97 protein-coding genes and 3 pseudogenes (1 of these 100 running past the window's edge) are annotated in these 115,343 nt (G+C 62.6%); 58 read left to right on the top strand and 42 right to left on the bottom strand.

The genetic code is table 11. The features are described from left to right. On the top strand, nucleotides 1-354 hold a 354-nt coding region (locus G7020_RS10585; protein ID WP_181084168.1), incomplete at its 5' end, for a transposase. Between the two features lie 81 nt (nucleotides 355-435). On the opposite strand, the gene G7020_RS10590 is transcribed toward G7020_RS10585, so the two are convergent. Continuing rightward, the gene (locus G7020_RS10590) at nucleotides 436-1,332 is read right to left on the bottom strand and encodes a substrate-binding periplasmic protein (RefSeq protein WP_181084170.1); all 897 of its coding nucleotides are present in this window, start codon (nucleotides 1,330-1,332) and stop codon (nucleotides 436-438) included. 5 nt (nucleotides 1,333-1,337) lie between these two features. Next, nucleotides 1,338-1,775: a cytochrome c-550 PedF gene (gene pedF, locus G7020_RS10595; RefSeq protein WP_181084172.1), complete on the bottom strand. Its 438-nt coding sequence runs from the start codon at nucleotides 1,773-1,775 to the stop codon at nucleotides 1,338-1,340. Between the two features lie 334 nt (nucleotides 1,776-2,109). Here pedF and exaA point away from each other — a divergent pair, with 334 nt between their 5' ends. Together exaA and G7020_RS10605 are read left to right on the top strand one after the other, a co-directional pair. Continuing rightward, nucleotides 2,110-3,981, top strand: coding sequence for a quinoprotein ethanol dehydrogenase (gene exaA, locus G7020_RS10600; protein ID WP_181084174.1), 1,872 nt, complete (start codon nucleotides 2,110-2,112; stop codon nucleotides 3,979-3,981). A 190-nt stretch (nucleotides 3,982-4,171) separates the two neighbouring features. Beyond that, nucleotides 4,172-4,822, top strand: coding sequence for a pentapeptide repeat-containing protein (locus G7020_RS10605; protein WP_181084177.1), 651 nt, complete (start codon nucleotides 4,172-4,174; stop codon nucleotides 4,820-4,822). A gap of 191 nt (nucleotides 4,823-5,013) precedes the next feature. Here the strand turns inward: G7020_RS10605 and G7020_RS10610 are convergent, their stop codons facing one another. Genes G7020_RS10610 through G7020_RS10620 form a run of 3 tightly spaced genes read right to left on the bottom strand, consistent with a single transcriptional unit; the run spans nucleotide 5,014 to nucleotide 7,386 of the window. After that, entirely contained in the window at nucleotides 5,014-5,667 is a 654-nt protein-coding gene (locus G7020_RS10610) for a response regulator (RefSeq protein WP_181084178.1), read from the bottom strand. Further along, the gene (locus G7020_RS10615; protein WP_181084180.1) at nucleotides 5,648-6,925 is read right to left on the bottom strand and encodes a sensor histidine kinase; all 1,278 of its coding nucleotides are present in this window, start codon (nucleotides 6,923-6,925) and stop codon (nucleotides 5,648-5,650) included. The genes G7020_RS10610 and G7020_RS10615 overlap by 20 nt, the downstream gene beginning before the upstream one ends. A gap of 23 nt (nucleotides 6,926-6,948) precedes the next feature. Beyond that, nucleotides 6,949-7,386, bottom strand: coding sequence for a copper-binding protein (locus G7020_RS10620; protein ID WP_181084182.1), 438 nt, complete (start codon nucleotides 7,384-7,386; stop codon nucleotides 6,949-6,951). A gap of 155 nt (nucleotides 7,387-7,541) precedes the next feature. Here G7020_RS10620 and G7020_RS10625 point away from each other — a divergent pair, with 155 nt between their 5' ends. The 8 genes from G7020_RS10625 to G7020_RS10660 all read left to right on the top strand — a co-directional run bounded on the left by G7020_RS10625 (nucleotide 7,542) and on the right by G7020_RS10660 (nucleotide 15,808). After that, nucleotides 7,542-8,729, top strand: coding sequence for an ABC transporter substrate-binding protein (locus tag G7020_RS10625; protein WP_181084184.1), 1,188 nt, complete (start codon nucleotides 7,542-7,544; stop codon nucleotides 8,727-8,729). Continuing rightward, nucleotides 8,726-9,226 (top strand): tetratricopeptide repeat protein, encoded by a 501-nt coding sequence (locus G7020_RS10630; protein ID WP_181084186.1) that lies wholly within the window; start codon nucleotides 8,726-8,728, stop codon nucleotides 9,224-9,226. Before G7020_RS10625 ends, G7020_RS10630 begins: the two co-directional genes overlap by 4 nt. A 41-nt stretch (nucleotides 9,227-9,267) precedes the next feature. Then, nucleotides 9,268-10,239, top strand: coding sequence for a YVTN family beta-propeller repeat protein (locus G7020_RS10635; RefSeq protein WP_181084188.1), 972 nt, complete (start codon nucleotides 9,268-9,270; stop codon nucleotides 10,237-10,239). Further along, on the top strand, nucleotides 10,236-10,952 hold the full coding sequence (locus tag G7020_RS10640; protein WP_181084190.1) for an ABC transporter ATP-binding protein: 717 nt from the start codon (nucleotides 10,236-10,238) through the stop codon (nucleotides 10,950-10,952). The genes G7020_RS10635 and G7020_RS10640 overlap by 4 nt, the downstream gene beginning before the upstream one ends. A gap of 241 nt (nucleotides 10,953-11,193) precedes the next feature. Next, nucleotides 11,194-11,991, top strand: a complete 798-nt coding sequence (locus G7020_RS10645) for an ABC transporter permease (RefSeq protein WP_181084192.1) — start codon at nucleotides 11,194-11,196, stop codon at nucleotides 11,989-11,991. A 131-nt stretch (nucleotides 11,992-12,122) separates the two neighbouring features. Next, nucleotides 12,123-12,260 (top strand): hypothetical protein, encoded by a 138-nt coding sequence (locus tag G7020_RS10650; protein ID WP_181084194.1) that lies wholly within the window; start codon nucleotides 12,123-12,125, stop codon nucleotides 12,258-12,260. Between the two features lie 84 nt (nucleotides 12,261-12,344). Beyond that, entirely contained in the window at nucleotides 12,345-14,840 is a 2,496-nt protein-coding gene (locus tag G7020_RS10655) for a TonB-dependent receptor (protein ID WP_181084196.1), read from the top strand. Nucleotides 14,841-15,142: 302 nt separating this feature from the next. Then, complete coding sequence (locus tag G7020_RS10660; RefSeq protein WP_181084198.1) at nucleotides 15,143-15,808, top strand: response regulator transcription factor; 666 nt, start codon at nucleotides 15,143-15,145, stop codon at nucleotides 15,806-15,808. 320 nt (nucleotides 15,809-16,128) lie between these two features. Here G7020_RS10660 and nahK read toward each other — a convergent pair whose 3' ends face one another. The 4 genes from nahK to pqqF form a co-directional block, all read right to left on the bottom strand. Next, nucleotides 16,129-18,768: a hybrid sensor histidine kinase/response regulator NahK/ErcS' gene (gene nahK, locus G7020_RS10665; protein ID WP_181084200.1), complete on the bottom strand. Its 2,640-nt coding sequence runs from the start codon at nucleotides 18,766-18,768 to the stop codon at nucleotides 16,129-16,131. Further along, nucleotides 18,698-19,825, bottom strand: a complete 1,128-nt coding sequence (nosP, locus tag G7020_RS10670; protein WP_219852648.1) for a nitric oxide-sensing protein NosP — start codon at nucleotides 19,823-19,825, stop codon at nucleotides 18,698-18,700. The genes nahK and nosP overlap by 71 nt, the downstream gene beginning before the upstream one ends. A gap of 355 nt (nucleotides 19,826-20,180) precedes the next feature. Then, entirely contained in the window at nucleotides 20,181-21,371 is a 1,191-nt protein-coding gene (locus tag G7020_RS10675; protein WP_181084204.1) for a porin, read from the bottom strand. 212 nt (nucleotides 21,372-21,583) lie between these two features. Further along, nucleotides 21,584-24,109: a pyrroloquinoline quinone biosynthesis protein PqqF gene (gene pqqF, locus G7020_RS10680; RefSeq protein WP_181084206.1), complete on the bottom strand. Its 2,526-nt coding sequence runs from the start codon at nucleotides 24,107-24,109 to the stop codon at nucleotides 21,584-21,586. A 179-nt stretch (nucleotides 24,110-24,288) separates the two neighbouring features. On the opposite strand from pqqF, the pseudogene G7020_RS24360 reads away from it, so the two are divergent. Further along, a pseudogene (locus G7020_RS24360) lies at nucleotides 24,289-24,822 on the top strand (LytS/YhcK type 5TM receptor domain-containing protein); the annotation flags it as partial. Then, nucleotides 24,814-25,815 (top strand): annotated as a pseudogene (locus tag G7020_RS24365) (diguanylate cyclase domain-containing protein); the annotation flags it as partial. The pseudogenes G7020_RS24360 and G7020_RS24365, both read left to right, overlap by 9 nt. Before the next feature lie 305 nt (nucleotides 25,816-26,120). Here G7020_RS24365 and hemH read toward each other — a convergent pair. Both hemH and G7020_RS10695 read right to left on the bottom strand, forming a co-directional pair. After that, nucleotides 26,121-27,146 (bottom strand): ferrochelatase, encoded by a 1,026-nt coding sequence (gene hemH, locus G7020_RS10690; RefSeq protein ID WP_181084209.1) that lies wholly within the window; start codon nucleotides 27,144-27,146, stop codon nucleotides 26,121-26,123. A 226-nt stretch (nucleotides 27,147-27,372) separates the two neighbouring features. Continuing rightward, the gene (locus tag G7020_RS10695; protein ID WP_181084211.1) at nucleotides 27,373-27,591 is read right to left on the bottom strand and encodes a hypothetical protein; all 219 of its coding nucleotides are present in this window, start codon (nucleotides 27,589-27,591) and stop codon (nucleotides 27,373-27,375) included. Between the two features lie 174 nt (nucleotides 27,592-27,765). On the opposite strand from G7020_RS10695, the gene putA reads away from it, so the two are divergent. From putA to G7020_RS10730, 7 genes are all read left to right on the top strand, one after another. Then, nucleotides 27,766-31,713 carry a trifunctional transcriptional regulator/proline dehydrogenase/L-glutamate gamma-semialdehyde dehydrogenase gene (putA, locus tag G7020_RS10700; RefSeq protein WP_181084213.1) on the top strand — a complete coding sequence of 1,316 codons (3,948 nt, stop codon included), beginning with the start codon at nucleotides 27,766-27,768 and terminating at the stop codon, nucleotides 31,711-31,713. 116 nt (nucleotides 31,714-31,829) lie between these two features. After that, nucleotides 31,830-33,047 (top strand): MFS transporter, encoded by a 1,218-nt coding sequence (locus tag G7020_RS10705; protein ID WP_181084215.1) that lies wholly within the window; start codon nucleotides 31,830-31,832, stop codon nucleotides 33,045-33,047. 61 nt (nucleotides 33,048-33,108) lie between these two features. Continuing rightward, complete coding sequence (locus G7020_RS10710) at nucleotides 33,109-35,079, top strand: TonB-dependent receptor plug domain-containing protein (protein WP_181084217.1); 1,971 nt, start codon at nucleotides 33,109-33,111, stop codon at nucleotides 35,077-35,079. Nucleotides 35,080-35,327: 248 nt separating this feature from the next. After that, complete coding sequence (locus G7020_RS10715; RefSeq protein ID WP_170911055.1) at nucleotides 35,328-36,320, top strand: iron ABC transporter permease; 993 nt, start codon at nucleotides 35,328-35,330, stop codon at nucleotides 36,318-36,320. Between the two features lie 2 nt (nucleotides 36,321-36,322). Then, nucleotides 36,323-37,366: a FecCD family ABC transporter permease gene (locus G7020_RS10720; protein WP_014852838.1), complete on the top strand. Its 1,044-nt coding sequence runs from the start codon at nucleotides 36,323-36,325 to the stop codon at nucleotides 37,364-37,366. Beyond that, nucleotides 37,366-38,217, top strand: a complete 852-nt coding sequence (locus G7020_RS10725; protein ID WP_181084219.1) for an ABC transporter ATP-binding protein — start codon at nucleotides 37,366-37,368, stop codon at nucleotides 38,215-38,217. The genes G7020_RS10720 and G7020_RS10725 overlap by 1 nt, the downstream gene beginning before the upstream one ends. Next, the gene (locus G7020_RS10730; protein WP_181084221.1) at nucleotides 38,214-39,158 is read left to right on the top strand and encodes an iron-siderophore ABC transporter substrate-binding protein; all 945 of its coding nucleotides are present in this window, start codon (nucleotides 38,214-38,216) and stop codon (nucleotides 39,156-39,158) included. Before G7020_RS10725 ends, G7020_RS10730 begins: the two co-directional genes overlap by 4 nt. Before the next feature lie 74 nt (nucleotides 39,159-39,232). Here the strand turns inward: G7020_RS10730 and G7020_RS10735 are convergent, their stop codons facing one another. Further along, nucleotides 39,233-40,063, bottom strand: a complete 831-nt coding sequence (locus G7020_RS10735; RefSeq protein WP_181084223.1) for an undecaprenyl-diphosphate phosphatase — start codon at nucleotides 40,061-40,063, stop codon at nucleotides 39,233-39,235. 275 nt (nucleotides 40,064-40,338) lie between these two features. Between G7020_RS10735 and G7020_RS10740 the strand changes: the two genes are divergently transcribed. Beyond that, nucleotides 40,339-41,973, top strand: coding sequence for a methyl-accepting chemotaxis protein (locus tag G7020_RS10740; protein ID WP_181084225.1), 1,635 nt, complete (start codon nucleotides 40,339-40,341; stop codon nucleotides 41,971-41,973). A gap of 136 nt (nucleotides 41,974-42,109) precedes the next feature. Here G7020_RS10740 and G7020_RS10745 read toward each other — a convergent pair whose 3' ends face one another. Next, the gene (locus G7020_RS10745; protein WP_181084226.1) at nucleotides 42,110-42,559 is read right to left on the bottom strand and encodes a MerR family transcriptional regulator; all 450 of its coding nucleotides are present in this window, start codon (nucleotides 42,557-42,559) and stop codon (nucleotides 42,110-42,112) included. A 102-nt stretch (nucleotides 42,560-42,661) separates the two neighbouring features. On the opposite strand from G7020_RS10745, the gene G7020_RS10750 reads away from it, so the two are divergent. After that, the gene (locus G7020_RS10750; RefSeq protein WP_181084227.1) at nucleotides 42,662-43,600 is read left to right on the top strand and encodes an SDR family oxidoreductase; all 939 of its coding nucleotides are present in this window, start codon (nucleotides 42,662-42,664) and stop codon (nucleotides 43,598-43,600) included. A 17-nt stretch (nucleotides 43,601-43,617) separates the two neighbouring features. On the opposite strand, the gene G7020_RS10755 is transcribed toward G7020_RS10750, so the two are convergent. The 3 genes from G7020_RS10755 to G7020_RS10765 are packed head-to-tail and all read right to left on the bottom strand — an operon-like array spanning nucleotide 43,618 to nucleotide 47,158. Then, nucleotides 43,618-44,685 (bottom strand): saccharopine dehydrogenase family protein, encoded by a 1,068-nt coding sequence (locus G7020_RS10755; RefSeq protein ID WP_219852646.1) that lies wholly within the window; start codon nucleotides 44,683-44,685, stop codon nucleotides 43,618-43,620. Beyond that, nucleotides 44,682-46,154: a coniferyl aldehyde dehydrogenase gene (locus G7020_RS10760; protein ID WP_181084228.1), complete on the bottom strand. Its 1,473-nt coding sequence runs from the start codon at nucleotides 46,152-46,154 to the stop codon at nucleotides 44,682-44,684. Before G7020_RS10760 ends, G7020_RS10755 begins: the two co-directional genes overlap by 4 nt. A gap of 26 nt (nucleotides 46,155-46,180) precedes the next feature. Then, nucleotides 46,181-47,158: an acetoacetate decarboxylase (ADC) gene (locus tag G7020_RS10765; RefSeq protein WP_258189306.1), complete on the bottom strand. Its 978-nt coding sequence runs from the start codon at nucleotides 47,156-47,158 to the stop codon at nucleotides 46,181-46,183. Between the two features lie 417 nt (nucleotides 47,159-47,575). Here G7020_RS10765 and G7020_RS10770 point away from each other — a divergent pair, with 417 nt between their 5' ends. The 5 genes from G7020_RS10770 (at nucleotide 47,576) to G7020_RS10790 (ending at nucleotide 50,432) form a co-directional block, all read left to right on the top strand. Continuing rightward, nucleotides 47,576-47,845 (top strand): hypothetical protein, encoded by a 270-nt coding sequence (locus tag G7020_RS10770; protein WP_181084229.1) that lies wholly within the window; start codon nucleotides 47,576-47,578, stop codon nucleotides 47,843-47,845. Between the two features lie 131 nt (nucleotides 47,846-47,976). Next, nucleotides 47,977-48,258, top strand: coding sequence for a hypothetical protein (locus tag G7020_RS10775; RefSeq protein ID WP_181084231.1), 282 nt, complete (start codon nucleotides 47,977-47,979; stop codon nucleotides 48,256-48,258). A 67-nt stretch (nucleotides 48,259-48,325) separates the two neighbouring features. Further along, a complete protein-coding gene (locus G7020_RS10780) occupies nucleotides 48,326-49,018 on the top strand; it encodes a DUF421 domain-containing protein (RefSeq protein ID WP_181084233.1) in 693 nt (230 codons plus the stop codon). A 78-nt stretch (nucleotides 49,019-49,096) separates the two neighbouring features. After that, nucleotides 49,097-49,261, top strand: a complete 165-nt coding sequence (locus G7020_RS10785) for a hypothetical protein (protein WP_181084235.1) — start codon at nucleotides 49,097-49,099, stop codon at nucleotides 49,259-49,261. Nucleotides 49,262-49,322: 61 nt separating this feature from the next. Beyond that, the gene (locus tag G7020_RS10790) at nucleotides 49,323-50,432 is read left to right on the top strand and encodes a DNA topoisomerase IB (protein ID WP_181084237.1); all 1,110 of its coding nucleotides are present in this window, start codon (nucleotides 49,323-49,325) and stop codon (nucleotides 50,430-50,432) included. A 41-nt stretch (nucleotides 50,433-50,473) separates the two neighbouring features. Here the strand turns inward: G7020_RS10790 and G7020_RS10795 are convergent, their stop codons facing one another. The 6 genes from G7020_RS10795 to G7020_RS10820 all read right to left on the bottom strand — a co-directional run bounded on the left by G7020_RS10795 (nucleotide 50,474) and on the right by G7020_RS10820 (nucleotide 54,933). Next, entirely contained in the window at nucleotides 50,474-51,436 is a 963-nt protein-coding gene (locus G7020_RS10795) for a sensor domain-containing diguanylate cyclase (RefSeq protein ID WP_181084239.1), read from the bottom strand. A 2-nt stretch (nucleotides 51,437-51,438) separates the two neighbouring features. Beyond that, nucleotides 51,439-52,422: a response regulator gene (locus G7020_RS10800; protein ID WP_181084241.1), complete on the bottom strand. Its 984-nt coding sequence runs from the start codon at nucleotides 52,420-52,422 to the stop codon at nucleotides 51,439-51,441. A gap of 141 nt (nucleotides 52,423-52,563) precedes the next feature. Further along, a complete protein-coding gene (gene nfuA / locus G7020_RS10805) occupies nucleotides 52,564-53,148 on the bottom strand; it encodes a Fe-S biogenesis protein NfuA (RefSeq protein WP_181084243.1) in 585 nt (194 codons plus the stop codon). A 91-nt stretch (nucleotides 53,149-53,239) separates the two neighbouring features. Next, nucleotides 53,240-53,758 carry a cytochrome b gene (locus tag G7020_RS10810; protein ID WP_181084245.1) on the bottom strand — a complete coding sequence of 173 codons (519 nt, stop codon included), beginning with the start codon at nucleotides 53,756-53,758 and terminating at the stop codon, nucleotides 53,240-53,242. Between the two features lie 32 nt (nucleotides 53,759-53,790). Next, entirely contained in the window at nucleotides 53,791-54,087 is a 297-nt protein-coding gene (locus tag G7020_RS10815; protein WP_181084247.1) for a DUF2218 domain-containing protein, read from the bottom strand. 3 nt (nucleotides 54,088-54,090) lie between these two features. Beyond that, a complete protein-coding gene (locus G7020_RS10820) occupies nucleotides 54,091-54,933 on the bottom strand; it encodes a DODA-type extradiol aromatic ring-opening family dioxygenase (RefSeq protein ID WP_258189307.1) in 843 nt (280 codons plus the stop codon). Between the two features lie 102 nt (nucleotides 54,934-55,035). On the opposite strand from G7020_RS10820, the gene G7020_RS10825 reads away from it, so the two are divergent. The 4 genes from G7020_RS10825 (at nucleotide 55,036) to G7020_RS10840 (ending at nucleotide 59,101) form a co-directional block, all read left to right on the top strand. Beyond that, complete coding sequence (locus G7020_RS10825) at nucleotides 55,036-55,947, top strand: LysR family transcriptional regulator (protein WP_181084249.1); 912 nt, start codon at nucleotides 55,036-55,038, stop codon at nucleotides 55,945-55,947. Between the two features lie 135 nt (nucleotides 55,948-56,082). Then, nucleotides 56,083-56,886, top strand: coding sequence for an endonuclease/exonuclease/phosphatase family protein (locus G7020_RS10830; protein WP_181084251.1), 804 nt, complete (start codon nucleotides 56,083-56,085; stop codon nucleotides 56,884-56,886). Continuing rightward, nucleotides 56,883-58,118 carry a cardiolipin synthase ClsB gene (clsB, locus tag G7020_RS10835; protein ID WP_181084253.1) on the top strand — a complete coding sequence of 412 codons (1,236 nt, stop codon included), beginning with the start codon at nucleotides 56,883-56,885 and terminating at the stop codon, nucleotides 58,116-58,118. The genes G7020_RS10830 and clsB overlap by 4 nt, the downstream gene beginning before the upstream one ends. Continuing rightward, entirely contained in the window at nucleotides 58,115-59,101 is a 987-nt protein-coding gene (locus G7020_RS10840) for a lysylphosphatidylglycerol synthase domain-containing protein (RefSeq protein ID WP_423835652.1), read from the top strand. The genes clsB and G7020_RS10840 overlap by 4 nt, the downstream gene beginning before the upstream one ends. Here the strand turns inward: G7020_RS10840 and G7020_RS10845 are convergent. From G7020_RS10845 to G7020_RS10865, 5 genes are all read right to left on the bottom strand, one after another. Then, nucleotides 59,081-60,280: an MFS transporter gene (locus tag G7020_RS10845; protein ID WP_181084255.1), complete on the bottom strand. Its 1,200-nt coding sequence runs from the start codon at nucleotides 60,278-60,280 to the stop codon at nucleotides 59,081-59,083. The genes G7020_RS10840 and G7020_RS10845 overlap by 21 nt on opposite strands. Before the next feature lie 693 nt (nucleotides 60,281-60,973). Next, nucleotides 60,974-62,446 carry an efflux transporter outer membrane subunit gene (locus G7020_RS10850; protein WP_181084257.1) on the bottom strand — a complete coding sequence of 491 codons (1,473 nt, stop codon included), beginning with the start codon at nucleotides 62,444-62,446 and terminating at the stop codon, nucleotides 60,974-60,976. After that, nucleotides 62,443-65,547 (bottom strand): efflux RND transporter permease subunit, encoded by a 3,105-nt coding sequence (locus tag G7020_RS10855; protein WP_181084259.1) that lies wholly within the window; start codon nucleotides 65,545-65,547, stop codon nucleotides 62,443-62,445. The genes G7020_RS10850 and G7020_RS10855 overlap by 4 nt, the downstream gene beginning before the upstream one ends. Nucleotides 65,548-65,644: 97 nt before the next feature. Further along, complete coding sequence (locus tag G7020_RS10860) at nucleotides 65,645-68,725, bottom strand: MdtB/MuxB family multidrug efflux RND transporter permease subunit (RefSeq protein WP_181084260.1); 3,081 nt, start codon at nucleotides 68,723-68,725, stop codon at nucleotides 65,645-65,647. Further along, nucleotides 68,722-69,972: an MdtA/MuxA family multidrug efflux RND transporter periplasmic adaptor subunit gene (locus G7020_RS10865; protein WP_181084262.1), complete on the bottom strand. Its 1,251-nt coding sequence runs from the start codon at nucleotides 69,970-69,972 to the stop codon at nucleotides 68,722-68,724. The genes G7020_RS10860 and G7020_RS10865 overlap by 4 nt, the downstream gene beginning before the upstream one ends. A 240-nt stretch (nucleotides 69,973-70,212) precedes the next feature. On the opposite strand from G7020_RS10865, the gene murJ reads away from it, so the two are divergent. Beyond that, nucleotides 70,213-71,685: a murein biosynthesis integral membrane protein MurJ gene (gene murJ, locus G7020_RS10870; RefSeq protein ID WP_181084264.1), complete on the top strand. Its 1,473-nt coding sequence runs from the start codon at nucleotides 70,213-70,215 to the stop codon at nucleotides 71,683-71,685. Nucleotides 71,686-71,954: 269 nt separating this feature from the next. Here murJ and G7020_RS10875 read toward each other — a convergent pair whose 3' ends face one another. Then, a complete protein-coding gene (locus G7020_RS10875) occupies nucleotides 71,955-75,632 on the bottom strand; it encodes a translocation/assembly module TamB domain-containing protein (RefSeq protein WP_181084359.1) in 3,678 nt (1,225 codons plus the stop codon). An 8-nt stretch (nucleotides 75,633-75,640) separates the two neighbouring features. After that, nucleotides 75,641-77,362: an autotransporter assembly complex protein TamA gene (locus tag G7020_RS10880; RefSeq protein ID WP_423835655.1), complete on the bottom strand. Its 1,722-nt coding sequence runs from the start codon at nucleotides 77,360-77,362 to the stop codon at nucleotides 75,641-75,643. Between the two features lie 175 nt (nucleotides 77,363-77,537). Here G7020_RS10880 and xthA point away from each other — a divergent pair, with 175 nt between their 5' ends. From xthA to G7020_RS10900, 4 genes and pseudogenes are all read left to right on the top strand, one after another. Next, the gene (gene xthA / locus G7020_RS10885) at nucleotides 77,538-78,350 is read left to right on the top strand and encodes an exodeoxyribonuclease III (protein WP_181084268.1); all 813 of its coding nucleotides are present in this window, start codon (nucleotides 77,538-77,540) and stop codon (nucleotides 78,348-78,350) included. A gap of 71 nt (nucleotides 78,351-78,421) precedes the next feature. Further along, nucleotides 78,422-79,792 (top strand): annotated as a pseudogene (locus G7020_RS10890) (substrate-binding domain-containing protein). Nucleotides 79,793-79,909: 117 nt separating this feature from the next. Continuing rightward, the gene (locus tag G7020_RS10895) at nucleotides 79,910-80,827 is read left to right on the top strand and encodes a LysR family transcriptional regulator (RefSeq protein ID WP_181084270.1); all 918 of its coding nucleotides are present in this window, start codon (nucleotides 79,910-79,912) and stop codon (nucleotides 80,825-80,827) included. Nucleotides 80,828-80,886: 59 nt separating this feature from the next. Beyond that, nucleotides 80,887-81,165 carry a peptidylprolyl isomerase gene (locus G7020_RS10900; protein ID WP_181084272.1) on the top strand — a complete coding sequence of 93 codons (279 nt, stop codon included), beginning with the start codon at nucleotides 80,887-80,889 and terminating at the stop codon, nucleotides 81,163-81,165. On the opposite strand, the gene zapE is transcribed toward G7020_RS10900, so the two are convergent. Beyond that, on the bottom strand, nucleotides 81,153-82,277 hold the full coding sequence (zapE, locus tag G7020_RS10905) for a cell division protein ZapE (RefSeq protein ID WP_181084274.1): 1,125 nt from the start codon (nucleotides 82,275-82,277) through the stop codon (nucleotides 81,153-81,155). The genes G7020_RS10900 and zapE overlap by 13 nt on opposite strands. A gap of 179 nt (nucleotides 82,278-82,456) precedes the next feature. Between zapE and G7020_RS10910 the strand changes: the two genes are divergently transcribed. Continuing rightward, nucleotides 82,457-84,046 (top strand): ABC-F family ATPase, encoded by a 1,590-nt coding sequence (locus G7020_RS10910; protein WP_181084276.1) that lies wholly within the window; start codon nucleotides 82,457-82,459, stop codon nucleotides 84,044-84,046. Nucleotides 84,047-84,070: 24 nt separating this feature from the next. Here the strand turns inward: G7020_RS10910 and G7020_RS10915 are convergent, their stop codons facing one another. After that, nucleotides 84,071-84,448, bottom strand: a complete 378-nt coding sequence (locus G7020_RS10915) for a DUF6746 family protein (protein WP_181084278.1) — start codon at nucleotides 84,446-84,448, stop codon at nucleotides 84,071-84,073. A 188-nt stretch (nucleotides 84,449-84,636) separates the two neighbouring features. Here G7020_RS10915 and G7020_RS10920 point away from each other — a divergent pair, with 188 nt between their 5' ends. The 4 genes from G7020_RS10920 to G7020_RS10935 all read left to right on the top strand — a co-directional run bounded on the left by G7020_RS10920 (nucleotide 84,637) and on the right by G7020_RS10935 (nucleotide 88,626). Further along, the gene (locus tag G7020_RS10920; protein ID WP_181084280.1) at nucleotides 84,637-85,479 is read left to right on the top strand and encodes a TlpA family protein disulfide reductase; all 843 of its coding nucleotides are present in this window, start codon (nucleotides 84,637-84,639) and stop codon (nucleotides 85,477-85,479) included. Nucleotides 85,480-85,581: 102 nt separating this feature from the next. Further along, entirely contained in the window at nucleotides 85,582-86,445 is an 864-nt protein-coding gene (locus tag G7020_RS10925; protein WP_181084282.1) for an MBL fold metallo-hydrolase, read from the top strand. Between the two features lie 25 nt (nucleotides 86,446-86,470). Then, nucleotides 86,471-88,249: a SulP family inorganic anion transporter gene (locus tag G7020_RS10930; protein ID WP_181084284.1), complete on the top strand. Its 1,779-nt coding sequence runs from the start codon at nucleotides 86,471-86,473 to the stop codon at nucleotides 88,247-88,249. Beyond that, nucleotides 88,246-88,626, top strand: a complete 381-nt coding sequence (locus tag G7020_RS10935; RefSeq protein ID WP_181084286.1) for a rhodanese-like domain-containing protein — start codon at nucleotides 88,246-88,248, stop codon at nucleotides 88,624-88,626. The genes G7020_RS10930 and G7020_RS10935 overlap by 4 nt, the downstream gene beginning before the upstream one ends. A 45-nt stretch (nucleotides 88,627-88,671) precedes the next feature. Here G7020_RS10935 and G7020_RS10940 read toward each other — a convergent pair whose 3' ends face one another. From G7020_RS10940 to G7020_RS10955, 4 genes are read right to left on the bottom strand one after another with little or no spacing between them, the layout of a single operon-like run. Continuing rightward, a complete protein-coding gene (locus G7020_RS10940; protein ID WP_181084288.1) occupies nucleotides 88,672-88,863 on the bottom strand; it encodes a YgaP family membrane protein in 192 nt (63 codons plus the stop codon). A 16-nt stretch (nucleotides 88,864-88,879) separates the two neighbouring features. Beyond that, a complete protein-coding gene (locus G7020_RS10945; RefSeq protein ID WP_181084290.1) occupies nucleotides 88,880-89,299 on the bottom strand; it encodes a DUF6691 family protein in 420 nt (139 codons plus the stop codon). Between the two features lie 4 nt (nucleotides 89,300-89,303). Further along, nucleotides 89,304-89,738 carry a YeeE/YedE family protein gene (locus G7020_RS10950; protein WP_181084292.1) on the bottom strand — a complete coding sequence of 145 codons (435 nt, stop codon included), beginning with the start codon at nucleotides 89,736-89,738 and terminating at the stop codon, nucleotides 89,304-89,306. After that, nucleotides 89,738-90,064 (bottom strand): ArsR/SmtB family transcription factor, encoded by a 327-nt coding sequence (locus G7020_RS10955; protein ID WP_181084294.1) that lies wholly within the window; start codon nucleotides 90,062-90,064, stop codon nucleotides 89,738-89,740. The genes G7020_RS10950 and G7020_RS10955 overlap by 1 nt, the downstream gene beginning before the upstream one ends. Nucleotides 90,065-90,344: 280 nt before the next feature. Between G7020_RS10955 and G7020_RS10960 the strand changes: the two genes are divergently transcribed. Then, the gene (locus tag G7020_RS10960) at nucleotides 90,345-90,638 is read left to right on the top strand and encodes an HU family DNA-binding protein (RefSeq protein ID WP_336509717.1); all 294 of its coding nucleotides are present in this window, start codon (nucleotides 90,345-90,347) and stop codon (nucleotides 90,636-90,638) included. 68 nt (nucleotides 90,639-90,706) lie between these two features. On the opposite strand, the gene G7020_RS10965 is transcribed toward G7020_RS10960, so the two are convergent. Continuing rightward, nucleotides 90,707-91,474: an SDR family NAD(P)-dependent oxidoreductase gene (locus G7020_RS10965; protein ID WP_181084298.1), complete on the bottom strand. Its 768-nt coding sequence runs from the start codon at nucleotides 91,472-91,474 to the stop codon at nucleotides 90,707-90,709. A 196-nt stretch (nucleotides 91,475-91,670) separates the two neighbouring features. Here G7020_RS10965 and mmsB point away from each other — a divergent pair, with 196 nt between their 5' ends. From mmsB to G7020_RS10980, 3 genes are read left to right on the top strand one after another with little or no spacing between them, the layout of a single operon-like run. Continuing rightward, nucleotides 91,671-92,561, top strand: coding sequence for a 3-hydroxyisobutyrate dehydrogenase (gene mmsB, locus G7020_RS10970; protein WP_181084300.1), 891 nt, complete (start codon nucleotides 91,671-91,673; stop codon nucleotides 92,559-92,561). 2 nt (nucleotides 92,562-92,563) lie between these two features. Further along, nucleotides 92,564-93,619, top strand: a complete 1,056-nt coding sequence (locus tag G7020_RS10975; protein WP_181084302.1) for an enoyl-CoA hydratase/isomerase family protein — start codon at nucleotides 92,564-92,566, stop codon at nucleotides 93,617-93,619. A gap of 57 nt (nucleotides 93,620-93,676) precedes the next feature. After that, on the top strand, nucleotides 93,677-94,828 hold the full coding sequence (locus G7020_RS10980; RefSeq protein WP_181084304.1) for an acyl-CoA dehydrogenase family protein: 1,152 nt from the start codon (nucleotides 93,677-93,679) through the stop codon (nucleotides 94,826-94,828). 81 nt (nucleotides 94,829-94,909) lie between these two features. Here the strand turns inward: G7020_RS10980 and G7020_RS10985 are convergent, their stop codons facing one another. From G7020_RS10985 to G7020_RS10995, 3 genes are all read right to left on the bottom strand, one after another. Beyond that, complete coding sequence (locus G7020_RS10985) at nucleotides 94,910-96,571, bottom strand: DEAD/DEAH box helicase (RefSeq protein ID WP_181084306.1); 1,662 nt, start codon at nucleotides 96,569-96,571, stop codon at nucleotides 94,910-94,912. Between the two features lie 328 nt (nucleotides 96,572-96,899). Further along, entirely contained in the window at nucleotides 96,900-99,062 is a 2,163-nt protein-coding gene (locus G7020_RS10990) for a methyl-accepting chemotaxis protein (RefSeq protein WP_181084308.1), read from the bottom strand. A 149-nt stretch (nucleotides 99,063-99,211) separates the two neighbouring features. Beyond that, on the bottom strand, nucleotides 99,212-99,961 hold the full coding sequence (locus G7020_RS10995) for a spermidine synthase (RefSeq protein WP_423835653.1): 750 nt from the start codon (nucleotides 99,959-99,961) through the stop codon (nucleotides 99,212-99,214). Nucleotides 99,962-100,194: 233 nt separating this feature from the next. On the opposite strand from G7020_RS10995, the gene G7020_RS11000 reads away from it, so the two are divergent. Beyond that, the gene (locus tag G7020_RS11000) at nucleotides 100,195-100,617 is read left to right on the top strand and encodes a hypothetical protein (protein WP_181084312.1); all 423 of its coding nucleotides are present in this window, start codon (nucleotides 100,195-100,197) and stop codon (nucleotides 100,615-100,617) included. A 190-nt stretch (nucleotides 100,618-100,807) separates the two neighbouring features. Next, a complete protein-coding gene (locus G7020_RS11005) occupies nucleotides 100,808-102,160 on the top strand; it encodes a class II 3-deoxy-7-phosphoheptulonate synthase (RefSeq protein ID WP_181084314.1) in 1,353 nt (450 codons plus the stop codon). An 11-nt stretch (nucleotides 102,161-102,171) separates the two neighbouring features. Here G7020_RS11005 and G7020_RS11010 read toward each other — a convergent pair whose 3' ends face one another. Beyond that, the gene (locus G7020_RS11010) at nucleotides 102,172-103,269 is read right to left on the bottom strand and encodes a 3-deoxy-7-phosphoheptulonate synthase (RefSeq protein ID WP_181084316.1); all 1,098 of its coding nucleotides are present in this window, start codon (nucleotides 103,267-103,269) and stop codon (nucleotides 102,172-102,174) included. A gap of 625 nt (nucleotides 103,270-103,894) precedes the next feature. Continuing rightward, a complete protein-coding gene (gene ttcA / locus G7020_RS11015) occupies nucleotides 103,895-104,719 on the bottom strand; it encodes a tRNA 2-thiocytidine(32) synthetase TtcA (protein WP_181084318.1) in 825 nt (274 codons plus the stop codon). A gap of 96 nt (nucleotides 104,720-104,815) precedes the next feature. Here ttcA and G7020_RS11020 point away from each other — a divergent pair, with 96 nt between their 5' ends. The 4 genes from G7020_RS11020 to G7020_RS11035 all read left to right on the top strand — a co-directional run bounded on the left by G7020_RS11020 (nucleotide 104,816) and on the right by G7020_RS11035 (nucleotide 107,695). Further along, the gene (locus G7020_RS11020) at nucleotides 104,816-105,445 is read left to right on the top strand and encodes a DNA-J related domain-containing protein (RefSeq protein ID WP_181084320.1); all 630 of its coding nucleotides are present in this window, start codon (nucleotides 104,816-104,818) and stop codon (nucleotides 105,443-105,445) included. Between the two features lie 227 nt (nucleotides 105,446-105,672). Further along, the gene (locus G7020_RS11025) at nucleotides 105,673-106,272 is read left to right on the top strand and encodes a Yip1 family protein (RefSeq protein WP_181084322.1); all 600 of its coding nucleotides are present in this window, start codon (nucleotides 105,673-105,675) and stop codon (nucleotides 106,270-106,272) included. A 165-nt stretch (nucleotides 106,273-106,437) separates the two neighbouring features. After that, on the top strand, nucleotides 106,438-107,139 hold the full coding sequence (locus G7020_RS11030; protein WP_181084324.1) for a Yip1 family protein: 702 nt from the start codon (nucleotides 106,438-106,440) through the stop codon (nucleotides 107,137-107,139). 61 nt (nucleotides 107,140-107,200) lie between these two features. Further along, nucleotides 107,201-107,695, top strand: a complete 495-nt coding sequence (locus tag G7020_RS11035; protein WP_181084325.1) for a SprT family zinc-dependent metalloprotease — start codon at nucleotides 107,201-107,203, stop codon at nucleotides 107,693-107,695. A 275-nt stretch (nucleotides 107,696-107,970) separates the two neighbouring features. Here G7020_RS11035 and G7020_RS11040 read toward each other — a convergent pair whose 3' ends face one another. Further along, on the bottom strand, nucleotides 107,971-109,158 hold the full coding sequence (locus tag G7020_RS11040; RefSeq protein ID WP_181084327.1) for an MFS transporter: 1,188 nt from the start codon (nucleotides 109,156-109,158) through the stop codon (nucleotides 107,971-107,973). Between the two features lie 304 nt (nucleotides 109,159-109,462). Here G7020_RS11040 and G7020_RS11045 point away from each other — a divergent pair, with 304 nt between their 5' ends. From G7020_RS11045 to G7020_RS11075, 7 genes are all read left to right on the top strand, one after another. After that, complete coding sequence (locus G7020_RS11045; protein WP_423835654.1) at nucleotides 109,463-109,633, top strand: periplasmic nitrate reductase, NapE protein; 171 nt, start codon at nucleotides 109,463-109,465, stop codon at nucleotides 109,631-109,633. A 61-nt stretch (nucleotides 109,634-109,694) separates the two neighbouring features. Further along, nucleotides 109,695-109,964, top strand: a complete 270-nt coding sequence (locus G7020_RS11050) for a chaperone NapD (protein ID WP_181084331.1) — start codon at nucleotides 109,695-109,697, stop codon at nucleotides 109,962-109,964. Beyond that, nucleotides 109,965-112,469 carry a nitrate reductase catalytic subunit NapA gene (gene napA / locus G7020_RS11055; RefSeq protein ID WP_181084333.1) on the top strand — a complete coding sequence of 835 codons (2,505 nt, stop codon included), beginning with the start codon at nucleotides 109,965-109,967 and terminating at the stop codon, nucleotides 112,467-112,469. It abuts the gene before it with no gap. An 11-nt stretch (nucleotides 112,470-112,480) separates the two neighbouring features. Then, on the top strand, nucleotides 112,481-112,963 hold the full coding sequence (locus G7020_RS11060; RefSeq protein ID WP_181084335.1) for a nitrate reductase cytochrome c-type subunit: 483 nt from the start codon (nucleotides 112,481-112,483) through the stop codon (nucleotides 112,961-112,963). A 10-nt stretch (nucleotides 112,964-112,973) separates the two neighbouring features. Continuing rightward, entirely contained in the window at nucleotides 112,974-113,570 is a 597-nt protein-coding gene (locus G7020_RS11065; protein ID WP_181084337.1) for a cytochrome c3 family protein, read from the top strand. A gap of 343 nt (nucleotides 113,571-113,913) precedes the next feature. After that, nucleotides 113,914-114,708, top strand: a complete 795-nt coding sequence (locus tag G7020_RS11070) for a dienelactone hydrolase family protein (RefSeq protein ID WP_181084339.1) — start codon at nucleotides 113,914-113,916, stop codon at nucleotides 114,706-114,708. A gap of 424 nt (nucleotides 114,709-115,132) precedes the next feature. Then, on the top strand, nucleotides 115,133-115,343 hold the 5' end (the start) of the coding sequence (locus G7020_RS11075) for a hypothetical protein (protein WP_181084340.1). It continues 227 nt past the right edge of the window; 211 of the gene's 438 nt are visible here — the first part of the coding sequence; the start codon lies at nucleotides 115,133-115,135; the stop codon falls past the right edge of the window.

Below are 115,343 nucleotides of genomic sequence, written 5' to 3' on the forward strand. Positions count from 1 at the left end.
CGGACGGCAGCACTTGTGCTGGCTGAACTGGGGGACATTCAACGCTTCGGCAGCAGCCGAGCGGTCACCGCCTTTGCAGGGCTCAATCCCAAGCTACAGGACTCGGGGATACTCAAAGGGCATGTGCGGATTTCCCGCATGGGGTCGGCCAGCTTGCGCGCAGGGCTCTACATGCCAGCCATTACGTCCATGAGCCGTAACCCTGCCATTCGGGCAATGGTCGAGCGGATGAAAGCCAGAGGCAAAGCCGGCAAACAGATCGTCTGCGCGGCGATGCGTAAATTGCTCTGTATCGCCTATGGCGTGTTGAAATCCGGCGAACCGTTCAACCCCGAACTCGCTATTGCGAAGTGAGGGGCAAGACGGTATCTACGACAGCGCAGAGTCCGCCTTTGTAGGTCGGGTTAGCCGAAGGCGTAACCCGACACAAAAGCATCAATCGGTCTGGTACAGCCCCGGCAGCTCATAGCGCAAGCCGTAGCCGGCATAGATGCGTTCCAGGCTGCCGTCGCCGATCAGCCCTTCCAGCACGCCTTCGATGGCATAGGCCAGCTGGCGGTTGGATTCATGTACGGCCATGCCCAGGTCCCAGACCTGCCTGCCCATGTTCGGGTAAGCATTGTCGGCCAGCTGCAGATTGCTGTCGTTGGCCTGTTTCAGCAGCCAGTCGATCTCGCCGCGCATGCCCATGGTCGCATCCACTTCGCCATCCTGCATCGCCGCGAAGGCCGCCTGGGTGCTCGGGTAATGATGCAGCATCTTCCTGATGTTGCCGTTGAGCACCGAGGACAGGTAGAACGACGGTACGCTTTCCACTTCCACCCCGACCGGGTGGTACTGGAACACCGCGACGCTGGACACTTCCTCCAGGCGACGCTGGTCGAATGCCGACTGCCAGCGCTCACGCTGATAGGGGCCGAACATCACCACCAGTTCGTTGATCAGCTCGCCCAGCTCGTTCTGCTTGTAGGAGAATTCGCGGTCGTAGGGCACGCGCAACATGACGTCAGCCACTATGCCGGGGCGCAGGTAGTGCCCACGCCAGATGAAGTTGCGCAGGTCATCGTCCAGCGTTTCGTCCGGCGAGATCCACAACAGTTCGACCTTCAGTCCCAGGCCGCCCGCCAGTTGCTCTGCAAGCTCGACATCGACCCCGCGCGCCTCGCCATCGACCATGTAGCTGTACGGCGGAAAGTTCTGGTACAGCGCGACCTTGAGCACACCCGAGTCGATAATGTCGTCGAACTCGCGCACCTTCGCCACATGCGGCACCTGTGCCTGTACCAGGGCGCAAAACGCCAACAGACAAAGGCCCGCAAGCAACCGGCGCATGGTGATCACTGCTTGGCAGCCTCACTTTCGATATAGGTGCGGATCGCCCAGAGTGCTTCCTGGCTGAGGTAGTCAGCCATGCGCGGCATATAGACTGCACCGTCGCGTACCGCGCCATTGATCACGCGATCCTTGTACCACTCATCGCCATCGAAGTCGGCTTCCAGCTCGCGCAGATCCGGGGCGATGCCACCGGAAATCGCTTCCAGGCCATGGCAGCGGGCGCAGTTCTGGTTATAGGCCGAGGAGCCAATTTCAACAGCCCTGTCATGAAACTCGCTCGGTTCACGGTAAGGATTTTCATCCAGCCATTCCTCACCCAGCGGGGCCAACCCCTTGGTCTCGACTTTCTGTGGCGTTACGTCGCCGTGGGCCATCGCAAAACCGGCTGCACCAAGCAGGCTGACAGCAAAAAGAGCGCGCAATAGGGTTTTATTATTCATGACTACCACCGTTGAGTTCTGAAACCTGAGCAAGGCGGCTCCCTGACGGAGCGCATGGCCGCCATCTTGGCGGTGCCGCAGGGAAGGCAGAATCCTGCTTTGGTTGTCTGCATCTCCTTCCTTGGTAGTAGGGCATTGGGCCGCCCTGAGCGCCCCGCAGTAGCAAGGCGAAAACACAGGCCATTTGGGAAGTTTTCCCTGCATTGTCGGGAGCTTTTCCGTATCGGTCGGGGTTCGCGCTTCCAATAATCGACGTGCCTGGCCATTGGCTCGCAGCGGACAACGACGTTCATGCGGCAAGGCCTCGTTCGTATCGACCAAGGGAATCGCAACCATGACAACAAGATCGCACCCCGGCAGCAAACGCCCTCTTGCCCTCGCCGTACATTGCCTGGCGCTGGCCGGCGGCCTGGCGTTGGGCGGCCTCGCGCAGGCCAAGAACGTCACCTGGGAAGACATCGCCAATGACCACCTTTCCACCGAAAACGTCCTGCAATACGGGCTCGGCACCCATGCCCAGCGCTGGAGCCCACTGGCCCAGGTAAACGAAGACAACGTCTTCAAACTGACCCCGGCCTGGTCTTTCTCCTTCGGCGACGAGAAGCAGCGCGGCCAGGAATCCCAGGCCATCGTCCACGATGGCGTGATCTACGTGACGGGTTCCTATTCGCGCATATTCGCCTTGGATTCACGCACCGGCAAACGCCTGTGGAGTTACAGCCACCGCCTGCCCGACGACATCCGCCCCTGCTGCGACGTGGTCAACCGCGGCGCCGCCATCTACGGTGACAAGATCTACTTCGGCACCCTCGATGCCGCCGTGGTGGCGCTCAACAAGGACACCGGCAAGGTCGTCTGGCGCAAGAAGTTCGGCGACCATGGCGCGGGCTACACCATGACCGGCGCACCCACCCTGGTGAAGGACGGCAAGACCGGCAAGGTCCTGCTGATCCATGGCAGCTCCGGTGATGAGTTCGGCATCGTCGGCAAGCTCTTCGCCCGCGATCCGGACACCGGCGAGGAAGTCTGGATGCGCCCCTTCGTCGAAGGCCACATGGGCCGCCTGAACGGCAAGGAAAGTACGCCCACCGGCGACATCAAGGCACCCTCCTGGCCGGACGATCCCAACCACCCCACCGGCAAGAAGGAAGCCTGGAGCCAGGGCGGCGGCGCACCCTGGCAGAGCGCGAGTTTCGATGCGGAAACCAACACCATCATCGTCGGCGCCGGCAATCCGGCCCCCTGGAACGGCTGGGAACGCACCAGCGACGGCGGCGATCCGAAGGACTACGACAGCCTCTATACCTCCGGTCAGGTCGGTGTAGACCCGAGCACCGGCGAAGTGAAATGGTTCTACCAGCACACCCCCAACGATGCCTGGGACTTCTCCGGCAACAACGAGCTGGTGCTCTTCGATTACAAGAACAAGGACGGTAAGACGGTCAAAGCCACCGCCCACGCCGACCGCAACGGCTTCTTCTATGTGGTCGACCGCAAGGACGGCAAGCTGAAGAACGCCTTCCCCTTCGTCGACAACATCACCTGGGCAAGCCATATCGACCTCGAGACCGGTCGCCCGGTCGAGCGTGACGGCCAGCGCCCACCCAAGCCTGAGCCAGGCGAAACACGCGGTAAATCGGTCGAGGTCTCGCCACCGTTCCTCGGCGGCAAGAACTGGAACCCCATGGCCTACAGCCAGGACACCGGTCTGTTCTACGTGCCCGCCAACCACTGGAAAGAGGACTACTGGACCGAGGAAGTCAGCTACAAGAAAGGCAACGCCTATCTCGGCCAGGGCTTCCGCATCAAACGCATGTACGACGACCACGTCGGCATCCTGCGCGCCATGAACCCCACCACCGGCAAGGTCGCCTGGGAGCACAAGGAACCACTGCCGCTGTGGGCCGGCGTACTGGCGACCAAGGGCAACCTGGTGTTTACCGGCACCAGCGATGGCTACCTCAAGGCCTTCAACGCCAAGACCGGCGACGAGCTGTGGAAATTCCAGACCGGCAGCGGAGTCATTTCCCCGCCAATCACTTGGGAGCAGGATGGCCAGCAGTACATCGGCGTGACCGTCGGCTATGGCGGCGCGGTGCCGCTGTGGGGTGGCGACATGGCCACGCTGACCAAGCCGGTCGCCCAGGGCGGCTCGTTCTGGGTGTTCAAACTGCCTGAATGGGACAGCAAGACGGCACAGCGCTGACTTGTAGGGCCGAACTTGTTCGGCCTTTATGGCCCCGTGGCCGAATGAATTCGACCACGGGGCCATGGAGTTGACCGGGAATCGGCAGAGTTGGCGCTCTCGGTTCTCGGCCTTCAGCTTTCTGTGGGAGCGGACTTGTCCGCGATTCAGCGGCCAAAGCCGCTTCAGAACCTCCAACCGGAAACCCGACATGAAATCACCCAGCCTTCTGCTCCCCCTCGCACTGCTTGCCAGCATCACGGCACTCGCCGCGGACGACCAGCCGCTTACCATCAACGGCTGTGTGCTGCAACCTGAAAGCCAATGCCCGGACGCCGATTTACGCGGTGCCGACCTCAGCAATATGGATCTGAGCAAAATCAACCTTGCCGGCGCCGATCTGTCCGGTGCGAACCTGCGTCATGCCAGGCTCGACCTGGCGAATCTGGAGAAGGCGAACCTCACCGGCGCCACCCTCAACCGCGCCAGCCTGCAACAGGCCAGCCTGCGTCTGACGAACTTCACTGATGCCCGGATGATCGCGATCCAGGGCTGGGGGCTGTTCGGCCAGGCCGCCCAGTTCCAGGGAGCCGATCTGACCGCGGCCAATCTGGAGTTCGCCCGTATGAGCGGGGCCAAGTTGCACGGAGCAAAGCTGCGAGCGGCGAATCTGGAAATGACCTGGCTGAGCAAGGCCGACCTCAAAGGCGCCGACCTCACCGATGCGAACCTGCAGGAAGCCAAGCTGAACGACGCCAACCTGGCCGAAGCCACCCTCACCGGTGCCCGCCGGCACTACGCGACCTTTCAGGGCACCAATATGGAGCAGTGCAAGGATTGCCCGCAGGGTTGGGAAAAATAAGGCCAATCGCCGACGTATCACCCGGCTTTTATATCTTCCTGGACTCCACACGTCGGGTCGATGAAGCGTGACCCGACCTACGAACGAGGACTCCGCACGTCGCGCGCCCATTTGTAGGTCGAATTAGCCGAAGGCGTAATCCGACGATCCGTCTAGGCTCCGCACCTCGGATCGGTAAAGCGCAACCCGACCTACGAAGCCGCCCGCTCACCGACACGCAACACGCCCGTATCGATGGCCAGATGCACCAGCTCAGCCTGGGAGCTGACCTGCAGTTTGCTCTTGAGCAGGGTCAGGTAGTTGGAGACCGTCTTGCCGCTGATACATAGCCGCTCGGCAATCACCCGTGCCGGGGTGCCCTTGGCCAGCATCACGAAGATCTCGAACTCACGCTGGGTCATGCTCTGCAGGCGCGGATCCTGGGCGTTGGCTGCCGTGGGGTTGCGTGCCAGCTGGGTCGCCAGGGGCTGTTCGATGTAAGCGTAGCCGGCCAGCGTGCGTCGTACCGCATCCACCAGCACTTGCGGTGAAGAGCTCTTGGTAATGTAACCCGCAGCGCCGGCATCGAGTGCCTGGCGCACCAGGGGCAACTCATCATGCATGCTGAAAAACAGCACCCGCAGTTGCGGCAGCCGCTGGATCAGCCGGCGAGTGGTTTCCAGCCCGCTGATACCGGGTAGCCCGACATCCATGATCACCAGGCTCGGTATCTCTTCCTGCACTTTCGCCAATGCCTCTTCGCCATCGCAGGCCTCGACCACCTGGGCTTCAGGCAGCAGTGCGCGCAAGAGCGCCGCGTAGCCCTGGCGGACCACGGCATGATCGTCAACGAGAAGAATCTTCATGCGTCATGGCCTCTATAAGTGGAATATTCAGACAGATCACCCAACCACTGCCCGAACGGCTGGACAAGGCCAGGGTTCCGCCCAGACAGCGTGCCCTCTCTCGCATCGAGCGCAGGCCGATACCCAGCGGTCGCACCTCGCTCGCGCCACAGCCGTTGTCACGAACCAGCAGGCGCAATCGCTCGCCGCGCAGTCGCAAGCGGATACATACACGACTGGCGTGGGCATGCCGGGCAACGTTGGTCAGGGCTTCCTGCAGCAGCCGGTACAGATGCTCCTTGGTGGCCAGTGGCAACGCCGGCATACGTGCATCGATGTGCAGGCGCAGTTCGATACCCTGTGCGTCCTGCCATTGTTCGCCAAGCTGGCGGATCGCTTCTTGCAGTTCCAGGTGATCGAGCATCACCGGATACAGTTCGCGGGTCAGCCGGCGGAAACCGTTCTGCAATTGTTCGCAATTGTCATCCAGGCGCCGCGCCGTGCTGGCGACCAGCTTTGGCTGATCCTTGACGGCCTGCAACAGACAGGCCTGAGCACGGATACCGGCCAGGTACTGGCCAAGATCGTCGTGCAGCGCCTGAGCCAGTTGAGTGCGCTCGCGCTCCTGTAAGGCGAGCAGCGAGCGCGTCAACTCATCGTTTTCCCGCCGGGCACTCTGCAGGGAGGTCACCATCCGGTTGAAATGACCGGCGAGCTGACGCGCTTCGGCCAGCGAGTGACTGCCCAGACGGGTATCGAGCCGCCCCTGGGAAACCTGCTCAAGGGCCGTGAGCAGTTCATCCAGCACCGCCAGTGCCGGTCGAAGCGCCCAGCGAATCACCAGCAGGCTGAGCAGCAGCGCGAAACCGAACAGGGTCAGCAGTTGCAGCAGCGAATCCCGGACTTCATCGATCTCGTCGCCTGGATCGACGCTCAACTGCAGAATCCTGCCATCAGGCATCGGAAGGCTCACCGGCTCGGCGAGATCGCTCGGATAAAGCTGCGCGCTCAACCAGGAATGCGCGCCCTGCGGCTCCGGCACGTGCCCAGGCGCCAGCCAGCGCACACGCACATGGCGCAGGTTGTCGGTAAGTTCCGCCTGCAACGCGGCGGGGTCCCGCTCGGCGACTTCGCTCAGGTAAACCACCATCGCCTGCGCCGCACTCAGCTCGCGGCTCACGTCATGGCTGGCCTGACGCAGCAGTACCAACAGACAAACCGTGCCGATCAGGCCGAAGAACAGCGAGACCAACCAGTAGATGCGCCAGAGTGCGGACATGGGGTTCGTCCCGGCTGAAAGAACTACTTGACGATGAATTCGCCTTCCATGCCCTTGTTCTGCAGCCCCTTGCAATAGAAGGGATAGCTGCCGGGCTTGATCGGCAGGAAGAATATCTCGGCTTCACCGGCCTCCTCGAACTCCAGTTCGAGCAGCGTTACGGCCTTGATCTCGATACCGCCCGCCTCGACCTTGCGCAGGAAGATCGACTGAGCGAATTCTGGCGCCTGAAACGCACACTCTTTCTGGCCATCGGAGCTGATCTTGAGCTGATAGGCGACGCCGGTTTCAAGCTGGTACTGCTTCTGGGAAACCGCGTAATCGCTTTCCTCGGAGCCGAACGCAAGATCCGGCAGCGACTGCGTGCGCAGCGTCAGGTCACCCGCCGCCTGGCTCTGGTCGAAGCCGATCAGGCTGCCGATAAACAGGATATTGAGCAAAAAGGGCTTGGCAACGCGCATGGGGTTGATCTCTTTTGTTGTTATCGATGTGCCTATCCTAGGGGTAGTACCCCGCCCCCCCTTTACTACCTTGGTACACAGCGACTGGTACTTTCTGCATATTCCCCCGCTCCGACAGGGTTCCTATGCTGGCCGCAACGCCACAGGAGCCCCCCATGCGCCATTTCCTGCAACACGCCAGCTGGCTGATCGTCCTCGCATGCTGCGCCACAGTGGCCCATGCCGTGCCGGCCAAGGAATTGTCCGTGCGTATCGGTTATCTGGGTTACCGCCCCGATCCCGGTCCGCTGCTTTCCAATGTAATTCCCGAGCCGACCGATGCCGGGCAGCGCGGGGCCGAGCTGGCTATTGCCGACAGCAACACCACGGGGCGCTTTCTCAAGCACAGCTACCAGCTGCAGGCCTTGAACAGCGATACCCCCGAGCAGCTGCTGGAAGAAGCGCGCAGGTTGCACGACGACGGCCTGCGCCTGTTCGTGATCAATGCGCCAGCCGCGCCGCTGCGCCAGCTCGCCGAGGCCCTGCCCGACAGCCTGCTGATCAACGCCGGCAGCGCCGCCGACGAACTGCGCAGCAGCAGCTGCCTGGCCAACGTGCTGCACACCCTGCCCAGCCGCAGCATGCTCGCCGACGCGCTGGGCCAGTTCCTCTCCGTGCGGCGCTGGAACCGCTGGCTGCTGATCACCGGCCCGACCGCCGAGGACCAGGCCTATGCCGAGGCGCTGCGCCGCGCCGCCAAGCGCTTCGGCCACAAGATCGTCGAAGAAAAGGCCTGGAGCTTCGACAACGACCAGCGCCGTAGCGCCCAGGCGGAAATGCCGCTGTTCACCCAGTCCCGCGAATACGATGTGGTGGTGGTGGCCGACGAGCGCGGCGACTTTGGCGAGTACGTGCCCTACCACACCTGGCTGCCGCGTCCGGTCGTCGGCACCCAGGGCCTGACGCCCACCGGCTGGCACAAGACGGTGGAAACCTACGGCGCCGCACAACTGCAAAAACGCTTCGAAGCACATGCCGATCGCTGGATGAACGACCGCGACTTCGCCGCCTGGATGGGGGTGCGCAGCCTGGCCGCCGCCGTCACCCGGCTTGGCGAAGCCGATCCCCAGGCAATCCGCACACTGTCGCTCAGCGAAGAATTGCCGCTCGATGGCTTCAAGGGCCGCAAGCTGACCTTCCGCCCCTGGAACGGCCAGCTGCGCCAGCCCATCCCGCTGGTGCATCCGCGCGGACTGGTGTCCAACTCGCCGCAGGAGGGCTTCCTGCATCCCTCCAGCGAACTCGACACCCTGGGCTTCGATGCCCCGGAAAGCAGCTGTCGGCTGAGCGAGATCGAATCATGAAGCGCAAGACAATCACAGCCCTGCTGGGCCTGGCGATGCTGCTGTCCGGCACCCCGGCCAATGCCAGCGAGGAGATGAGTTACGAGGCCTACATCGACAGCCCCAAGCGAATCAAATGCATGTACGGCTACGTCACCGCCAAGACCGGCAATTTCGAGGCGGCCAAAGCCATCTTCGAGGACTGCGTGGCGCGCTGGAACGACGTCTATTCGCTGATCTGGCTGGCGCAGATGTACGAGAACGGCAACGGCGTCGAGCCTGACCTTTCCCGATCCGCCGCACTGCTCAGGCAGGGCGCGGAACAGCCCGACAACGTCAGCTACGTGAGCCTCGCGCGTTACCACTGGGGCGTGGCCCTGGCCGAAGGGCGCGGCGTGGAAGCTGATCGCGCGGCGGCGCGCGTGTGGCTGCTGCGCGCCGCGGCGGACGGCCAGACTGAAGCCAACGATTACCTGCTGCGCCTGGACGAAACCAGCAACACCGATTCGCTCCGCTAGCCCAAAGCCGGCCACACATAACGACAAAAGAGAGCCCGACCATGACCCGAACCCTCCTTGCCGCCGCCATTTCCTGCGCCCTGGCGTGCGCCAGTGCGTCCGCCCTGGCCGCCAGCGCATACGTTTCCAACGAGAAGGACAACACCATCAGCGTGATCGATCTTGTCACCATGGAAACGGTCGAGACACTGGAGGTCGGCATGCGCCCACGCGGCCTCACCCTGTCCCATGACAACAAGCTGCTCTATATCTGCGCCAGCGATTCGGACACCGTGCAGGTGATGGACCTGGCCACGCGGCAGATCATCAAGCAACTGCCTTCCGGCGCCGATCCCGAACAGTTCGCCCTGCACCCGAACAACAAGTGGCTGTATATCTCCAACGAGGACGATGCCCTGGTCACCGTGGTAGACGTGGACGACGGACAGGTGCTGGCGCAGATCGACGTCGGCGTCGAGCCCGAAGGCATGGCCGTCAGCCCCGACGGCAAATGGGCGGTGAACACCAGCGAAACCACCAACATGCTGCACTGGATCGATACCGCCAGCAACGAACTGGTGGACAACACCCTGGTCGATCAGCGCCCACGGCACGTCGAGTTCACCCAGGACAGCAAGCTCCTCTGGGCCTCGTCGGAAATCGGCGGCACGGTCAGCGTGGTCGATGTGGCACAGCGGCAGATCATCAAGACGCTGAATTTCGCCATCAAGGGCGTCCACCCGGACCGGGTTCAGCCGGTGGGCATCAAGCTCAGCTCGGACGGCAATTACGCCTTCGTCGCCCTCGGTCCGGCCAACCATATCGCCGTGGTCGATGCGCAGACCTACGAGGTGCTCGATTACCTGCTGGTGGGTCGGCGCGTCTGGCATATGGCGTTCAATACCGACGAAAGCCAGTTGCTGACCACCAACGGCGTCAGCGGCGATGTCTCGGTGATCGACGTGAAGAGCCTCAAAGTGATCAAGTCGATCAAGGTCGGGCGTTACCCCTGGGGCGTGGTGGTGACGCCATGAGTGCCCTGCGGGTCGAGCACCTCGGCTTTGCCTATGGGGATCGGCAGGCTCTGCGGGATGTCGGCTTCACTGCCGCAGCCGGGCGTTTCACCGCCCTGCTCGGCCCCAATGGCGCCGGCAAGTCCACCCTGATCGCCCTGCTCACCCGCCTCTATGATCTGCAGCAGGGCGAAATCCGCGTGGCCGGTTACAGCCTGCGCACGCACCCGCGCGAGGCGCTGCGACGCCTCGGCGTGGTATTCCAGCAAAGCACCCTGGATCTGGACCTCAGCGTCGAACAGAACCTGCGTTACCACGCCGCCCTGCATGGCATGCCGCGCGTGCTGGCCAACGAGCGCATCGAGCAGGAACTGCAACGCCAGCAGCTCATCGAGCGACGCAAGAGCCGGGTGCGCGAACTCAATGGCGGCCATCGCCGCCGGGTCGAAATCGCGCGCGCATTGCTGCACAAGCCGAGCCTGTTGCTGCTCGACGAAGCCAGCGTCGGCCTGGACCCCGCCAGCCGCCAGGCGCTCAACCTTCACGTACGTTCGCTGTGCCAGAGCGAAGGCATGAGCGTGCTGTGGACCACGCACCTGCTCGATGAAGTGCAGAGCGACGACGAACTGCTGATCCTCAATCGCGGCAGCCTGGTGGCTCAAGGCCGCGCCGATGAGCTTTCAGCCGCCGATGGCAGCCTGGAGAAAACCTTCGCCCGCCTGACCCGCGTTTGAAAAACATAAACCGTAGCCTGGATGAGATGCGCAGGCGCAACCTGATGCTTCGAAGGCATACCCTGACTCTGCCCGTCGGGTTGATAAAGCGTAACCCGACCTACGCAGCCACAGCCATTTGTAGGTCGGATTAGCCAAAGGCGTAATCCGACAATCCGAAGGCGTAATCCCTAACGCCAACCCTTGCATGAACCCCATGACGGAAGCGCCTGCGCGATTCCGTCCTACTGGAGACCTGTCCATGAATGCCCACTGGGAATGCCTGCGCGCCATCGTGTTCCGCGAGTGGCTGCGTTTCGTCCAGCAGCGCTCACGCTTTTTCAGCGCCCTGGTGCGGCCACTGTTGTGGCTGGTGGTGTTCGCCGCCGGTTTCCGTGCCGCCCTGGGCATCGCCATCATCGAGCCCTACGACACCTACATCACCTACGAGACCTACATCGTGCCGGGGCTGGCCTGCATGATCCTGCTGTTCAACGGCATGCAGGGCTCGCTGTCGATGGTCTACGACCGCGAGATGGGCAGCATGCGCGTGCTGCTGACCAGCCCCATGCCGCGCAGCTTTCTACTGGCCAGCAAACTCCTGGCCACCGCGCTGATTTCGCTGCTGCAGGTCTATGCCTTCCTGTTGATCGCCTGGTTCTACGGCGTGCAGCCGCCCATGGCGGGGCTGCTGGCCGCCCTGCCGGCGCTGCTGCTGGTCGCGCTGCTGCTCAGTGCGCTGGGCCTGCTGCTGTCCAACGGCATTCGCCAGCTGGAGAACTTTGCCGGGGTGATGAATTTCGTCATCTTTCCCATGTTCTTCCTGTCCTCGGCGCTCTATCCGCTGTGGAAGATGCGCGAAGCCAGCGACTGGCTGTACTGGATCTGCGCCCTCAACCCCTTCACCCACGCCGTGGAACTGGTGCGCTTTGCCCTGTATCAGCGTTTCAACCCAACGGCCCTGGCGATCTGCTGTGGGCTGACCCTGCTGTTCGTCGTACTCGCCATCGTCAGCTTCAATCCGCAGCACGCCACCCTGCGCCGCGGCACCGGCCAGTGATGGCTGTACTTTGGTAGCGCCCGCTCGATGCCAATGAAGGATTTTGCCCCGCAGCTCCCAGGAATCTAATTGGAGCGCCACCGCCGCCACGGCCGGTGGCCATCATTTGCAAAACCGACCCGGAGTCGTGGATGCGCAAGTCTCGGATACACCTGGGTGGCTTCCTGAAGCTCAGCCTCGCGGTGGAGCCACGGGTGTCGCCAAACACAGGCGCTACGCCGCTCGCCTCACAACTGCTGCGCAACGACACCTGGCAGCAGGCCGGCTGAGCCCATCAGCGCCCGCTCGCCGAGCGCGTACCCCTGCGGGAACGCCTCGCATTTCCCAACACAACAACAACATTGGTAGCCAACATGCCTACAGCCACCCCGTTCCGCCTGAGCACTCTGGCGTTGCTCATGGCCCCCGCTTGCGTGACGCCCCTGGCCGCAAAAGCCGCGGAAACAGAGCCGGTGCTCACCCTCGAACAGATGAATGTGGTCAGCACCCTGCTGCTACCCTCGCTGGGTGTACCGGAAGACAGCGTGGCCGCGCCGATACAGGGCTTCAGCGACGAGGACCTGCGTAACAGTCAGGCCCTGGGGTTGGCCGACTACCTCAAGCGACAGACTCCCGGTGTCTACGTCAACGAGATCCAGAACAATCCGCTGCAACCGGACATCAACTACCGCGGTTTCACCGCCTCCCCCCTTCTGGGCACACCCCAGGGGCTGTCGCTGTACGTCGATGGCGTGCGCATGAACCAGCCATTCGGCGACGTGGTGAGCTGGGACCTGATCCCCTCCAACGCCATTTCCAGCGTCTCGCTGGCTCCCGGCAGCAACCCCGTCTTCGGCCTCAACACCCTGGGCGGCGCCCTCTCGGTGCAGACCAAAAGCGGTCACGACAATCCCGGCGGCGCGCTGCAGAGCACCATCGGTTCCCACGGTCGGATGATCCAGGAAGCCGAATACGGCGACAGTGCCGGTCGCTGGGACTGGTTCCTGGCAGGCACCTACTTCGAGGAAGACGGCTGGCGCGAGCATTCCGAATCCGACGCCCAGAACCTGTTCGGCAAGCTCGGCTGGTACGGCGATGCCACCGATCTCAAACTGACCTACAGCTTCGCCGACACCGACCTCAACGGTAACGGCATGGTGCCCAAAAGTTTCCTGCGCCGGGACTACGACAGCGTCTACACCCACCCGGACAACACCCAGAACACCTCCAACTTCCTCAACCTGCAGTGGGACCACCGCTACAACGACAATCTGATGCTGTCCGGCAACGCCTACTACCGCCACATCAAGACCGACACCTTCAACGGAGACATCAACGACGAAGCCCTGCCCGAGGGCGTCGGCAATCCGGGGCAGAACATCCTGCTCAACCCCGGCGCCTATACACCGGTCGGCAACCTGGCCGCCTGTATCGACGAATTCGAACCAGGCGGCGAGCCGGGCGAGAAATGCACCGGCATGATCAACCGCACCCACACCGTGCAAAGCAACGCCGGCGTTTTCAGCCAGCTGTCCGTGCGCAACCGGCTATTCGGCAAGGACAATACCTTCGCCATCGGCGGTGGCTTCGATTACAGCCAGGTGCGCTTCGACCAGTCAGCCGAATACGGCGCCCTCACCGCCGACCGCGGCATCATCGGCACCGGCGTGTTCTCCGAGGCGGGCAATGCCTTCAACATGGACGGCGAACTGGACGACAGCGCGGTAAAGCTAAAGGGCGATACCCGCACCTGGAGCCTGTACGGCAGCGATACCCTGACCCTCGCCGAGGGGCTGAACCTGACCCTGTCCGGTCGCTACAACCATGTCTCGGTGCGCAACCACGACCAACTGACCCACTACGAACTCAATGCCGCCGGCGACGGCCTGAGCGACGACATCGACGAAAACGCCTCGCTCAGCGGCACGCACAGTTTCAGTCGCTTCAACCCCGCCATCGGCCTGACCTTCAGCCCGAGCAGAAGCCTGACCACCTATATCGGCTACAGCGAAGGCAGCCGTACCCCCACCACCATCGAACTGGGCTGCGCCAACCCCGAGTCCCCCTGTCGCCTGCCCAACTCCATGGCCGGCGACCCGCCGCTGGAGCAGGTGGTCACCAAGACCTGGGAAGCCGGCCTGCGTGGCCTGATCGGCGACAACGCGCAGTGGAATGCCGGGGTGTTCAGCTCGCGCAACCTCGACGACATCATGTTCGTCTCCTCCAGTACCAGCGGCAGCGGTTATTTCGACAACTTCGGTGAAACCCGCCGGCGTGGCGTCGAAGCCGGTATCGCCGGCACCTGGGGCGCGTGGATGCTGGGTGCCAACTACACCTTCATCGACGCCACCTACCAGTCGAACGAAACCTTCATGGGCGAGGCCAACAGCAGCGCGGATGACGGCAACATCAGCGTGAAATCCGGCGACCGCATTCCCATGATCCCGCGCAATATCCTCAAGCTCTCGGCCCGCTACGCAGTCACCGAGCAGTTCAGCATCGGCGCCGACGCCATCAGTGTTTCGGGCTCCTACGCCCGTGGCAACGAGAACAACGACCACCAGAGCGGCGGCCTGTACCTGGGCAGCGGCAAGGTCGGCGGCTACACCGTGTTCAACCTCAACGGCGCCTACCAGATCACCCCACAGTGGCGCGTGTTCGCCCAGGTCAACAACCTCTTCGACCGCGAATACGCCACCGCCGCCATGCTCGGCGTCAACCCCTTCGATGCCGGCGGCGTGATGCGCACCGATGGCGCGGCAGCCAATGGTACGGTCAATGGTCGGCGCAGCAACTCGGTGGGCGAGACCTTCGTCGCCCCCGGCGCGCCGCGCACCGCCTGGTTGGGGGTGCGCTGGCAGTTCGACTAGAGCCGATGACATGGCCCCGGCTGCCGGGGCCTGCACGGGATAGCGGCATTGACCCGCGCACGGGCCATCGCTGGTATTCTCCCGCCGCTCGGAGTGTGGGCTGGCTGGAGTTACGGCTGCAACGCTGCGCGACCGCTACCCGCAAAGGGTCACTACTACTTTGGTGCCGGTTCAAGTGTCGATTGTAGGATTTCAAAAAGACGCTCGGTGAACTGTAATGTGTCCGACCGAAGTACTGGGGCATTACAAGCCCTCGTACACACGATCTGCACACCATAATCAAAACAATGAGGTGACCGGTCTTGTACAAGATACTGATCGCAGACGACCATCCGCTCTTCCGCGAAGCCATTCACAATGTCATCAATGACGGCTTTCCGGGCAGCGAGATATTGGAAACGGCCGATCTCGACAGCGCTCTGGCGCTAACACTGGAAAACGACGACCTGGACCTGGTGCTGCTGGACCTGAACATGCCCGGCATGCACGGCCTCAATGGCCTGATCAACCTGCGCAACGAAGCGCCGACCATTCCGGTGGTGATCGTTTCCGCCGAACAGGACAAGCAGATCGTGCTGCAGGCCATCACCTACGGCGCCTGCGGTTTTATCACCAAGTCCTCACCACGGGCACAGATGACCGAAGCCATCGAGCAGATCCTCAACGGCAATGTCTACCTGCCCTCGGACATTATCCGCAGCCAGAAGGCGACCACCCGCCATTCCCATCACAATGAATCGAGCATCCCGCCCGAGCTTCTGCAGGCGCTGACCCGCAAGCAGTTGCTGGTGCTGGAGCGCATGACCAAGGGTGAGTCGAACAAGCAGATCGCCTACAACCTCGACATCGCCGAAACCACGGTCAAGGCCCACGTCTCGGCCATCCTGCGCAAGCTCAACGTGCACAACCGGGTGCAGGCGATTCTCTCGGCGGGCGATATCGATTTCGCGGCTTATCTGCGCCGCTGAACCGTAGGGCCGAATTCATTCGGCCATGGATTCGTGGGTCGGGTCACGCTTCACCGACCCGACGGGCGGAGTTCGGGGTTATCGCCTGGTTACGCTCCGCAACGTCGGATTACGCCTTCGGCTAATCCGACCTACAAAGCCAAAAGCAAGCTCTGTAGGTCGGGTCACGCTTCATCGACCCGACGAGCGGGGTCGGGGTTATTCGCCGGGTTACGCGCCGCCTCGTCGGATTACGCCTTCGGCTAATCCGACCTACAAAGCCCAAAGCGGGCTCTGCGTTGTTGTAGGTCGGGTCACAGCTCGCACCGCGAATGGCTTTCTCACCCCACCTGACCATGCTCGAGCATATGACACATGGCGGTTTTCAGCTTCATCGGGCGGATCGGTTTGTGCATCAGCATGTGCCCCAGCTCCCGAACCTGCAGTTTGAGGTCGTTGCTGTAGTTGGCGGTGATCAGCAGCACCGGTAGTGAGCTGGCGCGGCGCTCGTTGACCGTGGTGACCACGTCCAGGCCGTTGCAGCCGTTGTCCAGATGATAGTCGGCAATGATCAGGTCGGCATCGGCGTGGAAGTTGTCCACCTGCCGCGCCAGGTCTTCCTCCGAAAGCGCGGTGGTCACCACACAGCCCCAGCCTTCGAGCAGAGTGCGCATGCCAGCGCAGATGGCTGCGTCGTTGTCGAGCACCCAGACCCGCGCACCGTTCAACCGTTCCAGCACCAGCTCGGTGGTGGTTGGCTCCGCACGAACCTTTGACGCACGCCGGGCCAGCGGCACCTCGACAGCGAATACCGAACCGCGCCCCGGCTGCGAGCGCACCATGATCCGATGGCCAAGCATGCGCGCGATCTTTTCCACGATGGCCAGGCCCAGTCCGAGCCCGCGATCCTGGTTGGGCTGCACCGCATCCCCGCGTTTGAATTCCTGAAACACCTCCTCCAGCTTGTCCTCGGCGATGCCCACACCCGTGTCCCAGACTTCGATGGACAGGCTCTGACGCCGCCGCCGACAACCCAGCAGCACGCGCCCCGTGGGGGTGTAGCGAATGGCATTGGTCAGCAGGTTGCGCAGGATCCGCGCCAGCAACTGGATATCGCTGCGCACCAGGGCCGAGCTGGGAATGTAGTCCAGCCGCAACTGTTCACTGCCGGCAATCTGCCGGAATTCAACGGCCAGGTTTTCCAGCAACTCACTGACAGCGAACGAGGCGATATCAGGCTTGATCACGCCGGCATCGAGTTTGGAAATATCCACCAATGTGCCGAGCAGGTTTTCCACGTCCTCCAGCGAGTTGCTGATATTGCGAATCAGCCCCCCGTTCGGTGCCGCTGGTTGTTCCAGCAGCGCGCTGGTGAACAGCCGCGCCGCATTGAGCGGCTGCAGCAGGTCGTGACTGACCGCCGCGAGGAACTTGGTCTTGGACAGGTTGGCCAGCTCCGCTTCGCGCTTGGCTTCGCGCAGGCGGGCTTCGGCATGTGCGCGCTCGTCGATTTCGCACAGCAGCTGCTCGTTCAGGCTGGTGAGCTCGGCGGTTCGTTCCCGCACCCGCTGTTCGAGATTCTGGTAGGCCTGATGCAGCGCCTCAGCGGTGCGGCGACGGTCGGTGATGTCCTGGATCAGCACGAAGATGCCGGCCACCTCACCACTGGCCAGGCGATTGGGTACATAGGAGCGCAGCATGTAGCGCTGCTGGCCGGCATGGTTGGGCTCGGCCATCTCGAAGCTGATGTTTTCACCGGACAGCGCACGCTCGATATAGGGTTCAAGCTGCTGCCAATGCTCCCCGCTGTGGATCTCGCGCAGGCACTGCCCGAGCATGCCGTCCCTGGGCCAGCGATACCATTCCTCATAGACCTTGTTGGTGAAGGCGTAGGTCAGGTCCGCCGAGACATAGGCGATCAGCGCCGGCACATGGTCGGTGATCAGGCGTATCCAGCGCTCGCTCTCGCGCAGCGCCTCGGCATGCCGGTAGCGCTCGGTAATGTCGGTAAAGGTGTTGACGAAGCCGCCGGTGGGCAGCGGATGGGTGCGGATTTCCAGGGTACGGCCATCGAACAGGTGCTGTTCCAGTTCGCTCAGTGGCTGGCCGCTGGCACCCCTTGTGTTGGGCGTCAGCAGTTTGAGTTCGCTCTCGGCCATGACCTCCTCGAAGGGTCGGTGCGCCTCGATCGGCGCCAGCCCGCAGAGTTCCAGAAAGCGGCGATTCCACAACTCCAAGCTGCCATCGGCGCTGATCATCGCGACTCCCTGGGACAGGTTGTCCACGGCGCGCTGCAGCAGCCGCGACTTCTGCGCCAAGGCCTGTTCGCGGCGCATGGTTTCGCTGATCTTGACCTCGGTGATGTCGGTATAAAGCATCACCAGCCCGCCCTCGCGGGTCGGGCGCTCGCTGACCTGCACCCAGCGCCCGTTATGCAGGCGGTAGACTGTGGGCTCGTTGCCCTTGCCGCGGTGCTCCTCGGCGATCAGTCCACTGCTGTCGGCCAGGCGACGCATGTCCGACAGCCGGGTGCCGCCATTGATGCGGGCGCCGGTGCGGCTCCAGAGCGATTTGAAGCGTCGATTGAAGAGGACGATGCGCTGATCGTTGTCGAACAGCACGAAGGCATCGGAAATGCTCTCGATGGCGTCAACCAGATGCTGGTGCGCGGTTTCCGCACGCAACCGGGCATCGCTGAGCAGGCGGTTGCTGGCCTTCAGCTCGGCCATCGCCTGGTTCAGCGCATCGGTGCGCTCGCGCACCTGCTCGGCCAGCTCCACCGAATGCTGAAACGCCGCATAGGAGGCATCACGCCCGGAACTGCTGGATTCGATACGTTCGATCAGTGCCGCATTGATCCGGTGCAGCTTGGCGTTCTCACGTTCGAGCTCGGTCAGTCGGTTCGACAGCTCAGCGACCGCCTCGTCCTCCGGGACGGCCAATGGCGACCCCGGTGAAGGTCTGATTGATGTGCATGCCATTGAACTGTTCTCCGTAGGTGTTGAAGCCGATCACCTTCTGGCGTCGGAGAAAGGCGGACGTCTGCTCCGTGGTGCCGTTGCCCTCGATTTCCATCCGTCGCAGAAAGCAGTCGCAACCTATGGTCAGCAAGGTTTCGCCAAGCCGCTGTTCGAGGCGTTCGAACAACATCTCAAGGTTGGGCATCAAGGGACCGGGACGCATGGCGGTCAGCACGATGCCGTTCTCCACCGCGCAATAGAAGGTCAGGCTCAGGTCTTCGTTGACCTTCTGGATGGAGCGCACGTAGTACTGTTCATTGATGCGCACGGCCAGCGGGTGGGCAGCGAACAAGGCATGGTTGAGATCGCTGACGTTCACCCCGATCAGTCGGGCGTATTCCTCGGCGGCGGGCTCGGCGTTCAGCTCATAGACCCGCCGGGCATTGCTGTCGGCCATCGTCACCACCAGCTTTTCGCTGCGCGGCAGCATGTGATGAGTGGTGAATACTTCGAAATCCAGCCAGGTATTGATCAGCACCACGATGGCCGCGCCGCTGCGGAACTTGCCCTCGTAATAGACGTAGGTGTCGTTCAGGTGGTTGTCGTCACCGGCCGACCCGCCGAAATGCGGAATGCTGCCGAACGCGGCGCTGAGTGCCGAGAGAACGATTTCCTCGCGGCTGGACAGGCCATCGAGCAGGGTCAGGGCGAAACTGTGATCCTTGATCGGTGCCAGCGAGTTGCTGCGGCAATCGCTGCCAAGGCGTTCGACCAATTGCTGGGCATCGATCAGGCTGAAGCGGTCCATCTCGACGATCAGCTCGCTGGAAATGGAAAAGCTGCGGTGATCGAAGCCAACCGCCGTCACGCAGCTACGGTTGTAGCCCTGGGCGGTGATCTCCCCCGCCGAGGTGCAGCCCACCAGGCGCACACCGCCGAAATACTGTTGCAGCGCATCGCCCAGGGCCGGCAGGTCGTACTCGGCTGAACAGAAGAACAGCACGAAACCAAGATGGGGATGAATCAGCTGGCGGGCCAGATCCTGGGCCACGGTTTCAGCATCCCTTGCCTCCGACATCGCCGTGCGTATCACCTCGGCTCTTTGTTCGATCACGCACCGCACTCCCGTACCACCTGAATCGGATAGCAGGCCATTGAAAAACTACCTGACAGCTCTCATTTTTGGTCAGGGCACGGAGCAGGCAAATGCTACTTGAGTACCGGTGACAGCCTGCCAAGGTCGTAACGCGACGAAATCGCGCATGGCGCAGACGAAAAGGCCGGCATTCCGAGGAATACCGGCCTTCTGTGATGCGGCTCAGTGTTGACCACTGTGCCCAGGGCGTGGTGTGCGCTCAGCGCACGGGCCACTGCGATGCAACGGATGGAGCGACCTACGGTTCGGATTCCAGCCGTGCCCTGTTGCGCGCGGGTTAGAAGCTCAGCGCAGCACCTACGGCAAAGGTGCGGGTGTCTTCGTCCAGTGCGGCGGTATTACGCCCACGGACTTCCAGCTCGTTGAGCTCGGCCACCAGCGTCAGGTTGTCGTTGATGCTGTGGAACAGCGCGATACCACGGGTTTCGAAGTCGGCAGCCGTACCCAGGCCGTTGCCATCATCCTCTGTCTTGCCGTAGGACAGCGCCACGCGGTTCTTGCCAAAACGGTAGGAGCCTTGGAGCAGGTAACCGTCGCTATCTACTTCGCGCAGCAGCGCCTCGCCGAGGTTGTTGGTGAAGAAGGGGTTGATGCCTTCGGCCTGGAAGCCGGAAGCGGTCACCGACAGATCACCCATCTTCGCCTGCACGCCGTAGCTGATGCCCTTGGAGTCTACGTCACGCACGCTGCTGTCGGTGTTGTCCGAGCTCTGCTGCATGCCGCCGAGCCAGGTGTAGAACTGCGCACCGCCTGCCTCGAACTGATAGGTGATTTCGGTCTCGAAGCGCGGCGTGTCCTGATACGCCTTGTTCAGGGCTGCGCTCGTATCGCTGGTGGTATCCACCGGGTCCATGATGCCGACAGCAACACGCAGGCCGCTCATGACCGGCGAGCGATAAGTGACCTGTGCTGCCGGGAAGGGATAGGGGTAGCCGGTACCAATGTTGCCGAAGGAAACGCCGCCACCATCCACCAAGCCAAGGGTGTCGCTGACCTGGCCATAGCCGGTGAGCATCTCGTCGAGCAGGATGTTGGAGCGGGCGAACAGGCCGAAGTCCTTACCGAAGAGCACTTCACCCCACTCGTCATTGGCGACGGTGGCGTAGAACTGGCGGACGTCGATGCCGCTTTCGGTGCCATTGCTTTCACTGTCGTTGATGGTTACCCAGAACGAGGAACGGCCACCGAGCTTGAGATCGCCGACCTGCTTGCTGAAGTTGAAGCCGATGTAGTTGGGCAGGAAGCCCATCTTGACGCGCGACTGGTTGCGGTCGAACTGCTCACCGGCACGGTCCACCTTGCTGTGGACGTAGAAGGTGTTGAAGTAACCATCGGTGGAGAAGGTGGTGCCTTCCTGATCGTCGTACAGCACGATTGCGGCCATGGCTGACTGGCTCAGCCCCATGGCGATCGCGCTGGACAGAGCCAGGGGCAGAATTCGGGTAAAGGTTTTTTTCTTGTTGTGCATGGCGCTCTCCGCTTGATGTGACGACGGGCAGTCGTGTCGAGGCGGATTATCGAAAGCACCACGGATGAGCCATACGCTGCCATAGCGGCGTATGGCTAGTACTTTGGCTGTAGACGGGGGCTTGAGCTGCAAGCAGGCACGAGCAGAGCCGGAGGAAGCAGCGCTTAGGTAGTAAGCCGTAGCGCTTTAGCAGGTGATTCAACCTGTCAGGTTCAGGACCAGTGTGCATCCGGGGCGGCTGCATTGGCCAGAACCCGCCGGCCGCCAGCGCCATGGCGCACAGAGTCCAGCGCCGCCAGCACCTGCGCTGCGCTCAGGTTGGCCATGACTTGCGCCACCCGTGCCGGATGTTCATCTTCGTGACCCGCCAGCCAGGCTTGTCCGAGCTGCTCGGCACAGGCACGCAGGTCAGCCGTGCCGGCCACATGGCGCAGGGACAGTTCACGCGCGGTCTCTTCGATCTGCACAGCCTGACTCGCCAGTTGCGCGGCGAGATCCTCTAGAAAGACCTCGATATGTCCGAGAATCTCCACTGCCGAAGCCGTTGGCGACTGCACGGCGAAGAGCATCCCACCCTGGCCAGCGAATGAGGCGAAACGACTGAAAACGGCATAGCCCAGTTGCAATTCACTGCGCAGACGACGGAAAAAGGCGCGTTCAAGCAGGCGCCCCAGCACTCGCCAACTGGCCTCGACCTCGCAGTCAGCATTTGCTGGCAACGGACAGAACAGCAGCAGAGCTGTCTCGCCTCGGTTCTCTTGCGAACCGAGCCTGTGCCAGTGATGGGCATCCGGACTGGTCGTCAACTCAGGCTGTGCCGACATGGCTTGTCCGGGCAACGCAGCAATCGCCGCTTGTAGCGGGCCACTGAGATCTGCTGCGAAACCCAGAGCCAGCCCCTGCCATCGGGCGCCCTGCCAATGTTGCCTCAGCCCGGTCTGCTCCAGCGAAGCCTGCTCGGTTCTGGGTGTCGCCTCGGCGAGCAAGCGCGGCAGCAATGTCAGCAGCTGGCGAATCGGCAATTCATCGCCGCCCAGCCTGAAGGCACGCTCGGCCAGTTGCGGCCCTTGGGCGAGAGAAGTTTGCGGCGGCTTGGCCAGCAATGCGGCCAGGTCTTTCAGAATCAGCGGAATGGCTTCGGCAATGCCGTACAGACTCAGCAGCCAGCCATGTCCCAGATCCTCGAAACGCAGCTCGACGCCGGCTTGCCGCGCCGCCCAGACCCGCGATTGCAAGGCGTGCCGAAGCGCCTGCCAGTATCCCGCCGAAATCGTGCTGGGCATGAATCGCCAGCGCAGATACAGCGCTGCACGCCCGTGTGCATCCTCCGGGCCGAGCCAGTGCAGGGCCGGTTCGAGTGCGTCTGCTTTGCCTCGCAGGCCGGCTTGCAGCCAGGAATTGGCCTGCGGCTGCCGCCAATGCCAGGCGATGGAGGTTGCTCGCTCTGGCGTTTCGAATCTCAGGCGTAGCGGAAAACCAGCGGTTTCGATGGGTTCACGATGGCTCGTGTCTGTGGTCAGTACAACCGGTTGCGCAGCGAGCACCTGTTCGAGCACGCTCCCCAGCGCCTGGCGGACTGCCGCCTCGTCGCTGCCATCGCTCCAGGCCAGTGGCTCGACCCAGTGCCTCAGCCGCGCCAGGGGCTCGGCTACCTGCAAGCCGCGCCGAAGCACGCGCAGATATTCCTCGCGACAGGCCTGCCAGCGGGCTTCACTGGAAAAGAAGCGCAACCAATCGAACAATGCATCGACGACCTGCGCCCGCCGCGCAAGGCCCTGCTCAGTCAGCGTCGCCTCGATCACCATTACGCCCTGCCCCGCATACCAGTACGGCACACGCAGCTTCAGCAACTGGCATAACCCTTGGTCGCGCAGGCGCGACAGCAGGCTCTCCGGCGCTTCGGATGCGATCCAGCTGGACAGATGATCCAGCGCCGACAGGCCATGCGCGGACATCCCGTCGAGGGCGAACCCCAGCAGCAGGCGCGGCGCAGCCTTGTCCAGTTGCAGGCGCAGCCAGGCCTCGCGCGGATTTTGCAAGGGCGGCGCATCACGCCGAATGAAGGGGCCGGAGGCAAGCGAACCATCAGCCAGCCGCGCCAACCGCATCAGTTCGGCGTGCGCATGCGGGCCGGCCAACAGCAGTTCGATCTGCCCCGTGCGGTAAAAGCGCCGATGATAGCCAAGCAGCGCCTGCTGGAAGTGCTCATCCTCGACGGGCAGTGTTTCGCGGTTGCCAGCGTGAAAGGCACTGAACGGATGGCCACTGCCGAGTACCTGCCCCAGCGCCGCATCGCACAGGGTTTCGGCATCCTCGGCGCGCGCCCGGTATTCGGCATGCAGCACCTCGCGTTCACGCTGTTGCGCGGCAGGGTCGAGCAGCGGTCGGGCAAGCATGTCCAGCAGGCGCGACAGGCCTTCTTCGAGCCGGTCGGCGGGCACCTGGAAGAAATAGTCGGTGTGGCGCTCGCGGGTCGAGGCATTCAGTTGCCCGCCACAGGCCTGGACGAAAGGCATCAGGCTCTGTTCGACGGGATAGTGCCGGCTACCGAGAAACAGCAGGTGTTCAAGAAAATGCGCCAGCCCCGGATAGGCCGCAGGCGCATCGTGGGCGCCGGCATGCACGCGGACAAACGCGGCAGCCTGCGCCCCCTCGGGCAGGCACAGCAGGCGTACACGCAGGCCATTGGGCAGGCTGATCTGCGGTGGACGCTGGACAGAATCGGTTTGCAGAGGCATGGGCTGTGGCGGCTCCGGCAGAGGTCCGGGCAGGATCGCGCCAAGCCGTGTTCGACACAATGGTGCCAAAGTATTGGCTCAGCAGGCCGTTGCAAACCATCTGCGCTGACGGATGCCTCGGCATGGACCATCAGGTAAGCTCGTAGCACAAAGCCAGTCAGTCAATCCGAGGTGCCGTGATGACCCTGACGCTTCTGCAGAATGCTGCCCTTCTCCTTGCGCTGTGCTGGCTGCTCGGCTTTACCCTGCATCACAGGGCCAACAGACATCCCACGGCTACCAATACCCTAACTGGCCTCTGGTTCGGTGGCGTCTGCGTGGTCGGCATGATGGTGCCCTTCACGCTGCAGCCGGGCGTCATCTATGACAGCCGCGCGGCGGTGTTGAGCATGGCCAGTCTCTTTGGCGGGCCGCTGACGGCAGCGATCGCCGCCGTCATGGCCGGAGGCTACCGGCTGTGGCTGGGTGGAGCGGGAAGCTACATCGGCCTGTTCAATATCGCCATGCCGGTACTGTTGGGTCTTGGCTTTCGTCTTGGCCACAAGCGCGGCCTGTGGAAGATCGGCTTCTGGCCATTGCTGGGCCTGGGACTCATTCTGCATGCCTCCGCGCTGATCTCCATGCTCGCATTGCCTTCGGTGGCCTCCCTGAGCATCGGGGAGCTGGCCCTGCCAACGCTGCTGATCATGCCGCTGGCGACAGTGATGGTCGGCCTGCTGCTCGATGACCTCTCGCGCCACCACCGCGCCGAGCAGGCCCTGCTGGCCAGCGAAGCGCGCCTGAGTGCGATCACCCGTGCCATTCCGGACCTGCTGCTGGTCATCGATGAAGACGGTCAGTATATGGAAATCGTCTCGTCCGACAGCAGCCCGCCATTTGCCGGCTGCCAGGCGCTGACGGGCCAGAGCATGCATCAGGCGTTGCGCCAGGAGGATACGGAGCGCTTCATGAGCCTCATCGAGCAGGCGCTGACCAGCAATACGCCGCTGACACTGGAATTCCCCTACCAGACCGAGGAAGGCCTGAAATTCTACGATGTTCACGCACAACGCCTCGAAACACCGCCCGACGGCAAGCGCGCGGTGGTTGCCATCCTGCGCGACATCACCGAGCGCAAGACGGCAGAAGAACGCATTCATCACCTGGCCTTCTACGACCTGCTGACCGGCCTGCCCAACCGGCGCCTGCTGCTCGACCGCCTGCAGCAGGCGCTGACGAGCAGCGCGCGCAGAGGCTGCCACGGCGCCCTGATGTTCATCGATCTGGACAATTTCAAGAACATCAACGATGCCTACGGCCACCCGGTCGGCGACCTCTTTCTGCAACAGGCCGCCCAGCGCCTGCGCACCGGCGTGCGTGGTAGCGACACCGTGGCGCGCCTGGGCGGTGACGAGTTCGTGGTGATGCTCGAAGAACTCGACAGCCAGCCCGAAAGAGCCGCCGAACAGGCCCGGCAGATCGGCGACAAGCTGCTGGCGACCCTGGCCACGCCCTACCCCCTGGAGGGGGAAATGCTCCACAGCAGCGGCAGCATCGGCATTGCGCTGTTCTGCGGTGTGGGCGTCAGCCCCGACGAGCTGATGAAGCGCGCCGACCTGTCGATGTACGAAGCCAAGAACAACGGCAAGAATGCGCTGCGCTTCTATGACGCCTCCATGCAGGACAACATGCAGCAGCGGCTGGAACTGGAAGACGAGCAACAGCAATCAGAGGTCTGCTCGTAGGCCGGACGTTGTTCGGTCCTTGGATGGGCCTTGTTGAAGCCCGAGCATAAGGCCGAACTTGTTCGCCCTTGGCCGAATAAATTCGGCCCTACGGTAAGCGCGAACGTAGGGCCGAACTTGTTCGGCCTTGGATGAATGCATTCGACCCTACGGAATGAGCGGTCCGTAGCCTGGATTAGCCGAAGGCGTAATCCGGGGTTCCGCAGCAAGCCGACAATATAGGGTGGAGACACCCCTCGGCGAACGACCTTGCTCCCGCTCGCCAGGTCGGTGGAGCGTACCCCGACCTACAGCGCCCGCGGCGCCCGGCGGCACAGTGTCACCAGCGCCTGTACCCAGCTTTCATGAGTATTCAGGCAGGGAACCAGTTGCAGCTCCTCACCACCGGCAGCCACGAATTGCTCGCGGCCACGGTCGCCGATTTCCTCCAGTGTCTCGATGCAGTCGGCGACGAAGGCCGGGCACATCACCAGCAGCTTCTTCACACCCTGCGCCGCCAGCTCATCCAGACGGGCTTCGGTATAGGGCTCGATCCACTTGGCGCGCCCCAGACGGGACTGGAAGCTCACGGACCACTGGTCCGGGCGCAATCCGGCACGTTTCGCGAAGGCAGCACCACTCTGCAGGCACTGGGCACGGTAGCAACTGGCAAGCACCGCACCTTCGGCACGCTGGCAGCAATCATCGCTTTTCAGGCAATGCGCGCCGCTCGGATCGGTCTTGTGCAAATGACGCTCGGGCAGGCCGTGGAAGCTCAGCAGCAGGTGATCGAAATCCTGCTCCAGATAAGGTCTGATGCTATCGACCAGGGCGTCGAGGTATTCCGGCTGATCGTAGAAGGGCTGCAGGATCGAGAGTTCGATATCGAGCCCCCTGTCACGAATGACCCGCCGTGCCTCTTCGACAGCGGTTTTCGTGGTGCTGTCGGCAAACTGCGGATACAGCGGCGCAAAGGTCACCTGACGAATGCCCTGCCCCGCCAGTTTGACCAGCGCACGCTCGATGGACGGCTCGCCATAACGCATCGCCAACTCCACCGGGCCTTCCTTCCAGTACGGACGCACTGCTTCGCTCAGGCGCTGGCTGAGCACCACCAGCGGCGATCCCTCCGGCCACCAGATCGAGGCATAGGCGTGGGCCGACTGTTGCGGACGCCTGACGAGAATCAGCGACACCAGCAGACGACGCAGCGGCCACGGCAGATCGACGACATAGGGGTCCATCAGAAACTGGTTGAGATAACGCCGTACATCGGCCACCTCGGTGGACGCTGGCGAACCCAGATTGACCAGTAACAACGCCTGCTCTGTCATGCGTATTTCTCTGCCTTGTGTTGGGAGGATCGTGCCACGCCCACCGGAGTGGCCGGGCGGCGGCGCTATACTGCCCGAGCCGGGCGCCTGGATGCTACCCGACAGATCGAATCCGCAGGCGCTGGAATGGTTTGGACTGTCGCGGCTGTTTCAGGCAGGAGCAGGAGTGATACCAGGGGAGGATCGGAGCATTGCCAGCGGCCTTCCGTCGCCGCTGGCAAGAGCGCTACCCGCGCTTGTCAGAAGGGATCATCGCGTGGCGCCTGATCAGCGTATCGGCCACCAGCAACGCCAGCAGCGGCAGCACACCGACCTTCAGCGCCAACGGCCAGGACACGACAAAGCCAATCAACACTGCCCCCGCCACCACGATGGCGGCAAGGCAATGTGCACAAAAGCGCCACAGTTCCATTGCAACGACCCGAGTATTCCGGTTGTTGAGCATGGCGAGCCCCTCTTGTTGTTATCAGCCTCGTACAAGGTCAGCGTAGTCACCGTGTACATATGCGCAAACACATTTTCATTTCATTAATGTGTCTGGCACGGTGTTTACAGGCGATCCGAATGTTTCGCCCAAGAAGGTCTAAGCTCTGTCAGAGAACCACAGAGGGCAGCCGCCATGACCACCCCCACGCTCGGCATCAGGCTCGATGACGCGACCCGCGAGCGACTCGCCGCAGCCGCACACCGGCTCGATCGCACACCGCAGTGGCTGGTCCGGCAGGCCATCTTCGACTTCCTCGAACAACTCGATAGCACAGGCCAGATAGGCGAGAGCAGCCGCGCGGGCACTATCGAGCAGGAAGCGGACCTGAACATCGAGCCGGCCAGCCTGCCATTTCTCGAATTCGCCGAATCCATCCTGCCGCAGTCGGTGCTGCGTTCTGCCATCACCGCCGCCTACCGCCGCCCCGAATCTGAAGCCGTGCCGATACTGCTGGAGCAGGCGCGGCTTGCGCCGGACAAGGCCACCGCAGCGCACGAGCTTGCCATGCGCATCGCCGGCAAGCTGCGCAACCGAAAAAACGCCGGCGGTCGCCAGGGGCTGGTACAGGGGTTGCTGCAGGAATTTTCGCTGTCCTCTCAGGAAGGCGTGGCGCTGATGTGCCTGGCCGAAGCCCTGCTGCGGGTGCCGGACAAGGGCACGCGCGATGCACTGATCCGCGACAAGATCAGCACCGGCAACTGGCAGCCGCACCTGGGCAACAGCCAGTCGGTATTCGTCAATGCGGCGACCTGGGGGCTGATGCTGACCGGCCGGCTGGTGGCCACCCACAACGAGACGGGCCTCACCTCTTCGCTCAACCGGCTGATCGGCAAAGGCGGCGAGCCGCTGATCCGCAAGGGCGTGGATATGGCGATGCGGCTGATGGGCGAGCAGTTCGTCACCGGCGAGACCATCGGCGAGGCGCTGGCCAATGCCCAGACCATGGAAGCCAGGGGCTTTCGCTATTCCTACGACATGCTTGGCGAAGCCGCGCTGACCGCCGGGGATGCGCGCCGCTATCTCGCCGCCTACGAGCAGGCGATCCACGCCATCGGCAAGGCCTCGCACGGGCGCGGCATTTATGAAGGGCCGGGCATCTCGATCAAGCTCTCGGCCCTGCACCCGCGCTACAGCCGAGCGCAATACGAGCGGGTGATGGACGAGCTTTACCCGACATTGCTGTCACTGACGCAACTGGCCCGGCAGTACGACATCGGCATCAATATCGACGCCGAGGAAGCCGATCGCCTCGAACTGTCGCTGGACCTGCTCGAACGCCTGTGCTTCGAGCCTTCGCTAGCGGACTGGAACGGCATCGGTTTCGTCATCCAGGCCTACCAGAAGCGCTGCCCGCATGTGGTCGACTACCTGATCGACCTGGCCAGGCGCAGCCGGCACCGGCTGATGATCCGGCTGGTCAAGGGCGCCTACTGGGACAGCGAAATCAAGCTGGCGCAGGTCAACGGGCTGGAGGGGTATCCGGTCTACACCCGCAAGGCCTATACCGATGTGTCCTTTCTCGCCTGCGCACGCAAACTGCTGGCCGCGCCAGAGGCGATCTACCCGCAGTTCGCCACGCACAACGCCCACACCCTGGCGGCGGTCTACCAGCTCGCCGGGCCGAACTACTATGCCGGTCAGTATGAATTCCAGTGCCTGCACGGCATGGGCGAACCCCTCTACGAGCAGGTGGTGGGCAAGGGCGATGGCCGTCTCGATCGCCCTTGCCGCATCTACGCGCCGGTGGGCAGCCATGAAACCCTGCTGGCCTACCTGGTGCGCCGGTTGCTGGAAAACGGCGCCAACACCTCATTCGTCAACCGCATCGCCGACACGAGCATCGCGCTGGAGGAACTGGTGGCCGACCCGGTGCGCACGGTCGAACAGTTGCTGGCAGAAGAAGGCACGCTCGGCCTGCCGCATCCGCGCATTCCACTGCCGCGCAATCTCTACGGGGATGCACGGCTCAACTCCTGCGGCATCGACCTGTCCAGCGAACAGCGCCTGGCTTCACTGTCCTCCGCCCTGCTCGCCAGCGCGCATCGGCTTTACAGCGCAGCACCCCTGCTGGGTTGCGCGACCGCCACGACAGCGGTCGCCGAACCACTGCTCAACCCGGCCAACCACCGTGACCCGGTGGGCCTGGTGCAGGAAGCAACCGAGGAAGACGTGGACAACGCCCTGCGCTGCGCCCAGGAAACCGCGGCAAGCTGGCAGGCAACCCCGCCAACCGAACGCGCCGCCGCACTGGAACGGGCCGCTGAGCTGATGGAAAGCCGTATGCAGGAACTGCTCGGCGTGCTGGTTCGCGAAGCCGGGAAATCCTTCGTCAACGCCATCGCCGAAGTGCGCGAAGCGGTGGACTTCCTGCGCTTCTATGGCGCCGAGGTACGCAGCAATTTCGACAACGAAACGCACCTGCCGCTCGGGCCTGTGGTGTGCATCAGCCCCTGGAATTTCCCGCTGGCGATATTCACCGGCCAGGTCTGCGCCGCCCTTGGCGCGGGCAATACGGTATTGGCCAAGCCTGCCGAGCAGACCCCGCTGATCGCCACGCTGGGCGTGCAGATCCTCCATGAAGCCGGGATTCCCAGAGGGGCGCTGCAGCTGTTGCCAGGCCGTGGCGAAACCGTCGGCGCACGGCTGGTGGCGGATGAGCGGGTACGCGGCGTGATGTTCACCGGCTCCACCGCCGTCGCCTCGATCCTGCAACGCAGTATCGCCGGACGCCTGGACGCCCGTGGCCGGAGCATTCCGCTGATCGCCGAAACCGGCGGACAGAACGCGATGATCGTCGACTCCTCGGCGCTGGCCGAACAGGTGGTCATGGACGTCATGGCCTCGGCCTTCGACAGCGCCGGGCAGCGCTGCTCGGCGCTGCGCGTACTCTACCTGCAGGAAGAGGTGGCCGAGCGCATCATCGCCATGCTCAAGGGCGCCATGGCCGAAGCGCGCATGGGCAACCCGCAGCGGCTGTCGGTGGATGTCGGCCCGGTGATCGATAGCGAAGCCCGCGACGCTATCGAAAAGCATCTGCAGGCCATGCGCGACAAGGGCCGGACGGTTCAGCAGATGGCCCGTGTCGATGCAGACGAGTGTGCCCACGGCACCTTCGTGATGCCAACGCTGATCGAACTGGAACGCCTCGATGAGTTGCAGCAGGAAGTGTTCGGCCCGGTGCTGCACGTGCTGCGCTACCGGCGCGCCGAGCTGGATGCCCTGCTCGACCAGATCAATGCCGCCGGCTACGGCCTGACCTTGGGAGTGCATACCCGCATCGACGAGACGATTGCCAGGGTCGTCGAGCGCGCCAGGGTCGGCAATCTCTACGTCAACCGCAACATCGTCGGCGCGGTGGTCGGCGTACAGCCTTTCGGCGGCGAGGGCCTGTCCGGCACCGGACCCAAGGCGGGCGGTCCGCTGTATCTGTATCGGCTGCTCTCGGTCAGGCCCGATGACGCGCTGCGCCGGGCGTTGGACTTCGGCGGCACGCAGACGGCGCCGGAGATCCACCGAGACGAAGAACAGGAAAGCGCCGCCCGGCTGTTCAAACAGTGGGCGCAGGACAACGGTATGCATGAACTGGCCGAACTCTGCGAGGGCTATCGCGAACAATCCCAGAGCGGCAGCACCCGGCTGCTCAACGGCCCCACCGGCGAACGCAACAGCTACAGCCTGCTGCCGCGTGAATATGTGCTGTGCCTGGCCGAAACCGGGCAGGACCTGCTGACCCAACTGGCAGCCGTGCTGGCCATCGGCAGTCAGGCGGTGCTGCCGGACACTCCGCCCGTTCGCAGCCTGATCGAGCGACTGCCGCAGGAAGTCCAAGCGCGCATCCGGCTCGTCGCCGACTGGAGCCGCGATGAGGTGCGTTTCGATAGCGTGCTGCACCATGGCGATGCCGACCAGCTACGCGACCTCAGCCAACAGCTGTCAACGCGCAGCGGGCCTATCGTCGGCGTGCAGGGGCTGGCCCCTGGCGAAACCGATATCCCGCTGGAACGCCTGCTGATCGAGCGCGCCCTGAGCATCAACACCGCCGCAGCGGGCGGCAATGCCAGCCTGATGACACTGGGCTGATGTCACGTCGCATCTGTTCAACAGACAATTCACCACCAATGATAATGATTTGTATTTGATATAGCATTAGCAATCAATTAGGATGCTGCCCGCCTCTCTACCGAGCGTGCCGCCCTATGAACGTTGCTGAACAGTCAAGAATCGCTGTCCACTTGGCGATGCTGGTCAACATGCTGTCATTGGGGTCGCTGATGATGGTCATGCCGCTGGGACCGGACCTCGTTCGCCACCTCGGCATGGAAGCCAGCCATGTGGGTTACATCAGCGGCGGCGCGACCATCGCCGCCGCCTTGAGTGCGGTTGTAGCCGCACCCTGGCTGGATCGCTTCGACCGCAAGCGCGCGCTGGTTACCCTGCTGGCGCTTCGCTTCGTCCTTCTGCTCTGTTGCGCGCTGGCCACCCACGCCAATCAGCTCATCGCCCTGTTCATTCTGTCGGGCTTGCTGGCAGGCCCGATGGGCGCGGTGCTGATGGCCGCCATGCTGGACATGATTCCGCCTGCGCAGCGCGGCAGGCAGCTTGCCTACGTCGGCATGGGCTTTTCGCTGGCGGCCATCCTGATCATTCCCCTGTCGCTGGAAAGCGCGGCCCGCTGGGGCTGGACATCGCCATTCCTGATTCTGGGTGGCGCCGGACTGCTGCTGGCATTGCTGTGCCAGTTGCTTCTGCCCTCGCCGCCTGCTGCCAAGCGGCCACGCGGCTCGATCCTGCCGCTGCTTTCCTCGCGTTTGTGCCTGGCAGCCCTGGCCATCACCGCGCTGCAGATGTTCGGCCATTTCCTGCTGGTGCCGCATTTCGCCAACTACTTCCAGTTCAATCTGGACTTCCCGCGCAGCAGCCTGGGCCTGCTCTATTTCCTCGGCGGTCTTGCCAGCCTCGCGGCGATGCGCCTCGGTGGCGGCTGGATCGATCGCGGTGGCGCGGTGACGGTCGTGCTGGTCAGCAGCGGCGGCCTCGCCCTGGTCACCGCGCTGGGTTTCGCAATGTCGCCGGGCGTCTCGCTCTACATCATCTTCACGGCGTTCATGGCGCTGAGCGCCGTGCGCAGCAACAGCACCATGACCATCGCAGCCGGCATTCCGCAACCGCATCAGCGCGCGGCCTTCATGGCGTTCCAGGGCACGGTTTCGAATGTCGCCGCCGGGATCGGCAGCCTCTGCTCCGCGCTCTACCTGACGTCCGGCGCGCAGCATCAGTTGATCGGCTTCGAGCACCTGGCCGGCTTCTACGCGCTCGTCGGGCTGGTGGCTGGTCTGGGCGTCCTCTACCTGCTGCATGGCCTGCGCCAGCGCGATGCCAGCCACCAGGAGATGACAGAACAACAGGCGGGATGAACCTGCCGGGGATTCGTGATCAGTCCGTTTCAAACAACATCAAGCAGCAACGGAGCATGCTATGCCAATCGCAAGAAACCGAGGAATCAGCCGTCCTCGTCACCTATCCCTGACCATCCTGGCCAGTCTTCTGCCGTTCTGCGCACTCGCGGATGATCCGGTAGCACTGAAGAACGAAGTCATCACCGCCACCCAGACCGCCCACAGCGAACTCAGCGCACCGGCCAGTGTGTCGGTGGTGACGCGCGAAGAGCTGGAAAAGATGCCGGTCTACAACCTGGCCGACGCGGTGAAGTATCTGCCGGGCGTGCACATCAACCCGTCTTCATCCTATGGACGCAAGGAAATCAAGCTGCGCGGGATGGATTCGGACTACACCCTGCTGCTGGTCAATGGTCGCCGCGTGAATTCCCGCGAAGCCCTGACCTCCAACTACGCCAACGACTTCGACCTGTCGTCGATTCCCATGGCCGCCATCGAGCGCATCGAGGTGATCCGTGGCCCGATGTCCTCGCTGTATGGCGCCGATGCCCTGGGCGGCGTGGTCAACGTGATCCTGCGCCAGCCAACGGAAAGAACCGCCGCCGGCCTCGCCTATACCTACGAGCACCCGACCGAAGGGGATTCCGGCGACAGCCACAAGACCAGCGGCTACATCAGCGGTGCGCTGATCGAGGACAAGCTACGCGGCAACCTGATCGTTGAAACTACCGACCAGGCGGCCTGGGGTTCCGAGCAGACCGTCTTCGCCAACACCGATGCGGTCGAGAAACGCCAGAACGGCAGTGCCTTTGGCACCCTCAGCTGGCTGCTGGACGAGCGCCAGAGCATCGATCTGGACATGAGCTACCGCAGCGACGACCGCAAGGCGATCTGGAACAACTCCGGCGTGTCCTTTCCGACCAACGTCCAGGAAATGGATCGCTGGACCCTGGGCCTGGCGCACAACGGCAACTGGGACGGCTTCAACACTCGGCTGCGCTACTACTACGAAGACGTCGACCTGATGGACGACTCCGAGCTCATGACCAACATGCACCGTAGTAAGGGCGATGTGCAGCAGAAGAACCACACCGTCGATGGCCAGGTCAGCGCCTTCCTTGGCAACCACCTGCTCACCCTGGGTGGCGAGTTCCGCCGTATCGAACTGTCGCACAACCAGAACCTGGGCGCGGATACCGAAGTCGATCAGAAGGCCATCTACCTGCAGGACGAATTCTCCATCGGCAGGCTCGACATCACCCTGGGCGGTCGCTGGGACGATCACGACAGCTTCGGTGGCGAGTTCAGCCCGCGCGCCTACGGTGTCTACAACCTGACCGACCACTGGGTGATCAAGGGCGGCGCTGGCAAGTCCTTCAAGGCACCGAGCATCTATCAGTTCGACGAAACCTACGGCGTGCTGGCCTGCCGTGGCAGATGCACCCTGGTCGGCAACCCCGATCTGAAGCCGGAAACCGCCACCAGCTACGAGCTCGGCACGCTCTACCAGGACCAGCGTATCGAGGCTGGCATCATGTTCTTCGATAACGAGATCGAGGACATGATCTACACCGACAGCTGGCGTGCCGGTTACATGCCGAGCGTGATGACCTACACCAACGTCGACAAGGCGCGTGTCAGGGGCTACGAGCTGCAAGGCCGCTACGCTTTCAGCGATGCGATTGGCTTGCGCGCCAACTACACCTATGCGGACGCCGAGAACCGCGAGACCGACGAGCCCCTGCGCAACACGCCGCAGCACATGGCCAACATCGGTGTAGACTGGTCCGCCCTGCCGAACCTCGACCTGAACCTGGACTACCAGTACACGGGCAGCCAGTTCGTCTATGTCTCGGCCGCACAGCCCGAAGTCGAGTCCGGTGCCTTCCACACGCTCAGCGTCGGTGCCCGCTACAAGGCCACCAACGAGCTGACGCTCCGTGGCGGGCTCAACAACCTGACCAATGAGAAGCGCGACGAGGTTGCGCAGTCGATCGACAACATCCTCATGGGCCGCACGCTGTTCGTGGGCTTCAGCTACGACATCTGACCCACCAACCCCCGGTGGTTTCGACCGCCGGGTTTCATCGGAGTAGTAACAGATGAACAATGGCAACGATTAACAGGCCGTTGAAAAACGTAGGCGAGGCAGGCAAGACGAGGCGAAAACAGCCGAAGAAGCGCAGTTTAGGCGTTCTAAATGAGCATTCTGAGGCTGTTTTCAACGAAGTATTGCCAACGCAGGTAGTTTTTCAACAGCCTGTTGACCAGTCGCTTCCCGGCCATCAGAAGACCGTCATCCTGTGTGGCGGCGGCCTGCTGCTGGGGTTGCTGGTGCTCTCGATGAGTATCGGCGCGGGTGTCTACGGTGCGGGTGACGTGCTCGGCTATCTGCTGGGCGATCCGCTCGCCGTGGCGGACGAGAAACTGGCCATGGTGGTCGATACGCTGCGTCTGCCCCGCACCCTGGCAGCGCTGGTGGTCGGTGCGAGCCTGGCGATCGCCGCCTCGTTGCTGCAAAGCGCGACACGCAACCCGCTGGCCGAACCCGGCCTGCTCGGCGTCAATGCCGGTGCGGTGCTGGGGCTGGTGATCGGGCTGATCTTCTTCGACGTCGAGTCCACCCAGGGTTATCTGCTGTGGTCCGGCGCCGGCGCGCTGCTGGGCAACCTGGTAGTGCTGGTGATCGGGCTGATGCTCGGCCAGGCCAGCCCGCTGAAGCTGATCCTCGCCGGCGTTGCCCTGGGTGCGATCTTCAGCGGCCTGTCGAACTTCATGCTTCTGCGTACGCGCATTGCGCTGGAGCAGTTCCGGTTCTGGAACCTGGGATCGCTGTCCGCCTCCAGCCTGGATGCCCTGGCTACGGTGGCACCAGTCGCACTGTTCGGCCTGGTCCTGGCCGCCCTGCTCTGTCGGAAGCTGACGCTGATGCAGATGGGCGACAGCCAGGCGCGGGCGCTGGGCATTCATACCACCTGGGTACGCCTGGGCGTGCTGGCCGCCTCGACGCTGCTGATCGCCTGTGCGATTTCCCTCGCGGGTCCCATCGGTTTCGTCGGTTTTCTGGCCGCCTATTGCGCCCGCATGATCGAACCGGTGGCGTTGCTGCGGCAACTGCTGTTCTCCACCCTGTTCGGCATGGCGTTCCTGCTGGCCGCCGACGTGCTCGCACGCTGGTTGCTGCAACCCTACGAGTTGCCGGTCGGTACTCTGCTGGCCGCGCTGGGCGCGCCGGCGCTGATCGCCATCGTGCTGCGCGGCGGTTTCCGTTCACTACTGGCGGTGAGGTAGGCATGGCGACCGTTACCCCAACCGGCGTCTGGACCTTGCGTCTGGGCGCGATGAGCCTGTTGTTGCATCGCCGCAACTGGCTGATGTTCGCCCTCTTGTCTGTGGTGCTTGCGCTGCTGGTGGTGCTGGCGATCAGCCTGGGCTCGGGCAACATGGGCGTGCGCGACGTGCTCGCCACCCTCGCTGGCAACGGCAGCAAGCTGCACGAGATCATGGTGTTCAAGATCCGTATGCCGCGGGTCGCGGCGGCCATCGTGGCGGGCTTCGCCATGGGCATGGCCGGCTGCCTGATCCAGACCCTGGTGCGCAACCGCCTGGCCACCCCGGACATGATCGGCGTGAACGAGGGCGCGTCACTGGCGGTGGTCGGCTTCGCCCTGTACCTGACGCTGGGCAGCTGGCCCTGGTGGGCCTCCCCGCTGGGTGCGCTGCTGGCGGCAGCCGCGCTCTTCACGCTGTGCCGCCGGCCCGGCGAGCAAGGCTACCTGTTCATCATCATCGGCATTGCGCTCTCCGAGCTGCTCGGCGCCCTCGGCGATTTCGCCATGGCCACCCAGCCGTTGACCCACCTGGGCAACATCTACCTCTGGACCATGGGCCACTTCGCCGGAGTCAGCTACCAGACGGTCAATCCCATCGTGCTGGTGCTGCTGGTGCTCTGCCCCGTGATGGTGTTGCTCAACCGCCCGCTGGCACTGTTGCGCTTCGGCGATGCCACGGCGCGAAACCTTGGCGTACGGGTGCCGCTGGTACAGCTCGGTGTGCTCGGCCTGGCCATCGTGGTCGCCTCACTGGGTACGGCCATCGGCGGGCCGGTGGTGTTCATCGCCATGGCCGCACCGATCCTCGCGTCCTGGCTGGCGCGCGGCAATCTCGCACCCATCTGGCTGTCGGCGCTGTGCGGTGCGGTGCTGCTGCTGGGCAGCGACACCCTGGTGAGGGTGCTCGCCCAGCCCGAGGAAATTCCCACCGGCATCATGACCCGGCTGCTGGGCGGCATTCTGCTGCTCGGCCTGCTGGTCAAGGACAGACGAGGAGCTGACTGATGACTGCCTTGCACGCTCGGAATCTGCATTTTGCCTATCAGGACAAGGTCATCCTGCGGGATATCACCTTCTCGCTGCCCAAGGGCCGGCTGATCGGCATCGTCGGCCCCAACGGCAGCGGCAAGTCCACGCTGCTCAAGCTGCTGGCGCGCCAACTCCCGCTGCAAGGCGGAGAGGTGGACATCCAAGGGCAGTCGCTGTCGAGCTATTCGATGAAGAGCCTGGCCCGACAACTGGCCTTTCTGCCCCAGCGTCCAGTGATGGTCGAAGGCATTCGCGTCGAACAACTGGTGCAGTACGGGCGCCATCCGCACCAAGGCTGGTTCAACCAGTGGAGCGACGAAGACGCGCGGCAGGTGGCCCGCGCGCGGGTGGCCATGCAGCTCGATGCCATCTGGCGGCGCCAGGCCTCATCGCTCTCCGGCGGCCAGGCGCAGCGTGCGTGGCTGGGCATGATCCTGGCGCAGAACACCGACCTGATCCTGCTCGACGAGCCTACCAGCGCGCTGGATATCGGCCACCAGGCCGAGGTGATGGAGGCCGTGCACCGGATCACCCAGGAAGGCCGCACGGTGCTCATCGTCATCCATGACCTGGGTATCGCGGCGCGTTATTGCGACGAGCTGATCGCCCTCGCCGATGGCCAGATCCAGGCCATGGGGCCGGCACGCCAGGTCATGACCAAACATCTGGTGGATCGCCTCTACGACACCGACGTGGACATCCTGCCTGCGCCCGGTGACGGCGCGCCGGTGATCGTTCCAAGGCGCCGGTCGCTGGCGGCTGCCACGTCGGCCAATACCCGCACCGCACAGGTGCCCGAATTCGTTCAAGAGGATGCAACGCAATGATCGACAGGAACCTACGAAACCTCGCCGCGACACTGCTGAGCGGCCTGCTGGCACTGCCAGTACTCGCGGACACCCGGCAGGTGGAAGACGCCTTGGGCAACCCGGTGACCGTTCCGGCCGAACCGCAGCGAGTCATCACCCTCAGTGAAAGCGACCTCGACAGCGCGCTGGCCCTCGGTGTGGCGCCGGTCGGCACCGTCAATGGTCGTGGTCAGGCCGCGCCTCCCCGCTATCTCGAAGACAAGATGCCCGCCGGCATCAAGGTGGTCGGCGATCTCGACAACCCCAACCTGGAAACCCTGCTGGAACTGCAGCCCGACCTGATCCTCACCGGCCCGGTGAAACCGGAGCAGCTGGCGATCCTCAACGAGATCGCCCCTACCGTCGTCACCTACAACTGGGGAAGCCCTTGGCAGGAGAGTTTCCAGCGCACCGCCCACATCCTGAACCAGGATGCCCAGGCCAGGACCTTCATCGAAGGCTACGAAGCACGTACCGTCGAGGCGCGTGAGCGCCTGAAGGATCACCAGGGGGAGACCTTCAGCATCGCGCGCTGGAATCCCAAGGGGCCGTCCTACATGTTCAAGGAGTCCTTCGCCAGCACCATCGTCGAAGATGTCGGCCTGCGCCGCCCGGCCCACCAACAGGATGCCGGCCACACGCACTCCATGGCGCTGAGCCTGGAATCGCTGCAGCTGCTCGACGCCGACTGGCTGGTGATCGGCACCCTCGCGACCAGCGGCGAGGCCGTCGAGGCCATGCGTCAGGCCGAGGAAACCCCTGCTTTCCGGCAACTGACAGCCATCCAGGCCAAACGCTTCGGCCCCGTGGACGGCTCGCTCTGGACCTCCACCGGCGGACCGCTGGCCGCGATGCAGGTGATCGAAGATATCGAAGCCATCGTTGGCAAGGCGGATGCCGAGCCGGTGGCGAAGGACTGATCGATCCCGGCAACCCCAGACACCGGGTTGCCGACTCCGACTCAGATACTCTTGCCCTGAATTGGCTCCAGCCATCAACCCGTAGCGGTGCTCCAGTCGATCAGGCTGAATTGCCAGGTCGCCAGGATAAAGAGCCCAAAAGCGATTCGGTACCAGGCGAATGCCGCATAGCTGTGGTTACCGATGAATTTCAGCAAGGCGCGCACGGCCAGCATGGCGAAGATGAAGGAGACGACGAAGCCGATGGCGAATACCGGAAAATCACCTGGCTGGAACAGGTCCCGGTATTTGTAGCCCGAATACACTGCCGCACCGACCATGGTCGGCATGGCGAGAAAAAAGGAAAACTCGGTCGCCGCCTTGCGCGACAGGCCGAACAGCAGCCCGCCAATGATGGTCGCGCCGGAGCGCGAGGTTCCGGGAATCAGGGCCAGGCACTGGGCAAAGCCCACCTTCAGCGCATGGCTCCAGCGCATGTCATCGACGGTTTCGGCCTGGATGCGATGCGGGCGCTTCTCCGCCCAGAGCATGACCACGCCACCGATGACCAACGCAGTGGCAACGGTAATCGGATTGAACAGGTATTCGTGGATCAGATCGGCAAACGCCACACCCAGCACCACAGCCGGCATGAACGCGACCAGCAGATTGCCCGTGAATTTCTGTGCCTGCCTTTCCTTCGGCAATCCGGTTACCACATCAAAAATCTTGCGCCGGTACTCCCAGACAACGGCCAGGATTGCGCCCAGCTGAATGATGATATTGAAAGCCAGCGCCCGCTCACCACCGAAACCAATCAGATCGGCAACGATGATCTGGTGCCCGGTACTGGAAATTGGAAGAAACTCGGTAATGCCCTCTACCACCCCTAAAATCAATGCCTGAAAGGCAAGCCAAAGATCCATCCAATCCCCATCAGCAGTGCAGCCACCGCATTTGAATATGCAACAAAGGTATATGCCAGATAGCCAGCTCGGCGCTGTTCTGACTCACCGCGGACAAGTAAATTCACCGCCGCTGCGGTGTCATCCTCATTTTTTCAGGCGCGATGCCGAAACACTATTCACAAGCCTATGAAAATCAGGCATCGCCACCCGCTGACTGGGGCAGGATGCCACACGCCAAGGAATACCGGCGTACGGATAATAATGATCAAGCCTCGACAGGAGCTCACAAGCCAATGAATATGCTGCGAAATTTTCCGATCAGTAAACGTCTTTGGCTGATTCCGCTGGTATCTGTTGCCATGCTCTTCTTCCTCGGCCTGTTGATGATGCAGCAGGTACGCACCGACCTGTACAAGGGCAAACAGGTCATGACTCAGAATATCGTCGAAACGTCTCTGGGCATCCTCAGCCACTACCAGCAACTTGAAGCGAGCGGCGCCATGACTACAGCCGCCGCCCAGAAGGCGGCAATGGAGCAGGTAAAGGTGCTGCGCTATGGCCAGGATGACTACTTCTGGATCAACGATATGGGTCCAACGATGCTGATGCATCCCATGCGACCAGAGCTCGATGGCCAGGATCTGTCCAAAAGCAAGGACCCGAACGGCAAGGAGCTGTTCAACGAGATGGTCAAGGTGGCACGCTTGCAGGGCGCTGGACTGGTGGATTACGAATGGGCCAAACCCGGCGAGAAGAATCCCGTACCGAAAATTTCCTATGTTCAACTGTTCAAGCCCTGGGGCTGGATCATCGGCTCGGGCATTTATGTGGACGACGTGGAAAAGGAATTCCAGGGCTACCTGGTACGCTTCTCGCTGATCGGCTTGGCTATCGCAACGCTGTTGGCAGTCATGGTTGCCATTCTTATCCGCAGCATTACGCAGCCGCTGAGGCATTCGATGCAGGCCATGGCCAATATCGCCAGCGGCGAGGCTGACCTGACGCGCGAACTCGATGTCTCCGGCAACGATGAGCTGACCGCCCTGAGCCGCGATTTCAATGCCTTCAGCCGCAAGCTGCGCAAGCTGATCGGCCAGCTATCGGATACCGCCAGCTCGCTGGATCAGTCATCCGGCACACTGGAGAAACTTGCCGAGCAGACGCACCAGCAAAGCCAGCAGCAGCTTCAGCAAATGGAGCTGGTTGCCACTGCCGTCAACGAGGTGACCTACGCGGTGCAGGAAGTGGCGAAAAACGCCGAGCATGCCTCCAATGAGGTTGGTGAAGCGGATAAACAGGCGGGGCTTGGTCAGCAGAACATCGAAGCCAGCCTGCAACAGATCGACCAGCTTTCCAGCACCATCAGCCAGGCCGTCAACGTTATTCAATCATTGGCGGATGAAACCACCAAGATAGGCTCGGTTCTGGAAGTCATCGGCTCGATCGCGGACCAGACCAACCTGCTGGCACTCAATGCGGCCATCGAGGCGGCGCGCGCCGGTGAGCAGGGCCGTGGATTCGCTGTCGTGGCGGACGAAGTACGACTGCTGGCACAGCGCACTCAGCAATCGACGGCTGAGATCCATACGATGATCGAGCGGCTGCAAAAGAATTCCGGTGCTGCCGTCAACGTCATCATGGAAAGCAATCGCGCCACCCAGGCCACCGTCGAACAGGCCAGCCAGGCGGGCGAGAGCCTTGGTCAGATTGCCCAGGCGCTACGCAATCTTTCAGGGCTCAATGCCTCGATTGCCAGTGCCACACTGCAGCAGACTCATGTGGTCGAAGACATCAACCAGAACGTGACCCAGGCCGCCGGCCTTGCTCACGAAAGCACCAGCGCCGCGCAGCAATCGAGCATTGCCGGCAAGCAGCTGGGCGAGCTGGCAGAACAGCTGAACCGGCTGCTCAGGCAGTTCAAGGTCTAGTCATAGCGGCGCGCATAGCTCCCGCAACCCAGGAGCTATGCGCAACGCTGATGAAGGCTTACTTCCAAGACGCACCAAGCCCGGCACGCGTTGCCGGCAAGGAAGCGATAGCACATACGCACTCCAGAGAATGCTTCTAACGGCGACGGGCCTTTGGGTTGGAGGCCGGACCGCTGACCGTTTCTACCAACTGCATTTCAGACAGCACACGCCGGGCATTGGCGGCGCAATCCATGTCCTGCGGCTTGGCTTCGATCTGCTGCATAAGCTCAACCAGTTGGGCCTTGCTTTGCGTGAGCTGTGCCTGCAGCGCCTCGATGTCCTGTACCTTGCGACGCAACGTGTCGAGTAGGGTGCCATGTTCCCAGCTGACAAGATCACTGGGCAGCAGCGCCCGCAACTCGTCCAGACTGAAGCCCGCACGCTGTCCGGCTGCAATCAGCTTGAGCGCCAATACCGCATCGTCGTGGTAGCTGCGGTAACCGTTGGCCTGACGCTCGACCGCCTTGAGCAGGCCGATGCGTTCGTAGAAGCGAATGCGCGAAGGCGCCAGGCCGGTGCGTTCTGCAAGTTCTCCAATCTTCATGATCGAGGGGCTCCGAGAGACATAAAGCTTTACGTTAAATCTTGGTTCAAGGTTAGTCTTCCAACCATCACGCCACAAGTTGCGATTCAAAAGGTGGACGCCATGCAGACGATATTGGGGGCCAATGGCCAGATCGCCATGGAGCTGGCGCGAGAGCTACAGCGCAAATACACGAACGATGTGCGGCTCGTAAGCCGCAATCCGCGCAAGGTCAACGACACCGATAGCCTGACGCCCGCCAACCTGCTCGATGCGAAGCAGACCCTGGAGGCGGTCAAGGGCAGCAGCATCGTTTACTTCACGGCCGGCCTGCCGCCGGACACGGAATTGTGGGAAGCGCAGTTCCCCACGATGCTGAAGAACGCCCTGGCCGCCTGTCGTGCGGAGGGCGCGAGCTTCGCCTATTTCGACAATACCTACATGTATGCGCAGGATGCACGGTTGCTGACGGAGGAAACACCCTTTGCCCCGGTTGGCCGCAAGGGCAAGGTGCGAGCAGCCATGGCGTCCATGGTGCTTGAAGAGATGGCGCGGGGAGAGATCCCCGTCCTCATTGGCCGAGCACCTGAGTTCTACGGCCCGGGCAAGACGCAGAGCTTCACCAATGCGCTGGTCATCGAAAAACTCCAGGCCGGCAAGACGCCGCGCGTGCCGGTACGTGACGACACGCGCCGCACGCTCATCTGGACACCCGATGCGAGCCGGGCGCTGGCAGCCCTGGGCAATGCACCCGATACGTTCGGCCAGACCTGGCACCTGCCGTGCTGCGACGACCAGCCAACGTACAAGGAGTTCGTCGCGATGGCCAGCAAGGTCTTCGAACGGGAACCATCCTATACCATCATCAGCAAGTGGGCGCTGACCACAGTCGGGTTTTTCTCGAAGCCGGTGCGCGAGATCAGGGAACTGCTGCCCCGCTATGAACAGGACAACCTCTTCGATTCCACGAAATTCAAGCGTCGCTTCCCCGAGTTTCAGGTGACTACCTATCGGGAGGGGCTGGAGCTGATCCGCCGGACTGACGGGGGCAGATCATCGTGATGCTGCCCCGCGGAAACCTAAACAATCTGCAGCGGCCCTGAGCCAGGCAACCGCCCTATCAGATCAGCGCCTACCAGCCTGGCCGGCGTGTACGCGCCGCCAGCGGGTTGGGTGGTCATCAGGTGTTCCACCACGGCCAGTGAGCCGTTTACAGTCAGGCTATAGCCATTATCGGTACGGATGCGTGCGGTCTTCTTCTGCCCACGTGCATTGATGGCCTCGCCCCAGACGAAAGTGGGCATCTGCGCGCGCTGCTCTTCGCTGGGCCCCCTCACCGTCCTGGCTATGCGCGCCTTGATCATCTTCTGTACCCACGACAGGCCGAGGATCGGCCGGACATAGTTGGCACGTCGGGCGCTGGCGATCATGCGCGGCGACCCTGGAATGAACACCTGAACGTTCGGAATACCCGTGGTGTGGTAAGCGGTGGATACGTCCCCCCAGGGGATCGTCATCGCCTCCTTCTCACCGTCACCAAAGTCGAGGGAGCGAACCTCGTAGGCCAGCGGTACGGTGATGATCTTGCCGTCACGACGAACCTTGCCTCCTTGCGCCAGGCCCTCGACAGAGGTCTTGGCGGTGCCGGGCGAGAAACCCGAGCGCGAATCGAAACCCAGCGCGAGGTGCGTCGCATCCGGCAGCGCCTGTTTCAGCGCAGCGGCAACGCAGTCGGTGGGAATGACATCGAAGCCCACGCCAGGACAGAGTACGACACCCGCGTCCTGCGCGCGGGCATTGAGCGACTGCGCCAACTCGAACACAGCGATCTCGCCGGTGATGTCCAGATAATGCGCGCGGCCCCGAAGACAAGCCTCCATCATCGGCGCAGCCGTCGCCGAGAACGGACCGGCGCAATTCAGCACCAGCGCCTGGCCTTCAATCTGCCCGGTCAGTGCTACCACGTCATCGAGATCGAAAGCACGTGCTTCCAGTCCCAGGGCGCACGCCAGCACCTCGACACTGTCGCGCCTGCGGCCCGCCAGCACTGGCTTGAGCCCGCGCCGTGCCGCTTCACGGGCGATCAGCTCCCCGGTATAGCCGTTGGCGCCATAGATCATCCACTGCCTAGCATTGTGCTCACTCATTGCATCGTTCCTGTTCGGGTGGTGGTTTTCCGATCTCCCTGATGGTGCTTCCCCGGTTTCCCCAGCGTGAGCGAGACCGCCATATCGGCGAGTTTGCCGAAAGGCGCATGCAGCAGGCTGGTCAGGTTCCAGCGGCCCTGCACGAAGACGCCCTTGGCATGGCTCATCGCACGGAAGCCCTCGATACCATGGTAGGCCCCCATGCCGCTCGGCCCGACGCCGCCGAAAGGCAAGTCATCCTGCGCCACATGCATCAAGGTGTTGTTGATGCCCACATTGCCGGAGGTGGTGCGCGCCAGCAGCCGAGCACAATCGCGGCCTTCGGCGCCGAAGTAGTAGAGCGCGAGCGGGCGCGGTCGTGCGTTCACATAGGCGATGACTTCATCGAGGGCGCGGTAGGTACGCACCGGCAAGACGGGGCCGAAGATTTCCTCCTGCATGAGGGGCGCTTCGTCGCCTGGATTGACCACGAGCGTTGGCACCAGGGCGCGCTCGCGTCCTGGTATGTGCGAGGGAAGCTCTCCCACTTCGATCACGCGGACGCCGTTGCGGCGCGCATCATCGACGAGCCCACGCAGCCGATCGTAGTGATGATCGCTGACGATGGTCGTGTAGTCGCGGCTGGCGGGACCCTCCGGGTAGAAGCGCTGCACCGTGGCGGTATATCGGGCAATGAAGGCATCCAGCTCGTCCTTATGCACCATGGCATAATCCGGCGCCACGCAGGTCTGACCGGCGTTGGACAGCTTACCGTACACCAGGCTCTGCACCGTGCGCTCGTTGACGTGGCCGCGCGCCACGATGGCGGGACTCTTGCCGCCCAGTTCCAGGGTCACGGGCACCAGGTTGTCGCTCGCTGCCCGCATCACCTTGCGGCCCACCTGCGTGCTGCCCGTGAACAGCAGGTGATCGAACGGCAATGCGCTGAACGCGGCCCCCACTTCCGGGCCGCCCAGCACCATGGCCACCTCCTCCTCCGCGAACGCCTCGGCCAGCATGCCCCGCAGCGCCTCGCTGGTACGTGGAGTCAGCTCCGAAGGCTTGAGCAGCGCACGGTTGCCTGCGGCCAACGCGGTGGCCAACGGCACCAGCGTGAGGGAGATGGGGTAGTTCCACGGCGACATCACCCCCACCACACCCAGCGGTTGGTATTCGACGTAGGCACGCGCGGAGCAGTAGAAGACATGCACATGGCGGCGCTCGCGCGTCATGAAGCGACGCAAATGGCTGGAAAGATAATCGATGGCCTGGATGACGCAGCCCAGCTCCATGATGTCGGTCTCATGCAGCGAGCGATTGCCGAAGTCGGCACTGACTGCATCCTTGAGCGCTTCGCGGTGTGCGAGTACGGCGGCCCGCAACCGCGCGAGCCGCGCCTTGCGCGCGGCCAGGTTCGGCGGACCTTCGTGGAGAAATGCTCGGCGCTGCCGGTCCAGCAGGCCGGCCATGCGGGTGCTGTCTTCAATCATGCGGTCTCCCGATTCCTGGACGGCTGTCACTGCTGGGCGGTCTTGAGCGGCTTGGGCGCGTACAGTGCCGCCTGGAAGTCGGGTACGTACTCGTACTTGACCATTTTCCCCAGCTTCAGCGATTCGACGAAGCGCGAGAGGCTGCCCTCCGTCAGCGTCAGCTTCACGGCGTCCTTGCTGGACGTGCTGGCATGGCGTAACTGACGGGAGGTGCTGTAGCCGGTGGTCAGTCGCCCTTGCTGGTCGATGTTCGTGAAGCGGGTCGTCACCAGGTTTTCCTTGCTGGAGGAAACGTCGAGCCGTTTCGTCTCCAGCGTCACGTCCAACTGCTGGGTTTCGCTGTCATAGATTTCTACGACGACGTTGCGCTCGTCCTCGCGATAGTCGATGCGCGTCAGCCACTTGGGCAGGTTGTAGCCGACCACGCCGCGTACCTCGGCCAGTTCGGTATCGACAGGCAGCTTCAGCACGTAGCCCCAGAAGTCGTCGGAAAATGACTGGCCCATCAACGAGAGCGGCCCCCAGTTCGTGGAACCCGGCTTGCTGGTGACGACGGACAGGCCGATTTCGTTGTAACTGTCGTTGTCGCAGTAGTGGTAGGCGTAGGCCGTCAGCGCGACCACACCTCGACCCGGCCAGATCTGCAGCGGCTGCACCTGCTCCAGAACTTCGGGTGGCATCAGTTCCCGCAGCCGTGCCAGGTCGGCGGTGAAGATGGCCGTCACCCGGCTGTTTTCGTAATAGAAGTTCGGCGAATAGCTTTCAAAGCCGATATCGACCTTTTCCTTGGCGATTCCCTTGAACCAGCTCAGGTCAGTACCCGGCGCCTCGGCGGCAATGGTGGACAGCGGCGGGTTGGAACGGAAGCGGTCATACAGGCCGCCTTTCACCACAGGTACATCATACTCAGCGATCTTGATGACGGTGGTTTCAGACGCCTGCGCGAATGTGGCAGCGGCCAGCAGGCATGCGCTGAAGAGGGGGGCAAGAGAAGTGCTTTTCATGGCGTTGCCTCAACGTTGGAGAGGAGATCGCCGCAGAGCATAAGTTTTAAGTTAACTTCAATGTCAACCACCTTGACCGCTCCTGCCCGGCGGCGCATCGCACCTCGATGCATCGCATCAAGGAGAGCGCCTCAGCAGGCAGTGGCATTTTTCATTGCATGCTGATTTCCAGCGAAGCAGCGTGCTGAGGAAGCATTGAGTTCTTTCAGATCAATGGGTTACAAATCTTTCAAAGCTCCTGCCTCGGCCTCCAAAAATCTCATACCTTTGGCTAATTGAAAAAATATTCTCCATTTCTAAATTTCGATGTGACTTAGTGGTCCTCTGATTACATCAATGCTATGTAAGTCCAGCGACGGCAGCCCGACGCCTGGACAACTTCGTTTTCCGGGTATCACACAGAGAGACATTTGCCCCATGAACAACCCCCTTCGCTTCAATGACGCTCTTTTGATCACTGACCGCGCCTTCAAGCCATTCCATTGCGTAGCCTGGACGCTGCTCGAAGGCAACGGCGAGCTCAGCATCACCGTCGTCGATGACAGCGAGTCCCGCACCCTGGGCCACTGCAAGCTGTCCAGCAGCGTCTATTCCGATCCGGTCAAGCTCGGGCAGACCCTGGAGCAGGCGCGCGCCGACCTGAGCCGTCAGGGCGCCCACCTCGCCCCATGGCAGATGCCTGAATAAGCTCACGAATACACCCAAGGCCCGGCTGCGCAAGCGCCGGGCTTTTTTGTTTCGATCGCACCTCCCCCCTGCAACTGATCCATTCTTGCGTTTCATGGTCCCACCTGTAACAGGACAAACAGGAGCGATCTATGAAAGGCGCCGAGGCCTACGTCAACGACCAGTGGCAGAGCAGCGGTCTGGCAGACCTGCCGGAAGGTCCCGACAAGCATTGCATTACCCTGAAATTCATCATTCCTCGGGACGCCCAGTTCACGGGGCTGCTCACGCACGTCTGCGAAGTCGCTCGAAAAAAACTGAGCGAGCACTATCCGGGCCGCCGGGTGACACACAAACCCGTGATTGGCTCGGTGGTCGGGGATGGCAGTGGCGATGGCATCGACCTGATCTTCGAGGTGGCCCCTAAGCAGTAGTTGATCCTCTGCTCCGAGCCGTCGCTATTTCCGCTCAAGCAAAAGATCTTTCACGGAAGTGACCGACATGATCCCCTTCGACTGGCAACGCATGTGGCTGAACGATTTCCCGCTGCTGTTCGTCGCCGAGGTCGCGTTGCGCGCGCTCTTCGCCTACGTGGCGGTATTCATCTTCCTGAAAGTCAGTGGACGCCGTGGCATCCGGCAGCTGTCGCTGTTCGAACTGGTGGTGATTCTCACCCTGGGCTCGGCGGCAGGTGACGTCTCCTTCAATGAGGATGAGCCGCTGCTGCCCATCGTCACGGTGTTCGTCACGCTATTGCTGCTCTATCGTCTGACAATGCTGGCGATGGAGCATAACTCCCGGTTTGAGAACTGGATGGAGGGCAAGCCGATCACCATCATCAAGGACGGCCTGTACGAGCTCAATAGCCTGAACCAATTGAACATTTCATCCGAGGAATTTTTCATGGAGCTGCGCCAGCAAGGCGTCGAGCATCTGGGGCAGGTACGCCTGGGTATCGTGGAGACCGACGGCGATATCAGCCTCTTTTTCACTGAATCCGAAGCGGTACGGCCAGGACTCTCGGTGCTGCCGGACGAGCACCGCCCGGTTTACCGGGAAGTCCCGGCCAGCGCCATCTATGCCTGTACCAGCTGCGGCTTTACCCACAGCCTCGACAACCAGCAGCACGCTACCTGCCCACGCTGCCGAAACGAGAAATGGAGCCTGGCGCTGAGCACACAGCGCACGCACTGATAGGCGGGACGAACCGACGCCGCTCGTACCTGTCCTTACAACAGACAAGGCTTCCTCAGCGAACTGGAGATTGCACCCATGATAGGCGATTACGCATCGATAAATGACCATCTGGAAACCGCGCGCAAACATGCCGACCATGCCGAAACCAGCGCAGACCCTGCCCTTTATCGCGAAGCCATCGATGAGCTGGTCGCCGCGATCAGGCTGCTGATGCGCAACAGTGAGGAGCAGGAGAGCTGAGCCAAACACGGCATGCGCTCACTACTGACGCGCTGAATACCGAAGGCGTGGAGGCGTAAGCATGCTTCTCTTACAGGACGACCTACGCGCTGCGCCTCCCAGCCAGATTCTTTCTTCCGAGTCTGGAGATGCCGCAAGTTCAGCGTCATGTCCGACCCTTCCTTCCGACCTCAGCTACGTTGATGATGGCGAGGCCGGTATCAGCCGCAAGCTTCTGCGCGGCAAATTCGCTTACTTTCTGCCGAGCGGAAAACGTATCCGCAACCCTGACGAAATTCAGCGAATCAACAAGCTGGCGATCCCTCCGGCTTATAAGGACGTGTGGATCTGCCCGGACCCGCAAGGCCATCTGCAGGCCACCGGACGCGATGCTCGCGGACGCAAACAATATCGTTACCACCCCCGCTGGCGTGAAATCCGCGACAGCAACAAGTACGAGCGCATGCTCGAATTCGGCCAGGCACTGCCACGCCTGCGCAGCCGCCTCGAAAAGCATTTGGTGCTTCCCGGCCTGCCGCGCGAGAAGGTCATGGCGTTGGTGGTGATGCTGCTCGAATCGACGCTGATTCGCATCGGCAATCCACGGTATGCGCGCACCAACCACTCCTACGGCCTGACCACCCTGCGCACCCGGCATGTGGACATTCAGGGCACCTCGATCCGCTTCCAGTTTCGTGGCAAAAGCGGTGTGGAGCACAAAGTCACTCTGCGTGATCGACGCCTGGCCAGGCTCATGCGCCGCTGCATGGAGCTGCCGGGCCAGCAGCTGTTCCAGTATCTGGACGAAGATGGCCAGCGGCGGACCGTCAGTTCCAATGACGTAAATCTGTACCTGCGTGAAATGACCGGACGCGATTTCACCGCCAAGGATTACCGCACCTGGGCCGGCAGCGCGCTGGCATTGGAACGGTTACGCCAGCTGGAGTGCTTACCCGAAACGATAGCGAAGAAGAATCTGGTCGAAACGATCAAGCAGGTCGCCCGCCAGTTGGGCAATACCCCCGCCGTTTGCCGCCAGTGCTACATCCATCCCGCGATTCTGCATGCCTTCAGCGAAGGCGCATTGAGCAATCTGCGCGCCGCACGCAAGCGTAAATGGCTGAGCGCAGAGGAAGCTGCATTGCTGAAATTTCTCCAGAAAAGCGTAGCCCCCGCTCAACAGGCCGTGTGAAAACTACTGCGCTCGGTCATGCTGCGTTTTCACACGGCCTGTCAAGCCTGAGTTTGATGCAGCGTCACGCGATTGCGTCCGGCGGTTTTGGATGCGTACAGCGCCGAGTCGGCCCACTTGATGAGTTGTGCATGGTCACTGGAAGGCTGGCCGAGGTCGGCGATGCCCAGGCTGATGGTGAAACGAATGCTGTGGCTCTCATGCCGCACTTCGTAGCCTTCGATGGACTGGCGCAGCCGCTCGGCGAACACAAGCGCGCCCTGACTGTCGGTATCGGGCAGCAACACCACGAACTCTTCGCCACCGTAGCGCCCCGCCACATCGGAGTCCCGAATGTTCTGCCGGATCAGGTTGGCGGTGTGCTGAATCACCCTGTCGCCAATCTGGTGACCGTAGGTATCGTTGATTTGCTTGAAGTGATCGATATCGCACATCACCAGCGCCGAGTTGATGGCGTAACGACGATGCCGGGCATAGTCCTGGCGCAGCATTTCCTCCCAGTGACCGCGATTGAACAGACCGGTCAGGCGATCCGTACTGGATAGCCGCTGCAACTCCTCGTTCGCGGCCTGCAACTGATGCCGGTTGGTCGCTACATCGGTCACATCGTAGATGATCAGGCAAACCTGCCCGATCGCGCCGCTGATGCTCTTCAAGGGCAGCAGCGTGGTGTTCTGGTACATGAACTCCTCCAGCCCGGTGATAGGCTGGTAGTTCTTAAAGCGCAGCAGATAGGGGCGCTGCTCCCAGACGGTAAAGGATGGCGTTCCCAGGGCCACGACATTCTCGACCTTGCGCCGGAACCACTGTTCGTCGACCTCGGGAAACAGCTCGAAGAAGGATTTTTGTCGAGCTTCGTCCGGAAGGTAACCGGAACGGTTCTCCATGAAGGTGTTCCAGACATCCACCCGGTAGTCACGGTCCAGTACCACGACGCCAACATCGATATTCTGGACAATTGCCAGTAACCAATGGAGTTCGCTCAATTCGATCGAGTCGGTCATGCTCAGCTCATCAGGTAGGCGAGTTTACGGGACAGTAGCTCAACCGAATCTTCGGTGAACAGCAGCAACAGATCGAAGTGAATATCGTGCCCCTCGACGCTGTAGCTGATTTCCACCGCCAGCGTACTCTTCCAGCGCTGCCGGTTGAGACGAATCAGCTCGGTGATGGAGGCGTGCTGGCCCAGCACCTGTGGATGGCCCTGGGAAAACACCACGTCGATCTGTTCGGCAATGCCACTGAGACAGGCACTGATCAGCAGGCTCGACAGGTCGAGCAGCATTTCCAGTTCACGATATTCGGCGGTGCGCATCAGGCGGGCCATCTCGGATACTTCCGAATCGTGGAAGATCAACAGCGCCTCGCCGGCAATGCCGCCACCAATATACCCCTGGCAAACTGCCGTGAGTCTGTCGCTCTGGGCCGCATCGGCAAGGGCCATGTGCAGCTCGCCAACTTCGAGGATGTTCACGTTCGGCACGGGCAGTTGCACGAACACACCGAGCACTTTGGCCAATAGCGCCGCAGCCCGCCCCATCGCGATATTCACGACTTCACGAAAGGCATCGCGAAACCCCACCTCGCCTGCTTCTCGCATACCGAGCATCGACAGGTCGCCGCCCATCAACCCCAGACCTGCCAGAGTTTGCTGCAAATGCACGGGATCGGCGGGTTTGCGGATAAAGGCCAGCGCACCGAGATCCAGCACACGGCGTACCGCTTCTTCCTGGATATCCGCCGACACCACGATGACCTTGCAACCAATCGAGTCCGCACGCAGCTCGGCCAGCACCTGGTAGCCGTCTATGTCGGGCATGGTGAGATCGAGCAGAACGACATCGATGCCGCCCTGCCGAATCCGAGCCAGGGCCTCTCGCCCACCAGCCGCCTGATGAATCTCCAGTGGCCAGGCAGCCGGTAGCGCACGCAGTAATTGCTTGCGCGCCAGGTTCGAATCATCGCAAATCAACAGGGAAACGGAAGACATGCAGCACTCGCTTTTCGCTTTCCAGATTGCCGAATCCGGACAGCTTATCTCAGCAAACGAGCGCTGTGGTGGTGACGTCACGAAATAGTGGCATTTTGCCAAGAAACTATCGAAATGGGCCGCAATGGCGGCCCCTCTTCATCAATAGTAGGCATTTTCCCGATTGGTATGGTCTGTCACGTCACGAACGCCCTTGAGCTCGGGAATTCGTGCCAGCAGGGTCTTCTCGATCCCTTCCTTGAGCGTCACATCCGCCTGGCCGCAGCCTTGGCAACCGCCACCGAACTGCAATACCGCAATTCCCTCGTCGACCACATCGATCAGCGTCACCTGTCCGCCATGACTGGCCAGGCCGGGGTTGATTTCAGTCTGCAGGTAATAGTTGATGCGTTCGTTCATCGGGCTGTCTTCATTGACCATGGGCACCTTGGCGTTGGGCGCCTTGATGGTCAGCTGCCCGCCCATGCGATCAGTGGCGTAATCGACCAGCGCATCTTCCAGAAATGGCTCGCTGGTGCCATCGATCCAGGCGGTAAAGCTTTTCAGGCCAAGGGCAATGTCATCGGGCTTTTCCTCTCCCGGCTTGCAATAGGCAATGCAGGTTTCCGCATAGGGCGTGCCCGGCTGAGTGATAAAAACCCGAATGCCGATGCCCTTGGTGTTCTGCTTTTCCAGCAGATCGGCCAGATAATCGTGTGCAGCGTCGGTAATGGTAATGGCGCTCATGGGAACTCCTCTCAGACATGGGCGCAGTGTACGCCAACCACTGCGCCGGATAAAGTCCTAGTGTTTTGGTCGGATAAACCCACAAGCCATCTTAGAGCATCCGCCGCAGCACATCGTCACCCTTGAAATGATGCAGGAAGGCCATGCCCGTATGGCCGATTACCAGCAGCAGCGTGATCCAGGCCACTGGCGAATGCAGGCTGCCCAGGCTCGCCGCCCATCCGATTTCCGGTCCTTTGGCTGCCAGCTGCACGCCGAATACGGTCAGGCCATAGCCATTGCCGAGCATGGTCAACACGCCGGTGATCGGCATCAACGCCATGCCTAGATACAACGCCAAGTGCCCCGCCTTGACCAAGAAGGCCGTCGCCGGATCATGCTTCGGGCGTTGCTTGAGCTGGCTCGATGCCCAGACGATCCGCACGACCACCAGCACCAACAACAGCGCACCGATGGATACATGCCAGGGCACCAGGGTCTGACCGACCCAGTGTTCGCCGTCACTGATGCGATCAAAGAACTTCAGGAACTGCCAGAGAATCAGTCCGCCCATGAGCCAGTGCAGCCATTTACTGACGCTTCCGTAGCGCTCTTTCGAGTCATTGATCATTTTATGTGCTCCTTTCGTTCATTCGGAATTCATCAGTGCCAATCGAAGCTGAGGGTTTCCCCGGTGGCCATACGCTGCAGATGATCGGTGACCACCTGTTGCAATTGCTGCAGCTGCTCGGGGTCTTCAGCCTGCAGGGAGACGTTCAGCCCCGTTTCGACCACACGAAGCCGGCAATCGCCGATGCTCAGCTGGATCTCACCCTCGCGCTCGTCATGGCGCACCGGAAACTTGTGGCCCCAGTGCTTGCAGAGCCGGTTGATCAGCCGCGAGGGGTTTTCGGTTGCAACCGTGGCGACGGCCTTCTTGCCGGATAGATTAATGTGCATTTTTCAAACTCCTCGGTTGCTGCCGAACCCGAAGGCCGACAATGTGGTTTCCATGACGCGGTCGCTGAACAGCCTGCGCCCGCTCGAATCGTTGGCCGCCCCGACTACCAGCATCAACGGCAGCAGGTGCTCCTCGCCACCCTCGGGGTGACATAACCTTGCCGAAGGCGCTTGTTCCCAGTCCGCCAGCGCCGCTTCGCGCTGCTGCGCCGGGGCCTCGATCACGCTGCCCAGCCAGGCATCGAACTCGTCCGAAATCGGCCCGAAGCGGGCGTCGCCATAGCCGCGCATATTGTGAAAGCTCATGCCGCTGCCGACGATCAGCACGCCTTCATCCCGCAGCCCGGCCAGCGCCCGGCCCGCTTCGAGCAGTACACGGGGATCGAGATCCTTGCGCAGCGATAACTGAACGACCGGGATTTGCGCATCGGGAAACATCAGCTTCAGTGGAATGAACATGCCGTGGTCGTAACCACGCGCCTCGTCCCGGCACGCATCGAGCCCGGCTGCACTCAGTAGCTCGACGATGCGCGAGGCCAGTTCGGGATGGCCCGGCGCCGGATAGCGCAGTTCATAGGTATGCGCCGGGAACCCGTAGTAATCGTAGATCAGCCCCGGCTGCGCGGCGCCGGTGACACGGAATTCGGATTCCAGCCAGTGCGCCGAAACCAGCAGGATCGCCTTCGGCTTTTCCGGCAGGCTCGCAGCCACACCCTTGAGGAAGCGGGCGGTGGCGTCCCAGGCATGGGATGGATGCCAGTCCATGAAGAAACATGGCCCGGCGCCATGGGGTACGAACAGTGTCGGCATACGGTTACCGTTCGCTAAAAGGTTGGGCGTTCGCATGGAGAAGGCCTCCTGAAAGAATATGGGGCCAGCATGAATTAACATGCATGACATTAGAACCGACCAAAAACCACTAACAGTTATCATCAAGAGTAGGAACTGATGCTCGACCGCATCACCAGCATGCGTGTGTTCGTGCGTGCGACCAGCGCCGGCAGCCTCTCCGCCGCGGCTCGCCATCAGGGCATGTCGCCGGCCATGGCGACCAAGCACGTCGATGCCCTGGAGGCGCGCCTGGGTGTCAAGCTGTTTCACCGCAGCACACGCCGATTGACGCTGACCGAAGCCGGCAACCGCTATCTGGAAGCCTGCCAGCGGATTCTGTCCGACATCGACGAAACCGAAGCCGGCATCGCTTCGCAACGCATCGAGGCCAGCGGCCTGCTGCGCCTCAACGTGCCACTGACCTTCGGCATTCATTACATCGCGCCGCTGCTGTTCGAGTTCAGCCACCGGCATCCGGCGGTAAAGGTGGAGCTGGGCCTGACCGACAGCCAGGTCGACCTGATCGACGGCGGCTGGGACATGGCGGTGCGCATCGGGCGCATCGGTGACAGTTCGCTGCAAGCGCGCAAGCTCGGCGACGTTCCTCTGGTGCTGTGTGCCGCCCCCGCCTATCTCGATGCCCGAGGGGTACCACGCCGGGTCGCCGATCTGGCGCAGCACAATTGCCTGACCTACAGCCTGTCCACGAGCACCAACGCTCACGAATGGGTATTCGGTCGCAACGGGGATATTCGCATCAAGGTCGATGGCGACCTGGTGGCCAATAACGGCGAAGCGCTGCTTGCTGCCGCGGTGCAGGGCCAGGGCCTGATCTACCAGCCGCTGTTCATCGCCGTGGAGGCGGTGCGCCGTGGCGAGCTGGTGGTCCTGGAGCTGGACCATCCGACGCTGACCATCGACGGCATCTACATCCTCTACCCACCGGACCGACGCCCGCCGGCAAAGGTGCGTGTGATGATCGACTTTCTTGCCCAAGCGTTTGGCAGCACTCAGCCCTGGGGTCTATAGCGACGAAAAGCTGAACTGCCGCAGGCCCGGTCAGTCGGAATAACAGACCTGCCGTGAACGGCATGACCGTTTTATCCGACGCTGCGCCGACCGAGGTTCCTAAGCCCGTGCCGGCCAGCCTGAAGGAGCCGCTGCGTGACTCTGGACAAAAATCAGCATCTGCACAGCGCCGACCTGGACAGCCACCTGGCCACTGCGGTGGAGTCGGTCCGCATCCTCACCGTCAACACCCACAAGGGCTTCACCGCGCTGAACCGGCGCTTCATCCTGCCGGAGCTGCGTGAAGCGGTGCGCTCCGTATCAGCCGACATCGTGTTTCTCCAGGAAGTGCTGGGCACCCATGAAAAGCACGCCCTGCGCTTTCAGGACTGGCCGAAGATGTCGCAGTACGAATTCCTTGCCGACAGCATCTGGACCGACTTCGCCTACGGTCGCAACGCGGTCTATCCGGATGGCGATCACGGCAACGCGCTGCTGTCCAAATTCCCCATCACACGCTACGAAAACCTCGACGTGTCCATCGGCGGCCCGGAGCGGCGCGGCCTGCTGCACAGCATTCTGCAGGTGCCGGGGCACAATGACTTTCATGCGATCTGCGTGCACCTGGGCCTGCGCGAGTCGCATCGCCAGAAGCAGCTCGAACTACTCTGCCAACTGCTCGATTCGCTACCCGAAAACGCACCTGTGGTGGTTGCCGGCGACTTCAACGACTGGCGCCTGAAAGCCGCCCGGACCCTCAATCGTTGCGCCGGCATGCACGAGGTGTTCGCCCTCTCTCACGGTCAGGTGGCCAAGACCTTTCCCGCACGCTGGCCCATGCTGCGCCTGGACCGCATCTACGTGCGCAACGCCACCAGCCATGAGCCGCAAATCCTGGGCAACAAACCCTGGACGCACTTGTCCGATCATCTGCCCCTGGCGGTGGAGATAAGGCTATGAACTTTCACTGGAGAGACGGCAATCGTCTTCAGTTGCTGGAAAACGGCGAGGAATTCTTCCCGACGGTCTTCGAGGCCATTGCCGCGGCGAAAAAGGAAGTTCTGCTGGAAACCTTCATTTTCTACAAGGACAAGGTCGGCGCCCAGTTGCAGGAGGTCCTGATCGGTGCGGCTGAGCGTGGCGTCAGCGTCGAGGTGACCGTCGATGGCTACGGCTCGGCCGACCTCAACGGCGATTTTGCCTGCGCCATGGTCCAGGCCGGCGTGCGCATCCATATGTTCGATCCGGGCAAGCGCCTGCTTGGCAAGCGCATCAACGTGTTCCGCCGGATGCACCGCAAGCTCGTGATAGTGGATGGCGAACTGGCCTTTATCGGCGGGATCAACTTCTCGGCGGATCATCTGGCGGAATTCGGCCCGGAAGCCAAACAGGATTACGCCCTGCAGGTCGAAGGGCCGGTGGTCCACGACATCCATCGCTTTGCCCTGGCCAATATCGCGCCCCCTCAGGCCGGACGGCGCTGGTGGCAGCGCCGGGTCCGCGTCCAGAGCAACGGCTTCGTCGGGATCAATCGTGGCGAGGCGCGGACGCTTTTCGTCACCCGCGACAACGACGACCATCGCAACGACATCGAACAGCACTATCTGCAGGCCATACGCGACGCGCGCTCGCGCCTGCTGATCGCCAATGCCTACTTCTTTCCCGGCTACCGGGTGCTGCGCGAGATCCGCAACGCGGCGCGGCGCGGCGTGCGGGTGCGTCTGATCCTGCAGGGCCAACCCGACATGCCCATCGCCAAGTTCGGCGCGCGCATGCTCTACAACTACCTGATGAACGCCGGCGTGGAGATCCACGAATACTGCCGGCGCCCGCTGCATGGCAAGGTCGCACTGGCCGACTACGAATGGTCGACCGTGGGTTCGAGCAATCTCGACCCCCTCAGCCTGTCATTGAATCTGGAAGCGAACCTGATCATTCGTGATCACAGCTTCAACCGCAGACTGCACGAAAGCCTCGACAGGCTGCTGCAGGAGGATTGCCGCCGAATCCCGCTCGAACGGATCGTTCGCGGCTTCTGGTGGCGCGCGCCACTGGCCTTCTTGATCTTCCACTTCCTTCGCCACTTTCCGCAGATGGTGGGCTTTTTCCCGGCACACAAACCCAGGATGCAGCTGCTCGCCCCCGAGCCGCTGGAACCCGCTCCCACGCCCTTGCAGCGAGACCATCGATGAACCGACATGCCATGAGTGATGAGCCTCGCAGTGTCTGGAAACGGCGCTGGCCGACAATAAAAAAAGTGCTCACCTATGCCTTCTTCCTCCTGGTCGCCGGCCTGCTGATCGGCCTGGCGCGGAGCCTGGACTGGGCCGAAGTCAGCGAAACCCTGCGCAGCTACAGCGCGCAAACCCTGCTGTTGGCCGGTGGCGCGGCGCTGGTCAGCTATGCCGTGTATTGCTGCTACGACGTTCTCGGCAAGGCCTATGTCGGTCATCATCTGCCGGTCAGGCAGGTCATCCCCATCACCTTCGTCTGCTACGCCTTCAACCTCAATCTGAGTGCCTGGGTCGGCGGCATCGCCTTGCGCTACCGGCTCTATTCACGTCTGGGTCTGGGCACCGCACAGATCACGCGCATCTTCACCATGAGCGTGCTGACCAACTGGGTCGGCTACCTCTGGCTGGCCGGTGCGATCTTCGTCATGGGCTGGATCAAGCCACCGGCGGACTGGCAGATCGGCGCGAGCGCGCTGCGCCTGCTGGGCGTGCTCCTGATCGCGACAAGCCTGCTTTACCTGGGGCTGTGCCGCTTTTCCAAACGCCGGCAGTGGTCCATTCGCGGGCACGAGATCGAACTGCCCTCCTGGCGGCTGGCATTGATCCAGATGCTGCTGGGCGCCGCCAACTGGTCGTTGATGGCCCTGGTGGTGTACTTCATGCTCTCGCGCAATGTCGAGTACCCGCTGGTACTGGGTATCCTGCTGATCAGCAGCATCGCCGGGGTGATCACTCATATCCCCGCCGGCCTGGGCGTCATCGAAGCCGTCTTCGTCGCCCTGCTCGCCGGCAGCATGAGCAAGGGCAGCATCGTTGCCGGACTTATCGGCTACCGCGTGATCTACTTCCTCATCCCGCTGCTCTTCGCGACGCTGGTCTATATCCTGCTCGAAGCCCGCGCCAAGAAACTACGCAGTTCTTCAGCCCCCACGCATCCTTGAGTGAAGGAAGAAGCACAGCGCAAGCGGCGAAGCCAAGGCGATGACCGTACCGCCGAACAGGGTGATCGCCGTGGGCAGGCCATAATGGTCGGCGATCCAGCCGACACCGAACAGCGGCGCGATGCTGCCGACGTAGCCACATACAAGGTAGGTGGAAATCAGGCCGGAACGCTGGGCCGGGCTGGCGATGCGGTTGACCATGCTGATCCCGCCCAGCAGACACAAGCCATGACCGAGCGCCGTGGAGCAGACGCCGATGATGAACATCAGGCTGGAACCGGCGTTGAAATTGAGGATCAGCAAGGCATTGCTGAGAACGATCGCCAGCAGGCCAAGCAGGCCGCACCAGCGCACCGGAAGCCGGGCACACAGCAACTGGGTTCCCGCCGAAGCCAGCAGGATCACGCCGATGGCGGTCCCGCTCACCACCGGCCCGTGCCAGGGCAGCATCTTTTCCAGGAACAACGGTGCCATGGACGCATAGAGGCCGAACACCCCGAAGGCGAAAAACGGACAGGCACAGGTCAGGATAAAAGGCCAGGTATCACTCCGAGCCGTCCAGGTCAGACGCGGAATAAAAGCCCGCCAACCAAGCCCTGTACCCGTCGTAGCTAGCGCATGGGGTTTGAGCTCGATGCGCAGCAACGCATAGCCCGCCAGCACGCAAAGCACCAAGGTCGGGATATAGGTCACGACCAGCGGATGCGGCAGCCATTGGCCGATGACCCCGCCGGTAAGCGGCCCCAGCCCGAAGCCGAAAGCCAGCAGGAAGCTGGTCATCATCGATACCCACTGCGAATTGTCGCCTTTGGATATCTGCATCAACCCTACCGTGGAGCTGGTGACGATCAGGCTGGAAGAAAGCCCTACGGCAAAGCGCCCGACATTCAGGCTCGACAGGTCCCAGGCGAGCATCGTCAGCAACGTCCCGCACCAGCCCAGCAGCAGCCCGAGCAGCATCACCGCACGGAAGCCCAAGGTGTCCGACAGACGCCCCATGAACAGCAGGCCACACAAGGCACCCAGCATGTACAGCACATAGATCAGCGAAATCTCGCTGGTGCGCAACTGCCAGGCTTCCTGATACAGAGGATAGAGAGGGGAAATGAGCGCCGTTCCCATGACGCCTACGCACATGGCGAAACAGACCCAGGGAAAGGCTGACCAGTTGTTTTTCATTGAATGCCTGCAGAGCTTGAGGCCGGACAAGCATTATGAACGATTCGTCCAGACGGCCTCGACGAATACCGTAGAGGCCTTACATTACTTGCATTAGAAGGCCCGGACGAAGGGCCTTCCAAATGATGAAGATCCGCTATCTAATCAGGAGGTCACTACCTTGGGAGACATGCTCCGCTTTACGGCGCTGGCCATGTAGTAGTAAGTGACGACTCCGCGACGTGCGTGCTGCAGAGCAAACTCGGCGAGGTAGACCTGATGCGGGAAATTCACAATTGCCTCCATTGGCATAACACACTGGTTGCCCCGAGGGTGATGGGGCTGATTGAAAGTCTGCCTTGCCCTGGTTTCTTGTGGAAACAGACAAAGGTCATGGGGAAGATTGAACGAATCTATCCATGCACCCCGCCTTTGGGCCTGGCCTGTAACACCATACAGGGCAGGCGAAGCGGCTTTCCCAAGCCTGGCGTGCCCTGTATGTCTGGTGAGACTGCGCAAAACCGCAGGAGTCACATCTTCCGCCCGCTGAAAGCAGATATTTTTTGCTCTCTGGGCACATGGAGGTAAAAAGCCAGGATTGGCTGATGAATATATTCGCAACAAGACCGAACACGTTCGGCCCTGCGAGCAGCGCAGGCGGTGCATGGCCGAATACCTACAGCCCTCGACACAGCAGCAAACGCAGGGCCGAATTCATTCGGCCAGCGCTTCCTCGGCCAACTGCTCGCTATGCCAGCCACCGCCCAGCGCCGTCACCAACTGGACGCTGGAGGTCAGGCGGCTGCCCAGCAAGCTCAGGCTGGTACGTTCGTTGTTCAGCGCGGTGGTCTGCACGGTGACCACGCTGAGGAAATCCACGGTGCCGGCGCGATACTGGTTTTCGATCAGGCGCAGCGACTCCTGTGCGGCCTCCAGCGCTTCGCGCTGCACTTGCGCTTCCTCGGCCATCACCCGCAACTGCACCAGGCTGTCTTCGACTTCACGGAAACTGTCCAGCACCGTCTGCCGATAGCTGGCCACGGTCTGGTCGTAACTGGCTTCGGCCTGTTCGATCCGCGAGCGGATCAGCCCGCCATCGAACAGGGTCATGGCGAATTCCGGGCCGATGGACCAGAAGCGATTGGGCGTCTGGATCCAGTCATCCAGGGTGCCGCTGCGATAACCGCCCGCCGCGCTCAGGCTGAGATTGGGAAACCAGGCGGTCTTGGCCACACCGATTTCGGCATTGGCGGCCATGACAGAACGTTCGGCAGCCGCCACATCAGGGCGCCGCTCCAGCAGTTGCGACGGCAGCAGACCGGGAATCTGCGGCAGGCGCGGAATATCCTCCGCCTCGGCCACTGACAGCTCCGAAGGCGGCACACCGATCAGGACCGCGATGGCATGCTCCAGCTGGGCACGCTGGTATTGGAGATCGATGGCCTGGGCCTGGGTGCTTTTCAGCTGGGTCGTCGCCTGGCTGACATCGGATCTGGGCACGATTCCGGCACGGTACTGATTCTCGCTGATGCGCAGCGAACGCGCGTAGGCCTGCACCGTGGCGTCGAGCAGGCGCTTCTGGGCATCGAGCACCCGCAACTGCAGGTAGTTCTGCACCAGTTCCGACTGCAGGCTCAGCCGCACCGCCGCAAGGTCGGCGGAACTGGCCTGCATGCTTGCGCGACTGGACTCCAGCCCCCTGCGCAGGCGCCCCCAGAGATCCAGCTCCCAGCTGGCGGCGAAATTCAGATCGTAGCTCTGGGAAACCCCGCCGCCGCCAGCACTGGTGACCGTGGAGCCATCCGGCAGCGTTGTGGTACTGCTGCCTGTGCCCCGACCGGAACGTGTTTTGCCGACATTGCCGGACAGCGACGGGAAGAAGCCGGCCCTGGCGCCGCGCACCAGCGCCCTGGCCTGGCGATATTGCGCCTCGGCTGCGGCGAGATTCTGGTTGGAAACATTCAGGCGCTCCACCAGGGCATCCAGTTCGGCATCCTCATACAGCTGCCACCATGGCCCGCCAAGAAACTGGTCGGCGGGCGTGGCCGGCTTCCAGCCTTCGGCCTGTTTGAACTCGCCAGCCGTCGGCAGATCCGGGCGCTGGTAGTCGGGGCCGAGGGTACAGGCTCCCAGGGACAGGCACATGACCAGCACGGCCAGGGGGCGCAGGGGGAATAGCGAACTCATAGCGGATTATCCATTGCGGCATCGGTGCGAACACCACGCCAGCCGTTGAAACGATGGCGCAGGCGGTCCAGGTACAGGTAGACCACAGGCGTGGTGTAGAGCGTCAGAATCTGGCTCAGGATCAGTCCACCGATGATGGTCAGGCCCAGCGGCTGGCGCATCTCGGCGCCTTCCGCACCGCCCAACAGCAGAGGCAGCGCGCCGAGGATCGCCGCCAGGGTGGTCATCAGGATCGGGCGGAAGCGCAGCAGGCAGGCACGGCGAATCGACTCTGCCGGCGGCAGCTTGTCGTTGCGCTCGAACTGCAGCGCCAGGTCGATCATCAGGATGGCGTTCTTCTTCACCACACCGATCAGCAGGAACAGTCCGAGCAGCGAGATCAGGCTGAACTGTTCGCGCATCAGGATGATCGCCAGCAGCGCCCCGACCCCCGCCGAAGGCAAGGTGGAGAGAATCGTCAGCGGGTGAATGTAGCTCTCGTAGAGAATGCCCAGCACGATATAGACCAGCACCAGGGCGCCGAGAATCATCAGCGGCTGCCCCTGTTGAGTGCTTTCAAAGGCGCTACCGGAACCACCCAAACGCCCCTGCACTTCGCTGGGCATGCCGATGGCGGCTACCGCGCGCTCGATCGCCCGCGTGGCCTGATCGAGGCTGACGCCGGGCGCCAGGTCGAAGTCGATGTTCTCCGCGGCGAACTGGCCCTCGTGAGTGACACGGTCCTCTTCGAGGCTGCGTTCGTAGTGGGCGAAGGCCGACAGCGGCACGCGCCGGCCATCGCTGGTGATGACGTTGATCTGCTCCAGCACCTCGGGATGCTGGGCATAGGCCGGGTCGATCTCCATCACCACCCGGTACTGGTTGAGCGATTCATAGATGGTGGAAATCTGCCTCTGACTGAAGGCGTTGTTGAGCAGCGTGGTCACCGTGCTCATGTCGATGCCCAGGCGCTTGGCCTCGTCGCGGTCGATCTTCAGGCTGATCTGCTGCGCACCCTCGCCGTCATTGGCGTCGATGCTGGTCAGCTCCGGCAAGGCCATCAGCGCCCGCGTCACCAGCGGCGTCCAGGTACGCAAGTCGGCCAGGTCGCTGGCCAGCAGGTTGTAGGAATACTGCGAACTGCTCTGGCGGCCACCGCCGAACTGCAAATCCTGGTCGGCCATGAGGAACATGCGCCCGCCCGGCACTTTCGGCTGGTTGGCACGAATCCGTTCGATGACTTTCTGCGCGGAAATCTTGCGCTCTTCCAACGGCTTGAGCCGGACGATCATGAAGGCATTGTTGATGCCGCCGCTGCCACCGATGAAGCCGGCGACGCTCTCCACCGCCGGATCGGTCAGCACCGCCTGCCGGTAGATTTCCATCTTCGGTTGCATGACCTGGAACGACAGGCCATCGTCGCCACGGATGAAGCCCGTCAGCTGGCCGGTATCCTGCTGCGGCAACAGGATTTTCGGCACCTCGATATAGAGGAAGACGTTCAGGCCGATGGTCGCCAGCAGGCTGATCAGGGTGATGCGTCGATGCCGCAGCGCCCAGCCCAGGGAGCGGTCGTAATGGCGCAGCAGCCATTGATGAGCATCATGACTCCAGCGATGCAGACGACCGTCATGCTCGGGGTCGTGCGGTTTCAGCCAGCGCGCGCAGAGCATCGGCGTCAGCGTCAGCGACACCAGCAGCGACACCAGAATGGCCGCCGCCAGGGTGATGGAAAATTCGCGGAACAGGCGCTCGACGATACCGCCCATGAACAGGATGGAAATGAACACCACCACCAGCGAGAGGTTCATCGACAGCAGCGTGAAGCCCACCTCGCGGGTGCCGATATAGGCGGCGCGCATGGGCGGCACACCCTCGTCGATATGCCGGGCGATGTTCTCCAGCACCACGATGGCATCGTCCACCACCAGGCCGGCGGCGAGAATCAGCGCCATCAGCGACAGCACGTTGAGCGAGAAACCGAACAGGTACATCACCGCGAAAGTGCCGACCAGCGACACCGGCACCGCCAGCGCCGGGATCAGCGCGGTACGCAGCTTGCCGAGGAAGAGGAACACCAGCACGATGACCAGCCCCACGGCGATCAGCAGGGTGCGCTCGGCCTCGTGCAGGGTGGCGCGGATCACCGGCGAGCGATCCATCGCCACCGCCAGGTTGACGCTGGCCGGCACGATGGCCTGCAGCGCGGGCAGTTCGGCGCGGATGCCTTCGATGGTCTCGATGATATTGGCGCCGGCCTGGCGGTTGATGATCAGCAGCACGGCGCGGTCATTGTTGAAGAAGCCGTCGTTGTAGCGGTCTTCCACCGCATCGCGCACCCTGGCCACATCGCTCAGGCGCAGCGCGGCGCCCTCCTGATGGCGAATGATCAGCGGCAGGTAGTCCTCGGCCCGATGCAACTGGTCGTTGGCCTGCACCTGCCAGTGGCGATTATCGTCCTCGACCATGCCTGTGGGCCGACGCACGTTGGCGTTGGCGATGGTCTGGCGCACCTCGTCGAGGGAAACCCCGTACTGTTCCAGTTGCTGCGGCTGCAGTTCGACCCGCACCGCCGGCAGCGAACTGCCGCCCACCTGCACTTCGCCGACGCCGGGCACCTGCGAGAGCTTCTGCGCCAGGATGGTCGAGCCGATGTCGTAGAGCTGGCCCTTGTCCAGCACCGCGGAGGTCAGCGACAGCACCATGATCGGCGCCTGCGCCGGATTGACCTTGCGGTAGCTGGGCATGCTGCGCATCCCGCTGGGCAGCAGGTTGCGCGAAGCATTGATCGCCGCCTGCACATCCCGCGCGGCGCCGTTGATGTCACGCTCAAGGTCGAACTGGATGATGATCCGCGTCGAGCCCTGGCTGCTGCGGCTGCTCATCTGGCTGACCCCGGCGATACTGCCGAGCGAACGCTCCAGCGGCGTCGCCACGCTGGAGGCCATGATCTCCGGGCTGGCCCCCGGCAGGCTGGCCTGCACGGTGATCACCGGAAAATCCATGTTCGGCAGCGGCGACACCGGCAGCAGGCCGAAACTCACCCCGCCCAGCAGCAGGATCGCCAGACTCATCAGCATGGTCGCCACGGGGCGGGCGATAAAGGGGGCGGAGAGATTCATAGCGGGAAAGCCGCTGGAGGCTGAAGGCTGAAGGCTGGACGAATGGAGAGCCGGCCTCTTCGTTCAGCCTCCAGCCTCCAGCGCTTTTTCGAAGCGGTCATGCTTCGGCCTCCCGCCCCACCCCATCCCCCCGGGCCAATCGATTGCCGAGCCGGTCGAAGAACAGGTAGATCACCGGCGTGGTGAACAGGGTCAGCAACTGGCTGAGCAGCAGGCCACCGACCAGCACCAGGCCCAGCGGCTGGCGCAGTTCCGCGCCGGAACCGGAGGCGAGCATCAGCGGCACCGCGCCGAACAGCGCGGCCAGGGTGGTCATCAGGATCGGGCGGAAACGCAGCAGCGCGGCACGGTAGATGGCGTCCTGCGGGCTCATGCCCTGATGACGTTCGGCCTCCAGGGCGAAGTCGATCATCATGATGGCGTTCTTCTTGACGATGCCGATCAGCAGGATGATGCCGATGATGGCGATCAGGCCCAGGTCGTTGCCGGTCAGCAGCAGCGCCAGCAGTGCGCCGACCGCCGCCGAGGGCAGTGTCGAGAGGATGGTGATGGGGTGGATATAGCTCTCGTAGAGCACGCCCAGCACGATATACATGGTCACCACCGCCGCCAGGATCAGCAGCAACGTGCTCGACAGCGACGCCTGGAAGGCCGCAGCCGCGCCCTGGAAGCGCGTCTGGATGCCGGCTGGCAGACCGATCTCGGCCTCGACTGCTTCGATGATTTCCACCGCATGGCCCAGCGACACGCCATCGGCCAGGTTGAACGACAGCATCACCGCCGGGAACTGGCCGATATGGTTGATCAGCAGAGGCGCGTTGCGCTGCTCCAGGCGCGCCAGGCTCGACAGCCGCACCGGCGTGCCGCCCTCGCTCTGCACGAACAGTTGCTCCAGCGCCTGCGGCCCGATCCGATTGCCCGCCTCGGCTTCCAGCACCACGCGATACTGGCTGGCCTGGGTGAAGATGGTAGAAATCTGCCGCTGGCCGAAGGCATCGTAGAGCGCATCGGTTATCGCCGAAATCCCGATGCCGAGCCGCGCGGCGGCGTCGCGGTCGATGTCGAGGAAGATCTGCAGGCCGTCGCTCTGCAGGTCGCTGGCGACATCGGTCAGTTCGGGACGCTCACGCAGCGCCGCCACCAGGCGCGGCGACCACTCCTGCAGCAGCGCGGTATCCGGTGATTCCAGGCTGAACTGGAACTGGGTGCGGCTGACCCGATCCTCGATGGACAGGTCCTGCACCGGCTGCATGTACAGTTCGATGCCCGGCAGCTTCGCCAGCTCCGGTCGCAGCCGGTCGATGACCTGGCTGGCGGTCACGTCGCGCTCGCCGTGGGGCTTGAGGTTGATCAGCAGCCGGCCACTGTTGAGGGTGACGTTGTCGCCGTCCACACCGATATAGGACGACAGGCTGACCACCGCCGGATCGGCCAGGATCACCCGCGCCAGCGACTGCTGACGCTCGCTCATCTCGCGGAATGAAATCGACTGCGGCGCCTCGCTGATACCCTGGATGACGCCGGTGTCCTGCACCGGGAAGAAGCCCTTGGGCACCATCAGGTAGAGCGCCACGGTCAGCGCCAGGGTCCCGACCGCCACCAGCAGGGTCAGCGTCTGGTGCTTCAGCACCCAGGTCAGCCAGCGGGCGTAGCCGCCGATCAGACGCTCGACCCAGTCCGGCTTGGCCTCGTCCACAGTGGCGGGCTTGAGCAGTTTGGCGCACATCATCGGCGTCAGGGTCAGCGACACCACCAGGGAAATCAGGATGGCCACCGCCAGGGTGATGGCGAATTCGCGGAACAGCCGCCCTACTACGTCCTGCATGAACAGCAGCGGGATCAGTACGGCGATCAGCGACAGGGTCAGCGAAATCAGGGTGAAACCGATCTGCCGTGCGCCTTTCAACGCGGCCTGCAACGGCGTTTCGCCGTCTTCGACGTGACGGGCGATGTTTTCCAGCATGACGATGGCATCGTCCACCACGAAGCCGGTGGCGATGGTCAGGGCCATCAGCGTCAGGTTGTTCAGCGAGAAGCCGGCCAGGTGCATCACGGCGAAGGTGCCGATCAAAGACAGCGGCACGGCGATAGAAGGAATGATGGTGGCCGAGAGGCGCTTGAGAAAGACGAAGGTGACCATCACCACCAGGAAGGTCGCCAGCAGCAGCTCATGCTGCACATCGGTGATGGCGGCGCGGATGGTCTGGGTACGGTCGGTCAGCACCACCACGTCGAGGCCCGCCGGCATGCTGGCGCTGACCTCGGGCAACAACGCCTGGATGCGCTCGACCACCTCGATGACGTTGGCGCCCGGCTGGCGCTGAATATTCAGCAGCACGGCCTGGCTTTCGTTGGCCCAGGCGGCGAGGCGCTCGTTTTCAGCGCCGTCGATGATATCGGCGATGTCCTTCAGACGCAGCGTGGCCCCGTTCTCGTAGGACAGGATCAGCTCGGCGTACTCCTCGGGCGTCTTCAGCTGATCGTTGGCGTCGAGCATCGACACCCGCGTCGGGCCGTCGAAATTGCCCTTGGGCTGATTGACGTTGGAACTGGTGACCAGCGAACGAGCGTCAGCCAGCGATAAGCCATAGGCCGCCAATGCCTCGGGGTTGACCCGGATACGCACCGCCGGACGCTGACCACCGGCGATGCTGACCATGCCCACGCCGCTGATCTGCGCCAGCTTCTGCGCCATGCGCGTGTCGACCAGATCGTGCAATTTCGGCAGCGCCAGGCTCTCGGAAGTGATCGCCAGGGTCATCACCGGGGTATCCGCCGGGTTGACCTTGTTGTACACCGGCGGCGCCGGCAGATCGTTGGGCAGCAGGTTGTCGGCGGCGTTGATGGCGGCCTGCACTTCCTGTTCGGCCACATCCAGCGCCACGTCCAGGGAGAAGCGCAGGGTGATCACCGAGGCGCCACCGGAGCTGGTGGATGACATCTGGGTCAAGCCCGGCATCTGCCCGAACTGACGTTCCAGCGGCGCGGTAACGGCACTGGTCATCACGTCCGGACTGGCGCCGGGATACAGCGTCATGACGCGGATGGTCGGGTAGTCCACCTGCGGCAGCGCCGACACCGGCAGCATGCGGTAGGCGATCAGACCGACCAGCAGGATGGCGACCATGCTCAGGGTGGTCGCCACAGGCCGCAGGATGAACAGCCGCGAGATATTCATCGCGCCGGACGCCCGCTGCCACCCTGGGTTTCGATCACGGAGGCTTCAATCATGGAGGGGGCCGCTGCCTCTTCGGCGAGCTTCCGGCGATCGACCACCTCCACTTCAGTACCGTCACGCAGACGGTCGGTGCCTTCCAGCACCACCCGCTCGCCCTCGACCAAGCCTTCGTTGATCACGGTCTGTTCGCCGTTGCTGGGACCCACATCGAGAATGCGCAGTTGGACCTTGGCATCGTCCCCGACGACATAAGCGAAGTGGCCGCGCGAACCGAACTGCAGAGCCTCGGAAGGGATCAGGGTGGCATCGTCGAGAGTTTCCACACGCAGCCGTACATTGACGAACTGGTTCGGGATCAGCAGCTCCGCCTCGTTGTCGAAGCGCGCCTTGAGCTTCAGGGTGCCGGTGGTCACGTCGATCTGGTTGTCGAGGCTCTCCAGCACACCCGCGCCGAAGAGCATCCGCTCGCCACGGTCCCAGGCCTGCACCTGGAGCTCATCGCCCCGCCGAAAACGGCTGATGACCGGCGGCAGCTCGCCTTCGGGCAGGGTAAAGCTGATCGCCATCGGCTGAGTCTGGGTGATGACCACCAGCGGCGTGGCGTCGTTGGCCGCGACCAGGTTGCCCAGGTCCAGCTGGCGCAGGCCCACGCGACCGTCGATGGGCGCCCGGATTTCGGTAAATTTGAGGTTCAGGCGGGCTTCGTTGACCGCCGCCTGGTTGGACGCCAGGGTGCCCTGATACTGGCTGACCAGCGCCTGCTGGGTATCCAGAGTCTGCTTGGCGATGCTGTCGTCAGCGAACAGGCCCTGATAACGCTTCAGGTCGACTTCGGCATTCTGCAACAGGGCGCGGTTCTGCTGGAGGGTGCCCTCGGCCTGCTGCAGCGCGATCTGGTAGGGCCTTTGATCGATCACCGCCAGCAGATCGCCAGCCTCGACCCGCTGACCTTCATCGAAACGCACCTCCACCAGTTCACCCGCTACCCGGCTGCGCACGTTGATCGTATTCAGCGGTGTGACAGTGCCGAGCGCTTTGACGTAGACCTCGAATCGCCCTTTCTCTACAGGCGCGACACGCACCGGCGTCGGACCGCCGAGCATGCCGCGTGGCCCTCTGGGCTGCTGGGGTTTTTCGTCGGCGCCGGGCCATAGCCACCAGACCAGCAGCACGGCGGCTGCCAACACGAAAAGGATGACCAGCCCGCGCCGCAGGGAGCCGCTGGAAGAAGTGTTTGCCTCGGACATGAACGCTGTTCGCCTGGTAAAGAGCGTGAACCATAAGCAGTCGCGCTCCGCTCGCAAAGGGGATTTACGGCATTTTTACGTATCGGTGCATGTTCGCACCATTCCGCGCCCGGCACAGCAGGCCCAAGTCGCTGGAACCATACCCTGGCTATCCAGTCTATGTAGCGTTCGCATCCCCCCTTTCACCGATGCGATACATCAATCCAGGCCAATCGACCATGGCCTGTACGGGATCAAGGAATGAACGCATCACTGATCATCCTGGCGTTGACCGTCGCCAGTTTTCTGCTCGGTTTCCTGCGCGACCTGTTCATCGCCCGGGCCTTTGGCCTGAGCTGGGAAGCGGACCTGATCTTCGTGGCGCTGATCCTGCCGGTCTTCTTCGAGAACTTCCTCGGCCTCGCCCTGCGCGATGCGATGATTCCCTATCTGCAGAAGCTGCGCAGCCAGTCCGAGGCGCTGTTCGCGTCCGTGGCCCGCTGGCTCTACTGGCGCGTGATGCTCATGGGCATCCTGGTCAGTGTCATCGCCATCGTCGCCAGCTACTGGCTGCTCGGGCTGCTGGCCCCCGGCTGGAGCACCGTGCAGCTCGAGGCCGGGCAACTGGTGTTCTGCGTCGGGGCGCTGCTGGTCGCGGTACAGGCCGTGCTCTACTGCCAGGGCGCGCTGCTCAATATGGATGACATCTTCGTCCTCCCGATGACCCGCACGGTGCTGCTCAACGCCGGCGCAATAATCGCCATCGTGCTGTTCCAGCCCAGCGGCATGGTGATTTTCATCGGCATGCTGCTACCGCAACTGGGATTGATCCTGGTCCAGCATCGGCGCATCACCTGTTTGCGTGTTCCGCGCAAGCTCAGCCCCCCGACAGAGAACCATGGACGCGGTTTCGGACTGGCCTTCGCGCCGGTGCTGCTGGCGGCCGGCGCGCAGCAGGGCTGCATCCTGGCCGAACGCGTCTTCGCTTCCTATCTCGAAGAAGGCAGCATCACCATGCTCTCGTTCGCCTTCCGCATCGTCAGCATTCCACTCACGCTCTATGCCCTGGCGGTGCTGGCAGTGCTCTTTCCACGCTTCGTATCGAGCTGGAACGACGAAGACTACAATGGCCACGCCAGCGTGGTGCGCAAAGGCCTGCTGGCCACGCTGCTGTTTCTGTTCCCGGCCACGGTAGTGCTCTGCTCCTTTCCCGATACGGTGGTGTCGGTGCTGCTGGAGCGGGGTCAGTTCGGCGCCGCGCAAACCGAATCCACCGCCTCGCTGGTAGTGCTATACGCGCTGGGCCTGCCGGCGATGGGGCTGGCATTGCTGTGGGGTCGCGCCCTGCTGGCCCAGCATCAGGCACGACTGTTCCTGGTCATCACGCTGATCAGCTCGGCGATGACCATCGGCCTCGACGCCCTGCTCTATCGCTCCTATGGCGCCGAAGGGCTGGCCATTGCCTTCGCCAGCGGCGCGATCCTGCAGGCGGTCTTCATGGGGCTGTACGTCTACCGCGCCACACCCCACGGCCTGGGAATCGCCGTGCTGCTGCGCTGGCTGGTCATAGGCGCGACCATTGCCGCCGCACTGCACTGGCTGCCGGCACCACACGGGCTGCTCCAGCTGTGCCTGTATATCGCGCTGGTGCTGGCCGCCTATGCCGCCGGGGTGGTTGCGCTGGGCGAGCGTGATCTGTTCAGGCCGAGTTACTGGTCGCTGAAGAAGACCTGACAAGCGGAACGTCAGGTAACGAATCATCGGATCACGCCTTTTGAAACCCGGATTACGCCTTCGGCTAATCCAGGCTACGGTCTGACGCTGTCGTAGGTTCGAACTTGTTCGACCGTTGTGCACGCAGGTGGCCGAATGAATTCGGCCCTACAGTCGAGCCAGCGAGCGGAGACAGGGGGATGAGCGTGGCGCCCGTTGGAAGCTCGCGGACACAAAAGCAGCCATTTTCCGACACTAGGCCATGCTTCGCACGACAGGCCCCTTTTCCATCAGAAGTTGCGCCGGTAGAAGATATCCAGCGAACTGGCCAGGCCGCTGGCGGCTTCGAGGAAGATGCGCCGGGTCAGTTGGTAACGCAGTGCGACGGTGTTGGCCGGCTCGAACACGCCGACGCCGTAGCGCAGCGTCAGGCGATCCGTCAGACGTCCACTGGCGACAACGCTGGTAGCGTCGCCACTGCCTTCGGTGTCGAGCTGGAAATCCTGGATGCCGAGACGCTGTGCGACGTTGCCGGTGATCGAGGCGCTGCCCGCCAGCCCCAGCCCCAGCGCCGCCTGCGCCAGCATGTTGTTGTCCCCGGTATCGGCGCCCAGCGGACGTCCCAGCACCAGATAGGCCAGCGCCTGCTCCTGGCTCATGGCCGGCTCGGCGAAGACATCCACCCGTGGCTGTTCGGCACTGCCGGTGATGCGCAGGCCGGCGGTGACGTTGTCGGCCTCGATGCGGCGGATGGCTTCGATATTCAGGAACGGCTGGGTCAGCACGCCGGTGAACAGCAGCTGCGCCCGGCGGATGGTCAGGCGCTGGCCATAGGCCCGGTAGCGGCCATTGTTGAGATTGAGTTCACCACGGGCGTCGAGGTCGTCACCAATGTGCAGATAGCCGGCCAGGTCGGCGGTGAGGCCGAAACCGGAAAAGCGCAGGCGCTCCTGGCCAACCTCGACGTCGATGTCCATGTGGATCGCCAGCGGCGTCTGCGCCTCTTCGGCCTCCTCACCGACGATCTGCGCATCGCTGCTCACCGTGACCGTGGACGGCGGCAGTTCGCGCACGACGATTTCACCACGGGGCACACTCAGCTTTCCGCTCACGGCGAGCTTTTCACCGGCCAGGTGCAAACGCAGATCAGGTTCGATTTCCAGTTCCGCATAGGGCTCGACGATTACCGGCAGATGGCTGCCACGCACGGCGATGTCCAGGTCCGGTGCATCGCGCCAGTCCAGGGTGCCGGCAATTTCGCCGCGCCCCTGCTCGCCGCTGCGCCAGTCGCCATCGATCCGTAGCTGTTCGCCATCGATCAGCGCGCGAATCTGCAACTGCTCGAAGCTGACCGGCAATTCGCTGCCTGCGATTTCACCGCCATCGAGGCGCAGCTCGCCGCGAACCCAGGGCTGCTGCAGGGAGCCGGACAGCTGGCCACTGCCGTTGAGTTGACCTTCGAGCCTATCGACCACGGTAACGAAGGGTCGCGCCACCGACAGGTCGAGAGCGCTCAGGCGGAAATCACCTTCTATATCCTTGGCTTCGCTGGCAGGGTCGATGGCCAGGCGCAGTTCCAGCGCGCCGAGTTCGCCGCCCTCGAAACGCAGGTGGCTGTCGATGCTCCGGGGCGACAGCTCGCTGGTCAGGGCCAGGGTGGCATAGGGGAACTCCAGCCACTGCTCGCCATCGCGCAGTTCCAGCGTACCGGGGCCGGCATCCACGCGAATATTGCCACTCGGGCCGGCAGCCGGCAGATCCAGCGAGATATCGGCATTGACCTCGCCCAGCCAGCGCAGGTTGTCGGGCAGATAGCTGGCCAGGGACCGTAACGGGAAATCACGCAGGCGATAACGCAGCTGCGGATCGGGCAGCAGGCGCTGGTTGTCCGCACACAGGGTCGCCGGCCCGCTCATCCAGCAGTGCGCACCGAGGGTGAAAGTGCCACTGGCCAATCGTTCCAGCGACGCCGGCTGGCGCAGCGCCCATTGCTGCCCCTCGGCCTGCAGCTCGGCGCTGCGCAGACGCCCGCGCCAGTCATCGCCACGCAGTCCGCCATCGACAGCCAGTGACAGATCGAGCAGCCCGCCCTTGAGTTGCACTGTGGCCTGATGCGCCTGCTGTGTGCCCTCGGCAGCCAGTTGCAGATCACCCAGCTCGGTATCTCCTGCCTGCAGGTTCCCGGCGCTCAGCCGGAGCTGGCCGCGCTGCCCTTCCCCCACTGCCGCGCTCAGCTCCAGGTGCTCGACCCGGTTGTCCTGCAAGGCGATCGAGCTGCCGCCGAGCTTCAGCTCGCCCTGCGGCGCCTGCGGGGTGCCCGCCAGTGTGAGATTACCCGCCAGTCGCCCTTGCAGCCCCGGCCAGAGCTGCGCCAGACGCGGCAGAGCGAGTTGCAGGTCGGCCCGCAGCGTCTCGGCCCAGCGACCACTGCCCTGAATATGGTTGTCGCCCAGGCGCAGCTCCAGCCGGGGTACATCCCAGGCGGCATCCTTGCCGTTGGCGTCCAGTTGCAGTTGCAACGGCTGCCGGCGCAAAGTGCCCGCCAGATCCAGCCGCGCCTCCGCCTGCAAGGCTTCATCGCGCAGTGCGCCTCGGCTGGCAAGGGTACCGCCGAGCTGTCCGGGCAATTCGGCCACCCAGTAGGAAGGATCGAACGCGCTCAGCGTCAGGGTCGTGTTCCAGTCGATGCCATCGGCGAAGCCCAGGCTGAGATTGCCGCTGGCCCGGCCCTGGCCGGCAATCAGTTGCAATTGCGGCAGATGGACGATGCCCAGATCGCCGCTGACGGGGCTTTGCAGGCTGAAGTCCCCGGCGGGACCGGTCAGCGCCGCGTCGAAGTTGCCCAGGTAGTTGCCATCGTCGTATTGCAGTTGCGCATCCAGCCGACGCAGCGCCACGGGCGGCTCGTCCACCTCGGGATAGAGCCGGCGCCAGGGGAAGTCACGCCAGGCCAGATCCGCTTGGCCGCGAATGCCCTCGGTCCAGCCCAGCTGCCCGCTCAGATCGATCCGTTGTTTCTCGCCGGCGTCCAGCCGAAGTGTATCGACACGCACCTGGGCGGCATCGAGCAAGGCCTCCAGCACGATGGCGACCGCGCCGCCCTCGCCTTGCAGGCTGCCGTCGCCGGCAAGGCGGTAGCCATCATCCAGATTGCCCTGGGCGCTGAGTTCGAGCCGTTCCAGGCGCAAGGCATCGGGCAGTTCCGGGCTGGCCTTGAAGCCGTCCACGGTCAGTTGCAGGTTCGCCGGCAGATCGGTCTCCAGCGGACTTATCCGGCCCCTGAGCGCAGCATCCAGATAGCCCTGGCTCTGCACGGCCAGCGCCAGGTGTTCACGCAACTCGCCGTCCACGACGATCTTCAGCGTCCAGGCCGGCATTTCGGGCGGGTGAATGGCCGCATCGCCATGCAGCTCCAGCGGCCAATCGCCGTCGGGTCGCAAGCGCCCGGCAAGAGCCAGGGTGAGGTCTTCGCGGCGCAGCTGCAGGGTTCTGATATCCAGGCCGTCACGGCGCCAATCTGCGCGCAATTGCAGGCTCTGCAGCTGCTCGACCGCATTCAGCCGCACCCGCCCCACTTCGATTCGCTCGATACGCAGCTCCAGCGGCAGCTGGATGTCCGGCAGGCTGAAAGGCTCGCTGGCCACTTCATCGCTGCCTGGCGGGAAAACCAGGTCGATATCACTGGCCTGCAGCACTTCGATACAGAGCGCCATGCGCAGCAGGCAGCGCGGTGACCAGTCCAACCGGGGCGCAGTTACCTCAACCCGGTTGCCGTCCTGTTCCCAGACCAGCCGCTCGGCCTGCCAGCGACTGCCCAGCTGTCCCTGGAACTGTTCGACCTGCACACCGGGGACCTGCCCCAAGGCCCAGCGTCCGCCCGCTGTGGTGCCCAGCAACACACCCAGCGCCAGGACCACCAGCAGCACCAGCGCAAGCGGCAGCACCAGCGTCCATGAAAGAATTCGCAGCCCTCGCCTCACAGTTCAGGCCCCATGGAAAAATGCAGGCGCACACCACCGTCGCCATCCAGCGGATGGGCCAGGTCGACCCGAATCGGCCCCACCGGCGACACCCAGCGCACGCCCAGGCCGACGCTGCTCTTGAGCGTCGGAAAATCCAGCGAATTGAAGGCGTTGCCCTGGTCGTAGAAGGTCGCCACGCGCCATTTTTCGACCACCTCGTACTGGTATTCGGCGCTGAGGGCGAGCTGGTAGCGGCCACCGATACGGTCGCCATCGGAGTTGGTCGGCGACAGGCTCTGGTAGTCATAGCCGCGCACGCTCTGGTCGCCACCGGCGAAGTAGCGCAACGACGGCGGCACGTTGGTGTATTCGTTGGTCCAGTTGCCGCCGATCTGCGCGCGCCCGAGGAAGCGGTGCCGGTCGAACAGGGTCGTCAGGCCCTTGATCGTTGCGTTGGCATGGATCAGGTCGGCATCGGAAAAGACCCCATCCTTGGCCGCGCCCAGCTCGAATTCCAACCGGTAGCCCTGGCTGGGATCGATGCGGTTGTCGCTGCGCAAAAAGCTGTAAGCGATGCCCGGCATCAGCAGCGTACTGACGCCCGAATCGTCACCCAGCTCATATTGTTCGTGACGCCATTTCAGCGACCAGACACGCTGCCAGCCGCTGGGCAGTTTGCGATGCCATTCGGGACCGACCGTAAGCAGGCGGCTGAGGCTGTCGTTGTCGCCCAGCTCTTCATATTGGTAGCCACCGGCGTAGCGCAGCTTGTCGGTGAGGGGCGGGTCCAGCGGCACGTCGTACCAGAGCCCGACGTTCTGCCGTGGCGCCGACAGCTCGCTCTCCAGGCCGTAGCTGTGGCCTTGCGGGTTGACCCAGTGGCGACGGAAATCAAAGCGCATGCGCGGCCCGACGTCGGTGGAAAAGCCCAGCCCCAGGCCCAGGGTGCGGGGATCGCGGGTGGCCAGCTGGACCACCACCGGGATGCGCTGCTGCACGGCATTGGCCGGGTTGGCATCGACCCGTACGCCTTCGAAATAGCCGCTGGACTGCATCGTCTGATTAAGCTCGGCGACCCGTTCCGAATCGTAGGGCGTGCCGGCCTCGAACGGCACCATGCGCGCCAGCAGGTCGGGATCGAACGGCGAATCGCCCTCGAAGCTCACCGCGCCCAACAGGTAACGCGGTCCACTGTCGAATACCAGTTCGACATCGGCGGCATTCTCCACCGGGTCGATGGCCAGGCGCTGGTAGGCGAAACGGCCATCGAAGAAGCCGTAGCGCGAGGCCTGGTTGAGAATGCGCTGCTTGACCTCTTCATAACGGCCATGATTGAGCACGGCCCCACTCTTGAGCGTATCGCGCGGGACCTCGAAGGCACTCAGCTGCGCCGCCGGCCCGTCCACCCGCAGGTTGATGGTGCGCAGACGCACCGGCTCGCCACGCGCGATGCGTAAGATCAGGCGCGGCTCATCGCCGCCCTGCACTTCGGTTTCGATCGTGGCGTTGTAATAACCCAGGGCCTGCAAGGCCTTTTCCGCCTGCTGTCGGGCGATGCGACTGTAACGCAGCAATTCGCGCTCGTCGCGCTCCCCCAGATCGCCGATATGGTTTTCCACGTTCTCGCGCAACGCGCGGCTGGAAGGTTCGATATTCACCTCCAGCCGCGCCGCGAAAACGGATGATGCAGAAAACAGGGCAAGGCCGACCGTCACAAAACGGCCCATTAAAGAAATACGCATGGCGCGGAATGCTAGCACGGCATAAACCCAATCCCGGTAAGACAACAACGGCGCAAGCAGGCATCAGAAGGATTCATCGCTGCCATTCACCGGTTGGACTGCCTGCGGCTGAGAGAATTCTCGACCATGAGGACTGCTAGAATCACGCTTTTTTCGGGGAGCACCACTGATGAAACTTGTTTCTTTCAATATCAATGGATTGCGGGCAAGGCCTCATCAACTGGCGGCGATCATCGAAAAGCACCAGCCGGACGTCATCGGCCTGCAGGAAACCAAGGTCGACGACGAGCAGTTTCCCCTGGCCTCCATTGAGGCTCTGGGCTACCACGTGCACTATCACGGCCAGAAAGGCCACTATGGCGTTGCCCTGCTGTCGCGCCAGGCGCCGCTGGAAATCCACAAGGGTTTTCCCGGTGATGGCGAGGAGTCGCAGAAGCGCTTTATCTGGGGCCGCTTCGCCGATGCCCAGGGTCGGGCGGTGACGGTCATGAACGGCTATTTCCCCCAGGGCGAAAGCCGCGACCATCCGGTCAAGTTTCCCGCCAAGACCAGGTTCTATGCCGACCTGCAGGCCCTGCTGGAGGAGCGCTTCACGCCGGATCAGCCGGTGGCGATCATGGGCGACTTCAATATCTCGCCCCAGGACTGCGATATCGGCATTGGCGAAGCGAACGCCAAACGCTGGCTACGCACCGGCAAGTGCAGCTTCCTGCCCGAAGAGCGCGAATGGCTGGAGCGCCTCAAAGGCTGGGGTCTGCAGGACAGCTTCCGCACGCTCAACCCGGAGGTCACTGACCGCTTCAGCTGGTTCGACTACCGCAGCCGTGGTTTCGAGGATGACCCACGTCGCGGCCTGCGCATCGACTACATCCTGACCACCGACAGCCTGCACCAGCGGGTAGTCGATGCCGGCGTGGATTACGACATCCGCGCGATGGAAAAACCCTCGGATCACTGCCCGGTGTGGATCGAACTGCGCTGATTCGAGCAGCTGTCACATAACGGTAAGCCAAACCACCTAACCTCCCCGAAATTTTATCGGGAAGTGTCTGGATGGGGCTTTCAACGTTCTTGCGCAGCATCGGTATGCGGTCGCTGTGCCTGGGATTTCTTGGAGCGTGGAGTGCCGGTTCGCTCGCGGCAAACTCAAGCGAGCCGGCACTAAGCAAAGGCAACGAGGTGTTGCGCATCCAGGGCTCGAACACGGTCGGCGCGTAACTGGCGCCGATGCTGATCGCCGGGCTGTTCGAGGCCCGTGGCTTGCAGTCGGTGCGCATCGTGGCGACCGAGCGCGAGAACGAGCAGCGCGTGCTCGGCACCAACGCCGCCGGGCGCACCTTCCATGCGCTGGTCGCTGCCCACGGCACCGGCACCGGCTTTGCCGGACTCAAGGACGGCTCCGCCGATCTGGCTGCGGCCTCACGCCCCATCAAGCAGAGCGAGTATGAAAGCCTCGCCGCATTCGGCGATCTGCGCGACGCCAATGCCGAACAGGTCATTGCCATCGATGGCCTGGCGATCATCGTCCACCCCGACAACCCCGTCGAGGCGATCAGCGTCGAACAGGTCGCCCGGCTGTTCTCCGGCGAGATCGGCAACTGGCGGGAGCTGGGTGGCAACGACCTGCGCGTGGAGGTGCATGCCCGCGACGACCAGTCCGGCACCTATGACACCTTCAAGGAACTGGTGCTCGGCACCCAGGGCAGAACGCTGTCCACGGCGGCAGCCCGTTACGAATCCAACGATCAGCTTTCCGGCACCGTAAGCAGGCGCCCCGGCGCCATCGGCTTCGTCGGCCTCGCCTCGATTGGCAATGCCCGGGCGCTGGCGATTGCCGATGGCGACTCGCTGCCGATGCTGCCCACTAACGCCTCGGTGGCTACCGAGGACTATCCGCTGTCGCGGCGCCTGTTCTTCTATGCCAGCCCCCGCCTGCAATCGCAGTGGACCCGCGACTACCTCGCCTTCGTCCACGGCCCTGCCGGCCAGGCCATCGTCGAAACCTCCGGCTACATCGCGCAGACCATCGTGCCGATCAGCCAGCCCGCGCAGCCCGACATGCCGCCCGCCTATCGACAACTGGCCAGCGAGGCGCAGCGCCTGACCGTCAACTTCCGTTTCGCCGAAGGCAACGCGCAGCTGGACAACAAGGCCCTGCGCGATATCGGGCGACTGGTGAACTACCTGAAAGCCAACGACAAAACCATGAGTTCGGCAGTGCTGGTGGGATTCGGCGATGTCCGCGAAGACTTGGCACGGGCCGAACTGCTGTCCAAACTGCGCGCCATGGCGGTACGCCGCGAACTGGTGCGCGGCGGCATTCTGGTCAGGGAAATCGATGGCCTGGGCGCGCAATTGCCCGTGGCCGCCAACACCGAGATGGGCCGTATCAAGAACCGGCGCGTGGAAGTCTGGGTGTACTGACGCTTCCACCTGCAAAAGAAAGCAGCCCATAATCCATTAAAGCTATTTTCATAGTGCAGGCTCATTCACAAGCGATATATGATCGGCGCGAATATCCCAGCCGGAGCGCCTGTGGCCATGAACCTGCACAAGGTCGACCTCAACCTGTTCATCGTCTTCGACGCCATCTACACCGAAGCCAACCTGACCCGCGCCGGGCAGATCGTCGGCATCACCCAGCCCGCCGTTTCCAACGCCCTGGCGCGCCTGCGCGATACCTTCAACGATCCCCTGTTCGTGCGCACCGCGCAGGGCATGGTGCCGACGCCGATGGCGCAGAACATCATCGGGCCGGTGCGCAATGCGCTGCAGCTGTTGCGCGTGTCGGTTCAGGAAAGCCGCACCTTCAACCCGCTGCAGGCGAACAAGACCTACCGCATCAGCATGACCGACCTCACCGAAGCGGTGGTCTTCCCGCCCCTGTTCCAGCGTCTGCGCCGCCTGGCGCCGAACGTGAAGATCGAAAGCATGCTGGCCAGGCGCCGGGAAACCACCAAGGAGCTGGCCGCTGGCCGCCTCGACTTCGCCATGGACGCCCCGCTCAACACCGACCCGCAGGTGCGTCACGTCAAGTTGTTGGAAGACCGCTATGTCTGCGCCATGCGCCGTGGTCATCCCCTGGCCAAGGACAGGCTGAGCGTCGAGGACTACCTGTCGCTGTCGCACATTCACATATCCAGTCGCCGCAGCGGCCTGGGCATGGTCGACCTGGCGCTGGGTAAGATGGGCCTGCAACGCAAGATCGCCCTGCGCTCACAGCACTACATGATGGCCACCCAGGTGATCCAGCACACAGACATGGCGGTGACGGTGCCCGAGCGCTTCGCCTGCCGCCACGACCTGCATCAGGCCATTCTGCCGGTGGACATCCCGCCGCTGGAAACCCACCTCTACTGGCACGAAAGCACCGACCAGGACCCAGCCAACCGCTGGATGCGCGAGCAGATGATCGAGATCGCCCAGCAAGTCACCGCCCAGGCGCAGCCGGAGGATTAAGGCCCGGCCCGAATGGCGCGCCATTGTTTACAATGGCGGCGTACCCGAGGAGACCTGCAATGCCCAAAGCCATGGCCCGCCACATTCTGGTAAAGACCGAAGCCGAAGCCGCGCAACTGAAGAAGCGCATCACCAATGGCGAGGCCTTCGATGTGCTGGCGAAGAAATACTCGACCTGCCCTTCCGGCAAGAAAGGCGGCGACCTGGGTGAGGTACGCCCCGGCCAGATGGTGCGCAGCATCGACCAGGTCATTTTCAAGAAGCCGCTGCGTGAAGTGCACGGGCCGGTGAAAAGCCAGTTCGGCTATCACCTGGTGCAGGTCTTCTATCGCGACTGATAGCGCTCCAGCTGCATCTCTCGCAGGCGGCTCAGGGTGCGGCGAAACGGAAAGGCCAGGTAGCCGTCCGTATAGAGTTCTTCCATGGCCACCTCGGCTTCTATATAGAGCGGCACCTGCCGGTCGTAGCACTCGTCCACCAGGGCGATGAAACGGCGGACGGCATCGTCGCGCCTGGCGAGTTGCGGCAGCTGGCGGTCACCGGCCTTCACCTGCTGCGCCGCATCTTCGGTTCCGCGGGCGATACGCCCTTCCCTCTGCTCGCCGCCCAGCGCCGGCACTTCGCTGAGCAGAATCAGCGGGAAGCGGTCACACAGCTCGATGAAATCCAGCGCCGCAAACGGTTGCTCGCACAGCTCGGCAAAGCGGCACCAGATCACCGTTTCACTGCATCGCACCACCGATAACGGGCGCCTGCCGAGGGTGACCGGCGCGGTACTGAAAACGCCGTTCGCCCGTTCATCGAATACAGCCTGCAAGGCAGAGTTGCCGCTGTCCGTATCAGCCACCCAGTAGCGTTGCAGCGCAGCACCGGGACGCAGGCGATGGTCCGCGCCGCCATCCACGTTCACCACCTGCATATGGCGCACAATGGCTTCGATGGCGGGCAGAAAACGTTCGCGATTGAAGCCGTCGGCATACAGCTGCTCTGGCGGCTGGTTGGAAGTCGCCACGATCACCACGCCCTGCTCGAACATCACCTGGAACAGCCGCCCGAGAATGATGGCATCGCCGATATCACCGACGAACAGCTCGTCGAAGCACAGCACACGCACCTCTTCGGCCAGTTCACGGGCCAGCGCCTGCAACGGATCAGCCGTACCGCCAAGCTGAAACAGACGCATGTGCACCCAGCGCATGAAGTGATGAAAATGCTGCCGTCGTGCCGGCACTCGCAGACTGGCGTGGAACTGATCCATCAGCCAGGTCTTGCCGCGCCCGACCGGCCCCCAGAGGTACACCCCAGGCACAGAGTCGTCGCTTTCGGTCCGGTGCAAGGCTTCATGACAGCGCTGCAGCGACTCGACGGCGCACAACTGCGCCGCATCACTGACGAAGCCCTCGCGGGCGATGGCTTGCTGGTAACGCGCAAGTGGAGAGGGGTATTGCATGGCACCGGCCATCCGAAAAGACAGCCGCGATGGTAGCGCGAACGGCAGCCACTTGCCCCTCGGCCCTGTCAGTCGGCACGCAAGCGCACTACACTAGCCGCCCTTTTTCGCCCGTGTGCCTGTTCGAACGCTCCAGGCCACGCCAACGGGCCGTTTCATTCTTTTCCTGGGAAAATGCCTTGATCTCTACCGCTAACATCACCCAACAGTTTGGCGCCAAGCCGCTGTTCGAGAACGTTTCCGTCAAGTTCGGCAACGGCAATCGCTATGGCCTGATCGGCGCCAACGGCTGCGGCAAGTCGACTTTCATGAAAATCCTCGGCGGGGATCTCGAGCCTTCCGCCGGTCAGGTGATGCTCGAACCCAACGTGCGCCTGGGCAAGCTGCGCCAGGACCAGTTCGCCTACGAAGACTTCAACGTCATCGATACCGTGATCATGGGTCACGAGGAGCTGTGGAAGGTCAAGGCCGAGCGCGAGCGCATCTATTCGCTGCCGGAAATGAGCGAAGAAGACGGCATGGCGGTGGCCGAACTGGAGACCGAATTCGCCGAGCTGGACGGCTACACCGCCGAATCCCGCGCCGGCGAGCTGCTGCTGGGGCTGGGCATTCCGCTGGAGCAGCACTTCGGCCCGATGAGCGAAGTCGCGCCCGGCTGGAAGCTGCGCGTATTGCTGGCGCAGGCACTGTTCTCCGACCCGGAAGTGCTGCTGCTGGACGAGCCGACCAACCACCTGGACATCAACACCATCCGCTGGCTGGAAAGCATTCTCACGGTGCGCAACAGCACCATGATCATCATTTCCCACGACCGCCACTTCCTCAACAGCGTGTGCACGCACATGGCCGACCTGGATTACGGCGAGCTGCGCCTGTTCCCCGGCAACTACGACGAGTACATGACCGCCGCCACCCAGAGCCGCGAGCGCCTGCTCTCGGACAACGCCAAGAAGAAGGCGCAGATCGCTGAGTTGCAGACTTTCGTCAGCCGCTTCTCCGCCAACGCCTCCAAGGCCAAGCAGGCCACTTCGCGCGCCAAGCTGATCGACAAGATCCAGCTCGACGAGGTCAAGCCATCCAGCCGCGTCAGCCCCTTCATCCGCTTCGAGCAGACCAAGAAGCTGCATCGCCAGGCCGTGACAGTCGATAGCCTGGCCAAGGGTTTCGATGGCAAGCCATTGTTCAAGAACTTCAGCTTCACCGTCGAAGCCGGCGAGCGCGTGGCCATCATCGGCCCCAACGGCATCGGCAAGACCACCCTGCTGCGCACACTGGTCGGCGAGCTGAAGCCTGACGCCGGCTCGGTGAAATGGACCGAAAGCGCCGAAACCGGCTATTACGCGCAGGATCATGCGGACGACTTCGAATACGACATGACCCTGTTCGACTGGATGGGCCAGTGGACCCAGGGCGGCGAGCAGCTGGTGCGCGGCACCCTGGGCCGCATGCTGTTCTCCAACGACGAAATCCTCAAATCGGTGCGGGTGATTTCCGGTGGCGAACAAGGCCGCATGCTGTTCGGCAAGCTGATCCTGCAAAAGCCCAACGTGCTAGTGATGGACGAACCCACCAACCACCTGGACATGGAATCCATCGAGGCGCTGAACCTGGCGCTGGAGAACTATCCGGGCACGCTGATCTTCGTCAGCCATGACCGCGAATTCGTCAGCTCACTGGCCACGCGCATCATCGAATTGTCCGAGTCTGGCGTGACCGACTTCAGCGGCACCTACGATGATTACCTGCGCAGCCAGGGCGTACTGGTTTAAACCCCCTCCTCCGCGCGTTCCGGTCTATTTGACCAGCGCGCGGGCACCTTCCAGATAAGCCTTGCCGCGCGCCTTGACGACATCAGGCTTGTCCGTCTCGGATGCGATGTGCACCTCTTCCAGTAGTGCTGCGGTGGTTTCCAGATCGGCCTGGATTCTCTGCAGCGCGTTTTCCAGGGTATAGGTCAGTTGGTGGACCTCATGCATGTCCATCGCCGTCAACTCGTCCTTGGCCAGGATCGCATCGAGCTTGGGGTTGTATTCGTTCAGGTTGGCAACCGCCTGCTGCGTGGTATCTGCAGGCTCGCCCTTGTAATGAGCAGGACGGGGGCTCTCGGCCCAGCTGGCGGCACTCAGGACAAGAACAATGGCCCCGCTGAACAGGCGAAATGAAGTCTGCATGGTCGCTCTCTTGGTCATGGATAGAATGCAGAAAACATAGCGTCAATGAAAATTATTCGCAATAAAGCCTGCCAATACAAAGCGCGGCCCAATGTCGCAACATCCTGCGACCCGCCCACCACGGCGTCACAGCCTCTTGCAGGGTACAGTGGCGCGGCCATCCGACGAATGAAGAAGGAACAAGACCGATGCTCACCCTGAATATTGGCCCACTGGTGCTTGGCATTCCGCAGCTGTTGCTGATGGTCAGCCTGCTACTGGCAGTGCTGACCGGCTGGTGGGTGGGCCGGCGACACCGGCGAAACCCCGAGCGCCAGGTGTTTCGTCTTCTGTTGCTGGCCCTTGTGGTGGCGCGGCTGGCCTTCGTGGTGGTGTATTTCGAGGCATTCAGCGACAACTGGTGGGGCATGCTGGATATCCGCGACGGCGGTTTTATCCCCTGGCCCGGCATTCTCGCCGCATTGCTGGCCGGCGGCTGGCTGCTCTGGCGCAACGCCGAGCTGCGCAAACCACTGGGCGCCGCGCTGGCCGTGGGCGTGCTGAGCTGGGGCTTCAGCAACCTTGGCTGGCACGCTTTCGAGCAAGGCACGCGCCTGCCCGAGATGGCCTTGCGTGACATTTCAGGTGCGCCGGTCAAGCTGGAGGATTACACCGGCAAGCCGCTGGTGATCAATCTCTGGGCTACCTGGTGCCCGCCCTGTCGCCGGGAAATGCCGGTGCTGGCCGAAGCCCAGGAAAACCACGATGAAGTCGTCTTCCTGTTCGTCAACCAGGGCGAAGGTGAAGGCGAAATCACCCGTTTCCTGCAAGGCAGCGGCCTCGATCTGCGCAATCTGCTGATCGACAGCGGTGGCCGGCTCGGTCAGCACGTCGGCTCGCAGGCCCTGCCGACGACCCTGTTCTATGATGCCCAGGGTCGGCAAGTGGGCAGTCATCTGGGCGAGCTGTCCCGCGCCAGCCTGTCTCATGCCCTCAAGGCCCTGCAACCTGACTCATACGCTCAGGATCAGGCGCTGCAGGCCAATAAATAACCATAGAACCGAAATAACAACACACAGGTAGTCTTCATCGACCTGCTGGGCTAGCATTGACCAATACCCTACGGGGTATTAAAAATACAGGAGCCTAGTCAGTTGACAGCCAGCATCGAAGCCTTTTTCGACTCCGATACCTCGACCTACAGCTATGTGGTGAGCGATCCGGCAACCCGTCAGTGTGCCCTGATCGACCCGGTGCTGGACTATGATCCGGCATCCGGTCGGACTTCACTGCAAAGCGCCGAGCGTCTGCTGGCTCATGTCCACCGGCACGACCTCAAGGTGCAGTGGATTCTCGAAACCCACGTACATGCCGATCACCTCAGCGCTGCGCCCTGGCTCAAGGCACGGCTCGGCGGCACGCTGGCCATCGGCGACCACATCACCCAGGTGCAGAAGGTCTTCGGTCCACTGTTCAATGCAGGGGACGGCTTCGTCACCGACGGCAGCCAGTTCGATCAACTGTTCAGCGATGGCGAAGGCTTCCAGGTCGGCACGCTCCCGGCGCAGGCCATCCATACGCCCGGCCATACCCCGGCCTGCATGAGCTATCTGATCGGCGACGCACTATTCGTCGGCGATACCCTGTTCATGCCCGACTACGGCACTGCCCGCTGCGACTTTCCCGGCGGCGATGCGCGCACGCTCTATCGGTCGATCCACAAGCTCTTCCAGTTGCCCAGCGCAACACGCCTGTTCGTGTGCCACGATTACCTGCCACCCGGACGCGAGCAGCATCTGTACGAAACCACCGTGGGCGCCTCGCGCCGGGATAACATTCATGTCCATGACGGCATCGGTGAAGAGGCATTCGTCGCCATGCGTACCGCGCGCGATGCCACCCTGGACATGCCGACGCTGATTCTGCCCGCCGTGCAGGTCAATATGCGCGCCGGTGAACTGCCGCCAGCCGAAGCCAACGGCGTCCAATACCTGAAGATTCCACTGAACCAGCTGTAAACATGACAGCAAACGAAATCCTTCGATGAAATCCCGACTGGCACGCTACCTGCCCTGCCTGCAATGGGCCGCGACCTATGACCGCAACGCGGCGGGCCGCGACAGCCTGGCGGCGGTGATCGTCACCCTGATGCTGATTCCGCAGAGCCTCGCCTACGCCATGCTGGCCGGGCTGCCGGCGATCAGCGGGCTGTATGCCAGCATCCTGCCGCTGATCGCCTACACCCTGTTCGGCACCAGCCGCACGCTGTCGGTTGGCCCGGTGGCGGTGATCTCGCTGATGACCGCGGCAGCGCTGGGGCCGCTGTTCATTGCCGGCAGCGCCGAATATGCCGGTGCCGCGCTGGTGCTGGCCTTGCTCTCCGGGGTCCTGCTGCTGGGCATGGCGCTGCTGCGCCTGGGATTTCTGGCGAATTTTCTCAGCCATCCGGTGATTTCCGGCTTTATCAGCGCTTCGGCCATTCTCATCGCCCTGAGCCAGTTCAAGCATATCCTCGGCATCCATGTGGAAGGCGATAACGCGGTGATGCTGTTGATCAGGCTGCTGCAGGGGTTACCGCAGACACAGCTGCCCACCCTCGCCATCGGCGGCGCCAGCCTGCTGTTTCTCTATCTGTCGCGACGCCATCTGGGCAACTGGCTGGGCGCGCTGGGCCTGGCGCCACGGCTCGCCGACAGTCTTGGCAAGATCGGCCCGATCATGGCCCTGCTGGCCTCGATTCTGCTCGTCAGAGCACTGGACCTGACCACTGTCGGCGTGCAGGTCGTGGGCGTCGTTCCCCAGGGCCTGCCGACGATCAGCCTGCCAGAACTGGATCTCGCGCTACTGCGGCAACTGCTGCCCGCCGCCCTGCTGATCAGCTTGGTGGGCTTCGTCGAATCGGTATCGGTCGGCCAGACCCTGGCCGCCAGGCGCCGCGAACGCATCGAGCCCAACCAGGAGCTGGTCGCGCTGGGCAGCGCCAATATCGCCGCGGCGTTCAGCGGCGGCCTGCCGGTCAGCGGGGGCTTCTCCCGCTCCGTGGTGAACTTCGATGCCGGCGCCCGAACCCCCATGGCCGGCGTCCTGGCGGCGGTCGGCATCGCCATCACCGCGCTGTTCTTCACGCCGTTGCTGCATGATCTGCCACATGCGGTGCTGGCCGCGACCATCATCGTCGCAGTGCTGAGCCTGGTGGATCTGGGCGCGCTCGGACGCATCTGGCGTTATTCCCGCCAGGACGGCGCGGCCATGGCGGCGAGCATGCTCGGCGTACTGCTGATCGGGGTCGAAGCGGGCATTCTGCTCGGTGCCGGGCTGTCGCTGTTGCTGTTTCTCTGGCGTACCAGCCAGCCCCATGTGGCAGTGGTCGGACAGGTGCCGGGCAGCGAGCATTTCCGCAACGTCGAGCGCTACGCCGTGATCGAGAGCAGCAAGGTACTGTCCGTGCGGGTGGATGAAAGCCTTTACTTCCCCAACGCACGTTTTCTCGAAGACCGAATCGCCAAACTCATCGGCCAGTATCCGGATGCCGAGCATCTGGTACTGATGTGTCCCGGCATCAACCTGATCGACGCCAGTGCTCTGGAAAGCCTGGAAACCATCAGTGAGCGGCTACGGGCCGCCGGTGTCCAGCTGCATTTATCGGAGGTCAAGAGTCCGGTGATGGACAGGCTGCGCAAGTCGGATTTTCTCCAGCATTTCGGCGGCCAGGTGTTTCTCAGCCAGTTCGAAGCTCTGAAAACCCTCGCCCCCGACACCACGCGCCAGGCGCTCGATGGCGCACATTCACCCTCACTTTCAGAGAGGCAAGCGGAACCATGAAAAGCGCACACGACCTTGTCGAGCAGGCACGCTCGAAGATCACTGAAGTCCCTTCGACAAACGCATCAGCAGCCATCAGCGAGGCCGATGTAGTGATCGATGTACGTGAAGCCGACGAATATCACGCCGGCCATATCAATGGCGCCCTGAACATTCCACGCGGCCTGCTGGAATTCAAGCTCGCCGCCATGCCGGAACTCAGCCCTCGCGATACGCGCATCGTCCTTTACTGCAAGACCAGTGGCCGCGCCGCGCTGGCCGCCGTTTCACTGCAGGAAATGGGCTACTTCGCGGTCCGTTCCATTGCCGGGGGCTTCGATGCCTGGACCGAAGCCGGTCTGCCGGTCATTCACCCGGAGATGCCCAGCTTCGACTGAGCCCGCCGGCAGCCGAGTCCGAGCCCGGCTGCCGAAGCGCCCTTGCTAGCCGCGCAGCTTGCACGTATTGATGCCCAACAGGCGATAGGCCGGACAGAAACGGAAAATGCCGGTGGCGACGGGCAGCAGGCCGATCCAGCCCCAGAGGCCGATGACACCCGCCAGCGTCAGCCCGATCAGGACCAGGCCAACGATTATCCGAAGGGCGCGATCAAGGGTTCCGATATTGCTTTTCATCTGACTGACCTCCAGGTCATGGTGTGCGCCGGGATTCCAGCGCAGAGAACAGAAACATGCCGGCGAGCATGGCGAGCACGAACAGCGGAACCTGCCAATACCCACTGAGCAGCATCGCCACGGCAGGACCGGGGCAGATGCCGGCGATACCCCAGCCGATGCCGAACAGCAATCCGCCGCCAATCAGCCGTCGATCGATATCGCGCTTTTGTGGAAGCCGCATGGGCACATCCAGCAGCGAGCGTGACTGACGCTTCGCCCAGTTCAACGGCAGGATGGCCGCTCCTATGGCGCCGACCATCACCAGCGCCAGCGAGGGGTCCCAGGCACCGGCCAGATCGAGAAAACCCAGCACCTCGGCCGGGTTGGCCATGCCGGACAGCAGCAGGCCGATACCAAACACCAGGCCGGCCATCAACGCAGTCAGTTGACGCATCCGTTCAACCTCCCATGACGTGACGCAGGACGAACACCGTGGCAAACCCCGCCGCCATGAACGTCAAGGTGGCCACCAGCGAACGCGGCGACAGCCGCGAAAGGCCGCAAACCCCATGCCCACTGGTACAACCCGCGCCATAGCGCGTGCCGACACCGACCAGCAAGCCGGCCAGCAGCAGCGCCGGCCAGCCGCTTTCGAAAGTGACCGAAGGCAGCTCGGTAAAAACCGACCAGAGCAGCGGCGTCAGCAATATGCCCAGGATGAACAGCCCTTTTTCCAGTCGCCCTTCGGCGCCCTCTTCCACCAGACTGGCCAGCAGACCACTGATGCCGGCGATGCGGCCATTGCACGCGGCAAAGAAGCCGGCGGACAGGCCGATCAGGGCACCACCAGCCAACGCACTCCAGGGGCTGACATTCAGCCAGTCAATCGTCATCAGCGCGCTTCCCTCTCGCAAAACAGTCTGTACAGAGTGGAAATGACTGCCAAAGCCTCCGGACTGCTGATCCGGTAATGAATCTGCTTGCCGTCACGGCGGGTCGCCACCAAGCCTTCACGGCGCAGCACGGCCAGCTGCTGCGACAGGGTCGGCTGCTGAATCCCAAGCAGGGTTTCCAGCTCGCTGACATTGCGCTCGCCCTGGGACAGCTGGCAGAGCAACAACAGGCGATCGGCATTGCCCAGCGCCTTGAGCAACTGGCTCGCCTCGGCAGCATTGACCTTGAGCTGCTGAATATTCAGCGTGTGAGATTCGCTATTCATACGGCCATTCACTTAATTAAAAAACAATATATTTATTTATAGATTGTAATACAAGTATACCCCAGCCTGTATTTGATACCGCCGAAAATGGCAGGGGCAGGCTTGCCGGGATAGCTGAACCCTTGCCTACGGTGAAGGTCCAGAGCTCAAGCGCATCCGCTCTACCACGCTTCCAGCACCGTATGCGCCACCGGTATCAGGCGCCGGAGTCGTTATTTTTTGAAAAAGAGGGAATTTGCCGCAGGCGACGAAGCACGACGCTGCCTATACTGACCACCCCATCCAATCTGGAGCCATACCTGTGAACAAAGCCGAGTTGATTGAAGCGATCGCCGCCTCTGCGGACATTCCAAAATCCACCGCAACCCGCGTACTCGATGCCTTTACCGAAAGCGTCACCAACACCCTGCAGAACGGTGACAGCGTTACCCTGGTCGGCTTCGGCACCTTTGCCGTCAAGGAGCGCGCCGCCCGCGACGGTCGTAACCCGCAGACTGGCGCCACCATCAAGATTTCTGCCGCAAAGCTGCCAGGCTTCAAGCCAGGCAAGACACTCAAGGATGCAGTGAACTGATTCCGCTGGTCAGGCGCTGGCGCTCAGCTGAACACAGCGCCTGACACACCCCTCCTTTCGCAGCCGCGTCACACCTTGTCGCGATCAATCGCAAAACCCGCCCAGGCCTGCCGCGACGGCATGATTTCCAGCCGATTGATATTGATATGCGCCGGCAATGTGGCGACGTAGAAAATCTGCTCGGCGATATCTTCCGCAGTCAGCGGTGTAGTCGTGCTGTACAGCGCATCGGATGCCGCCTGGTCGCCCTTGTTACGCACCAGGGTGAACTCCGTCTCGGCCAGGCCCGGCGCGATATCCGTGACCCGCACACCGGTAGCCACCAGATCGCAACGCAGGTTGTAGCTGAACTGCTGCACGAAGGCCTTGCTGGCGCCATAGACATGGCTGCCCGGATAGGGCCAGGAGCCTGCAACCGAGCCGATATTGATAATGCTGGCGCCCTTGCCCGTCTCGATCAGCGTCGGCAGCAGCGTGTGGGTGACATTGACCAGCCCGGTGATATTGGTATCGATCATCGTGTGCCAGTCATTCAGATCGGTCTGCTGCGCCAACTCGGGGGCCAGTGCCAGGCCGGCGTTATTGACCAGGCAAGTGACCTGACGAAACCCCTCGGGCAGTTGCGCGATCACCTCTTTCACCGCTTCGATACTGCGCACATCAAGGCTGGCGATATGCACCGGCACTTTGGCTTCCAGCTCTTCTTTCAGCATCTCCAGCCGTTCGAAACGGCGCCCCGTCAGCACCAGCGACCAGCCATCTTCGGCGAAACGGCGTGCAGTGGCACGACCGAACCCGGACGTGGCGCCGGTGATGAAAACGACCTTGCTGTTCATGCGTATCCTCTCGAATGGCGACGCCCGTAGAGACATCGCGGTTGTCTGTAGGCAGGCTATGGTCCGTCCTCGGGACGAAAATTTCGAGCGCTTTTCGCCGCCGTCGCAAATAAAGGCGCCCGCTTCGTGACGGCCCACCGCTCCAGGCCTGCTAGGCTCAAAACAACGGCACCGCCTACAAAAACAGGAAACATCCATGCATATCGGTTTTCTCGGACTCGGCAACATGGGTGGGCCCATGGCCCGCAACCTGCTCAAGGCCGGACATCGACTCAGCGTCTTCGATCCTTCCACCACGGCGCTCGCCGGCCTGATGGAAGCCGGCGCTCAGGCAGCCGCCTCGCCGATCGCCATCGCTCAGGCGGGCGTCGAGGTCATCATCAGCATGCTGCCGGCGGCGGCGCATGTGCGGCAGGTCTATCTCGGCGATGACGGGTTGCTGGGTCATGTCCCGGCAAGCGTGCTGCTGATCGACTGCTCCACCATCGACCCCATGACTGCCCGCGAAGTCGCCGCGACGGCGGCCAGCCAGGGCAACCCGATGCTCGACGCGCCCGTATCCGGCGGCACGGTGGGCGCGGCAGCCGGCACCCTGACCTTCATGGTCGGCGGCAACGAGGCGGACTTTCAGAAGGCCGAGCCGATTCTCGCGACGATGGGCAAGAACATCGTCCACTGCGGCGACAGCGGCAACGGCCAGGTGGCCAAAGTCGCCAACAACCTGCTGTTGGGCATTTCCATGATCGGCGTGGCCGAAGCCATGTCCCTGGGCGTCGCCCTCGGCATGGACGCCAAGGTGCTGGCCGGCGTGATCAATGCCTCCAGTGGCCGCTGCTGGAGTTCGGAAATCTACAATCCTTTTCCCGGCGTCGTGGAAAACAGCCCCGCCTCACGCGGCTACAGCGGCGGTTTCGGCAGCGACCTGATGCTCAAGGACCTGGGCTTGGCCAGCGAGGCGGCCAGACAGGTGCGTCAGCCGGTTATCCTCGGAGCACTCGCCCAGCAGCTCTACCAGGCCTTCAGCCTGGAGGGCGACGGCGCGCTGGATTTCTCTGCGATCATCAAACTCTACCGTCAGGAACACTGAGCATGTCCCCAACCGAAGCACCCGTACTGGTCGAAGTTCGCAACCGCATCGGCTACCTCACCCTCAATCGTCCGACCGGCCTGAACGCCGTGACCCTGCCGATGGTGCGTATCCTGCACCGCCAGTTGCAGCAATGGGCAGATGATCAGGAGATCCTGGCCGTGGTCCTGCGCGCCGCCGGGGAAAAGGCCTTCTGCGCCGGCGGCGATATCCGCATGCTCTACGACAGCCACAAGAATGGCGACAACCTGCGCTGGGACTTCTTCGAAGAAGAGTACGCGCTGGACCAGTACATTCACGCCTATAGCAAGCCGCTGTTGGCGCTGATGAATGGCTACGTGCTCGGCGGCGGCATGGGCCTGGTTCAGGGCGCCTCGCTGCGGGTAATTTCCGAACGCACGCGCATGGGCATGCCGGAAGTCGGCATCGGCTATTTCCCGGATGTCGGCGGCAGCTACTTTCTGCCGCGCGTGCCTGGCAACCTCGGTATCTACATGGGCGTGACCGGCAACCATGTGGACGCCGCCGATGCCCTGTACACCGGGCTCGCCGACCATTGTGTGCCCCACGAACGCTTCGCCGAGCTCCAGCAGCGCCTCGACCAGCAGGACTGGAGTGCTCCGGCCAGCGAAATCCTCGATAACCTGCTCGCCTCGATGGCCGCCAGCGAACTGCCAGAGGCGTCGTTCAAGTCCCTGGCGCCGGCCATCGAACAGCACTTCGGCCACGACAGCATCCCGGCGATCCTCGACTCCCTGGCAGCCGAACAACGCCCCGAGTACCGCGACTGGGCTGTCGAAACCCTGAAGACCCTCGACAGCCGTTCGCCACTGGCGGTCAGCGCTACCCTGGAAATGCTCCGGCGCGGACGCACATTATCCCTTGCCGAATGCTTTGCCATGGAACTGCATCTGGATCGCCAGTGGTTCGACCGTGGCGACCTCATCGAAGGCGTGCGCGCGCTGATCGTGGACAAGGACAGGAATCCGCGCTGGAACCCACCTACGCTGGCTGAAGTCACCCCACAGCGTATCGCCGATTTTTTTAAACGTTCGTAGGAGCGGGCCATCCTCAACAGCCAGCTCAAACACCCTCTGAACGGAAGGATCGCCGCCATGCACGACATCGAACTCACCGAAGAGCAGCGCATGATCCGCGACATGGCACGCGATTTCGTCCGCGCCGAGGTCGCACCCAAGGCCCTGGCCTGGGCCAAAGCCGGCTGGATCGACGATCAGGTCGTGACGCACATGGGCGAACTCGGCCTGCTCGGCATGATCGTGCCCGAGCCCTGGGGCGGCAGTTATGTCGATTACGTCGCCTATGCGCTGGCCGTCGAGGAAATCTCCGCCGGCGATGGTGCCCTCGGCGCATTGATGAGCGTGCACAGTTCGGTCGGCTGCGGGCCGATCCTCAAGTACGGCACCGCCGAGCAGCAGAACCTGTGGCTGCCCGATCTTGCCGCTGGCCGCGCCATCGGCTGCTTCGCCCTGACCGAACCGCAGGCCGGCTCCGAGGCACACAACCTGCGTACCCGCGCTGTACTGGAAAATGGCGAATGGGTCATCAACGGCGCCAAGCAGTTCGTCAGCAACGGCAGGCGCGCGAAGATCGCCATCGTTTTCGCCGTCACCGACCCCGAACTGGGCAAGAAGGGACTGTCGGCATTTCTGGTACCTACCGACAATCCCGGTTTCGTCGTCGACCGCCTGGAAAAAAAGATGGGGCTGCGCGCCTCGGACACCTGCGGCGTGAGCCTGCGCGACTGCCGTATCCCCGAGGCCAACCTGCTCGGCCCGCGCGGCAAGGGCCTGGCCATCGCCCTGTCGAATCTGGAAGGCGGTCGCATCGGCATCGCCGCCCAGGCGCTGGGCATCGCCCGTGCGGCATTCGAGGCGGCGCTGGCCTATGCGCGTGAGCGCGTGCAGTTCGACAAGCCCATCATCGAGCACCAGAGCGTGTCCAACATGCTCGCCGACATGCACACCCGGCTCAATGCGGCGCGCCTGCTGATCCTGCATGCCGCACGCCTGCGCAGCGCCGAGCTGCCGTGCCTGTCGGAGGCTTCCCAGGCCAAGCTGTTCGCCTCCGAGGCCGCCGAGTACGTCTGCTCCAAGGCCATGCAGATCCACGGCGGCTATGGCTATCTGGAGGACTATCCGGTGGAGCGCTACTACCGCGACGCACGCATCACCCAGATCTACGAAGGCACCAGCGAGATCCAGCGCCTGCTGATCGCCCGGGAGCTGAGCAATTACGATCTTTGATCCTGCAGACGCAAAAAAGGGCGGACTTTTCAGTCCACCCTTCGCTTTGACACCCTTAAAGCCTAGCCGAAACGGCTGGTTTTAATCTTCGCGATAACGACGCAGCTTGAGCTGCTTGCCACCTACGCGCGTATCCTTGAGCTTGCCGAGCAGGCCCTCAAGGCCCTCTTCCGGCAGCTCGACCAGGCTGAAGCTGTCACGCACCTGAATGCGACCGATGGCTTCGCGGGCCAGCCCACCCTCGTTGAGGATGGCGCCCAGCAGGTTACGCGCGGCGATGCCGTCACGGGCACCCAGCGGCGTGCGGCAACGAGCGCGGCCTTCACCCAGCGGGATCGGCGCACGACGCTCGCGGTCACCGCTGCGTTCCGGGCGCTCGGAACGCTCGCGCGGGCCGCTGTTCGGCACCAGCGGTTGCTCTTTCTCGACTTCAGCCAGGGTCAGCGCCTGACCATTGGTCGCCTTGCGCAGCAGTGCGGCAGCCAGTGCACGCGGGCTGCAACCGATATCGGCAACCAGCTTGTCGAGCAGCTCGCCATGACTGGCTTCGGCGTCCGCGACCAGCGGCGCGAGGCCGTTGGTGAGCTTCTTGATGCGGGCATCGAGCACCTGCTGCGCATTGGGCAGGCGAACTTCGGCCACCTTCTGATTGGTGACACGCTCGATGACCTGCAGCATGCGGCGCTCGCGCGGCGTCACCAGCAGCAGCGCACGGCCATCGCGACCGGCGCGACCGGTACGACCGATACGATGCACGTAGGATTCGGGATCGTAGGGCATGTCCACGTTGAATACGTGGGTGATGCGCGCCACATCCAGACCGCGTGCGGCGACGTCAGTGGCGACCACGATGTCCAGGCGGCCATCCTTGAGCGATTCGATGACGCGCTCACGCTGGTTCTGGGCGATATCGCCGTTCAGCGCGGCGGCCTTGTAGCCCCTGGCTTCCAGCGCGGCGGCCAGATCCAGGGTGGCCTGCTTGGTCCGCACGAAGGCGATCAGGGCGTCGAAGTCCTCGACCTCCAGCAGACGCAGCACCGCTGAAATCTTCTGATCGGCATGGACCATCAGATGCGCCTGCTCGATACGGGCGACGGTCTGGGTCTTGGCGGCGATCTTGATGTGCTGCGGCTCGCGCAGGTGCTTCTCGGCGATGGCACGGATCGAATGCGGCAGCGTGGCGGAGAACAGCACGCTCTGGCGGCTTTCCGGCATGGCTTCGAAGATGACTTCCAGGTCATCCATGAAGCCCAGCTTGAGCATTTCGTCGGCTTCGTCGAGCACCAGGAACTGCACGGTCGACAGCAGCGCGCCGTTGCGGCTGAGGTGATCGACCAGACGGCCCGGCGTCGCCACGACGATCTGCGCGCCCTGGCGAATGGCCTTGAGCTGCGGCCCCATGGGCGCGCCACCGTAGATGGCGACGACGCCAACGCCGGGCATCTGCTTGGAATAGGTTTCGAACGCGGTGGCAACCTGCAGCGCCAGCTCACGGGTCGGCGCGAGGATCAGCGCCTGCACTTCGCGACGCGCCGGGTCGATCTTCGACAGCAATGGCAGCGCGAAGGCTGCGGTCTTGCCGGTACCGGTCTGGGCCTGGCCGATCATGTCGTGGCCGCCGAGAATGACCGGAATGGCCTGAGTCTGGATTGCCGAAGGCTCTTCGTAGCCCACTGCGGCAACGGCAGCGAGTACAGCGGGATGAATACCGAGTGCGGCAAAGCCGCCGATTTCCTGGGTCATGGGTCTTTTCCTGATGCTCCGCAAAGACCCATGTTCCGAAGCTGCGCATGCCATGTAAAACCCGGAGACGGGTCACCCTGGCAGCCTTGGTCGGCGGGGTTTGCGAAAACGAATGAATGATGAATCGTCAAGGATAGCCGCGAAAGCGGATAGCAGCCGAAGCAGCGCTTCGTGTGTTGCAGTACCTGAACGCAGGCTGGGTTTCAGCCGGCGCGTACTATACCGGAATTTGTGCGCCTGTGCGCGTATTTTGCGTAGAGCCTGCGCAGCCGGTCATTACCCCAAGGGCACGCCTGACAGGTTCGGCGTGCCCTGCCAGACTCCCGACTCAGGCGGCCTCGCTGTTGGCGGCGCTGACGCGGAAACGCCCGACCAGTTGCTGCAGCTTGCCAGCGGTATGGCGCACGCGCTCGGCGCTGTCCTGCAGCACGCCGAGGGTCTGGCCCATTTCGCTGGAGGCCTGATCGACACCCCGGATGGTCTGGCCGTAATGCAGGCTGCGCTCGTTGAGCTGTTTGATGATGTCGAACATGCGCTCGACGGTCTGGTGCAAATGCACGTTCTCCGATGAGGCCTCCTGGGTCAGACGCAGGCTGCTATCGACATTGGTCACCCCGCTTTCCATGAACGACACCGCCTGACGGGTTTCCTGCTGCAGGCTTTCCATCTTGCTGCGAATGTCCTCCGCGGCCTTGGCGGTGCGCTGGGCCAGCGAGCGCACTTCGCCGGCCACCACCGCGAAACCGCGCCCATGATCGCCGGCACGCGCCGCCTCGATCGCGGCGTTCAGGGCCAGCAGGTTGGTCTGGGTGGTGATGTCGCTGATCAGCCCGACGATTTCGTCGATCTCGCCCATGCGGCTGTCGAGCAGTTGCACACTCCGGGCCGAGCGCTGCACCACGTCGCGAATGGATTCGGTGCCCTCACGGACGATATCGAAGCGTTCGCGGGCACGCGTGACGACGTCATCCATGGCGGCCTTCATGTCCTCGGCGGTCATCGAGGCCTGCTGGATTTCGCCAAGCTGCTCTTCCACCAGCAACAGCAACTGATGAATCGATTCGGCGACCTCGCTGGTGGTCTGGCCCGCCTCGCCGCTGCGCTCCAGCATCAGCTCGTTGTCCTGGCGAACGTGCCTGGACACATGAATGACCTGCCCGACCACGGTGTCCAGGCTGTCGATGAAGCTGTTGATCCAGCGACCCATGTCGCCGCTCTCGTCGCGCGGCATGCTCGCGCTGTCGATGCGCTGGCGCAGGTTGCCCTCGCCCTCCGCCAGGGTACGGATCACGTCGGTCATGGCCTGCATCCGCGCCGCCAGCCGTCGCGGACCGAACGCGGCGAAGACCCAGGCGCCCAGCAGCAGCAACAAGGCGTTGAGCGCGTGGAGCAGCGGCTGCGACAGTCCGCTGAATGCCTGCAGCAGGCCGCCGGCGAAGAACAATGTGGTCACGGTGAGCAGGTAGGTCTTCATCAGCCCGACGCTCAGCGAACGGCGGCGATAGACCTCCTCCAGATCGGCTTCGCACATCATGCCCCAGCGATCCGGCGAGCCCTGCATCTGAAAGGTCATGCCCTTGCCGACCACCGGGATATGCCGATAGTCGGAATACCCCGGATAGGTAACGAACAGGTTGGCGCCCCTGGCGATGGTTTCGCGAACCCCCGGATGCAGCTGTCCGGTGGCCGGATCAGTGAAGCGCAGCTCCAGTTCGGTATGCTGCTGCACCCGCACCGTGCCCCAGGCCGTGCGAATGCCACTCTTGAGATTGTCGCCGTGACTGAAGGTCGAGTCCTCGAAGCGTGAGCGCGACAGCGCCGTGCCAGGCTGGATGCTGCTGTCGAAACGCGATTCGACCATGAACAGATAGTTGTCGCCCGACTCGGGATAGATATGCCCGGCCTCGCGCTGGATCAGGTCGCCCAGCACATCGTTGGGCACGCGGGCACAGATGCAGCCGATGGCTTTCCCGGCAATCTCTACCGGCTGGTAGAACATCAGCGTCACGGCATCATGGAAACGCGAAGTCGTGGGGCCGAGCCGTTGCGTCAGCGCATCAGGATACGGCCCGTGCAGAAACGGCCTGCGCAGGCCCTCGGCCACGGCGCGGCTATCGAGATCCTGTTGGCCAACATGGGCGGCGCAGGTCGAGGCGATCACCCGCCCCTGGAGATCGAGCACGAACAGCTCGGAAGGATCGGCCATCTGCGCACGCTTCGCCTCAAGCTCCGCAACGCTCACATGCAGAACGTCCGCCCCCAGGCTGGTGGCCAAATCGCCCAACTGCTCCCAGTGCGCCGCCGCCCAGTGCTGCAGGATACGCGCCCGCGACTGGGCGATCCCCTCGAATATATCCTCCACAACCGGAACGCTGTGGCGATTCAGCCAGCACGACCAGCGCATGGCCAGCTTGCCCGTCCCACCCAGCCAGGGCAGCCAGTGACGTTCGCGGGAAGACAGTTGCATCAGATGACTTTGAAGGCTGCTCACGGCGGCTCCTTGCGTACAGGAATACCATGGCAAATTGCAATTAACAGACCAGCTTCCAGGCCGGTTTCATCCCCGGACGGCGGCTCATTACGCCTCGCTAAAAGGCAGGCGCAGAGAATTCCGCCGCAACACGCACCAGAACAGGGCAATCAGCTCGCCGGTCGCAGCGCCCCGATCAATGAGTCGAGCGAATAGCCCAGGCGCGGCGCCAGCTCGGCGGCGCGCTGGCGCAACCCGTCCAGATCCAGCGATTGCTCCAGGACCGCCGGTACGAACAGCACCACGTTGCCTTCCTTCACCGGGCATTCCCAGTAATGTCGGTGATACAAACCCCGCAGCAGCGCCGCACCCAGCGGTTTGTCATCCTCGGTGCCCCACTGATTGATGATCAGCCAGCCGCCGGGGTTGAGCTTTTCCTGGCAGCGCTTGAGAAAGACCCAGGCCAGATGAGCCGCCGCCGGCCCGACATCGGTATACAGATCGACGAAAATCAGGTCAGCCGATTCCGCCGTTTCCAGCAGTTCCACCGCATCGCCAATACGAATGTACAGGCGCGCATCGTTCTGCAGGCCCAGATAACGCATCGCCAGCTCCGGCACCGCCGGGCGCAACTCGATGGCCTCGACGTCGTCCAGCGGCAGGAATTCGAGACACGCCTGGGTCAGCGTCCCCGCACCCAGCCCGAGAAACAGCGCAGTCTCCGGCGCTGGGTGCAACAACCCACCCATCAGCATGGCGCGCGTGTAGTCGTATTCCAGCCAGCTCGGCGCCGCCGTGAATACGCAGCTCTGCTCCACCGCCGCACCAAATTCGAGAAAACGATAATCCCCGACCTCCAGCACGCGCACCAGACCGAACTCATCGCGCACTTCAGCCAGTATTACTTCCTGCCTGCCCACTATCATTTGCTCCTGATGAGGGATGAAACCATCTTCGACGCCCCGCCCGAACGCAGTAGGAGCGGCCATGCCCGCGAACTGTCAACCCGGTGGGAACCAGCAGAAAGATGCCTGTTTGTGCAGGTGCTTCAGCTGTTTTCCAGCATATACAAACGCAACTGCCTCAGGAGTGATAAAGAATAATGGCCACTGGCCGAAACAAAGGTCACGAACAGAGAGACTGCAATCACGCCATGCGCCTGATACCCCAAGTGGCCAACATATCCGGCCTGCCAGCCAGGACAACAAGCCTGGCCAACCCTGCCCTACCGGAAAACAATCGCTCACCATCCAGCCAGGCCGATAGCGTAGATATTTCTTCCTTGGGCCGGGCGCTCTCCGCCCTGGGCCAAACCAGCCAACCCGGCGGCAGCCAAGGTGAAAGCAGCCCTTATGAACTGCCCGAAGAAATCCAGCGTCTGCTGGAGTACATCCGCGACCTTCAGCGGCAGTTGCATGAACAGCAACAACAGCTGGCCAGAGCCACGGCAGACACCAGCCTGAGCCAGGAAACCAAACAACTCGAACTGGCCGGGCTTCAAGCCAGCATCAGCGCCCTGACAAGCAGCCTGATGAGCGCCATGACACAGCTTTTCCAGGAGCTCAGCAATACCTGACTCTGCCGGCCAACACACAGCAGAAGGAGCGCCTCGCCGCCCACGCTCCGCGTGGGAATCCACCCTCGACATATGCACTCTTTTTGGTTTTGAGTGTGTACACCTTCGTCCGGCCCATAACCCGCAACTATCAGCATCCTCTCATCGCGTCAGGTAAAATCCCCGCACTTTTTGCCATGGAAATAATCCGATGAACCCGACCTGGAGCCCCGCCAGCTGGAGGAGCAAGCCCATTCAGCAGCAGCCCGTGTACCCTGATATCGCGCATTTGCAGCGTGTCGAGCAAACCCTGACGGGACTGCCCCCGCTGGTATTCGCCGGTGAGGCGCGTGAGCTGCGGCGGCAGTTTGCCGAAGTAACCCAGGGCCGTGCCTTTCTGCTGCAGGGCGGCGATTGCGCCGAGAGTTTTGCCGAGTTCTCCGCGACGAAGATCCGCGACACCTTCAAGGTGTTGCTGCAGATGGCCATCGTCATGACCTTCGCCGCCAGTTGCCCTGTGGTGAAGGTCGGGCGCATGGCCGGTCAGTTCGCCAAGCCGCGTTCAGCGGGTGAGGAAACCATCGGTAACGTCACCCTGCCCGCCTATCGGGGCGATATCGTCAATGGCATCGACTTCAACGAGAAAAGCCGCGTACCGGACCCCGAGCGTCTGTTGCAGGCCTACCATCAGTCCACCGCCAGCCTGAACCTGCTGCGCGCCTTCGCCCAGGGCGGTTTTGCCGATCTGCATCAGGTCCACCAGTGGAATCTGGACTTCATCGCCAATTCGCAGATGGCCGAGAAGTACCATCAGCTGGGTGCGCGAATCGACCAGGCGCTGAAGTTCATGCGCGCCTGCGGCATGGACAACATGCCGCAACTGCGGGAAACCAGTTTCTTCACCGCCCATGAAGCCCTGCTGCTCAATTACGAGCAGGCATTCGTGCGTGAGGACAGCCTCAGCGGCGACTGGTACGACTGTTCGGCGCACATGCTCTGGATCGGCGACCGCACCCGCCAGTTGGACGGCGCCCATGTGGAATTCCTGCGTGGCGTGGGCAACCCCATCGGCGTGAAGGTCGGCCCGAGCATGGACAGCGAAGAGCTGATCCGCCTGATCGACATTCTCAATCCGGAAAACGATCCGGGCCGTCTGAACCTCATCGTGCGCATGGGCGCGGACCAGGTGGAAGCCGGCTTGCCCCGGCTGATCCGTGCCGTGCAGGCCGAAGGCCGCCAGGTGCTATGGAGTTCCGACCCCATGCACGGCAATACAATGAAGGCCTCCAGCGGCTACAAGACCCGCCCATTCGAGCGAGTGCTGGCCGAGGTGCGGCAGTTCTTCGATGTGCATCGCGCCGAAGGCAGCTATCCGGGCGGCATTCATATCGAGATGACCGGGCAGAACGTCACCGAGTGCATCGGCGGCTCGCGGCCCGTCACCGAAGACGGCCTGGGTGATCGCTACCACACCCATTGTGATCCACGGCTGAATGCCGATCAGTCGCTGGAGCTGGCGTTCATGATCGCAGAAACCCTGAAGCAACTGCGCCCGAACGCATAGGTCGCAGCGGCCTATTGGCTGCGCAGTCGTTCGGCGGCGCCGCGCAGCAATTTCTCGGTGGCATCCCAGCCCAAGCAACCATCGGTGATGGAGACGCCATAACGCAACGCATCACCCAGCGGCTGACAGCCATCGAACAGGTGGCTTTCCAGCATCACGCCACGCAGGCTGGGGTCGCCCGCCAGCCGCTGAGCGATGACTTCTTGCAATACCGCCGGCTGGCGCAGCGGGTTCTTGCCGCTGTTGGCGTGGCTGCAATCGACCATGATCCGTGCGGCGATGCCCTGCTTCCCCAGCGCAGCGCGAGCGGCTGCGACGCTTTCGGCATCGTGATTCGGCCCGGCGTGCCCACCGCGCAGCACCAGATGCGTATCGGGATTGCCCACCGTTTCCAGTAGCGCCGGATGCCCCAGATCATCGATGCCGAAATGCCGGTGCGGGTGCGCCGCCGAACGCATGGCGTCGCAGGCGATGCCGAGGCTGCCGTCGGTGCCGTTCTTGAAACCCACCGGCAGGTCCAGTCCGCTGACCATCTCGCGATGAATCTGCGACTCGCTGGTGCGCGCACCGATGGCGGCCCAGGCGAGCAGATCGTCGAAGTAACTGGTCGCCAGTGGCTGCAGCAGTTCGCTGGCGATGGGCAGGCCGGTATCGAGAATGTCCAGCATCAGCCGGCGCGACAGGCGCAGGCCTTCGGCCATGTCGCCACTGCCGTCCAGGTGCGGGTCGTAGAGCAGCCCTTTCCAGCCGACCGTGGTGCGCGGCTTTTCCACGTAGGTGCGCATTACCAGCAGCAACTGGTCTTCGACCTGCGGCGCCAGTTCGGCCAGGCGCCGGGCGTATTCCAGCGCGGAAAGCGGGTCGTGCAGGGAACAGGGACCGACCACCACCAGCAGGCGCGGGTCGCAGCCATCGAGCACGGCGCGAACGGCGTTGCGGTGGTGATGGATACGTTCGGCGAGCGCGGCACTCAGCGGCAGGCGCTGGCGCAACACGGCGGGGCTGGGCAACGGCTGGGCGCTGCGGCGAGCGGGGATGGAAACGGGAGCCGAGACTTCGGCGAGATCAAGCTGGACAGCGGCGTTCTGGGTAGTGACGGAAGCATTCATGAGCTGGCGGTTCCTTCGGCCATCGCGGGCAATCCCGCGACGGCGCTAATCGTGTGTTCGTTCAGGGGGTGTCGGGGCAGCGGTGAAGCGGCTAAATCGCCAGTCGTGGCGGTAATAACGGTCGGTGCGGTAATAGGTGCTCATGCTGTATTCCTCGTTGTGCAGATTGTTTGGCCAAAAAACAAAAACCCCGGTCGGGTAGCCGACCGGGGTTTGAAAAAACGTTTGGTGGCGACCCTGTTTGCTGGGGCGCCTGTTGGGGTATCAGACGCGCCTGCGGCTAAACCAATACCCAAAGTAATAACCCGCAGCCGCGATCATCTGCCCACGCAACTGCGCAGTGCACGTGGCACTGGCGTTGGCAATGGACTGGAAAGCGAGGCTGAGGGACATGTTCAACTCCTGATTGGCAACAACCTTAATGTTTCGAGTCGCAAGCTGCAAGTCGTCGGATACGCCTGCGGATCGTCGGATTACGCCTTCAGCTAATCCGACCTACAAATGGCTGGGGTTTTGTAGGTCGGGTTACGCTTCACCAACCCGACAAGCGGAGTCACAGTGGATGTCAAAAGCGACATCCACCCGCTTCCCTCCAGCCTCCAGCGTCTTTAATCGACGTTTGCCTTTAAAGGCTCATCACATCGACGAAGCGCGGCGTGGCGTCGTTGTCGATGCGCAGGCTCTTGAAATCGAACAGGCTGCGGTCGGCCAGTTGCGAGGGCACCACGTTCTGCAGCGCACGGAACATGATCTCGGTGCGGCCCGGCGACTTGCGTTCCCACTCGCGCAGCATGTCCTTGACCACCTGGCGCTGCAGATTCTCCTGCGAGCCGCAGAGGTTGCACGGGATGATCGGGAATTCCTTCATCTGCGAATAGGCTTCGATGTCGCTCTCGCTGCAATAGGCCAGCGGACGGATCACCACGTTGCGGCCATCGTCGGAGAGCAGCTTGGGCGGCATGGCCTTGAGCGTGCCGCCGTAGAACATGTTGAGGAAGAAGGTTTCCAGGATGTCGTCGCGATGATGACCGAGGGCCATCTTGGTCGCACCGATCTCGTCGGCGAAGGTGTAGAGCGTGCCGCGACGCAGGCGCGAACACAGCGAGCAGGTGGTCTTGCCTTCCGGGATCTTCTCCTTGACCACCGAATAGGTATCCTTCTCGACGATGTGGTAGTCGATGCCCAGGCTCTTGAGATACTCGGGCAGCACATGTTCGGGAAAGCCCGGCTGCTTCTGGTCCATGTTCACCGCGACGATCTCGAACCGGATGGGTGCGACCTTCTGCAGGTACAGCAGCACGTCGAGCATGGTGTAGCTGTCCTTGCCGCCGGACAGGCAGACCATCACCTTGTCGCCCTCCTCGATCATGTTGAAGTCGGTGACTGCCTCACCGGCCAGGCGGCGCAGGCGTTTCTGCAGTTTGTTCTGGTTGACCGAAAGGTTGCCCATGTCTGGAATCCGGTTGGAATACGAAAGGCGCGCATTTTACGCGCAAAGCGCGCATCGCCCCAGTCCATCCTTTCCGTCTTTGCTAGGCTTGCCGACATGAACGACGAACTCGCACCCGAGATGGACCTGGCCGAGCAGATTTTCGTGCTGCTGCGCGAGCAACCGGAGGGTTGCAGCGAATACCAGCTGATCCAGCAACTCAAGGCCCGCCACAGCACGCACATTTCGCATTTGCCGCTGTTCGACAAGCTGGTGCTGTTCCGTACGCATTTCCTGGTGTTCAACGCGCTTTATCAATTGCGTGACCGTCTTTGGCAGCAGGCTCGCCACAGCCTGCAGATATCCCCCCTGAGTATCCAGCTGCAGCCCTATGTCGCAGCAGCCAGCGGGATCAGCGAGCCGGACCCGCTGCGTGCGTACTACCTGGACATGGACAACCTGCGCGACACCGACGAAGAAGAAGTGGAGCGCCTGCTGGCCAGTTTCTGGTCACGCATGCGTGGCGATTACCAGGGCGAACCACAAGAGGCCTGGAGCCCCGACCAGAAGCGCGCCGCACTGGAGTTGTTCGAGCTGGAGCAGGAAGATCCGTCGCTGACCCTGCATGCCATCAAGCGACGCTATCGCCAGCTGGTCAGCATCCACCATCCTGACCGTGGCGGCAGCACGACGCGAATCCAGTCGATCAACCTGGCGATGGAAATATTGCAGCGTTATTACGACTGAAGGGATAGCTTCCAAACGCTCTAACCAGCGCAGCGCAGCCATTGTTTGCCCTCCTATACTGCGTCATAAGGTCGCACGCTTTCACGCTGGCGCAAGCCAGCAGGCCGTTGAAAAACGTAGGCGAGGCAGGCAAGACGAGGTTGTTTTTAACGATGTATTGCCAACGCAGGTAGTTTTTCGACGGTCTGACAGGCGAAGCGGCTCTCCAATACCGAGGAGGCGCAGGCATGATCAATCACGTTTGGGGACTGTTCGCTCATCCCGACCAGGAATGGCAGGAAATCACCGGGGAAGAACGGCGCGTCGGGCGCCTGCACCTTTGGGAAGTACTGGTACTGGCTGCGATCCCGCCGATTTCGGCCTTCATCGGCACCACGAAGTTCGGCTGGAGCATTGGCGGCGGTGAAACCGTGATGCTCACGCAAAGCAGCGCACTGCAACTCACCCTGCTGTCGTACCTGGCCATGCTTGCCGGTGTCGCCGTCATGGGTGCCTTCATTCACTGGATGTCCCGCACCTACGATGCCAGCCCAACCCTTACGCAATGCGTCATGTTCGCCGCCTATACCGCAACGCCCCTGTTTATCGGTGGTCTGGCTGCGATCTACCCCGTTCTATGGCTTGGCATGCTCGTCGGTACGGCAGCAATCTGCTACACGGCCTACCTGCTCTATGTCGGCCTGCCGACCTTCATGAACATCCCTTCGGATGAAGGCTTTCTGTTCTCCAGCTCAGTGCTGGCCGTGGGACTTGTGGTGCTGGTGGCGATCATCGCGCTGTCGGTGATCATGTGGGGAATGGGTGTGGGGCCGGTCTACGTACGCTAACCGCTGCACATACGCAGGCATAAGGGGCCGCCATCAGGCGGCCCACTTCGTTTCTGATACATACCGACGCAGGGGGAAACCCTTGGCGCATCTGCCGTTCTAAAGCGTAACGCCAGCCAGGGCGTTACGCCGTGGCAAAGCCACCCGAGGCAGATGGAGACTCCCATGATCCCGCATTTTTTCACCCTGATGACCCGCCCCGACCAAGCCTGGACCGAAATCCGCCGAGACGAGGAACGCAACAGCTCCAACTACCTCCTGCATCTTTTTCTCTGGGCGCTATTGCCAGCCGTCTGCATGTTCATCGGTACCCGCTACATAGGCTGGAGCCTGGTTGAGGACGAGCGGGTCTGGGTCGACACCCGAAGCGCCGCTCAACTCAGCGTGCTGATCTACCTCACCATTATCGTCGGCACCTTCATCATGGGCTTCTTCCTGCGCTGGATGTCGCGCACGTTCGAGGCTCGCCCAACCTTCAATCAGTGCGTGGGCTTCACCGCCTACGTCATCACGCCGTTCTTTCTGGCCGGACTCGGCGCGCTTTACCCGACCCGCTGGACCGCCGTCACGGTACTGGTTGCAGCAGGTGCATATTCCACTTATCTGCTGTTCGTCGGCCTGCCGACCTTCATGCGCATCGACAGTCGCAATACCTTTCTCTACGGCGCCAGCACCTGGGCTGTCGGCCTGCTGGTACTGGTCAACCTGAAAGTACCGATGATCCTGTTCTGGCTGCAGGTCCTGGATCCGACCTACGAACGCGACACCGTACAGAGCCAGAGCCATGGCTTCGAGGAGAACCGTCCGCAGGAAACGCCAGGCGGGCTGGACAACGAGCGACGCTTCAACGAGCGTCCAAACGAGTGACCATCGAACACCTCAGTCCGGTGCTTTGGCATAATACGGCGCTCTGCAACCGGAGTGCCCGATGCCCGAGCGACTCAATGCCCGTGTCGAAGCCTGCTATCAGCTGGCCGACACTTTCTTCAAGCAGCACTTCAAGCGCCCCCAGGTGAGCCTCAAGCTGCGTGGCCAGAAGGCAGGCGTAGCGCATCTCGCTCAGAATCTGCTGCGCTTCAACGAGCAACTCTACCGGGCGAACACGGAGCACTTCCTGCAGCAGACCGTGGCTCACGAAGTCGCCCATCTGGTGGCGCACCAACTGTTCGGTCCACGCATCCAGCCCCACGGTGAGGAATGGCAACTGATCATGCGCGGCGTCTATGAGCTGCCACCTGATCGCTGCCATAACTACGAAGTCGCCCGCCGCCAGGTCAGCCGCTATATTTATCGCTGCGAGTGTCCCGAGCGGGATTTCCCCTTCACCAGCCAACGCCATGCGCTGGTACGCAAGGGTCGCCGCTACTTTTGCCGCAGCTGTCGCGCCACGCTGGTGTTCAGCGGCCAGCAACGTCTGGAATAAACTTTGGAAAGCAGATTTACAGACAACCACAAGCGCCATGACAGGTACGGCGTTTGCCTTTGTGGGGTTTGATGGTGCGCTCGTCGGGTTGGTGGAGCGTAACCCGACCTACGAAGCCCCGGCCATTTGTAGGTCGAATTAGCCGAAGGCGTAATCCGACGGCTCGAAGGCATGATCCAACGACCCAAGACGTAATCCAGCGAAGCAAACAGCACGTAGGGTGGATGCCGCTTTTTACATCCACCGCAACTCCGCTCGGTGGAGCATGCCCCACACTACAGGCTTCGCACCTTCCAGGCCGCCAACACGAACAACGCCGCCAGCACCGCCATGAGCGGCAGCCAGCCCGCATGTTCCCAGACATAACCCGCCGCGTAACCCACCACGCTCGACCCAAGATAATAGGCGCACAGATACAGCGCGGATGCCTGAGCCCTGGCGCCCCTGGCATGCTGGCCGACCTGCCCGCTGGCCACCGCATGAGCGGCGAAGAAGCCCAGGGTGAACAGCGCCAGACCGGCGATAATGGCCGCCAGCCAGGGCAGCGAACACAGCACCACACCTAGCAGCATCAGACCAATACCGCCCTGCAGCACCATTTTGGCACCGAAGCGCGGCACCAGCCGCCCGGCCCATCCAGCGCTGAAAATGCCCGCCAGATACACGGTGAACAGCAAACCGATCACCGTGGACGACAAGCCGAAAGGCGCACCTGCCAAGCGGAAGCCGATGTAATTGAAAAGCGCAACGAAACCGCCCATCAACAGGAAAGCCTGCAAGAACAGATTGCGCAGTACGGGATTGACCAGATGCTGGCGAAAATTGTCCAGCAACCCACGCAGCGACAGCGCCTGAGCCTTGAAGTGACGCGACGGCGGCAGCAGCCAGACGAACAGTCCCAGCGCCAACAGCCCCAAGCCGGCAATGCCGCCGAGCGCCATTTGCCAGCCGCCCATATCGCTCAACAGGCCAGACAGCAAGCGGCCCAGCAGACCGCCCAGAGCCGTGCCGCCGATATACAGCCCCATCGCCGCCGGCAATGACTCCGGGTCGAATTCTTCCCCCACATAAGCCATCGCCAACGCTGGCAGGCCACTGAGCGCCAGCCCTAGCAAGGCCCGCAGAACCAGCAACAGATTCCAGGATTCCACCAGCACACAAGCAAGGCCCAGCAGGCTGGCCAGCGCCAGGGCCGCGACCATCACCGGTTTGCGCCCCCAGCTTTCGGCAAGCGCCCCGGACACCAGCAGGCAGACCGCCAATGACAGAGTTGTCAGGGACAACGCCAAGCTGCTGCTGGCCGCTGATACGGAGAAATGCGACGCCAGCAGCGGCAATAGCGGCTGCACGCAATACAGCATGGCGAAGGTGGCAAAACCGGCACAGAACAGCGCCAGGGTCGCACGGCGGTAAGCACCGGTGCCGCGCTTCAGATGAGTGGATGGCTGACTATCGGTATTCATGATCAGGGGCCGAAATTCGGCACGGAGGGTCTTGGAAAAACGTAAGGATACTCCCGTAGCGTGGCAATTTCGTCACTTTGGCGGCATACGGTGGGTTGCCGGATTACGCCTTCAGCCAATATGACCTCCGAAAGCCGTCCCGGTAGCCGACGGAACGCCAGCAACCTGATCCTGTCTCTTGTCCGAGGACAATGAAATGTCCATAAACCTGCAACATCAGCTACTTAGCGGCAAATCTCTTTGCCTAAGCCAACAGCACTACCTAGACTCCTGACATGAGAGCAGAACCACCAAGGTGAACACAGTGCCGAATGACACCGATGCCATCCCTAGCAAAAGCCAGGAAACCCGCCTGTTCCTGTTCCTGCTGATCTTTCTGTTCCCGCTGCTGAGTATTGCGCTGGTCGGCGGCTACGGCTTCATCGTCTGGATCAGCCAGCTGACATTCCTTGGCCCACCCGGCCCGCTGAACTGATTTTTTCGACATGGTCCGAAAGGCAGATGCGAACGCCATTTACCGTGATAGGCGAAGCCTGATGACGAAAACAAATAATGACGCCTTGCATATAGCAAGCCTGCTGGTGCACTGCCGGCCTGAGCTGCTTGACGCTGTAAAAAGGAACCTGGCGCTTCTGCCTGGCCTTGAACTGCATCAGGAAAGCGCTGCGGGAAAAGTGGTGGTCGTCCTCGAAGCCGAGCATGAAAGCCGGATTCTGGACACCATCGACCATATCCAGCAATTGCCCGGCGTACTCAACGCCGCCCTGATCTACCACGAACTCCTCACTCTCGAAGGAGAAGCCTGAATGAGCCTTACCCGTCGCCAATTCGCCAAGGCCAACGCCGCCGCTATCGCCGCCACGGTAGCCGGTATCCCGATCGCCACCAGCGCCACCAACCTGATTACCGATCCACAGTCCACCAACCTCAAGTGGCACAAGGCGCCCTGCCGCTTCTGCGGCACCGGCTGCGGCGTCATGGTCGCCACCAGCGGTGATCGCGTCGTCGCTACCCATGGCGATGTGAAGGCCGAGGTCAACCGTGGCATCAACTGCGTCAAGGGCTACTTCCTGTCGAAGATCATGTACGGCACTGACCGCCTGACGCAGCCGCTGCTGCGCATGAAGAACGGCCAGTACGACAAGCAGGGCGAGTTCCAGCCGGTGAGCTGGGAGCAGGCCTTCGACATCATGGAAGAGAAGTACAAGGCGGCGCTCAAGGAGAGCGGCCCGAGCGCGGTGGGCATGTTCGGCTCCGGCCAGTGGACCGTCTGGGAAGGCTACGCGGCCAACAAGCTGATGAAGGCGGGCTTCCGCTCCAACAACATCGACCCCAACGCCCGCCACTGCATGGCCTCGGCGGCGGTCGGCTTCATGCGCACCTTCGGCATGGACGAACCCATGGGCTGCTACGACGACATCGAAGTCGCCGACGCCTTCGTGCTCTGGGGCTCGAACATGGCCGAGATGCACCCGGTGCTCTGGACCCGCGTGACCGATCGCCGCCTGACTGCGCCACACGTCAAGGTCGCAGTCATGTCGACGTTCGAGCACCGCAGCTACGAGCTCGCCGACATCCCGATGACCTTCACCCCGCAGACCGACCTGGTGATCCTCAACTACATCGCCAACCACATCATCCAGAGCGGCGCGGTCAACGAGGATTTCGTCAAGAACCACACCCGCTTCGCCAAGGGCGCGACAAACATCGGCTACGGCCTGCGCCCCACCGATCCGCTCGAACTGAAGGCCGAGAACGCCGGCGTGGCCGGCAGCTGGACCGACATCAGCTTCGAGGACTACGCCGAGTTCCTCAAGCCCTACACCCTGGAACACGCTGCTCAGGAATCGGGTGTACCCGCCGAACGCCTGAAGGCGCTGGCCGAGCTGTATGCCGACCCGAAGGTCAAGGTGATGTCCTTCTGGACCATGGGTTTCAACCAGCACACCCGCGGTGTCTGGGCGAACAACATGATCTACAACATCCACCTGCTCACCGGCAAGATCAGCGAGCCGGGCAACAGCCCCTTCTCGCTCACCGGCCAGCCCTCGGCGTGCGGCACCGCCCGGGAAGTCGGCACCTTCTCCCATCGCCTGCCAGCGGACATGGTGGTCAACAACCCAGAACACCGCGCCGTCTCAGAGAGGATCTGGAAGCTGCCCGAAGGCACCATTCAGGAGAAGCCGGGCTTCCACGCCGTACAGCAAAGCCGCGAGCTGAAAGATGGCGGCCTCAAGGTCTACTGGACCCAGGTCACCAACAACATGCAGGCCGGTCCCAACGTGATGCAGGAAATCCTGCCGGGCTGGCGCAACCCGGAGACCTTCATCATCGTTTCCGACGTGTACCCCACGGTTTCCGCGCAAGCTGCCGACCTGATCCTCCCCGCCGCCATGTGGGTGGAAAAGGAGGGCGCCTATGGCAACGCCGAGCGCCGCACCCACTTCTGGCACCAGCTGGTCAACGCACCGGGTGAAGCCCGCTCCGACCTGTGGCAGCTGATGGAATTCTCCAAGCGCTTCACCACCGACGAGGTCTGGCCCGCCGAACTGCTGGCCAAAAAGCCGGAACTCAAGGGCAAGACCCTGTTCGAGGTGCTGTTCAAGAACGGTCAGGTCGACCAGTTCCCCACCAGCGACATCGCCGAGGGTTACCGCAACCAGGAGTCCGAGGATTACGGTTTCTACGTGCAGAAGGGCCTCTTCGAAGAGTACGCTCAGTTCGGTCGCGGGCATGCCCATGACCTGGCCGATTTCGACGTCTATCACCAGGAGCGCGGCCTGCGCTGGCCAGTGGTCGATGGCAAGGAAACCCTCTGGCGCTACCGCGAAGGCTACGACCCCTACGTGGAAAAAGGCACCGGCGTGCAGTTCTACGGCTACCCGGACAAGAAGGCGATCATCTTCGCCCTGCCCTATGAGGTTCCTGCCGAAATGCCGGATGAGGAATACCCCTTCTGGCTCAGCACCGGACGCGTGCTGGAGCACTGGCACACCGGCAGCATGACCCAGCGGGTCGACGAGCTGCACCGTGCAGTGCCGGATGCGCTGGTGTACATGCACCCGGACGATGCGCGCGATATCAATGCCCGTCGCGGCAGCGTCGTCAAGGTCATCAGCCGTCGTGGCGAGATGCAGGCGCGGATCGAAACCCGTGGTCGCAACAAACCGCCGAAAGGCCTGGTCTTCGTGCCCTTCTTCGACGCCAACAAACTGATCAACAAGGTCACCCTCGACGCCACCGACCCGATCTCCAAGCAAACCGACTACAAAAAATGCGCCGTTAAGATCGAAGTGGTCAGCATCGCCTGAGGAGAGCCATCATGAAATTTCGTGTACTGACGTTGACCCTCCTTGCCGTGTGCGGCCTGGCCATCGCTGCCGAACCCGACTACCCGCTCGACGCGCCCGCGCCGGACGGGCGGCGGGTCGGTGGCAGCATCACCCAGGAATTCACGCCACCGCCCTTGAGGGATGAAGAGAACAAGGACCTCAAACGCGAACGCAACTACCCCGAGCAGCCGCCGACCATCCCGCATGCCATCCGTGGCTACCAGGTCGACATGAACGGCAACAGGTGCCTGGCCTGTCACAGCCGCGCCAACAGCGCACGCACCCAGGCGCCGATGATCAGCATCACCCACTTCACCGACCGTGACAGCCAGACGCTCGGGACGGTCGCTCCACGCCGGTATTTCTGTACCCAGTGCCATGTGGTGCAGCACGACGTGAAACCGCTGGTGAAGAACGACTTCGAGAACATCGACGAGTTGCTCTATCACGAAAACACACAGAACCAACAGTGAGGGCGCCAGGATGAAGTCGATACTGTCGTTTCTCAAACGATACTGGAACGTTCTACGCCGCCCCAGCGTGCACTACAGCCTGGGTGCCCTGACGCTTGGCGGATTCATCGCGGGCATCATCTTCTGGGGCGGCTTCAACACCGCACTCGAAGTCACCAATACCGAGACCTTCTGCATCTCCTGCCACGAGATGGAAGACAACGTCTACATGGAGATCAAGGACACCATCCACTACACCAACCGCTCGGGCGTCAGGGCCACCTGCCCGGACTGCCACGTCCCGCATGAATGGACCGACAAGATCGCCCGCAAGATGCAGGCTTCCAAGGAAGTCTGGGGCAAGATCTTCGGCACCATCAACACGCGGGAAAAGTTTCTCGGCCTGCGCCGAGAAATGGCCGAGCGTGAATGGCGTCGGCTGAAGGCCAACGACTCGCTCGAATGCCGCAACTGCCACAACTTCGACTACATGGACTTCACCCGCCAGGCCCCACGCGCCGCACAGTTCCACTCCACGGCCCTGGCCAGTGGCGAAGCCACCTGCATCGACTGCCACAAGGGCATCGCCCACCGTCTGCCGGACATGCACGGCGTACCGGGTTGGTAAGGAACAAGGGACGACAAAGGCGCTGGAGGCTGGAGGCTGGAGGCTGGACGCTGGACGCTGGACGCTGGACGCTGGACGCTGGACGCTGGACGCTGGACGAAAGCGTAGGGTGGATGTCGTTTTTTACATCCACTCTACGCTCGTCGGGTCGGTGAAGCGTGACCCGACGAAGCCCAGCCATTTGTAGGTCGGATTAGCCGAAGGCGTAATCCGACGGCTTGGAGGCGTAATCCGACGCTGGCGTACCGTAGGGCCGAATTTATTCGGCCTGGCGTACTGTCCAAACAGTTACCGCTACCCTTCGCCTATCCTCGTTGTCATCCAAACAAGAAGGAAAACACCGATGCGCTACCCCCTGCTCGGCCTGCTCATGGCCACCAGCCTCGTCGCCCACGCTGAAATCCAGATCCGGGAAATCCCCTACACCGCCGCCGACGGTACGGAAATGGTCGGTTACTACGCCTATGACGATGCCATCGAAGGGCCACGCCCCGGCATCGTCGTGGTGCATGAATGGTGGGGCCTGAACGACTACGCCAAGCAGCGCGCGCGCAACCTGGCCGAACTGGGCTACAGCGCCCTGGCCATCGACATGTACGGCGAAGGCAAGAACACCGATCACCCCAAGGACGCCATGAGCTTCATGCAGGCCGCGCTGGCCGATGCCGACGCTGCCAAGGCCCGCTTCAATGCCGGTGTTGACCTGCTCAAGCAACAGCAACAGACCGATGCCGCCAAACTCGCCGCGGTCGGCTACTGCTTCGGCGGCAAGGTCGTGCTGGACATGGCGCGCCAAGGCGTGCCGCTGGAGGGCGTGGTCAGCTTCCACGGCGCCCTCGCCACCCAGACCCGCGCCGCGCCCGGCAGCGTCAAAGCTCGCGTGCTGGTCGAACACGGCAGCGCGGACAGCATGGTCAGCATCGAAGACGTCGCCGCCCTCAACACGGAAATGGTCACCGCCGGCGCCGACTACACCTTCGTCAACCAGCCCGGCGCCAAACATGGCTTTACCAATCCCGGCGCGGACAAATTCCAGGAAAAAGGCGTAGACGTCGCCTACGACAAACAGGCCGACGAGCGCTCCTGGGCCGACATGCAACGCTTCCTCGAAGACACCTTCGCCAATCCACGGCCATAAGGGCAAAAAACCGCTGGAGGCAAGGTTATCCGTCAACCTCGTATCGTCGGGTTACGCCTTCAAGCCGTCGGATTACGCCTTCGGCTAATCCGACCTACAAATGGCCGGGGCTTCGCAGGTCGGGTTACGCTTCACCAAACCGACGAGCAGACAATCAAGCACCACAGAGGCAACGCCGTACCTGTCATCGTCCTGTGGTTGCCTGTGAATCTGCCGTCGGATTACGCCTTCGGCTAATCCGACCTACAAATGGCTGGGCTTCGTAGGTCGGGTTACGCTTCACCAACCCGACGAGCAGACAATCAAGCACCACAGAGGCAACGCCGTACCTGTCATCGTCCTGTGCTTACTTGCAGCTTGAAGCTGCTTTTCCTGGCCGTGCTAGCATTGCCGCCACCGCAACCTTCTCAATCGAACACGAGTCATGGCCGAACACGATTTCCGCTACACCCTGCTCAACCCCGCCCACACCCTCACCGAATGCCGCGCGCTGGCGCCGGGTCGCTATCAAGTCACCGGTAACGGCGGATCGATCCGCAGTGGAGATGTACTGATCGTTACCCTCAAGGGCAGCCGCGAGCTTTCCCAGCGTCTGACCGTGGACAAGGTTCGTCACCTCATCAACCCACCGGGCC

Source organism: Stutzerimonas stutzeri (assembly GCF_013522825.1).
GTDB lineage: Bacteria > Pseudomonadota > Gammaproteobacteria > Pseudomonadales > Pseudomonadaceae > Stutzerimonas > Stutzerimonas stutzeri_AK.

Bases quoted from the DNA above. Each gene is read 5' to 3' on its own strand.
- G7020_RS10820 (WP_258189307.1), bottom strand. From the start codon at position 54,933: ATGCGAACGCCCAACCTTTTAGCGAACGGTAACCGTATGCCGACACTG.
- G7020_RS10920 (WP_181084280.1), top strand. From the start codon at position 84,637: ATGCTCACCCTGAATATTGGCCCACTGGTGCTTGGCATTCCGCAGCTG.
- G7020_RS10780 (WP_181084233.1), top strand. From the start codon at position 48,326: ATGATCCCCTTCGACTGGCAACGCATGTGGCTGAACGATTTCCCGCTG.
- G7020_RS11000 (WP_181084312.1), top strand. From the start codon at position 100,195: ATGCGCCTGATACCCCAAGTGGCCAACATATCCGGCCTGCCAGCCAGG.
- G7020_RS10605 (WP_181084177.1), top strand. From the start codon at position 4,172: ATGAAATCACCCAGCCTTCTGCTCCCCCTCGCACTGCTTGCCAGCATC.
- G7020_RS10930 (WP_181084284.1), top strand. From the start codon at position 86,471: ATGAAATCCCGACTGGCACGCTACCTGCCCTGCCTGCAATGGGCCGCG.
- G7020_RS10795 (WP_181084239.1), bottom strand. From the start codon at position 51,436: ATGACCGACTCGATCGAATTGAGCGAACTCCATTGGTTACTGGCAATT.
- G7020_RS10815 (WP_181084247.1), bottom strand. From the start codon at position 54,087: ATGCACATTAATCTATCCGGCAAGAAGGCCGTCGCCACGGTTGCAACC.
- clsB (WP_181084253.1), top strand. From the start codon at position 56,883: ATGAACTTTCACTGGAGAGACGGCAATCGTCTTCAGTTGCTGGAAAAC.
- G7020_RS10980 (WP_181084304.1), top strand. From the start codon at position 93,677: ATGCACGACATCGAACTCACCGAAGAGCAGCGCATGATCCGCGACATG.
- G7020_RS10730 (WP_181084221.1), top strand. From the start codon at position 38,214: ATGATCGACAGGAACCTACGAAACCTCGCCGCGACACTGCTGAGCGGC.
- G7020_RS10590 (WP_181084170.1), bottom strand. From the start codon at position 1,332: ATGCGCCGGTTGCTTGCGGGCCTTTGTCTGTTGGCGTTTTGCGCCCTG.
- G7020_RS10850 (WP_181084257.1), bottom strand. From the start codon at position 62,446: ATGAGTTCGCTATTCCCCCTGCGCCCCCTGGCCGTGCTGGTCATGTGC.
- G7020_RS10845 (WP_181084255.1), bottom strand. From the start codon at position 60,280: ATGAAAAACAACTGGTCAGCCTTTCCCTGGGTCTGTTTCGCCATGTGC.
- G7020_RS10750 (WP_181084227.1), top strand. From the start codon at position 42,662: ATGCAGACGATATTGGGGGCCAATGGCCAGATCGCCATGGAGCTGGCG.
- G7020_RS10855 (WP_181084259.1), bottom strand. From the start codon at position 65,547: ATGAATCTCTCCGCCCCCTTTATCGCCCGCCCCGTGGCGACCATGCTG.
- G7020_RS10785 (WP_181084235.1), top strand. From the start codon at position 49,097: ATGATAGGCGATTACGCATCGATAAATGACCATCTGGAAACCGCGCGC.
- G7020_RS10650 (WP_181084194.1), top strand. From the start codon at position 12,123: ATGCGCAAGTCTCGGATACACCTGGGTGGCTTCCTGAAGCTCAGCCTC.
- exaA (WP_181084174.1), top strand. From the start codon at position 2,110: ATGACAACAAGATCGCACCCCGGCAGCAAACGCCCTCTTGCCCTCGCC.
- G7020_RS11010 (WP_181084316.1), bottom strand. From the start codon at position 103,269: ATGAATGCTTCCGTCACTACCCAGAACGCCGCTGTCCAGCTTGATCTC.
- G7020_RS10615 (WP_181084180.1), bottom strand. From the start codon at position 6,925: ATGTCCGCACTCTGGCGCATCTACTGGTTGGTCTCGCTGTTCTTCGGC.
- G7020_RS10915 (WP_181084278.1), bottom strand. From the start codon at position 84,448: ATGCAGACTTCATTTCGCCTGTTCAGCGGGGCCATTGTTCTTGTCCTG.
- G7020_RS11035 (WP_181084325.1), top strand. From the start codon at position 107,201: ATGCCCGAGCGACTCAATGCCCGTGTCGAAGCCTGCTATCAGCTGGCC.
- G7020_RS10625 (WP_181084184.1), top strand. From the start codon at position 7,542: ATGCGCCATTTCCTGCAACACGCCAGCTGGCTGATCGTCCTCGCATGC.
- G7020_RS10860 (WP_181084260.1), bottom strand. From the start codon at position 68,725: ATGAATATCTCGCGGCTGTTCATCCTGCGGCCTGTGGCGACCACCCTG.
- G7020_RS10800 (WP_181084241.1), bottom strand. From the start codon at position 52,422: ATGTCTTCCGTTTCCCTGTTGATTTGCGATGATTCGAACCTGGCGCGC.
- pqqF (WP_181084206.1), bottom strand. From the start codon at position 24,109: ATGCCTCTGCAAACCGATTCTGTCCAGCGTCCACCGCAGATCAGCCTG.
- G7020_RS11060 (WP_181084335.1), top strand. From the start codon at position 112,481: ATGAAATTTCGTGTACTGACGTTGACCCTCCTTGCCGTGTGCGGCCTG.
- G7020_RS10760 (WP_181084228.1), bottom strand. From the start codon at position 46,154: ATGATTGAAGACAGCACCCGCATGGCCGGCCTGCTGGACCGGCAGCGC.
- hemH (WP_181084209.1), bottom strand. From the start codon at position 27,146: ATGACAGAGCAGGCGTTGTTACTGGTCAATCTGGGTTCGCCAGCGTCC.
- G7020_RS10630 (WP_181084186.1), top strand. From the start codon at position 8,726: ATGAAGCGCAAGACAATCACAGCCCTGCTGGGCCTGGCGATGCTGCTG.
- G7020_RS10955 (WP_181084294.1), bottom strand. From the start codon at position 90,064: ATGAATAGCGAATCTCACACGCTGAATATTCAGCAGCTCAAGGTCAAT.
- G7020_RS10840 (WP_423835652.1), top strand. From the start codon at position 58,115: ATGAACCGACATGCCATGAGTGATGAGCCTCGCAGTGTCTGGAAACGG.
- G7020_RS10710 (WP_181084217.1), top strand. From the start codon at position 33,109: ATGCCAATCGCAAGAAACCGAGGAATCAGCCGTCCTCGTCACCTATCC.
- G7020_RS11050 (WP_181084331.1), top strand. From the start codon at position 109,695: ATGACGAAAACAAATAATGACGCCTTGCATATAGCAAGCCTGCTGGTG.
- G7020_RS10725 (WP_181084219.1), top strand. From the start codon at position 37,366: ATGACTGCCTTGCACGCTCGGAATCTGCATTTTGCCTATCAGGACAAG.
- G7020_RS10775 (WP_181084231.1), top strand. From the start codon at position 47,977: ATGAAAGGCGCCGAGGCCTACGTCAACGACCAGTGGCAGAGCAGCGGT.
- G7020_RS10640 (WP_181084190.1), top strand. From the start codon at position 10,236: ATGAGTGCCCTGCGGGTCGAGCACCTCGGCTTTGCCTATGGGGATCGG.
- napA (WP_181084333.1), top strand. From the start codon at position 109,965: ATGAGCCTTACCCGTCGCCAATTCGCCAAGGCCAACGCCGCCGCTATC.
- pedF (WP_181084172.1), bottom strand. From the start codon at position 1,775: ATGAATAATAAAACCCTATTGCGCGCTCTTTTTGCTGTCAGCCTGCTT.
- G7020_RS10695 (WP_181084211.1), bottom strand. From the start codon at position 27,591: ATGCTCAACAACCGGAATACTCGGGTCGTTGCAATGGAACTGTGGCGC.
- G7020_RS11040 (WP_181084327.1), bottom strand. From the start codon at position 109,158: ATGAATACCGATAGTCAGCCATCCACTCATCTGAAGCGCGGCACCGGT.
- G7020_RS10740 (WP_181084225.1), top strand. From the start codon at position 40,339: ATGAATATGCTGCGAAATTTTCCGATCAGTAAACGTCTTTGGCTGATT.
- G7020_RS10645 (WP_181084192.1), top strand. From the start codon at position 11,194: ATGAATGCCCACTGGGAATGCCTGCGCGCCATCGTGTTCCGCGAGTGG.
- G7020_RS10745 (WP_181084226.1), bottom strand. From the start codon at position 42,559: ATGAAGATTGGAGAACTTGCAGAACGCACCGGCCTGGCGCCTTCGCGC.
- G7020_RS11070 (WP_181084339.1), top strand. From the start codon at position 113,914: ATGCGCTACCCCCTGCTCGGCCTGCTCATGGCCACCAGCCTCGTCGCC.
- G7020_RS10975 (WP_181084302.1), top strand. From the start codon at position 92,564: ATGTCCCCAACCGAAGCACCCGTACTGGTCGAAGTTCGCAACCGCATC.
- G7020_RS10940 (WP_181084288.1), bottom strand. From the start codon at position 88,863: ATGAAAAGCAATATCGGAACCCTTGATCGCGCCCTTCGGATAATCGTT.
- G7020_RS10765 (WP_258189306.1), bottom strand. From the start codon at position 47,158: ATGAAAAGCACTTCTCTTGCCCCCCTCTTCAGCGCATGCCTGCTGGCC.
- G7020_RS10755 (WP_219852646.1), bottom strand. From the start codon at position 44,685: ATGAGTGAGCACAATGCTAGGCAGTGGATGATCTATGGCGCCAACGGC.
- ttcA (WP_181084318.1), bottom strand. From the start codon at position 104,719: ATGGGCAACCTTTCGGTCAACCAGAACAAACTGCAGAAACGCCTGCGC.
- nahK (WP_181084200.1), bottom strand. From the start codon at position 18,768: ATGGCATGCACATCAATCAGACCTTCACCGGGGTCGCCATTGGCCGTC.
- G7020_RS10620 (WP_181084182.1), bottom strand. From the start codon at position 7,386: ATGCGCGTTGCCAAGCCCTTTTTGCTCAATATCCTGTTTATCGGCAGC.
- G7020_RS10705 (WP_181084215.1), top strand. From the start codon at position 31,830: ATGAACGTTGCTGAACAGTCAAGAATCGCTGTCCACTTGGCGATGCTG.
- G7020_RS10770 (WP_181084229.1), top strand. From the start codon at position 47,576: ATGAACAACCCCCTTCGCTTCAATGACGCTCTTTTGATCACTGACCGC.
- G7020_RS11005 (WP_181084314.1), top strand. From the start codon at position 100,808: ATGAACCCGACCTGGAGCCCCGCCAGCTGGAGGAGCAAGCCCATTCAG.
- G7020_RS10635 (WP_181084188.1), top strand. From the start codon at position 9,268: ATGACCCGAACCCTCCTTGCCGCCGCCATTTCCTGCGCCCTGGCGTGC.
- G7020_RS10945 (WP_181084290.1), bottom strand. From the start codon at position 89,299: ATGCGTCAACTGACTGCGTTGATGGCCGGCCTGGTGTTTGGTATCGGC.
- G7020_RS10900 (WP_181084272.1), top strand. From the start codon at position 80,887: ATGCCCAAAGCCATGGCCCGCCACATTCTGGTAAAGACCGAAGCCGAA.
- G7020_RS10825 (WP_181084249.1), top strand. From the start codon at position 55,036: ATGCTCGACCGCATCACCAGCATGCGTGTGTTCGTGCGTGCGACCAGC.
- G7020_RS10655 (WP_181084196.1), top strand. From the start codon at position 12,345: ATGCCTACAGCCACCCCGTTCCGCCTGAGCACTCTGGCGTTGCTCATG.
- G7020_RS10720 (WP_014852838.1), top strand. From the start codon at position 36,323: ATGGCGACCGTTACCCCAACCGGCGTCTGGACCTTGCGTCTGGGCGCG.
- G7020_RS10610 (WP_181084178.1), bottom strand. From the start codon at position 5,667: ATGAAGATTCTTCTCGTTGACGATCATGCCGTGGTCCGCCAGGGCTAC.
- nosP (WP_219852648.1), bottom strand. From the start codon at position 19,825: ATGTCGGAGGCAAGGGATGCTGAAACCGTGGCCCAGGATCTGGCCCGC.
- murJ (WP_181084264.1), top strand. From the start codon at position 70,213: ATGAACGCATCACTGATCATCCTGGCGTTGACCGTCGCCAGTTTTCTG.
- G7020_RS10950 (WP_181084292.1), bottom strand. From the start codon at position 89,738: ATGACGATTGACTGGCTGAATGTCAGCCCCTGGAGTGCGTTGGCTGGT.
- G7020_RS11065 (WP_181084337.1), top strand. From the start codon at position 112,974: ATGAAGTCGATACTGTCGTTTCTCAAACGATACTGGAACGTTCTACGC.
- G7020_RS10965 (WP_181084298.1), bottom strand. From the start codon at position 91,474: ATGAACAGCAAGGTCGTTTTCATCACCGGCGCCACGTCCGGGTTCGGT.
- G7020_RS10735 (WP_181084223.1), bottom strand. From the start codon at position 40,063: ATGGATCTTTGGCTTGCCTTTCAGGCATTGATTTTAGGGGTGGTAGAG.
- G7020_RS10985 (WP_181084306.1), bottom strand. From the start codon at position 96,571: ATGACCCAGGAAATCGGCGGCTTTGCCGCACTCGGTATTCATCCCGCT.
- G7020_RS11020 (WP_181084320.1), top strand. From the start codon at position 104,816: ATGAACGACGAACTCGCACCCGAGATGGACCTGGCCGAGCAGATTTTC.
- putA (WP_181084213.1), top strand. From the start codon at position 27,766: ATGACCACCCCCACGCTCGGCATCAGGCTCGATGACGCGACCCGCGAG.
- mmsB (WP_181084300.1), top strand. From the start codon at position 91,671: ATGCATATCGGTTTTCTCGGACTCGGCAACATGGGTGGGCCCATGGCC.
- G7020_RS11025 (WP_181084322.1), top strand. From the start codon at position 105,673: ATGATCAATCACGTTTGGGGACTGTTCGCTCATCCCGACCAGGAATGG.
- nfuA (WP_181084243.1), bottom strand. From the start codon at position 53,148: ATGAGCGCCATTACCATTACCGACGCTGCACACGATTATCTGGCCGAT.
- G7020_RS10790 (WP_181084237.1), top strand. From the start codon at position 49,323: ATGCTTCTCTTACAGGACGACCTACGCGCTGCGCCTCCCAGCCAGATT.
- xthA (WP_181084268.1), top strand. From the start codon at position 77,538: ATGAAACTTGTTTCTTTCAATATCAATGGATTGCGGGCAAGGCCTCAT.
- G7020_RS10865 (WP_181084262.1), bottom strand. From the start codon at position 69,972: ATGTCCGAGGCAAACACTTCTTCCAGCGGCTCCCTGCGGCGCGGGCTG.
- G7020_RS11030 (WP_181084324.1), top strand. From the start codon at position 106,438: ATGATCCCGCATTTTTTCACCCTGATGACCCGCCCCGACCAAGCCTGG.
- zapE (WP_181084274.1), bottom strand. From the start codon at position 82,277: ATGCAATACCCCTCTCCACTTGCGCGTTACCAGCAAGCCATCGCCCGC.
- G7020_RS10810 (WP_181084245.1), bottom strand. From the start codon at position 53,758: ATGATCAATGACTCGAAAGAGCGCTACGGAAGCGTCAGTAAATGGCTG.
- G7020_RS10675 (WP_181084204.1), bottom strand. From the start codon at position 21,371: ATGCACAACAAGAAAAAAACCTTTACCCGAATTCTGCCCCTGGCTCTG.
- G7020_RS10895 (WP_181084270.1), top strand. From the start codon at position 79,910: ATGAACCTGCACAAGGTCGACCTCAACCTGTTCATCGTCTTCGACGCC.
- G7020_RS10935 (WP_181084286.1), top strand. From the start codon at position 88,246: ATGAAAAGCGCACACGACCTTGTCGAGCAGGCACGCTCGAAGATCACT.